Origin of the sequence: Micromonospora radicis (genome assembly GCF_003583405.1) — a bacterium.
In the GTDB taxonomy this organism is placed as follows: Bacteria; Actinomycetota; Actinomycetes; order Mycobacteriales; family Micromonosporaceae; genus Micromonospora; species Micromonospora radicis.
Genome location: NZ_QXEC01000017.1, coordinates 1 through 115,343 on the forward strand (window position 1 = coordinate 1; position 115,343 = coordinate 115,343).

Consider the following 115,343-nt stretch of genomic DNA (forward strand, 5'->3'; position numbering starts at 1 on the left):
ACACCAAGGGCCGACCCCCACACCAGGGGCCGGCCCTTACCCATCCACCCACCCCGGGGCCGACCCTCACCCACCCCCACCCCAGCCCCGCCCACCCCAGCCCCGCCCGGCCGAGCCCCGCCCGACCGAGCGCAGTGGCCTCGGCGGCGCCGAGGTGACCGGTACGCCACCGGACGGCGTCGGCCGCGCTCCGGTCAGGTCGGCTCGGTAGCCGGCGCGAGGAACTCCAGCCGGTTGCCGTGGGCGTCCTCGGTGTGGAAGCGACGCAGCCCCGGCAGCTCCTCGTCACCCCAGATCACCGGGTAGCCGGCGGCGGCCAGCCGGGCGGCGAGCGCGTCGAGATCCGGGCGGAGCAGGGCGGGGTGCGCCTTGCGCGCCGGGCGGAAGTCGTCCTCGACACCCAGGTGCAGTTCGGCGCCGTGGCCAGTGAACCAGCAGCCGCCGCGAGCCGCGAGGGCCGGCGGTTTGGGCTTCTCAGCGAGGCCGAGGAGGTCGACGTAGTACGCCCGCGAACGGTCCTCGGAACCGCGGGGGCAGGCGAGCTGGACATGGTGGATCATGGGTACACCTCCCAGCCATACGATGGCAGCGGGTTGCGTTCATAGCAAGACGGACGTACGGTTTTGTTGAGACCGACGTAGGTAAGTGTCGCCTAAGCACGGCGGCGCCTCGATCGGTGCGACAGACTGCTCAGGACTACTCACGGTCGCTGGTGTGAAGGAGTACGACGTGGCGAGCCTCGACACCTTCGGTGCGAAGACCCAGCTACGCGTCGGAGACGCGAGCTACGAGATTTTCAAGATCAGCCAGGTGGAGGGGCAGGAACGACTTCCCTACAGCCTGAAGATCCTGCTGGAGAACCTGCTGCGGACCGAGGACGGCGCGAACATCACCGCCGAACACATCCGCCAGCTCGGCGCCTGGGACCCGGAGGCGGACCCGAACGTCGAGATCCAGTTCACCCCGGCCCGGGTGCTGATGCAGGACTTCACCGGCGTGCCGTGCGTGGTCGACCTCGCCACCATGCGGGAGGCCGTCCGCGAGCTTGGCGGCGACCCCACCAAGGTGAACCCGCTCGCCCCTGCCGAACTGGTCATCGACCACTCCGTCATCGCCGACCTGTTCGGCCGCGAGGACGCCTTCGAGCGCAACGTCGAGCTGGAGTACGCCCGCAACAAGGAGCGCTACCAGTTCCTGCGCTGGGGCCAGAGCGCGTTCAACGAGTTCAAGGTGGTCCCGCCGGGCACCGGCATCGTGCACCAGGTCAACATCGAGTACCTGGCCCGCACCATCATGGAGCGCAACGGCCAGGCGTACCCGGACACCGTCGTCGGCACCGACTCGCACACCACGATGGTCAACGGCCTGGGCGTGCTCGGCTGGGGCGTCGGCGGCATCGAGGCCGAGGCCGCCATGCTGGGCCAGCCGGTCAGCATGCTGATCCCGCGGGTGGTCGGCTTCAAGCTCGCCGGTGAGATGCCGGCCGGCACCACCGCCACCGACCTGGTGCTGACCATCACCGAGATGCTGCGCAAGCACGGCGTGGTCGGCAAGTTCGTCGAGTTCTACGGCCCCGGTGTGAGCGCGGTCCCGCTGGCCAACCGGGCGACCATCGGCAACATGTCGCCGGAGTACGGCTCCACCGTGGCGATCTTCCCGATCGACGCCGAGACCATCCGCTACCTGGAGCTGACCGGCCGGGATCCGCAGCAGGTCGCGCTGGTCGAGGCGTACGCCAAGGAGCAGGGTCTCTGGCACGACCCGTCCGCCGAGCCGCACTACTCCGAGCACCTGGAACTGGACCTGGGCACTATCGAGCCCTCCCTCGCCGGGCCGAAGCGTCCGCAGGACCGGGTGCCGCTGGGCAGCGCGAAGACGCTGTTCCGCTCGGCCCTGACCGACTACGTGGCCGCCGACCAGACCGGCAGCGACGCCGACGCCCGCGGCGGCGTACGCACCAACCCGCCGTTCGGCACCGCCGGCCCGGCCGACGAGGCCAGCGCCGAGTCGTTCCCGGCCAGCGACTCGCCGGCCAACGAGGTCAACGACCCGGCCGACGCGCCGCGCGACCTGGTCAACGCCGCGGTGGGTGCCGGTGGACGGGCCAGCAACCCGATCCGGGTCACCGGCGCCGACGGCACCGAGTTCGAGCTGGACCACGGCGCGGTGGTGATCGCCGCCATCACCTCCTGCACCAACACCTCCAACCCGCAGGTGATGATCGGCGCGGCGCTGCTCGCCCGCAACGCGGTGGACAAGGGCCTGAATCGCAAGCCGTGGGTGAAGACCACCCTGGCACCCGGCTCGAAGGTCGTCATGGACTACTACGAGCGGGCCGGTCTGACCCCGTACCTGGAGAAGCTCGGCTTCCACCTGGTCGGGTACGGCTGCACCACCTGCATCGGCAACTCCGGCCCGTTGCCGGAGGAGATCTCCGCCGCGGTGAACGAGGCCGACCTCGCGGTCGTGTCGGTGCTGTCGGGCAACCGCAACTTCGAGGGCCGGATCAACCCGGACGTGAAGATGAACTACCTGGCGTCCCCGCCGCTGGTGGTGGCGTACGCCCTCGCCGGCACGATGGACATCGACCTGGCCAACGAGCCGATCGGTGAGGACACCGAGGGCAACCCGGTCTACCTGCGTGACATCTGGCCGAGCACCGCCGAGATCCAGGACGTGATCGCCTCGGCGATCGGCGCGACCGGTTTCAGCGCCGCGTACGCCGACGTCTTCGCCGGTGACGAGCGTTGGCAGTCGCTGCCCACCCCGACCGGTGACACCTTCGCCTGGGACAGCGAGTCGACCTACGTGCGCAAGCCCCCGTACTTCGAGGGCATGGCGCAGCAGCCGAGCCCGGTGGGCGACATCGCCGGTGCCCGGGTGCTGGCCAAGCTCGGCGACTCGGTGACCACCGACCACATCTCCCCGGCCGGCTCCATCAAGGCCGACTCGCCGGCCGGCGAGTACCTCGCCGCGCACGGCGTGCCGCGCCACGAGTTCAACTCGTACGGCTCGCGCCGCGGCAACCACGAGGTGATGATCCGGGGCACCTTCGCCAACATCCGGCTGCGCAACCAGCTGGTGCCGGGCGTGGAGGGTGGCTTCACCGTCAACCACCTGACCGGCGAGACCAGCTCCATCTACGACGCCTCGATGACCTATCAGGAGGCGGGCATCCCGCTGGTCATCCTGGCCGGCAAGGAGTACGGCTCCGGATCGTCGCGGGACTGGGCGGCCAAGGGCACCATGCTGCTGGGCGTGAAGACGGTCATCGCCGAGTCGTACGAGCGGATCCACCGCTCGAACCTGATCGGCATGGGCGTGCTGCCGCTGCAGTTCCCGGCCGGCGAGAACGCCGACTCGCTGGGGCTGACCGGCACCGAGACGTTCACGGTCACCGGGGTGACCGCGCTCAACGACGGCTCGACCCCCCGTACGGTGAAGGTCGCCACCGACACCGGCGTGGAGTTCGACGCGGTGGTGCGGATCGACACCCCGGGTGAGGCCGACTACTACCGCCACGGCGGGATCCTGCAGTACGTGCTGCGCCGCATGATCGGCAGCTGAGGCACCGACGTTCGAAGGGCTCCTTCCCGGCGCGGGAAGGAGCCCTTCGGTTCATGCGGGGTGGGTACGGCGCGGCCGCACCCGGTCGGTCACTCGACGCCGCGACGGCGCGCGTCCCGGACCTTCATGGCGTGCTCGACCATGGTGATGAGCACCTCCTTGGCCGACTCCCGCTGCCGGGCGTCGCAGAGCAGCACCGGCACCTCCGGGTCGAGGTTCAGCGCGGCCTGCACCTCGTCGAGCCGGTACTGGCGAGCGCCCTCGAAACAGTTCACCGCCACCAGGAACGGGGTGCCCCGCCCCTCGAAGTAGTCGATGGAGGGGAAACAGTCGGCGAGCCGGCGGGTGTCGGCCAACACCACCGCACCGATCGCACCGAGCGCCAGTTCGTCCCAGACGAACCAGAACCGGTCCTGGCCGGGGGTGCCGAACAGGTACAGCACCAGGTCGTCGCTGATGGTGATCCGACCGAAGTCCATCGCCACCGTGGTGGTCCGCTTGGTCTCGACGCCGGACAGGTCGTCGATGCCCACCCCGGACTCGGTCAGCACCTCCTCGGTCCGCAACGGACGCGTCTCGCTGACGGCGCCAACCAGCGTGGTCTTACCCACCCCGAATCCGCCCGCGACCAGGATCTTGATCGCTGTGGGCAGGGCGACCGCGCCCGGCGGCCGCTCAGAGTGCCCGTAGTCCATTGATAACCGCCTCGAAGATGCTGTGGTCGGGAACGCCGAGGGTGCTCTGCGGCTCCCGGATCTGTACCAGGTTGCGCGCCACCAGGTCACCGAGCAGGACCCGCACGGTGCCCACCGGCAGGTCCAGGTGTGCCGCGATCTCGGCGACGGACTGCATCCGCTGGCACAGGCCGACGATCGCCAGATGCTCCGGGCCCAGCCCGATCTCCGGCGAGACGTCCGTGCGGGTCGCCATCACCAGGGAGATCAGGTCGAACGTGCCGGTGACCGGGCGGGCCCGGCCGCCGGTCACCGCGTAGGGACGAACCACCGGGCCGGCATGGTCGTCCACCCACTGGTGGTCGGCGGACTCTCCCTGCACCGTCATGTGGGCTACTTCTCCCCGCTGGTCTGCTCGGCTGATCGTGTCGGCGAAGCGACGTACTTGCCGACCCGGGTGACCAGCATGGCCATCTCGTACGCGATCAGCCCCACGTCGGCGTCCTCACTGGCCAGCACCGCGAGGCAGGCGTTCCGACCGGCGGCTGTGACGAACAGGAACGACGACTGCATCTCGATGATTGTCTGCTGCACCTGCCCACCGCCGAACCGCTTCCCCGCGCCTCGGGCCAGACTCTGGATGCCGGCCGCCATCGCCGCCAGGTGCTCGCCGTCGTCGCGGCTGAGCCCCTGCGACGAGGCCATCAGCAGACCGTCGGCGGACAGCGCGACCGCGTGCTCGGCCTGCTTGACCCGGCCGACCAGATCGTCCAGCAACCACGTCAGGTCGGCACTCGAAGCCGTCTTCTGCGCCACTTCGTCGTCCTCTTCTCCCCCGGCTCATCGCCGTGCTCTTCTGGGCCCGACCGGCGGACGTGCGGTTCGCCGCACGACCGCAACTCGGTCAGGTCGCCTGTTGGTCGGCGTCGTCGGACTCGTCCGCGTCACCTTGCCGACCGCCACCACCACCGAGCAACCGGGCGGCGTCGGTGCGGCCACGCCGGGTGCCGGTCTGGTACGAACTCATCATGCGTCGAACCTGTTCGGGTTCGCGGATCAAGTCGTCGTCCTCCTCCGCCGCCTCAGGTTCGGCGCGCAGACCCGGTGCGATGCTGGCCTGCCGGATCCGGACCGGCAGCCCCGACTCGGTACGGCTCGACTCGGCCTCGGCGGTGCCACCCGGCTCGCTCGCGCTCGCGACGGGAGTACCGTCCGCGGCCGGGGCGTCGACCGGTTGACCCGCTCGGGTCTCCAGCGGACGCCGGGGCATCATGGGCATGTCGTCACCGCCCGGGGTCGAGGTGACCGGAAGGCCGATCGGGATCGTCGGGCCGTCCAGTGCGGAGTGGCCGGGCCGCCGCCGCGACCGGGTCGGCAGTCCGTTGGCGTCGTCGGCCGACCCCAGATGGATCTCCACCGGTGCGGCCGTGTCGCGCCCCCGCTCCCGATCACCGTCGGTGCCGGTCTCCGCCGACCGCGGGGCGGGCGGCAGTGCCGGGACGGCGAGGGCCACCGGTGCGGCCGAGCGCTCGGTCGGACCGGCCGGCGCCGACTCGGCCGCCGACGTCTCGGCGCGCGGGCCGGCGCCGATCTCGGGCTGCTCGGCGCCGTCGACGGCGATCAACGAGCTGGGGATCAGCACCACGGCGGTCGTGCCGCCGTACGCGGACTCCTTGAGCCGTACCCGCACCCCGTGCCGGTCGGTCAACCGGCTGACCACGTACAGGCCCAGCCGGGACGCGTCGGCGAGGTTGAGTTCGGAACGGTCCACGATCCGGTGGTTGGCGGCGGCGAGGTCCTCTTCGGTCATGCCGAGGCCGCGGTCCTCGATCTCGATGGCGAACCCGTTGGCGACCAGCTGCCCGCGTACCTCCACGGTGGTGTGCGGCGGGGAGAACGACAGCCCGTTCTCGATCAGCTCGGCGAGCAGGTGGATGACGTCACCGACGGCCCGGCCGGCGAGCGACACCCCGCTGATCGGCAGCACGGTGACCCGGGTGTAGTCCTCGACCTCACCGACCGCACCCCGGACCACGTCGACCATCGGCACGCTGCGCCGCCAGGCCCGGCCCGGCGTCGAGCCGGAGAGCACGATCAGGTTCTCCGCGTTGCGCCGCATCCGGGTGGCGAGGTGGTCGACGCGGAACAGGTCCTCCAACTCCTCCGCGTCGTGCTCCCGCCGCTCCATCGCGTCCAACAGGGTGAGCTGGCGGTGTACCAGTGCCTGGGTACGCCGGGCCAGGCTGAGGAAGACCTCACGGACCGCCCGACGCAGCTCGGCCTGCTCCACCGCGGTCCGGATGGCCGTCTCCTGCACGACGTTGAAGGCCTTACCCACCTGGCCGATCTCGTCGTCGCCGAACTGCAACGGTGGCGCCTCCTTGGCGACGTCCACCTGGTCGCCACGGCCGAGCCGCTCCACCACACTCGGCAGGCGCTCGTTGGCGAGCTGGAACGCGGCGTCCCGCAGCCGCTGCAACTGCTGCACCAGGGCTCGCGCGGTGGTGATCGAGACGATCACCGAGGCGATGACCGCGAGCAGGCCGAGACCGGCGGCGAGGACCAGTCGGACGATGACACCGATGGCGACCGGCGTGGCCCGCTTGACGATCTCGTCGCCGCCGGCCAGCACCACGTCGCCGATCTCGATCAGCGCGGGCGCGGTGGCCTCGGTCCACTCCTGGCTGGACAGCGGCAGGCGCGAGGTGCCCGCGCCCAGCATGATCTGGTTCTCCAGGCCAGCCAGCCGCCGGAAGTTCGGGCCGGCGATCATCTCCTGGTAGCGGCGCTGGTCGGCTTCGGGTAGCCGGACGACCGCCTGCTCGGCGAGGAACTGCCGGGCACCCACCACGCGGGTGAACTCGGCCCGCTCGGCCGGGGTGATCCGCCCGGCGGCCAGCACACCGGCCAGCATGGCGTCCTGCTGGGACAGCAGTTCCCGGGCGCGGTTCAGCCGGATCAGCTGGGCGGTGTTCTCCGCGACCTCGTCGTCGTCCAGGTTGCCGAGTTCGTCGTAGATCGAGTAGATCGACTCGATCAGCTCGGTGAACGCCTCGACTGCCTCACTGCGGCCGATGTTGCGCCCGTCGACGGCATCGCGGGTGGCGGGCAGCGCCGCGAGGCCCTGGTTCAGCTCCGCGATCCGCGCGTGCAGATCGTTGCTGCCGAGCAGGCTGACCTGCCAGTTGTCGGTCGACTCGACGAACTCGGCGGCGAGTTCGTCGGTACGCTGCCGCAGCTGCGTCAGCTCGGCCCGCTGCGCCTCGTCCGGCCGCCCGAGGTACACCAGCGAGGTACGCCGCTCCAGCTGCAGCTGGAGCAGCAGCGGCTCGGTGGGATCGAACACCCGCACGTCGAGCGCCTGCACGCCGACGAGGTTGACTCCCTCTCGGACGGTCACCCAGGCCGTGAAGCCCCAGAGCGCCACCAGCGAGGCCAACAGGGCCACGACCTTGGTACGCAGATTCGAACTGCGGGAACCCATTACACCGTCCCTGGCCCTGAACTAGTTGATCGGTCGGTCAGGAGTGCGTCAGCACACCGACCCCGGCGCACGCTAACAGCGTCACCGCAGCAACTCAAGCGCTCGTGATCATGCCCTGGTCGGCCCCCGTCCACCCCCCGCAGGCAGACCGCCGTCCATGGGCGCGACCGCTTCGAGAGCCAGTGTCCGCGCCGCGATCACCGCCGCCCGGACGATCAGGTCAGGGCTGTAGAGGTCCTTGTCGTGCCACAGTGGTGGGTGCTCGGTCTGCTCCATCCGCAGCAGCCCGAGGGCCCGCCCGATCGCCGCCGACGCCGCCGGCCGCCGGGCGACGGCCAGGACGTGCACCGCGTACGCCGTCTCCTCCGCAGTGGTCGACCAACGCCCCCAGCCACCGTCGTCGCGCTGGGTGGCCAACAGCCAGTCCACCGCGCGGTCGATCGCCACCCGGGCCACCTCCGGCGCGGCGTAGCCGGCCAGCGCCAGGACCGCGCAGCAGGTGGCGTAGTAGGGCGAGGCGTGCCAGCGGTCGGCCCAGTGCCCCTCCGGCCGCTGGACCTCGCGCAGCCAGTCGGCCAGCGCGGCCACCCGAGCGGCGTACCGTCGCCCACCCTCGCCGGTGTGCCGGGCGTGCCAGCCCAGCGCCTCCAGCACGTGGGCGTTGGTGGTGACCGACTGTCCGTCCTCGCCGCGCCAGGTGCAGAAGTGGCTGCCCAGGTCGTAGTGGAGCAGGCTGCCCGGGTCCACCGGATGTCCCAGCCGGGCCAACGCGTACAACGTGACGGAGGTGGTGTCCGCGTCGGCGGGCAGGCCGGGACCGGTCGCCGCGCCGTCCGGGCCGAGGGCGGCGGCCAGCTCCGTCACCAGTCGCGGCGCCGGGCGGACCGGCAGCGCGACCCGGCTCAACGTGGCCAGTGTCCAGGACCGCTCGAAGACGGTGATCGGTGTGCAGCAGGGCACCGGCCCACCGTGCCGGGTCACCACCGCGTCGAGGTACGCCCGGGCGGCCGGTTCGGGACGGCGGCCGTGGCCGAGCCAGGCCGCGGTCGCCGCCGGTGAGGCGCCCACCGCGCCGTCGACCAGGGTTACCTCGGTGCGCCCGGCCGCAGCCGGGCCGAGTACCTCGTAGGCGTGCCAGAGCTTGCTGGGCACCGGGCGGCCGCCGGCGAGCAACGCGGTGACCGCCTCGACCCGCCGCCGGTCCACGGGGGGCAGCGCGCGGGGGGCACCGGACAGCGCGGAACCGTCGGCGCCGTGCAGCTCGGCCAGGTGGGCGTCGATCCGCGTCGCCAGGGCCGGCACGATCAGGTCGGCAGCCGGTGTGTCCGGCCTGGACCCGCCGTCGCCGAGTCGACGACTCAACGCCGCCACGCCGCGGGTGGCGGCCGTGACAACCTCGGTCCGGGTCGGTCCCGGGCCGGTCGGGTGGGGTCGGACGAGGGCCGCGAGCAGCGCCTCCACCGCACTGGCCGTCGGCACCAGGGCGTACCCGCCGGCCGGTCCCCAACTGCCGTCCGCGCCCTGCTCCGCGAGGAGGTACGTCAGCCGGTGCCCGTGCCCGTCGAGCCACGGTGCGTCGGCGACCAGCCGGCCGGTCTCGTACACCGAGTTGCTCACCTGCCCGTACGGCTGGTGGGCCAACTGCCGGAGCACGTCACGCGCCGCGTCCGCCGGGGTCGCCCCGGGCGCGGTGCCGACCACCGCCGACGGCGCGGTCACGACACTCCCCAGAAGTCGGTGGAACGGTAGAAGCCGCTGCTGAACCCGATCTGCCGGGCCAGGTAGTCCGCCTGCAGCGGGCAGCTCTCGCGCAGCGGCTCCAGCATCCGGCGGGCCTGTGCCACCAACTCCACGATCCGCTGCTCGACCTGTTCGCGCGGTACGAGCATCAGCGCGTTGAGGTCTCCCCAGCGCAGGTCACGTTCGTACGTGCCGAGGTCGTTGACCAGCCGCAGGATCCGCTGTACCCGGTCGCTGGCGGCGAGCAGGCCGTCGAGGTTCGCCAGCGTGGCCGGGTCGTCGGTGTGGATCCAGTGCACGACGTTGACCACGGTGCAGGCGAGGTTGTCCGCGTTGTCCAGGTACTCCTCGAAGCCGGGCAACCGGTCCGGGTGCTGTTTCCAGTCCCACTCCCGGGCCATCGCGGCGAGCACCTTGCGGGTCTCCTCCCGCCAGCGCCCGCCGTGGGCGGCGAAGGCCGGCACGGCGGCGAGTTCGTCCCGCAACTCGGCGAGGAAGGCGCCCAGCGGGTCCTCGGGTTCCGGCGTACCACCGTCGGCCACCGCGAGACAGCGGGCGGTCAGCCGGTCGATCTCGTCGCGCGACCGGGCCTCGTGGTCGACCAGCCAGTCCACGGCGAAGCCCCAGAGCACCGCCCGGTTGGTGATCCGCAGCCGGTCCAGGTCGCACCAGGGGGCGCCGAAGGCGATGGCCATCGCCACGTTGCCGAACAGCGCGGCGTCGAACGGCTTGGCGGGGAAGAGGTCAGGGTACGACGCGGCGACCTTGGCCAGGTCCCGTTGTCCCTTGGCGGCGAGGGCACAGATGCGCCCCTGTTCGGCGGCCACGGTCAGCTGGTCGCCGCCGGTCGTCGGCGGCGTCTCGGTGAACGAACTCACGCCGCGGCACCTTGCACCGGGCGGAGGGTGACCTCGACCCGCTCCAGGGGGCGCAGCGCGGCGGCCACCTTGATGCCGGGCACGCTCGGGCGGGACAGTCGGAACCGGTACCGGCTCAGCAGGGTCGCCACGATCAGCGTCGCCTCCAGGTAGAACAGGTGCATCCCGATGCACTGGTGCGGGCCGCCGCCGAACGGGAAGTGCGCGTACTTGGGCCGCTTGCGTACGAGTTCGGGGCTGAACCGGTCCGGGTCGAAGACCTCGGGACGGTCCCAGAACTGCGACATCCGCTGGGTGATCAGCGGGCTGACCACCAGGGTCGATCCGGCCGGGATGCGGACCCCGCCGATGATGTCCTCCTCGACCGCCGTCCGGGGGAAGAGCCAGCCGATCGGGTAGAGCCGGAGCAGTTCGTCGAGCACCTGCCGGGTGTAGCGCAGTTCGCGCAGGTGCTCGCGGCGTACCGGCTGGTCGCCGACCACCTGGTCGATCTCCTCGTAGAGCCGCGCGGCGATCGCCGGGTCCTGCTCGATGTGCGGCCAGAGCCAGGTGAGCACGCTGATCGTGGTCTCGGTGGTGGTGGCGACCATCGCCACGGTGTCGTTGCGGACCTGACGCTCGTCCAACCGGCCGCCGTCCTCGGTACGGCCGCGCCACAGGGTGGAGATGATGTCGTCGGTACCCTCGTCCACGGTCTCCCGGGCCGCCCGGATGGTCGGCATCAGCAGGTCGTCGATGAGCTGCACGGCCCGGCGGAAGGTGCGGTCACCGGGCATCGGCGCGACCAGCGGCGCCCAGGGCACCAGGATCCGGGGCATGACCGACCAGGCGATCTGGTCCTGCGCCTTCATGATCCGCATGGCGTCCGGTACGGAGATCTTGTCGGCGAAGAAGACCCGCATGATGGCCGAGCAGACCACCTGTGCCTGCACGTCACCCATGTCCACCGGCTCGCCGGTCCGCGCCGGCTCGGCCAGTTCGTCGATCGACTCCTCGATCGCCACCGCCAGGCGGTCGACCAGCCCGTCGATGCGCCGGGCGGTGAACAGCGGCTGGAGGATCTGCCGGCTGTTGGTCCAGTGTTCACCGTCGCCGAGGATGCCGTCACCGAACAGCCGCTTGAGCGGCCGCCACTGTAGACCGTCGCCGGCCCGTACGTAGTTGTCGGACTTCTCGCGCAGCACCCGCTGCAGGTGGTCGGGGTGGGTGATCAGGAAGGGGCGGAACGATCCGAGGTTGATCTTCACCACCTCGCCGCCGGAACGCTCGCCACACTCCACCAGGGTGCGGGCCGGGTCACGCAGCAGGCCCGGCACGGTATGCCGGAGGGGTACGGTCCCCGCGCGTCGGGTTTGGACGGTCGTCACGTGCTCGGCTCCCACCTGCACAGGCCCCAGGGGTGCGGGGTCACTCTTAGACATGCCACGATTGCGAAGAGCATGACATCGCGATGGCGGTGCCCACTAGTCGCGTCACGAGAAATTTTCATGGTCGACATTCCCCCTGTCCAGAAGGGAAGTCGCACCGCATACCGGTCACGGCGGGCCGTCTCCGGCGCCGGAACCGGCGACCACTTCGCCGCAGCACCGACCGCCGCGGCTGTTTGTCCTGCTCATGCCGGATCGACAAACCGTGGCGGCGGCGCCACCGAGCGCCGCGCAGTTCGACGGCGACCGACGCCGGCCCGGCAGTGGTGATCTACGTCATGACCGCCGAGGAAAGAACGCGGGCGCCGCCGCCTCGGCTGTGCCAGGCTCAGGGCATGGACGACAAGACCATTCTGAGCCGGATCTCCGACCTGGTCGACGAGGAGCACCGGTTGCGCGCCGACGCGCAGGCGCACGAGGCGGGCACCGACGACGAGGCCCGCACCCGGCTGCGCGAGCTGGAGGAGTCCCTCGACCAGTGCTGGGATCTGCTGCGCCGCCGCCGGGCTGCCCGGCAGGCCCACGGTGACCCCGAGGCACAGGGCGCCCGCCCGGTGGCGGAGGTCGAGCGGTACCTGCAGTGAGGGTGGGTCGGCTCCGGGTGGCGGTCGCCCGCCACCCGGAGCCGACGATCAGGACAGCCCCGCCTCGCGGGCCAGCAACTCGGTCAGCGCGGCCGGCTCGGCGAGCCCCGGCGGCAGGCCCCGGGCCGCGAACCAGGTGCTGACGACCCGGACGTCGCGGGCCAGGAAGTCCCGCCCCTGCGGGTTGGCCACCACGTCGACCACCTGGGGCAGATCGATCAGCACCAGCCGCTCACCGTGCACCAGCAGGTTGTACGGCGACAGGTCGCCGTGCGCGTACCCGGCCCGGGCCAGCACCAGCAGTGCCTCGACCAGTTGCTCCCACAGTCCGCGCAGCTCGGCGCCGGCCGGTCGGAGCTCGGCCAGCCGAGGCGCGGCCCGTCCCTGCTCGGCGTCGCCGAGGAACTCCAGCATCAGCTCGGTGCCCCGCAACTGCACCGGGTACGGCACGCTGATCGTCCCGTACCGCGCGCCGATCTCCCAGAGCCGGGCCAACGCGGCGAACTCGGCCGCCGCCCACTGTCCGGCGATCATCTGCCGGCCGAACGCCGTCCGGCCGGTCATCGCCCGCATCTCCCGGGACCGGCGGACCCGGCGTCCCTCCAGGTAACCGGCGTCGCGGTGGAAGAGCCGGTGGCGTGGGTCGCGGTACCGTTTCGCCGCCAGCAGGCAGGACCGGTCGGTGTCGGGAACGGCCCGGCGGACCAGGTGGACGTCCGCCTCCTTGCCGGTCTTGAGCACCCCGAGTTCGGTGTCCCGGGCGGCCAGTTCGGTGACCAGCCAGGCGGGGTGCGGTTCCGGCCCGTGTACGGCGTCGTCCCAGGAGGACCAGACCGCACCCGTCTCCGGGTCGGGTTCGTCGTCCGGATCGGCGGGGGCCGGTCCGGAGGCCCGACCGTGCTTCAGGAAGTGTGGTTCGTCGTCGTCGAAGCGGCGCCTGCCGCCCGTGCGGCGCTCCCGCGCCGAGAAGTCGTGATCGCGCACCGCGCTGGTAGTCCCTTGTTCGAGGTGGTTGGAGGTCGGAGTTGACCTGCGAAGACGGCCATGACCGACCCCCTCTCCTCGACCGGACGTACGCCCGGGTGCACGATGCGCGGACAATGCTCGCGGCGCCGCCGCGACGGGTCAACCGATTTACGCTCCCATCACCGCGGCGACCGCGGCGATCACGGTGTCGACGGTGACGGTCGGGGCGAACCGGCCGTCGGTCCACCGCCGTCCCCGGTGCAGCCAGATGCTCGGCAGGCCGACGGCGGTGGCACCACCGATGTCCGCCTCGGGACCGTCACCGATCACCCAGGCCCCGCGCAGCGGCATCCGCACCCGCTGGGCGGCCAACGCGAAGATCCGCGGGTTGGGCTTGCTGACGCCGGCCTCCTCGGAGATCACCCAGTCGGCGACGTAACGGTCCAGCCCGGTACGACGGATCTTGGCATCCTGCAGGCGTACCGCACCGTTGGTCACCACCACGGGCGTCCAGCCGGCGTCGTCGGCGATCCGCAACGCGCAGGCGACCAGCGGGTCGAGGCGGGTGAACTCGACCACCCCGTCGTGCAGTTCCTCGACCAGGTCGATGGAGGGAATACGCAGCCGGTAACGGTCCCGGATGGCGTCCGCGATGTCCCAGCGGTCGGTCAGGCCGTCGGCGTCGATGGACAACAGCCACTCGATGTCGCCCGGCGGCGCGCCGATGCCGTCGAGGAAGCGCTCTGCCCAGGTGCGGAACGGCCCGGCTCGGTCGAGCAGGGTGTTGTCCAGATCCAGCAGGAGCAACGGCACTCGGGAACCCTACGGTAATCAGGTGCCCGGCCGACAGGGCCGGATGTTACGCACTCGTGTCGGGCCGATACCGATGTGACACGGTCGCGGCGTCGCCGACGAACGGCCCGGCCTGGGCAACGCCCACCAGCGGCGGTGCGGGCGCCCGGGCGGGTGTCCCAGATCTTGACCGCCCATTCCCAAGCCGTACGTACGGTTTGCGTTACCCCTGGTGAGCTGACACGATCTGACCGTGCCCAGAGTAAGTCAGGACCAGCTCGACGCCCGCCGGCAGGAGATCCTGGCCGCCGCGCGGGCCTGCTTCGCCCGGCACGGTTACGAGGGCGCCACCGTCCGCCGCCTCGAAGAGGCCACCGGGCTGTCCCGCGGCGCCATCTTCCACCACTTCCGCGACAAGGACTCCCTCTTCCTCGCCGTCGCCGAGGACGACGCCGCCGCGATGGTGGAGACGGTCGCCCGCAACGGCCTGGTCCAGGTGATGCGCGACCTGCTCGCCCGGGCGATCTCCCCGGACACCACCGGCTGGCTCGGCAGCCAGCTGGAGGTGTCCCGGCGGCTGCGTACCGACCCCGCGTTCGCCAGGCGCTGGGCCGAGCGGTCGGCGGCCATCGCCGAGGCCACCCGCGACCGCCTGGCCCGGCAGCGCGAGGCCGGCGTGCTCCGCGACGACGTCCCGATCGACGTGCTGGCCCGCTTCCTCGAACTCGCCTACGACGGCCTGGTGCTGCACCTGGCCATGGGCCGCCCCGCCGGCGACCTGGGCCCGGTGCTCGACCTAGTCGAGGAGGCGGTCCGCCGTCGCTGACCTGGCCCGCCGTCGCTGACCTGGCCCGCCGAGCCGGGCCGCCGAGCCGGCGGCGCCGACAGTGGCGGACCCACCGCACACTGAGGTCGCGTCGCGCGCGATCGAGGAGGCGCTCATGGCAGCTGTGGCGGCACCGGGCGACCTCTGGGGCGTACCGCACGACCTGTTCCTCACCACCTACGCCACCACGGCCGCCGTGGTCACCCTCGGCGCGCTGGTCCTGCATGCCGTCGTACTGGCGGGCCGGTCCGGGCCGGGCGGCGACGAACTCCACCCGCAGCAGGTCGGCTACCTCGGCGGCGGCGCCGGCCGAGCGGTCTGGACCGCCCTCGGTGGCCTGCGGGACCACGGGTCCGTCGGCGTAGGGGCAGACGGCACCCTCAGCGACGTCGGCCCGCCGCCACCGGGGGCGACCCCGCTCGACCGGGCCGTCCGGCAGGCCGCCGCCGAACAGGTCCACGCCCGCGGTCTGCGGCACCATGCCGAGGTCGACCGGGCGCTCACGGAGCTGCGCGACCAGCTGGACCGAGACGGCCTGACGGTCGGTCCCGGCCGGCGCCGCCTGCTGCGCCTCGGCCCGGCACTGATGGTGGTGCTGATGCTGGTCGGCCTGGCCCGACACACCCCCGACGCGCCCCGGGCCGGGTACGTCATGCTCACCGTGTTCGGGCTCGCGGTCGGCACCGCGCTGCTGGCGGCCTGGATGCCGGTCCACACCCGCCGGGGCTACACCGTGATACGGGAACTGCGCCGCCAGCACCGCCACCTCGAACCCTCGTCCCGCCCGGCCTACGCCGTCTACGGCCCGACCGGGGTGGCGTTGGCGGTGGCGCTGTACGGCACGGGACCGCTCTGGGCGATGTACCCGCACTTCGCCGCCGACGCCGGCATCGACCGGCCAGGCGAGAGGAGTTCACACCACGGAGGCACGGGCGGCGGCTCCGGCGGTTGCGGCGCCGGCGGGAGTGACGGCGGGGGTGGGGGTGACGGCGGTGGCGGTGGATGAGCTGACTACTGACGCCGGTCGCCGATGCCGGATAACGACGAGATAACTACGCCATCGGGGGCGGCGGGCCGTGGTATCGCCGCATCACAATGAAGACGCGTTCCCTCGCGCGACAGGAGCAGGCCATGGTGGACCTCGCGGCAGACTTCGACACCTGGGGCATCCCCAGTCGCACCTTCCTGATCCTCTACCTGCTGGGTTCCGTCGTGCTCGTCACCGGCGTACTGATCCATCGCCGGATGGTGCTCTCCGGTCGGTCGGCGCCCCCCGCCGACCAGCTGAACCCGCAGCAGGTCGCCTACCTCAACGGCGGGGCGAAGCTGGCGCTCTGGTCCTCGATCGGCAGTCTGCGCGGCCAGGGCACGATCGGGGTGCACACCGACGGAGCGCTCACCGCCGAAGCACCGCCCCCGACCGGGGCCACCCCCCTGGACCGGGCCGTCCACCACGCCGCCAGCCAGCGCTACCCCGCCCGGCAACTCCGGTACGCCGAGTGGGTGGCCCGGGCGCTGGTCGAGCTGCGGGACGGCCTGATCCGCCACGACCTGTTGACCGGCCCGGAACGCCGGGCGCGGCTGCGGCTGGGACCGCTGCTGCTGGCCGCGTTGCTGGTCCTCGGGGTGACCCGGATCGTCGCCGGCCTCGCCAACGACCGTCCCGTGCTGTTCCTCGTACTCACGGTGGTCGGGCTCGCCGCAGTCACCGTCGTGCTGTTCGTCTGGGTGCCGCGCCGGACCCGGGCGGCCGACCGGGTGTTGCGGACGCTACGGCAGCGAAACCACCACCTCGCACCGTCGCGGAATCCGGCGTACACCGTCTACGGCGCCACCGGGCTGGCGATGGCGGTGGCGTTGTACGGCACCGCCTCGCTCTGGGCGGTCGACCCGACGTTCGCGGCGCAGGCCGAGATCCAGCGCCAGGCGATGGCGGGCGGCGGCGCCACCAGCAGTTGCGGCGGCGGCAGCACCGCGGGGGCCGGCGGCGGCTGCGGCGGAGGTGATGGCGGCGGGGGCGGCGGCTGCGGGGGCGGGTGCGGCGGATGACCGGTCCGCACGGCGTGGGCATCGGCTGGCGGCCCGAGATCGCCGGGTTCGTCGCCGAGCTACCCGGCCTGCGCTTCGTCGAGGTGATCGCCGAGGCGGTGTCCACCGCCGGCCCTCCGCCCGACGCGCTGGTGCAGCTGCGGGAACGCGGCGTCGCGGTCGTACCGCACGGGGTGCGGCTCTCCCTCGGCGGCACCGAGCCGGTGCAGCCGGCCCGGGTGGCGCACCTGGCGGCGGTCGCCGAACTGCTCGCGGCGCCGCTGGTCAGCGAGCACATCGCGTTCGTCCGGGCCGGTGGTCTGGAGGCGGGGCATCTGCTGCCCCTGCCGCGTACCCGGGAGGCCGTCGACGTGGTCTGCGCCAACGTCGCGCGGGCACAGGCCGAGTTGCCGGTACCGATCGCGCTGGAACCGATCGCGGCGCTGTTCGACTGGCCGGACGACGAACTCGACGAGGCTGCGTTCCTCAGTGAGATCCTGACCCGTACCGACGCCCTGCTGCTGCTCGACGTCGCCAACGTGCACGCCAACGCCCGCAACCGGGGCACCGACCCGCTCACGCTGCTGGACCGGCTGCCCCTGGACCGGGTGGCGTACCTGCACGTCGCCGGCGGCGCCGAACAGGGCGGCTTCTACCACGACACGCACACCCACCCGGTCTGCGCGCCGGTGCTGGAACTGCTGGCCGAACTGTGCGCCCGCCGCCGTCCACCGGCGGTGCTACTGGAACGGGACGGCCACTATCCGCCCGCCGCCGAACTCCGCGCCGAACTGGACGCCGTGGCCACCGCCGCCGGCCTCCCCACGGTGACATGAGCAGCGTGCCGGCGGCCGGATCACTGGCGGTGAGGCAGGCGGAACTGGTCGCGGCGTTGGTGGCCGGTGGCCCCACGCCACCGGGCTTCGCGCCGGCCCCGTTGGCCGCGGCACGGGCGGCGTTGCTGCGCAAGCGGGCCGGCGAGGTGGCCCGGCACTGGCCGCTGTTGGCCGCCGGTCTCGGCCCGAACTGGCCGGCGACCTTCCTCGGGTGGGCGGCCGGGCGGCCCACCAACGGCGGGCTGCGCGACGGTTGGGACCTGGCCCGCGCGCTGCACACCGACCACGCCCTACCGGCTCTCGGCGCCGACGAGCTGGCCGTCCGCGAGGCGGCCTTCCGGTACGACGGGCACCGGCCGCCGCGCCCGCGCCGCGGTCCGGCGCTCGGCCGGGTCGGCGGCGCGCTCGCCGGACAGCTCGCCGGCCGGGTACGTCTGCTGCGCCCCGCCCGCTGAACCCCACCACCGGCCACCGACCACGGACAGCCCGGCAGCGTGGCTGCCGCCGCGGGCGGCCCACCGGCAGCGCCACCGACCTCGGGCGGCCCGGCGGCGTGACCGCCCGCGGCGGGCGGCCCGGCAGCAGGGCGGCAGGCACGCTGCGGCAGGATCGACGGCATGGATCTGGGACTGACCGACCGGGTGTACGTACTGACCGGCGCCTCCCGTGGGCTCGGCTACGCCACCGCGCAGTGTCTGGTGGCCGACGGCGCCCGGGTGGTGCTCTCGGCACGCCACGCCGACCGGGTGGCCGCCGCGACGGAGTCGCTCGGCGGACCCGACCGGGCGGTCGGCATCGCCGCCGATCTCGCCGACCCGACCACGCCGGGCCGGCTGGTCGAGGCCGCCCACAGTCACTTCGGCCGCCTCGACGGCGCGCTGGTCTCGGTCGGTGGGCCGGCTCCGGGCAGCGCCGCCTCGGTCGACGACGAACAGTGGCGGCAGGCCTTCGAAACGGTCTTCCTGGGCAGCGTACGCACGGTACGGACGGTCGCCGCCGCGCTGCCCGGCGGAGGCGCGATCGGGCTGGTGCTGTCGACCTCGGCGCGCGCCCCGGTGCCCGGCCTGGGTGTCTCCAACGGACTGCGGCCGGGCCTGGCCGGCGTCGCCAAGGACGTCGCCGACGAGTACGGCCCACGCGGGGTACGGGTGGTCGGCCTGCTGCCGGGGCGGATCCTGACCAACCGGAACCGGGAACTCTTCGCCGCCACCGGCGACCCCGAGCGGGCCCGCGCCGAGGCGGAGGCGGGCATCCCGCTGCGACGCGTCGGCGACCCGGCCGAGTTCGGACGGGTCGCCGCGTTCGTCCTCTCCCCGGCAGCGAGCTACCTGACCGGGATCACCATCCCGGTCGACGGTGGCGCGCTGCGCGGCCTGTGACCGCCGAGCCGCCCGCCCGCCGCCCGCCTCGGGCCGGCCGCGGCAGCACTTCGCCCCGACCGGTCCGCCGGGGCGACGAGTCGACCAGCCCGGACGGCCGGACCCGGCCGGCGCAGCCGATACCGCACCCGAACCCGCGGCCGAGCCGGGAGGAGTTGGCGGCGGCGGCGGACAAGACCCTGCCGGACGTCATCGCGACCGGGCTGGACGTCCTCTTCGTCGGCATCAACCCGGGACTCTGGTCGGCGGCCACCGGCTGGCACTTCGCCCGTCCGGGCAACCGGTTCTGGCCGGCGCTGCACCGCAGCGGGTTCACCCCCCGCCTGCTGCACCCCAGTGAGCAGGACGTCCTGCCCGGCCTGGGTCTGGGCATCACCAACCTCGTCGCCCGGGCGAGCGCCCGCGCCGACGAGTTGACCGCCGCCGAACTGGTGGCCGGCGCACGGGAGTTGACCGACAAGGTGGCCCGGTACCGGCCCCGCTGGGTGGCGGTGGTCGGGGTGACCGCGTACCGGGTGGGGTTCGCCCGGCCGAGGGCCGACTTCGGCCGACAGCGCGAGCCGCTGGCCGGGGCCGACCTCTGGGTACTGCCCAACCCCAGCGGGCTCAACGCGCACTACACCCCGGTGTCGCTGGCCGCCGCCTTCGCCGCCCTCCGCGAGGCGGCCCGCGACACCTAGGCCGCGCCCAGCGGACGAACCGCGAGGGCTGGACCGGTGCTGGTCAGTTGGCGACGGCGGGAGGCAGTGCCTCGTCGGCGAGGTACTCGCGGGTGGGGATGACCACCGGTTCCGGGTGCGGCGCGTCCGCGTACGGGCTGGGCGAGTCGGCCACCGCGAACTGGGTGCGGTACAGCTCGGCGTAGAGGCCGCCGACGGCGACCAGTTCGTCGTGCCGGCCCCGCTCGACGATCCGTCCCTCGTCCAGGACGAGGATCTGGTCGGCGTCGCGGACGGTGGAGAGCCGGTGCGCGATCACCAGGGCGGTACGCCCGGTCAGCGCCACCGACAGCGCCCGCTGCACCGCCGCCTCGCTCTCCGAGTCGAGGTGGGCGGTGGCCTCGTCGAGGATGACGATCGAGGGTGCCTTGAGCAGCAGCCGGGCGATGGCGATGCGCTGCTTCTCGCCGCCGGAGAAGCGGTAGCCACGCTCGCCGACGGTGGTGTCCAGCCCGTCGGGCAGGGCCCGGACCAGATCGGCGACCTGCGCACCCGCCAATGCCGTCCACAGTTCGTCGTCGGTGGCGTCCGGCTTGGCGTAGCGCAGGTTCTCCGCGATGGTCTCGTGGAACAGGTGCGAGTCCTGGGTGACCACGCCGATCTCGTCGCGCAGCGAGTCGAGGGTGGCGTCGCGTACGTCGACGCCGCCGACCAGCACCTGCCCGTCGGTTACGTCGTAGATGCGGGAGATCAGCATCGACAGCGTCGACTTGCCGGCGCCGGACGGACCGACCAGGGCGACCATCTGTCCGGGCTCGACCCGGAAGGAGACGCCCTTGAGCACCGGCTCGTTGATCGTGCGGTCCAGCGTGGCGACCTCCTCCAGGGAGGCGAGGGAGATCTCCGCCGCGCTGGGGTAGCGGAAGCGGACGTCGCGGAACTCCACCGTGCCGGTGCCCTCGGGCACCGGCACCGCGTCGGGCCGCTCGGTGATCGCGGGCTTCAGGTCGAGCACCTCGAAGACCCGGTCGAAGGAGACCAGTGCGCTCATCACGTCGACCCGGACGTTGCTCAACGCGGTGAGCGGGCCGTAGAGCCGGGTGAGCAGCAGGGCGAGAGTGACCACGGTGCCGGCGCTGACCTCGCCGCGGACCGCCAGCCAACCGCCGAGGCCGTAGGTGAGCGCCTGGGCCAGCGAGGCGACCAGCAGCATGGCGACGAAGAACGTCCGCGAGTACATCGCGGAGGTGATGCCGATGTCGCGGACCCGCTCGGCTCGGGCGGCGAACCGCCCGGCCTCCGCGTCCGGGCGGCCGAACAGCTTCACCAGCAGCGCACCCGCCACCCCGAACCGCTCGGTCATGGTCGCGTTCATCTTGGCGTCGAGGTTGTAGGACTCGCGGGTGATCTCGGCCAGCCGCCGGCCGACCCGCCGCGCGGGGATGATGAACACCGGCAGCAGCACCAGCGACAGCGCGGTGATCTCCCACGACAGGGTGAACATGACGGCGGCGGTGAGCACCAACTGGATCACGTTGCTGACCACGCCGGACAGCGTGGAGGTGAAGGCCCGCTGGGCGCCCAGCACGTCGTTGTTGAGCCGACTGACCAGCGCGCCGGTCTGGGTGCGGGTGAAGAACTGCAACGGCATGCGCTGCACGTGGTCGTAGACCCGGGTACGCAGGTCGAGGATGATGCCCTCGCCGATGCGCGCCGAATACCACCGCTGGGCCAACGAGAGCAGCGCGTCGGCGACGGCCAGCCCGGCGATGAACAATGCCAGCCGGATCACCACCGCCCCGCCCTCGGGACCGCCCCGGGTGATGGCGTCGATCACGTCGCCGGCGAGCAGCGGGGTGGCCACGCCGATCACTGCCGCGACGATCACGGTGAGCAGGAAGACGACGATGTCGCGCCGGTAGGGCTGGGCGAACGCCACGATCCGGCGGGCGACGCCGCGCTTCAGCCGGTGGCTGGAGACCTCGTCGCTGCTGCGCATCGACCGGAGCATGCTCCAACCGCCCATGCCACCAGCGGCCATCGGGTTGGACACCGCCACCTCCGGATCGTCGCGCCAAGCTGCCTCGGGTCAATTCTCCCGATGCCTACGACAACCTCGTAAGTAACCCGGATCTTCCCGAACGGTCCTTACTCTATTCGCCGCGGCCGGTCAGCTCGCGCAGCCGGCGGGTCTGCGCCTCCCGCTCGGCCCGCTGCTGCTCGGCGTGGCTGCGGCCGGCCGCCCCGGCGAGCAGCGCCTTGATCTCCACGACGGCGTTGCGGTCGTTGGCGAGCAGGCCCGCGGCGAGATCCCGCACCGCGTCGTCCAGTTCCCCGTTCGGTACGACGAGGGTGGCCAGACCGACCCGGTCCGCCTCGGCGGCGTCCATCCGCCGACCGGTGGCGCACAGTTCCAACGCCCGGGCGTAGCCGACCAGCTCGACCAGCCGCTTGGTGCCGGCCAGGTCCGGCACCAGACCCATCGTCACCTCGGCCATGGACAGCTTCGCGTCCTCGGCGAGCACCCGCAGGTCGCAGGCGAGCGCGAGTTGGAAACCGGCGCCGATCGCGTGCCCCTGCACGGCGGCGATCGAGATTATGTCCGGTCGGTGCAGCCAGGTGAACGCACCCTGGAAGACGGCGATCCGGTCGGCGCACTCCGGCTCGGGCAGCGCAACCAGATCGGCGAAGGAATCCGGCCCGGAGGCGCTCACGGCCGACCGGTCCAGGCCGGCCGAGAAGGCCCGCCCCTCGCCCCGGACGATCACGATGCGTACGCCGCCGGGCAGGCTCCGGGAGAAGTCGCTCATCGCGCGCCACATCGCCGGGGTCTGCGCGTTGAGCACGTCGGGCCGGCACAGGGTGACTGTGGCTACCGGCCCGTCGCAATCCAGCCGGACCCCGGTCGCCTCGGCGGTCACCGGGCGGCCCGGGTCACGGTGATGTTGGGCGCCGCTGACGGGCGCGTCACGCCTTCTTGCGACGGCGCGCACCGCCGCGCTGCCGCAGCTGCACCCCGGACTCGGTGAGCACCCGGTGAATGAACCCGTAGGAACGGCCGGTAGAGGCCGCGAGAGCACGGATGCTCTCTCCCCCGGTGTACCGCTTGACCAGGTCCTTGGCGAGCGTCTGACGCTCGGCTCCGACGATCCGGCGACCCTTCTCAGTGCTGGTGGCTGTGCCCGTGGCTGCCATGCTGTGTCCTCACGTCCCAGACTGTGCGGTTCGGATACGGTCCCACCTATTAGACCGCCTCGGACGATCATGCGCCAGATATCAACTATTCGCCAACCGACACGCTGTGCAATGTCAGCTTCCCGATAGGTGACGTCCGCCGGTTCAGCCAGCCACACCGACCGGGCCGGCCAGCGCCCCCGGGACGATCACGGACCGCGACCGCACAGCCCTGGCCGTGCCCTGCCGGGCATGCTCGATCTGCTCGGCACCGCGGCCGCCGCCGCCTTGGTGTTCGCCGCCACCAACATCGACGACATCGTCGTCCTGACCCTGTTCTTCGTCGCCGCCCGCGCCACCGGCCGCCCCCCGCGTCGGGCAGCTCGTCACCGCGTCCGCCGTCGACCGGTTGTTGACCGGGGTCGCTGCTCCACCGGAGAGGTCGAGGCCCTTCCTCTCAGGCGAGTTCGACCAGTTCCAACAGGTCGTCGCTCCAGGCGTCCTCGTCACCGTCGGGCAGCAGGATGGCACGGTCGGGCTTGAGCGCGAGCACCGCACCCGGGTCGTGGGTGACCAGGACGATCGCACCCGGATACCGGGCGATGGCGTCGAGCACCTGCTCGCGGCTGACCGGGTCCAGGTTGTTGGTCGGTTCGTCGAGCAGCAGCACGTTGGCGCCGGAGCAGACCAGGGTGGCCAGCGCCAACCGGGTCTTCTCCCCGCCGGAGAGCACCCCGGCGGGCTTGTCCACGTCCTCCCCGGAGAAGAGGAACGCCCCGAGGATCTTGCGCAACTCGGTGTCGGTCTGCTCGATCGAGGCGGCCCGCATGTTCTCCAACACGGTGCGCTGCACGTCCAGCGTCTCGTGCTCCTGGGCGTAGTAGCCCAACCGCAGCCCGTGCCCGGCGTGCACCTCACCGGTGTCCGGCTCCAGCAGGCCACCGAGCATCCGCAGCAGCGTCGTCTTGCCGGCACCGTTGAGACCCAGGATGGCCACCCGGGAACCCCGGTCCACCGCCACGTTCACGTCGGTGAAGATCTCCAACGAGCCGTACGACTTGGACAGGCCGGTCGCGGTCAACGGGGTCTTGCCGCACGGGGCCGGCGCCGGGAAGCGCACCTTGGCCACCTTGTCGGCGACGCGTACCTCCTCCAGGCCGGACATCAGCCGCTCGGCCCGGCGGGCCATGTTCTGCGCGGCGACGGTCTTGGTGGCCTTGGCCCGCATCTTGTCCGCCTGGGCCATCAGCGCGCCGGCCTTCTTCTCGGCGTTGGCCCGCTCCCGGCGCCGGCGCCGCTCGTCGGTCTCCCGCGCCTCCAGGTACGCCTTCCAGCCCAGGTTGTAGACGTCGACCACGGACCGGGTGGCGTCGAGGAACCAGACCTTGTTGACCACCGAGTCGAGCAGGTCACCGTCGTGCGAGATGACCACGAGCCCGCCCTTGTGGTTGGCGAGGAAGCCGCGCAGCCAGGTGATCGAGTCGGCGTCGAGGTGGTTGGTGGGCTCGTCGAGCAGCAGGATGCCGCCACCGTTGTCGCCCGCGTCCCGGAACAGGATCCGGGCCAGCTCGATGCGGCGGCGCTGACCGCCGGAGAGGGTGCCGATGGTCTGCGCCAGGGCCCGGTCCGGCAGCCCGAGGTTGGCGCAGATCCGGGCCGCCTCGGCCTCGGCCGCGTACCCGCCGAGCGCGGCGAACTGGTCCTCCAGCGCACCGTAGCGGCGGACCAGCTTCTCGTCGCCGCCGTCGGCGAGCTTCGCCTCCAGCTCCTGCATCCCGGCCATCAGGGTGTCCAGGCCACGGGCGGAGAGCACCCGGTCGCGGCCGGTGACCTCCAGGTCGCCGGTACGCGGATCCTGCGGCAGGTAGCCGACGGGACTGCGCCGGTCGACCTGCCCGGCGTACGGCTGGCCCTCGCCGGCCAGCACCTTCAGCGTGGTGGTCTTGCCGGCGCCGTTGCGGCCGACCAGGCCGATCCGGTCACCCGGCTGCACCCGCAGCGTCGTGTCGGACAGCAGGATCCGGGCGCCGGCGCGCAGTTCCAGGCCGCTGGCAGTGATCATGTCGGGGTACTCGCTCTCGGGATCCGGAGGGCTGACTCAGGGCACACGAAAGCGCCGGCGGATCCCTTGACCCGTCGGCGCGGGGCGTTCAGCCTTCGCAGAGCAGCACGGCGCCAAGTGTACCGGGCCCCGGCCGGAGCCCACCGGGGATTACCGAGCAAGATCGTCGGGTACCGGATCGCCCACCGGATCCTGTTTCCGGCACCGCGACCACCCTCAAACTGATCACCGGACTGATCGGGGTCACCATGGAGCTGAACGAGAACGCCCGCATCGACACCAGCCAGGTGAACGACCGGCGGGGCAGCGGCGGAGGCGGCGGGCTGGGCATCCCCATCCCGATCGGCGGCGGGCGCGGCGGCATCGTCGGCATCGTCATCGCCGTACTGGTGGCGCTGGTCGGCGGCGGCCTCGGCCTGAACGCCATGACCGGCGGCGGCGAGCAGGGCGACAACACCGCACTGGAGCAGCGCTGCGCGGCCCCGGACGCACTGGAGCAGTTGGACTGCCGCAACACGCTGTACGTCAACTCGATCCAGGCGTACTGGCGGACCGCCCTGCCGCAGGCGTACGGCGAGCGGTACCGCCCCACTCGTACCGTCTTCTTCGACCAGGCCGTCAACACCGCCTGCGGGGCCGCCGACTCCGGCGTCGGCCCGTTCTACTGCCCAGCCGACTCGCTGGTCTACATCGACCTGACGTTCTACCAGGTGCTGGCCCGGCAGCTCGGTGCCGAAGGCGAGTTCGCCCAGCCGTACGTGCTGGCCCACGAGTACGGCCACCACGTGCAGAACCTGCTCGGCATCAACGAACAGGTCCGCCGCCAGCAGCAGCGCGACCCGGGCAATGCCAACGCCCTGTCGGTACGCCTGGAGTTGCAGGCCGACTGCTTCGCCGGCGCCTGGGCCAAGAACGCCACCGGCACCGCCGACGACGGCGGCCAGCGGATCTTCACCAGCATCACCGAGCGGGACATCGCCGAGGCCATCGACACCGCCAAGGCCATCGGCGACGACGCCATCTCCAAGCGCGCCGACCGCCCGGTCAACCCCGACGAGTTCACTCACGGCTCGTCGGAGCAGCGCCGGAGCTGGTTCAACCGCGGCTACGAAACCGGCAACCCTGCCTCCTGCGACACCTTCAGCGGCGCGGTCTGACGAAGCACACGGATCAACATCTGGTCGCCCGGCAAGGTGGGGTCGGGCCCAATACCGGACCGGTATTAGGCCCGACCCCAACGCCGTCGTCGTCGATCACACCCGGCGCGGCGCAATGGACATCTCTGGACACAACACCTGCGCCGTGGTCGAAGCCACACCAGCCGGGCGGCAATCTACCCTGACGATCGCCGGTGGCGGCGGTACTGCCGAATCTCCTCCCCGAGGGCACCCAGCATGAGCACGACCAGCAGGATCCGGAGGAATGTCCCGAAGCCGAAGTTTCCCTCGTCGATCCGCGAACCTACACTCACACCCGCCCAAACCGCCGCTGCTGCATAAGCCAAGATCCAGAGCAGGTGCCGACGCCGGGGACCGCTGTCTACCATCTCCACTTCTCTCCGTTGGGCCGGGTTCCCGGCTCTCGAGCATTCTTACAGTCATTCATGTAAGGGCTGCAGCGTGGGACACTGCTACTGTCGGCGAACAGGTCGCGCCAGAACGAGCCAGCGGTCTTGGCATCCTGCACGAACTCGTCGGCATTCGCCAAAACTGCCCCACACTTCATTGCATCGGCCAAACCCGGCCGACAGGTTCCATACCAGTCCTTGACGCCAATCCTTCCAGCCCGGTAAACCGCTTTCAGAGAGCGGTTTTTCTTGTAAGAGTTGTAGCCCCATTTTCCGAAACGGATGCTGTTCTTCGCGGCCGACCCTCCCCACAGAACGAATGCCACACTGCCAGTCGCCCAGAGGCCCTCTCGCACACTGTCCTTCGGCCGGCATTCCGCTCGCCAAACCTGCCAGCACTTACCCGAATCGCCAACTGGGGTATCAGCGATCCTGGGCGTGGCCGCTGCCACCAGGATGCTGTAGATCAGGTTACCGCTGGAAAGAGTTCGAGTGCGGTTATCGATTCGCCGCTCGCACGATTTGTGACTGCTACAAGAGTTGGAAGTGCCACCCCCGTTTCTGCCACTGCCACTGCCACTGCCACTGCCAGTGCCACTGCCCGTGTTCCTTCCCGACGATGAGGAACCACCGGTAACCCGCACCTTGTTCTTCCCAGAGGGAGTCTCGACGATGTAGCCGCGGCGGTTCTGCCCGCCGCCTTCCTCGAAGTAGAGGCCGGTGGGGTCGCTGTAGGTGGCTGGAGAGTTGTTGGCGTAGGCGTATCCGTGCATCTGTTGCGGATCGGCGAGGTCCATGACCGGGTCGACCGAGACGAACCGGCCGATGAACGGGTCGTACTCGCGTGCGCCGATGTGGGTGAGTCCGGTGGGATCCTTGGTCCCGCCGACGAATCCCTTGTCCATCGGCGCGGGCCAGGTCCCGATGGCGGTGCCGCGGGTGTCTCCGTAGGGCAGGGTGCGACGCTTGGCCACGCCCAACGTGGCGGCGTTGATGGTCACCTCGGCGGTGCCGTGATGGTCACCGACGATCCAGTGCAGGGCGCTGCTGGTACGTACGGCGATCGTGTCACCGGCATGTGTGTAGTAGCGGGTAGCGGTCTTGACGGTGCTGGAGTTGGTGTAGCGGACCTCAAAGCCACCGGGCAGGTAGAGAGTCTTGCCGGTGGTGTCGGTTCGGGTCAGTCGGTTGCCGTCGGCATCGTAGCGGAAGCTGATGGTGCTGCCGCCTTCGGTGATGCTGTCGACCCGCCCCTCGGGGTTCCATTCCAGGGTCTGGCTGGCACCGCTGGCGGCGGGTCGGGTGATGGTGTTGCCGGCGTTGTCGTAGCTGTAGTTCCGGCTCCAGGAGGCACCCCCGGTGGCGGTGACGTTGGTGACGGTGTGCGGCCGGGGCGATCCCGCCTGCGGGTGGGTGTAGGTGTAGAGGGTGCTGGTCGCGGCGTGCCGGTTCTCTGTCCTCCGGTTGCCGGTGACGTCGAACGTCCAGGAATGCCAGTACGGTGCCGGACCGCCGAGCCCGCTGACCGTGGGGCTCGCCTTACAGTCGCCCGAGCCCGGCGTCCAGGCTCGGGTCAACCGCCGCAGGTAGTCGTAGCTGTAGCACTGGGTGTCCGCGGCCTGCCCCTGAGGTGCTTCCTTGATCTCGATCACGTTGCCGGCGGGGTCGTGGTCGTAGCTCCAGTTCGCCGCTTCCGGTTTCAACTCCGGCACCACGTTCGTGGACTTCAACCGGCGGGTCGGTTCGTCGAACTGCGAGGTGACCGCCACCCGGTAGCCGTACTCGCCGAACTCCCGCCCGGTCAGCTGGCCAAGCTTGTTGTAGGTCGCGCCGACGTAGATCTGGACCGGAGAGAGCAGTGAACCCGGATCGTCGAGGTCGTTGTAGCCGAAGGTCATCCGTTCCAGCGGCAGGTCCGCCGCGGCCGGCAGGGTGACCTGGTGGACTTTGCCGTTGACGCGGTAACTGGTGGTCGTGGTGTAGATGCAGGGGTTCGGTGCCGCCGCCGCGCACAGCTGGGACTCCGAGGACGGCACCACCGTCGACGTGGAGGTGGGGCGCCCGAACGCGTCGAAGGCATCCGTCCGGTTGATCCACGCCTCCCCGCCGACGTAACGCGTCGCCGATGTCAACTTGCCCTTGCCGTTGGGCAGCGTGTCGTAGACCCATTCGGCCCGCTTCGCCCCAGTCGAGCTGCCGTCCCGCAAGGTGGTCTCGCGGCCCAGCTCGTCGTAGGTATGAGCGAGGGTAACGGTCCCGGTTCCCGTGCCCGCCGGCGAGGTCGTGGTCAGCACGTTACCCGCGGCGTCGTACGTGGCGGACGTCGTCCCCTTGTCCGGATCAACCGACTGGACCTCCCTGCCACGCAGGTCGAAGGTGTGCGACCAGGTGTTGCCGGCCGGATCCTGGATGGTCGACTGTTGGCCAAGCAGCGTGTAGGTGTAATTGGTTTCATCGAACTTGGCCGGGTCCGTCGAGCCCACGTCGTCGCGGTCTTTGTACTGCCGCAACCGGGTGACCTGACCCTTGGCGTCGAGGATCGTGGTGGAAGCGGTACCCCCGGCGGGCGGAGTGGTGTGGGTCCGGTCGCCGCCATAGGTGGTGGTGGTGCGCCACTTCTCCGCACCGAGGGCCTTGAATACTTCCCCAGTCTGCCGGCCCGCCCCGTCATACACCTTCTCGATGATCGACGGGATCTGTCCCTGCGGCGTACCGAGCGTCGTCGACGGCGCGGCATTTGTGGTGTCATAGTACGGAGCCGAGGTCCACTCCACCTCGCCACGGGCATTGTGGAAGGTCTCGGTCAACAGCCGCCCGCCGCCGGTGGCCTGGGTCTGAAGCTGCCGGGTACGGAGGAAACCGTCGAAGATCTCCACAGACTTCCGGTAGGCGCTGCCAGTGACGAGGAGCGTTTCGGTGGTGACCGAGGTCGGGCCACCGCTGCTACGCACCAGATAGCTGAACTTCATGCTCGGTGTCTGATTTGCCTTATTGCGTCCAGGATCCCACACGTTGGTGAGTCGCCCCAGCCCGTCGTATGTCTGGTCGGTCACCACGCCGTTCGGGTCGGTCACCCTTGTCGGCAGATCCCACGCCGGTTCCCGATCGGTAGTCGTCGCCTGTTCGAGAGCGTTGGTCACCACGGTCCGGGTCACCAGTCCGCCGTTGCTCGTGGTGTAGCCGGTGGTCGTGGTGTAGCCCCGGGCGTCGGTGGTCGAGGTGACCCGGCCGTTGGGGTCGTGGGCGTTCGACGCAGTGCGGACGTACACCGGGGTCGAGCCGCTGAACTTCTCCAGTTCCTCATCGCGGACGACGTTGCCCCGGGTCGGGGCGGCACCGAACGACGAGTCGTTCGTGTAGCTGTCATAGAAGGCCCGGCTCCGCTTCAGGACCGTGCTCGGGTTCGCCGGCGTCGTCGCGGCGGCGCAGGTGCCCGAGAGCACTTCGGTCTGGCTGACCCGGTCGAGCATCCAGGCGGTCGCGTTGCGGGCATAGCTGGTGCGAGTGCAGGTCTCGTCCCCGGTGGCGTTCTCGTCGCCGAAGTCGTCGACCTCCTTCGGGAGACCGTCCGAGTTGTAGGCGGTTGCGGTCTTGGTGGCGCGGAACCCGCCAGCAGCCAGCGCGGTGCGGCTACGGGTCGAGGCCGTGTTCACCCGCCACGCGTTGGTGGCCACCCCGTTACGTTCCCGGGTGGCGGTCGGCCCGACCCATACCGGCTCGTACACCGTCGAGGTGAGCTCCGCACCGCCGTTGCCGTTGTAGGTGATCTCCTGCCGGGTGAAACCCCGTAGCGACTCGTGATCGGTGATCGACCCGCCCCAGGTGCCGGAGACCTGCACGCTACGGGTACCGCTGGGTTGCTTGTCACCGTGCATGCCGCGCAGGTACCGGTACTCGACGGCGGTCTGCACCCCGTTCGTCGGGTCGCCCTGACGTACGCGTACCCGGCCGTAGCCGCGCCAGTCACCCCAGGTGCGGTGCTTGTCCTTCGTCAGTTCGTCGTTGTTGTACGCCCATGCCGGGGAGTCCAGGTAGTCGTAGAACGCCGTCTGGGTCGGCTGGTCGGTGACCAGGTCGTCCTGATCGATGCGGGTGACCACGTACTTGTGGAACCAGTCGAGCGTCGGCTCACCGCTGCCGGGCCAGGAGAAGTAGGCGGGCATGCACCGTCTGGTGTTCGAGTGTGGCGTCGGCAGGCTGTTGCGGGTGCAGTCGTGCCCCGAATACGTGATCAAGATATCACCGCCGGTTTCGGTGCGGATCTGCTTGATCCGCCACCGGTTCAGCTCGGTGCGCTGGTCCGACGGCCCGTCGACCCGGTTGGCGAGCGGCTCGGCGCCGGGGTTGAAGGTGATCTCCGGGTCCGAGACGGCGACCCCGCCGGCGGTGGTGACGTGCCCGGTCCGGGTGACGCCCCGCAACCACATCGGGGTGCCCTCACCGGTGCCGGCATTGATGAAGTCGTGCCGCAACGCCCAGGACTCCACATCCCGGTACGTCGACGTGCCGTTCCGCAGCTGCGTGGTGACCGCGGTCAACCGCCGCGCCGACCAGAACGTCGGTGCGTTCAGTTCGTTGCAGGGGGACGCCTTGCAGTACTGGTCCCACGGGGTGTCCGGCCAGGAACTCGGCTTCGGATCCGACGTCCACGCCGCACCCGTCCAACAGTCCGACAGGCACCGCTCCTTGGTCTCGAACACCACCCGCATCGGTGCCGCCGAGCTGTACTCGGACCCCTCGCGCATGCCGTACTCGATACGCTCCAGATAGCCACCCCGGTCGTAGGTGGTCCGCTGCGTCGGCGTCAGGTTGCGCCCGTACGCGCCGGTTTCCTTCTTGTAGAAGTAGGCCATCGAGTTGTCGTTCGGGTCGACGACGTAGTCCAGGTTCCACCGCCACGCCTGGTCGCAGCGGGCGTTGGCGAACGTGGAGTCGTAGCACGGCTCGCCGGAGTTGTTTCCGTACACCGGCGCCGTCCACGTCGAGTTGGTCACCGGGTCACCCGACGACCAACCCGGCAACCTGTGGTAGCCGAAGTAGTACTCCACCCCGTCGGTGGTGGTCACCTTCCAGTACTCGTTGTTGTCGTCACCGTTGTCCCGCGCCGAAGCGGTCAACCGCTCGATCCTGGTGCCGTCGTCGTCCTTCAACCGCCACACCGAGCCGTCCCGGATCAGCTCGCCCGCCCGGCCGCTCATGGACAACGTCGCGTTGTCGCTGAACCAGCACAGATCGCCGGTCTTACGACTCGGGTTGTCGTCCGCGCAGGAGGCGTAGCGACGCTCGATGAAGCCGGGCGAGAACGCCCAGCCGTCGCCGACCCAGCCGCCCTGGGTGTTCGACATCGAGGTCAGACCGTCCACACTGCCAGACGAGTACGCCAGGCTTACCGACGGTTCGGGACCGCCCAACGCCGGCGGCATCCGCATGCCGTAGGACCAGGAGAAGTCACCGGTCTGGGTCGACACGTCCCAGGTGCCGGCCGGGGACAGGTCGGTCGCCTTGTAGTCACCGTTGTCGCCGCCCGAGTCCGCCTGCACGGCCAGCAGCGTCGTCGACCCGCCCGACAGGCTCACCTCCGCCGACAACGTCGACGACCGCGGGTCGTTCGCCGTCGGCACCGGCACCGAGGTCTGGCACTGCGCGAGTTGCGGCGTACTCGCCGCACACGGGGGGCGCTGCACCAGCCGCAACCGGGAAGCCCAGTCACCACCGAACGCGTGCGCGAACCCCGAGTAGTCCACGCCGACGGCCACCCGGCCGGTGCCCGCCCTGCCGTCCGCACGGCCCAGGCTCAACAGCACACCCTGCACACCGGCGCGCGCCGTCGCCGACCGGTCGAACACCCGTACCGACACCGACTCCGGCCCCGCCACGCCCCGCGCACCGAGGCTCTCCGACTCCAGCGCCGTCACCGTCACCGGCAGGTCACCGGCTCGATGCGCCCCGGGTACCCGCGGACGGGCCGTCGCGGTGCCCGCCGGCCAGTCCACCGCGCGCGGCCCCCGAACCGTGCGCGACTCCGGGAAGGACGCGGCCCGCGTCGCCGCCGGCTTCGCGTCGGTCACCCGTAGCCCGGCTACGTCCTTCGGCTTCGGCGGCTCCCAGGCGGGTGCCGCCTCGGCAACCATCGGCTGCTCGAACAACGTCATCACCAGCACCGCCGCCAAGGGCACCGACAACCAACGTCGCCACCGCCCTGCGCCTGCCGTCGCCCGCCGCGGCGGGCCGTCGTTCTTCCTGCTCATAGCGCTACTCCCCGTACGTCTGCGTAGTGGTGAACAAGAGGTGGATCTAGACGGAGCCGAAGGGACAGGGATCCGGGTTCCGGGCTGCCGTGGCCGCCCGGAACCCGTCGAGCCGCCCGCTACTGGATGGCCTGCAGGCAGATCTCCCGAGCGGACAAGGTTCGTTGGAAGGCATAGACGTCGTCGATCTCCCCGCGCCACCGGTTGGCCGCCGCACCCGACGACAGACCACGACCGATCGCGAAGGCGCCGGTCGCCGACCAGTCGGCGGAGAAGGCGGTCTCGGCGGTCTCACCGCCGCAGTCGAGGGGATCACCCATCACGTAGACCCGGATCTTGCCGGCGACCGTGTCGTACACCCCGGCGACGTGTACCCAGGAGCCGTCGGCCGGCAGCCCCCACGCGGCACCGTCCGCGCAGGCCGTCGTCGAGTTGCCACCGTCCGCGGCGCGCATGGCGAAGCACCAGCCACCCGCACCACCGTTGGCGTCCTTGTTGTACATCAACTGGAAGCGGCTGGCCTGCGTACCGTCCTGGCTCAGCGCCACCTGGTGATCGTGGGCCGCCAGGTCCGACGCGCGTACCCAGGCCATCACGGTGAAGCTCTTGGTGGTGTCCAGCACCGGCCCGCTCGTGGTGATCTCGCCGCCGGTCCCGGTGAACGAGGCGGCGTTGCCCAGATAGCCGGGCACGAACGAGACCTGGCCTGACAGGGTGGCCGGCGACGGGGCGCTACCCCCCGACCCGGAATCCGCCGCGGTCGAGCCGCTGGCCTCGTCGAGCTTCCAGCGGGCGTACTTGTTCGGCACCGGCGACACCCAGAACTGGTGCAGGTAGGTCTGGCTGGTGTTGCCGGCGATGTCCTTGGCCACCACACTCAGCGTGCTGACCATGTCCTTCGTCGGGTTGTGCGTCACCGACGCCGTCTTCGGGTTGGTACCCGAGGCCGCGACCGTGGTCGCCGATCCGCTGTTCACCGACCAGGTGAAGTCCGCCACGTCGGACCCGCCGGCCAGTGCGAAGGTCCCCGAGGTACCGAACACGGCACCCCATTCCCGCAGCGGGTACTGCGCCGACGACACCGACGAGACCACCGGCGGCGTGGTATCCACGCCCAGCGTCTGCCACCCCGACCAACTGCCCGTCAGGTTGTTCTCGTCCTTGGACTGGGCCCGCCAGTAGTAGGTGGAGCCGTTGGCCAGACCGGACGGCACCCGCCACGAGGCGGTACCCGGTGCCGCTGTCGTGGTCGGCGCCGAGGCGTTGCCCGCCACCAGCGTCGCCGACGCCGAGGCGGACGTGCGGACCTCGAAGGTGGTCCGCAGGTTCCCGTTGTACGGGTCGGACACGTTCGCCCGCAGGGTCGGCGTGGTGGTCCGCACCACCGCCGGCGAGGTGCACGCCTTGTAGCAGTCGGTGGTCGCGGAGAACGCCAGCGCGACCGGCGCGTTCGGCTTCCGGTCGTACGTCACGACCAGGTACGTCTTGTTGGTGAAGAACTTCTTCCACCGGTTCTGCGACGACTCGTACTCGCCACTGCTGTTGCAGGCGCACAGACCGACCGTGTAGGTCGTGGCGCTGGCCCGCGCCCGCGCCTGCACGTCGTTCTTCAGCGTGTTGCCCTCGAACACGGCGGTGGCGTCCGGCTGGATCGTGCCGCAGCCACCGGCCTCGTTGGCGTTGCCCGACCACGAGTCCAACCAGTGTGACGACGGCAGGGGCCGGGTCGACCAGTTCATCCGGGCACCGCTGGAGACCGTGATCCCGTCCGTGTTGGTCCGGTACAGGTGCACCGCCGTCGGGTCGCACGACCACGAGTGGTCCAGCACCATGGTCACCTTGGCCGACAGCACAGTGGTCTCGGCGTGCCGCAGGGTCGAGATATTGAAGTCGAAGAAGGACCGGTAGAGCACGTTGTCGTACGAGTTACGACCCACCCAGGCACGGTTGCCCACGTCCCAGTTCTTGTTGGCGTTGTTCGCGTAGGCCCACTTCGAGCGCAGCCCGTTGAACGGTGGGTCCACGAAGACCGGCCAGGTCACCTCCGGGTCGTCCAGCATGGTCTCGTCCACCAGCACGGTCAGGTCGGTGTCGTCGATCTCGACGCCGACGTCCGTGCGCCGCGATGTGATCCCGGGCTCCGCGCCGGTCGCCGGCTCGGCCTCCTCCCGGGGGCCGTCACGGGCCGGCTGGACGTCACCGGCGTTGGTCGGGTCCAGCGACGAGTCCCACATCGAGGCCGCGTGGGTGGTCGCGACGACCTCGCCGTCGGGTTCGACGAGTCGCAGACCGCCGTCCGCGTCCGGCTCGACCCGTACGGTCCCGCCCATCACGTAGCGCAGGCTGCGCACCTGCGGGTTCGCCGCCGCGGCCGGCGTCAGGATCTCCACCGCGTGTGAGAACCCCTCCCGCAACGCGGTGACGTGCAGATTCACTCCGGGAAGCACGGCGTCGTACACGGCGGTGGCACCGACCAGTCGAGGGGCCGGCAACGCGCCCAGCGGCCAGGAGAGGGTGAACGAGTCGTCGCCGACCTGCCAGGTCGCCATCGGCCCCGACCCACCGGTCGAGAACCGCACGTCCGCCAGGGTCGCCGCCGGTCGCACCGAGCCGCCGACCACCGAGAGGGTCGGGTCGACGTCCGCCCAGGAACCGTTGTCCCGGCGTACCCGCTGGGGCACCGCCGCCACCGTCAGCGTCTGCGTACCGGCCGGGTCGACGAGCACCTGCTCGTACTCGGTTCGTTCGCTCAGCGCCTCGACCGGGACGCCACACTCGGCTGCCAGTTCGGCAGCGGCAGCCTCGTCGGGAGCGACCGTGACCGAGCAGTCCGGGTCCGGTGTGGACGCCGCGAGGGCGACGTCGGGCGCACCGGCCACCACGTCGAACCCGGCGCCGAGCAGCGCGACCGCGAGTGCGGCGGCCGACCACCGCGACCGGCGGGACCGTTTCCGGGCAGGCGGAGACAACACGAAACTGGCCAAGGCAATACCTTTCCCCCGTAAAGATGATCACCACCGTCGCCCACGTATGTCGATCTGTCAACGTCGTCGATCCGTGGTTTGGGGCGGTTTGATCGAGTACCGTCAGGAAGATCATGTGTACGGCTCGTGATCAAAGTCGGGCGAAGCGGTCTAGCCGGTGACGGCACCGCGAGGCCGGGCGGCCGGTTCAGGCGGCCGGGTCGCGGTCCGGGTCACGTACCAACACGTGCACCGCCCGCGCGGCGGCGACCGCGGCGACCAGCACCGCGTGCCGGGGTTCCGGCACGTCGAGCAGCCGGTCGGCGCGCAGCGCGGCCAGCGGGGCGAGCCGACGATCGGCCAGCACGGTGTCGACGGCCCGCCGGTCCCCACCGGCGACCACCGCGTCCAACCGGTCGGCCTGTGGCAGCAGCAGCCGGACCGCCAGGTCGACCGCGTCGGTCAACGCCGCCTTCGCCTGGTTGTCCCGGCGGCGGGCAAACCGCTGCTGCGACCACCCACCCGCGGCGGTACGCCCCTGCACGTACCGGGTGTCCACCTTGTGCACCGGCAGCCGCTCCCCTTCCGCGACGCCCATCGCCACCGCACCCTTACGGGCCAGCAACAGCCCGATCCGACGTGACGCGACGGCCGCCGCGACGAAGGCGTCGACAGTCTCGGTGACCGGCGCACCCGGCGGCGGGGACAACTCGGCGGTCGCGCCGTCCGGTGCCGTCAGCAACAGGCCGCGCTCCCCGACAGTGGTGTTCGGCGGGCCGTGCCGCTCGGCGAAGCCCGCGACCCAGCGCGCCAGGCGGGCGGGATCGACCACCACCCACCGGCCACCCCCGGCCGCCGGCCTACTGCTCATGCCCTCGACCGTACGGCAACGGCGATCACCGCCGACGCCCCCGTCACCCCACCCGGCCGGCACCGGGCGCGTCAGCGGTCGAGGAGGGTGGCGACAGCGAGCGCGGCGACGATGGCGCTCGACACCAGTGCGGTGATCATGCGGCCACGGGCGCTGGTGAGCACCCGACCGACCATCGCACCACCGACGGCGATCAGCAGCTGCCAGCTGACCGAGGCGAGGAACACGCCGAGGGTGAAGCTCGCCGCGACGACGATTCCGGATCCGCCCAGGTCGACCCGGCCGAGCACCAGCGCGGTGAAGTAGACGATGGTGGCCGGGTTGAGCAGGGTCAACGCGAGGATCCCGGCGAACGCTCGGGCGGGCGTGTCCAGTCCCCGCCGCGCGGCCCGCGCGCCCGACCGCCCCCCGTCGTCTGGAGCGGGTGGGCGGGGACGCAGGGCGCGCCATGCGCCGTGTCCGGCGAGGATCATCAGGACCGCCGCCGCGGTCAACCGCAGCGGCGTGGCCGCCGGCGCCAGCCAACCGGCGACGACGGCACCGCCGAACGCCGCGATCGCCGCGTACAGTCCGTCGGCGGTGGCCACGCCGAGCGCGGCGGCGGCGCCGACCCGCAACGAGGTACGCGCGGCGAGCCCGAGGATGAGTACGGCGATCGCGCCGACCGGGATGGCGACGCCGTAGCCGGCGACCACGCCGGCCAGGAACGCGCCGGTCACGACGGCCGAGCGGGGATCGAGACGCGACCGCGCGCCGGACGCTGTCGACCCGTGCAGGCGGCAACGGTGGTCGACAACGGCTGGGTCGGGTACGCCTCGCTCACGGGCGACATCCTGCATCCGCGCGCCGGCCCGACGCCAGGCGTTTTCCCCCGCTGTCCGGGTGAATCGCGGTGCCGCGGGCACGACGGCGTCCCGGGTAGCGGCCCGAGGCCGAGGGTGAGGTCGTCGATCTCACCCGGCCCGACCGCCCGAACAATTGCATCGAGGAAACCTTTCGGGCGGAGAGCAGAATCTCCATCGTTTCTATCTTGTTAACGATTGTTGATCGAAGATTCTGGATGACAACCGCACCAGAGTACGGGACCGCCGAACGGAATCACATATCTAAACATGTATATGTTTAGCGTCTAGCATCTATGTCAGTCAGCTCCACGGAAACCGGTGGGACTGTCACAAACAGTCTGCCGTGCATCGGAAAGGAGGCGGGAGATGATCTTCTCCCGGCCACCACGGCGCCTCGGGCGCCTCGGACTAACCGCCACCGCGGCGCTCACCACGCTGGCGTTCGCCGCACCAGCCAACGCCGAACCGGCACAGGGCCAGATCCTGCACGCCGGTGACCAGAGCGCCGTCGCCGACTCGTACATCGTCGTACTGAGGGACAGCGCGGTGAGCCGGGCACAGGTCGGGTCGACCGCGAAGTCACTCGCCGACAAACACGGCGGCAGCGTCGCCCGCACCTACCGCGACGCGCTGCGCGGCTTCGAGGTACGCCTGTCCGAGCGGGCCGCCAAGCGGCTGGCCGCCGATCCCGCCGTCGAATACGTCCAGCAGAACCGCACCGTCTCGATCGCGGGCACCCAGTCCCCCACCCCGTCCTGGGGTCTGGACCGCATCGACCAACGGGCGCTGCCGCTGAACAACAGCTACACCTACCCCAACGACGGCACCGGCGTCACCGCGTACATCATCGACACCGGTATCCGGTTCTCCCACTCCGACTTCGGTGGCCGGGCCGTCACCGGATTCGACGCCATCGACGGCGGCAGTGCCGACGACGGCAACGGGCACGGCACGCACGTGGCCGGCACGGTCGGCGGCACCGCGTACGGGGTGGCCAAGGGCGTCACCCTGGTCGGCGTACGCGTCCTGGACAACAGCGGCGGCGGCACGTACGCGCAGGTCATCGCGGGCATCGACTGGGTCACCGCAGATCACGAGGCGGGCGAGCCGGCGGTGGCCAACATGAGTCTCGGCGGCGGCTACGACCAGGCCACCAACGACGCGGTCAGCCGCTCCATCGCCGACGGCGTGGTCTACGCCATCGCCGCCGGCAACAGCAGCGCCAACGCCTGCAGCTTCTCGCCCGCCGCCACCCCGGAAGCGATCACCGTCGGCGCCACCACCAGCACCGACGCCCGCGCCAGCTACTCCAACTTCGGTACCTGCCTGGACATCTTCGCCCCCGGCAGCAGCATCACCTCGGCGTGGATCGGCAGCGACACCGCGACCAACACCATCAACGGCACCTCGATGGCGGCCCCGCACGTCGCCGGCGCGGCCGCCCTGGCATTGGCCGCCAACCCTGGCTACACCCCGCAGCAGATCCGCGACCTGCTGGTCAACGACGCCACCGACAACGTGGTGACCAGCCCCGGCACCGGCTCGCCGAACAAGCTGCTCTACACCGGCAACATCGTGCCGCCCACCCAGGACTTCGGCCTCACGCTCGCCCCGGGTGCCGGCACCGTCGACCCGGGCGACTCGACCACGACCACGGTCAGCACCACCACCACGGTCGGTACGCCGCACAGCGTCGCGCTGAGCGTCAGCGGCCTGCCAGCCGGGGTGACGGCCGCCTTCAGCCCTGCCACCGTCACCTCCGGTGACACCGCCACGCTGACCCTGAGCACCGCCGCCACGACCGTGCCCGGTCTCTACCCGCTGACCGTGCTCGGCACCGGACCGGAGACCTCCCAGGGCACGACCTTCACCCTCACCGTGAACGGCCCGCCCGGTTGCGCCCAGACCAATGCCACCGACCACCCGATCAACGACAACGCCACGATCGAGAGCACCGTCGTGATCCACGGCTGTGGGCGCAACGCCAGCGCCACCAGCACCGTCGAGGTACGCATCTACCACACCTGGATCGGTGACCTGACCGTGTCGCTGATCGCCCCGGACGGCACCGCGTACGTGCTGCACAACCGCACCGGCGGCAGCGCCGACAACATCTTCCAGACCTACACCCGGAACCTGTCCGGCAAGGCCGCCGACGGTGCCTGGAAACTGCGGATCCAGGACTCCGCCACCCTGGACACCGGCTACCTGGACAGCTGGACCCTGACCCTGTGACCTGACCCGACGCCGGTCCGCGCTCCCCCGCGGACAGCACAGCGCCCGGAGTTCGCGGTCATCGGCCGGCTCCGGGCGCTGATGCGTACGGTTCAGACGTTGAAGCCGAGGGAACGGAGCTGGTCCCGCCCCTCGTCGGTGATCTTGTCGGGCCCCCACGGCGGCAGCCAGACCCAGTTGATCCGGATGTCGTTGACCAGACCGCCGCCCGGGCCGGTGGTCAGCGCCTGTCGGGCCTGGTCCTCGATCACGTCGGTGAGCGGGCAGGCCGCCGAGGTCAACGTCATGTCCAGGGTGGCCACGTTCTCGTCGTCGACGTGCACCCCGTACACCAGACCCAGGTCGACCACGTTGATGCCCAGCTCCGGGTCGACGACGTCCTTCATCGCCTCCTCGATGTCGGCGACCACGGCCTTGCCGCCAGCTGACGGCCCCGCCGCGCCGTCGGTCGCCGGGATTGCCGCACCGTCGGTCGCCACGGAGCCGGTCGCCACGGCGCCCGACTCCGGCGTGCTGCTGGTTTCCTCGGTCATGCCTTCACCTCCGACGGGCTCGCGCCCACACCGGCGCGTGCCGCGGCATCCTTGAACGCCATCCACGGCAACAACGCACACTTGACCCGGGCGGGATAGCGGGCAACGCCCTCGAACGCCACCCCGTCGCCGAGCACCTCCTCGTCCGGCGTGACCTGGCCACGGCCGGACAGCAGCGCCACGAACGCCTCGTGCACCCGATACGCCTCAGCCGTGTCCCGGCCGGTGAGCAGCTCGTGCAACACGCTGGCGGACGCCTGGCTGATCGAACAGCCCATGCCGTCGTACGACACGTCGTGCAGCACCTCGCCGTCGGTGGCCACCCGTACGGTCACCTCGTCACCGCAGGTCGGGTTGACGTGGTGCGCCTCGCCCACCCGGTCGTCCGGCTCGGTGGCGTCGCGCAGCCCGCGCCCGTGCGGGTGCTTGTAGTGATCCAGGATGATCTCCTGGTAGAGCGACTCAAGTTGCATCAGGCCGACCTCCCGTCGATTCGCCGGGCTGCTGCGTCGCCGGGCTCACCCGAACACCTTCCGCACCTGCTCCAGACCCGCCACCAGCGCGTCGATCTCGTCGGTGGTGGTGTAGAGGTAGAACGACGCCCGGGTCATCGCCGGCACCCCGAACCGGGTGCAGACCGGCCGGGCACAGTGGTGACCGACCCGCACCTGCACACCGAGCGAGTCGAGCACCTGCCCGACGTCGTGCGGGTGCACGTCGGCGAGGGCGAAGGAGATCGTGCCGCCCCGGCCGACCGGCACCTCCGGGCCGAAGATCCGCAGGCCGGGCACGCTGCCCAGGGCGTCGAGCGCGTACGCGGTCAGCTGCTTCTCGTGCCACTGGATCGCCCGCATGCCGAGGCCGGTGAGGTAGTCCACCGCGGCACCGAGGGCGACCGCCTCGGCGATCGGCGGGGTACCCGCCTCGAAGCGGGCCGGCGGCGCGGCGAAGGTCGACCCACCCATCGACACCGTCTCGATCATCGAGCCGCCACCCAGCACCGGGGGCATCGCGGCGAGCAGCTCCGCCCGCCCCCACAGCACCCCGATGCCGGTCGGACCGCACATCTTGTGCCCGGTGAAGACGATGAAGTCCGCGTCCAGGTCGACCACGTCGATCGGCATGTGCGGCACCGACTGCGAGCAGTCCAGCAGCAGCAGCGCACCGACCTCCCGCACCCGCGCGGTGATCCGCGCGGTGGCGTTGACCGTGCCCAGGATGTTGGACATGTGTACCAGCGAGACGATCTTCGTCCGCTCGTTGACCAGGTCGGCCAGCCCCGACTCGTCCAGCCGGCCGTTGTCGGTGACCGGGAACCAGCGCAGCGTCGCGCCGGTCCGCTCGGCCAGCAACTGCCACGGCACGATGTTCGAGTGGTGTTCCATCTCGGAGATGACGATCTCGTCACCCGGACCGAGCCGGAACCGCTCGTCCGTCCCGCTCGCGCGGGACGGAGCAGACGACGCGGCGGCGGCCGAGCGCAGCGAGGCGTTGGAGAAGGCGTACGCCACCAGGTTGATCGCCTCGGTGGAGTTCTTCGTGAACACCACCTCGTCCGCGCTGGGCGCGTTGACGAACGTGGCGACCTTGCCCCGCGCCGCCTCGTACGCCTCGGTGGCCTCGGTACCCAGCGTGTGCACCGAGCGGGACACGTTGGCGTTGTGCCGCTCGTAGTGCTCGCGCAGCACGTCGAGCACCTGACGCGGCTTGTGCGAGGTGTTGGCACTGTCCAGGTAGACCAGCGGATGCCCGTTGATCTCCCGATCGAGGATCGGGAAGTCGGCGCGCACCGCCGCCACGTCGTAGCGCGGCACGTCGTCGTACTGCGGCATGCCTGACGGGATCGCGATGGTGGTCATCGTGGTGACCGGCCCTTCTGTGGGATTCAGGCCCGCGCCGAACCGGCCCCGGCCACGTACCGCTCGTAGCCCTCTTCCTCGAGCTTCTCGGCCAGCTCCGGGCCGCCCTCCTCGACGATCCGGCCAGCCACGAAGACGTGCACGAAGTCCGGCTTGATGTAGCGCAGGATCCGGGTGTAGTGGGTGATCAGCAGCAGGCCGGTGTCGCCGGTGTCGCGCACCCGGTTCACGCCCTCGCTGACCACGCGCAGCGCGTCCACGTCCAGACCGGAGTCGGTCTCGTCGAGAATGGCGATCTTCGGCTTGAGCAGCTCCAGCTGCACGATCTCGTGCCGCTTCTTCTCCCCACCGGAGAAGCCCTCGTTGACGTTGCGCTGGGCGAACGCCGGGTCCATGTGCAGGCGCTCCATGGCGCCCCGCAGCTCACCGCCCCAGGTACGCAGCTTCGGTGCCGCGCCGTCGATCGCGGTCTTGGCGGTACGCAGGAAGTTCGCCACCGACACGCCGGGCACCTCGACCGGGTACTGCATGGCCAGGAAGAGCCCGGCGCGGGCCCGCTCGTCGACGGAGAGTTCCAGCACGTCGACGCCGTCGAGGGTCACCGAACCGCCGGTGATCTCGTACTTCGGGTGACCGGCGATCGAGTACGCCAGGGTCGACTTGCCGGAGCCGTTCGGCCCCATGATCGCGTGGGTCTCGCCGGAGCGCACGGTCAGGTCGACACCGGCCAGGATCGGCTTGAGCTCACCCTCGGGCAGCTTCACCGACACCTGCAGGTCACGGATCTCCAGGGTGCTCATTATCGGGTCACTCCATTGCTCGGCGTCAGACTGACGTAGACCTCACCGTCGCGGACTTCGACGGGATAGACAGGAACAGGTTCGGTGGCGGGCAGCCCGGTCGGCTCGCCGGTACGCAGGTCGAAGCGGGAGCCGTGCAGCCAACACTCCAGCGTGCAACCGGAGACCTCGCCCTCGGAGAGGGCCACCGCGGCGTGCGAGCACTCGTCGTGCACGGCGTAGAACTGATCGTCCTCGCCATGCACGAGCGCGATCTGAGTGCCGTCGATGTCGGCACTGATCGCGGTGCCCTTCGGCACGTCCTCGGCGGCGCAGATGCGGATCATCAGGCGCCCGCCTGCACAGTGCCTTCTTCGCTCGCGAGTGCGGGGCTCGCAAGCTCACTGGTCCCGCTCGCCAGCCGCGCCTCGATCGCCTCGCCGAGCCGCTCGCGCAGCTCCTCGACCGGGATCTTGTTCAGCAGCTCGGCGAAGAAGCCGCGCACCACCAAACGGCGCGCCTCGGCCTCCGGGATACCCCGGGCCATCAGGTAGAACAGCTGCTCGTCGTCGAACCGGCCGGTGGCGCTGGCGTGACCGGCACCGGCGATCTCGCCGGTCTCGATCTCCAGGTTGGGTACCGAGTCGGCCCGCGCACCATCGGTGAGCAGCAGGTTCCGGTTGATCTCGTACGTGTCGGTGCCGGTCGCCTCGGCGCGGATCAACACGTCACCGACCCACACCGCGTGGGCGCTCTCGCCCTGCAACGCACCCCGGTAGCCGACGTAGCTGCGGCAGTCCGGCACCGTGTGGTCGACCAGCTGCCGGTGCTCCAGGTGCTGGCCCGAGTCGGCGAAGTAGAGGCCGTACAGTTCGGCCTCGCCGCCCCGGTCGGTGTACTCGACGGTGGTGTACTGGCGGACCAGGTCGCCACCGAGGCTGACCTGGACGTGCAGCACCCGGGCGTCGCGGCCCAGCCGGACCTTCAGGTGCTGCGCCTGCACCGCGTCGTCGGCCCAGTCGGCGACGGTCACCAGGGTCAGCTTCGCCCCGTTGCCCACCGTCACCTCGACGTTGTCCGCGAGGGTCGTCGAGCCCACGTGCTCCAGCACGACGATCGCCTCGGCGAACCGGCCCACCTCCAGGAAGGTGTGCCCGAAGGCCAGGCCCGCGCTGCCCTCGCCGACCACCCGCAGGATGGCCGGGCCGCTCACCACGGCGTCCTGGGCCACCCGCACCAGCAGCGCCTGCTCGGCGCCGCCGTGGGCCAGCGCGCTGACCCGGTCGACCGGGGTGAGCACGCTGCCGACCCGCTGGTCGTCACGGCCGATCCGCTCGACGGTCACGCCCTCGGGCAGCTCGGCGTACTCGTGCCGGACCGTGCCGGTGGCGGTGCGGTCGTCGCCGACCAGCCCGCGCAGCCGCTTGAGCGGGGTGAAGCGCCACTCCTCCTCCAGACCGGTGAGGGCCGGGAAGTCGGCGACGTCGTACGAGCGTAGCGCCTGCGACTTGGTGGTCGGCGGCGCGGAAGCCTGGGTAGTCATCTCGTCCTTGGTCTGTTCTTGCGACGACGGTCTGGTGCTGGGGTGGCGGGCCGGCACGCCGGGCCCGCCGGGTGGGCGGGTCAGCCGACCGCGCCCTCCATCTGCAGCTCGATCAGGCGGTTGAGCTCCAGGGCGTACTCCATCGGCAGTTCCTTGGCGATCGGCTCGATGAAGCCGCGCACGATCATCGCCATCGCCTCGTCCTCGCTCAGGCCCCGGCTCATCAGGTAGAAGAGCTGGTCCTCGCTGACCTTGGAGACGGTCGCCTCGTGCCCCATCGACACGTCGTCCTCGCGGATGTCGACGTACGGGTAGGTGTCCGAGCGGGAGATGGTGTCGACCAGCAACGCGTCGCACTTGACCGTGCTGGCGCTGCTGTGCGAGCCCTCCAGCACCTGCACCAGGCCCCGGTACGAGGTCCGGCCGCCGCCCCGGGCGATCGACTTCGACACGATGGTGCTGCTGGTGTGCGGCGCGGCGTGCACCATCTTGGCGCCCGCGTCCTGGTGCTGCCCCTCGCCGGCCATCGCCACCGAGAGCACCTCACCCTTGGCGTGCTCGCCGGTCATGTAGACCGCCGGGTACTTCATCGTCACCTTGGAGCCGATGTTGCCGTCGATCCACTCCATGGTCGCGCCCTCGTGGCAGACCGCGCGCTTGGTGACCAGGTTGTAGACGTTGTTCGACCAGTTCTGGATGGTCGTGTAGCGGCACCGGGCGTTCTTCTTGACGATGATCTCCACCACGGCGCTGTGCAGCGAGTCCGAGGAGTAGATGGGCGCGGTGCAGCCCTCGACGTAGTGCACGTACGCGCCCTCGTCGACGATGATCAGCGTCCGCTCGAACTGGCCCATGTTCTCGGTGTTGATCCGGAAGTACGCCTGCAGCGGGATCTCCACGTGCACGCCCTTCGGCACGTAGATGAACGAGCCACCGGACCACACGGAGGTGTTCAGCGCGGCGAACTTGTTGTCGCCGACCGGGATCACCGTACCGAAGTACTCCTTGAACAGGTCCTCGTGCTCCTTGAGGGCGGTGTCGGTGTCGAGGAAGACGACACCCTGCTCCTCCAGGTCCTCACGGATCTTGTGGTAGACCACCTCGGACTCGTACTGCGCCGCGACCCCGGCGACCAGGCGCTGCTTCTCCGCCTCCGGGATGCCCAGCTTGTCGTAGGTGTTCTTGATGTCCTCGGGCAGGTCCTCCCAGCTGGCGGCCTGCTTCTCGGTGGAGCGTACGAAGTACTTGATGTTGTCGAAGTCGATCCCGGTGAGGTCCGCGCCCCAGGCCGGCATCGGCTTGCGGCCGAACAACCGCAGGCCCTTCAGCCGCAGGTCGAGCATCCAGGCCGGCTCGTTCTTCTTGGCCGAGATGTCCCGCACCACCGCCTCGCTGAGACCGCGCTGGGCGGCGGCCCCGGCGACGTCCGGGTCGGCCCAGCCGTACTCGTAGTTACCCAGGGCGGCGAGCTGCTCCTCCTGGGTCAGGGGCTGGACGATCTGCTCGGTCATCTATCTGTCCTCACAGTGGTGACGGTCTTACCGGACTGGGCAGGCGGCGGACCGGGAATGTGCGTGGTGCACACCCCGTCGCCGTGCGCGATGGTGGCCAGGCGCTGTACGTGCGTGCCGACCAGGCGGGAGATCACCGTGGTCTCGGCCTCGCACAGCTGGGGAAACTCGGCGGCCACGTGCGCCACCGGGCAGTGGTGCTGGCAGAGTTGGCCGCCGGAAGCGATCGTGGACGCACTGGCAGCGTAGCCCTCGGCGGTCAACGCGGCGGCGAGTGCCTCCGCACGCGCCATCGGATCGTCACCGGCACCGGCCAGCGCCGCCTGGCAGCGCGCCTCCAGGGCGGCCACCTGCTCGGCGGCGAACTCCTCCACCGCCCGCGAGCCACCGGTACGCGCGATCCAGCGCAGCGCCGCGGTGGCCATGTTGTCGTAGTGATGGGTGCCACACCGACTCCGCGCGGCGTCGGTCAGCAGGAACACCTTGGCCGGGCGACCCCGCCCACGGTGGCCGCGTACCGTCTGCTCGCGGGCGACCACGTCGCCGTCGGCGAGCATCGCGTCCAGATGCCGGCGAACCGCCGCCGGGCTGAGCCCGAGCGCGTCGCCGAGCTGGGCGGCGGTGGCGGCCCGGCACTCCAGCAGCAGCTGGGTGACCCGGTCCCGGGTCGACAGGTCGCCCGCCGGGGCGCCCATCGCCGTCGGTGCGTCGGTGGTGACCGGCGGGGTCACGACGGCGGGCAGCGACCGGCCGACGGTCCGGTCGACCGTCGGCGGGTGCCCGGTGAACCCTGCCGCCTTTTTCACAACGCCCACGTTACGTAATTCGATCAGGCCCTGCAAACGCGGGGTCCGGTGATCCGAACCACCGGGCGACGGAGTCACCCGATCGAGGACAACTACGATGCGTAGGATTCGCTTCGTGAAGCGACCCGCCCGGTTCTCGGTCTCCACCACCCTGCTGCGCCGCCTCGCGCTCGCCAACATCGTGGCCAACGCGGCGATCGTCGTCACCGGCGGGGCGGTCCGGCTGACCGCCTCCGGTCTCGGCTGCCCCACCTGGCCCAGGTGCACCGACGAGTCGTACACCACCACCGCCGAGATGGGCGTGCACGGGGTGATCGAGTTCGGCAACCGGCTGCTCACCTTCGTGCTGGTGCTGATCGCCGGCGCCACCCTGCTGGCCGCCCTGTGGCACCGGCCCCGGCGACGGGGCGCCGTGCCGCTCGCGCTGGCCGTCGTGCTGGGCATCGTGGCGCAGGCCGTGATCGGCGGGATCACCGTACGGACCCAGCTGCACCCCTCGATCGTGGGCATCCACTTCGTGGTCTCGATGCTGTTGCTGCTCGTCGCGTACGCCCTGTGGCGCCGGGTACGCGAGCCCGACGGGCCGAAGGTGTCGCTGGTGCCCCCGACACTGCGCGCCCTCACCTGGACCACCGTGGTGACCAGCGCGGCGGTGATCGTGGTCGGGGTCGCGGTCACCGGCAGCGGGCCGCACGCGGGCGACGCCGACGCGATCCGCAACGGCCTCGACCCTGAGACCATCTCCCAGATCCACGCCGACCTGGTCTTCCTGCTGGTCGGCCTGACCGTCGGCCTGTGGCTGGCGCTGCACGCACTCGGCGCTCCGGCACACGTCGTCCGCGCCGCGCGCACCCTGCTCCTGGTCGAACTGGCCCAGGGGGTGATCGGCTTCGTGCAGTACTTCACCAACCTGCCCGCGCTGCTGGTGGGCGCGCACATGCTCGGATCCTGCCTGGTGTGGCTGGCCACCCTGGCGGTGCTCTGGTCGATCCGCGAGCGCCGTCCGGTCGACCCGGCCCCGTCCACCACGCCGACCGAGTCCACCACACCGGCCGAGCAGCCCGTCGCCACCCACGCCTGAGGCCCCCCGGCCCGGCAGTTCCACCCCCGCACCGCCGCCACCCCCCGCGCGGCCCCGCGCCCGCACCACCCCCGCGCGCCGCCAGCGCCCCCGCACGCCCCGCACCACCCCGCACCACCCCGCACGCCCCGCGCCGCCCCGCACCACCCCGCACGCCCCCATCACCCCGCACGCCCCGCACCACCCCGCACGGCCCGCACGCCCCGCGCCGCCCCGCACGCCCCGCGCCGCCCCGCACGCCCCGCGCCGCCCCGCACGCCCCGCGCCGCCCCGCACGCCCCGCACCACCTCGCACGCCCCGCAGGCCCCGCGTGCCCCGCGGGCCCCGCGCGGCTCCGTGCCGCCAGCGCCCCCGCGTCGCCCGCCCCGCCGCCGCGCCGCCGCGCGGCTTGATCACGCTCGATCCAGGATCGAGTGGCCAATCCGCGCATCGGAAGCCACTCGATCCTGGATCCAGCGTGATCTTGCTGGACGAACCCTGGCGCGACCCCTGGCGACCACCCTGGCGTCAACCACGCGCGGCCAGCAGGACGCGGCGGACCAGGACGGGGCCAGCCAGACACCACAAGAGCAGGACCAGGACAGCCAGACGCGGCGGACCAGGACCAGGACGGGGCCGGTCAGACGCGGCGGAGCAGGACCGGGCCAGCCGGGCCCGGCGGAACAAGAGCAGGACCAGGACAGCCAGACGCGGCGGACCAGGACCAGGACGAGGCCGGTCAGACGCGGCGGAGCAGGACCGGGCCAGCCGGGCCCGGCGGAACAGGAGCAGGAGCGGGCCAGCCGGGGCGCGGTGGAGCAGGACGAGGTGGACCAGGACGAGGTGGACCAGGACGAGGTGGGTCGTAGGCGCAGCGCCGCTCAGGGGTGCCGGAGATGCTGGGCGATGGCGTCGGCGAGCCGGTCGGCGGCGCCGTCGGCGTACCCGAGGAACAGGGACGGCTCGGTCAACTCCAGCTCGACCAGCACGGGTGCGCCGTCAGGGCCGGGGATCAGGTCCACCCGGGCGTAGAGCAGACGGTCCGCGCGGCCGGGCACCGCGGCCAGGGTCCGCTCGGCCAGCGCGAGCTGGTCGTCGGAGGCGGTACGCGGGGTGATCTGTTCGACCTTGTACAGCCCGTCGGGCCCCTCGTCCGGGCCGGTCAGCATCGGCCCCTTGCGGATGGCGTGGCTGAACGCCAGGCCCCGCGCGGTGGCGAGGAAGAGCAGCGCGGTCTCGCCGGTGGTGTCCACGGCGGTCAGGTACGGCTGGACCATCGCGACCCGACCGGCCGAGACGAGCCGGTGCACGTGCGCCGCGGCGAGTTCCCGGTGGCTCGGGTCGGCCAGGTCGTAGCGCCCGGTGTCCTGGCTGCCGGCGCTGACCGCCGGCTTGACGACGTACTCCCCCTCGTCGGCGGGCGGCTGCCAGCGCTCGCCGGGCAGCACCCAGCTCGTGGGCACCGTGGGTACGCCGGCGGCGGACAACTGGTCGAGGTAGCGCTTGTCGGTGTTCCAGCGCACCACGTCGGCCGGGTTGGCCAGCCGGGGCACCCGGGCGGCCCAGGCGACGAACTCGTCCCGCCGGGACATGTAGTCCCACGGCGAGCGGAGCACGGCCAGGTCGTAGCGGGACCAGTCGACGGCCGGGTCGTCCCAGACGGCGGCCTCGGCGGCGATCCCGCGGGCGGAGAGCGGGCCGAGGACGAGCCGGTCGTCCGGCTCGAGGTCGGCCAGCTCGGTACAGGTGACGAGAGCGACCCGGGGTTCCCCCCGGGCCGGCTGGTGGTGGTTGGTCAACTTATCTCAACGGGCCATCGTGCGTCGGGCCATCGAACGCCAGAGATCGTTGCTCGGGCGCATCTGGTCCATCAGTTCCCGTTCCCATTCGTTCTCCACGGCGACCCCGGCCTGCGCGCAGGCCTCCCGGGCCACGACCGTGTCCTCGGCGAACTGGTCGCCCCACGCACCGTCCGAACCCACCAGGACGATCCGTGCGCCGCGCTTGCCGACGTACTCGATGACCGCCTTCGCCCCGCCGTGCCCGGCGGCGAACGACTTGATGCCCGCGACAAGCCCGTTCGGAGCCTGGCCGGAGGCGGTCTGATCAGCCGTCAGCGTCGTATCGGAACCATCTGCCATAACGCGAAGCCTAAGCAAACATGTGCTGGTGCGGAGGGGAAGCGGGAGGCTTTTGTGATACCGATAACGTCGAGGTTTAAGGAAGCCGTAAAGCATTCCGTCCGCATTTATCGTGACAAAACTGGTCGGATCGGCCGGTCAGACCGGCACCAAGTCCTCAGGTTCGCGCAGAACCGGCTGATCCCTCGCTGAGGCCCGATGTGGTGATAATTCAGACAATCACCCATCGGCGAGCACCTCTTCGTCAAGAAAGGAACCCTTCCTATACCGCCGGCATCGAGAAGGGATCCTTCCCACACTGCGAGAGGCGTCGGACCGGGGGCCTTCCCTACAGCAGGGCGTCCAGGGCGGCGGCGGCGAAGACGATGGTCAGGTAGGTGGTGGACCAGTGGAACAGCCGCATCGGCTTGACCGGCTCTCCCCGGCTGGCCCGACCGGCGAGCTTGTGCGCCTCGACCAGGAAGATCGCCCCCACCACCAGGGTCGGCACGCCGTACACCGGGCTCAGGCCCAGCGCCCAGACCGCCAGCGAGGTCAGCACCGTCAGCCAGGCGAACAGGATGATCTCGGCGTTGACCCGCCGCACGGAGGCCACCACCGGCAGCATCGGGATGCCGGCGCGGGCGTAGTCGTCCTTGTACTTCATGGCCAGCGGGTAGAAGTGCGGCATCTGCCAGAAGAACACCACCGCGAACAGCCCCCAGGCCACCGGTGACAGTGAGCCGGTCACCGCCGCCCAGCCGATCAGCACCGGCGCGGCCCCGCACGCGCCACCCCAGAAGGTGTTCGCCGCCGTGGTGCGCTTGAGCCACAGCGTGTAGACCAGGTCGTAGTAGACGATCGCGGCCAACGTCAGGCCGGCGGCCAGCAGGTTGGTGAACGCCGCCATCAGGGCGATCGAGACCGCGGCCAGCACCAGACCGAAGACCAGGGCGTTGCGTGGCGTCACCGTGTGCGCCGGCAGTGGGCGGCGCTTCGTACGCCGCATCACCTGGTCGATGTCGCGGTCGATGTAGCAGTTGATCACGCTGGCCGCACCGGCGGCGAGCGAGCCACCGACCAGCACCACCGCGACCAGCCACAGCGACGGCAGCCCACCGTGCGCGAGCATCATCGCCGGCACCGTGGTGACCAGCAGCAGCTCGACGATCCGCGGCTTGGTCAGCGACACGTACGCCGCCACCACCGCACGCACGTCCCGGGAGCGAACCGGCGACTCCTCCGCCGAGCGCACCGGCGGCTGCCCGGCAGGGTTGCTGACGGGGCGCTCGGTGATCATGCTCACGGATTGCCACCTTCCGGCATCGGCAGGGGAGGTCAGGACGGGTCGGACCCGAGCCGGGTCCAGACAACCGACCCACACACTACGCGCTGTCGTTTTGGCTGCCCGGGCGACCCGGCAACGGTGCGGGTCGTCACACCGGAGGCTGACCGGGGCCAGTGAACCGGCGAGCCGAGCCGAAACGTACAGACCAGCATGCTGAGATCCTCGGGCGCACGTTTAGGGACGCTCGATAGGGTCACCAGTGAGGGTTCCGCCCATCTCGCCGAGGAGCACAAACCACCGTGGCTGCCAACCGACCCGCGCACCCCGCACTTGACTGGTCCGACCTCGACCGCCGTGCCGTGGACACCGTCCGCGTACTGGCCATTGATGCCGTGGAGAAGTCCGGCAACGGCCACCCCGGCACGGCGATGAGCCTCGCCCCCGCGGCGTACCTGCTGTTCAACCGCGTCATGCGGCACAACCCCGCCGACCCGAACTGGGCCGGCCGCGACCGGTTCGTGCTCTCCGCCGGCCACTCCAGCCTGACGCTCTACATCCAGCTCTTCCTCGCCGGCTACCCGCTGAGCCTGGACGACCTGAAGTCGCTGCGGCAGTGGGGTTCGCTCACCCCGGGTCACCCGGAGCACGGGCACACCCCTGGCGTCGAGACCACCACCGGTCCACTGGGGCAGGGGCTGGGCAACGCGGTCGGGATGGCCATGGCGGCCCGCCGCGAGCGCGGCCTGTTCGACCCGGAGGCCGAGCCCGGCGAGTCGGTGTTCGACCACCACATCTGGTGCATCGCCTCCGACGGCGACATCGAGGAAGGCATCAGCCACGAGGCGAGTGCCCTGGCCGGGCACCAGCAGCTGGGCAACCTCTGCCTGATCTACGACGACAACGAGATCTCGATCGAGGACGACACCCGGATCGCGATGAGCGAGGACGTGGCGGCCCGCTACGCGGCGTACGGCTGGCACGTGCAGACGGTGGACTGGCGGCGCGGCGACGCCGACCAGGGCGACTACCACGAGAACGTCGAGGAGCTGTACACGGCGCTGCTGGCCGCGAAGGCGGAGACCGGCCGCCCCTCGTTCATCGCGCTGCGCACCATCATCGGCTGGCCGGCGCCGAACAAGCAGAACACCGGCAAGATCCACGGTTCGGCGCTGGGCGCCGACGAGGTGGCCGCCACCAAGGAGATCCTCGGCTTCGACCCGGCCGGGTCGTTCGAGGTGACCGAGGAGGTACTCGCCCACACCCGGCAGGCGTTGCAGCGCGGCCAGGCCGAGCAGCAGCAGTGGACGACCGCCTTCGGCACCTGGTCCGAGGCCAACCCCGAGCGGCGCGCCCTGTACGACCGGCTGACCGGTCGGGTGCTGCCCGAGGGCTGGACGGAGGCGCTGCCGGAGTTCCCGGCCGACGCCAAGGGCGTGGCCACCCGGGCCGCCTCCGGCAAGGTGCTGGCCGCCCTCGCCCCGGTGCTGCCCGAGCTGTGGGGTGGCTCGGCGGACCTGGCCGAGAGCAACAACACCACGATGAAGGGCGAGCCCTCCTTCGTCCCCAGCCAGTACGCGACCAAGGAGTTCCCCGGTCACGAGTACGGCCGTACGCTGCACTTCGGCATCCGTGAGCACGCGATGGGTGCGATCCTCAACGGCATCGCGCTGCACGGCGGCACCCGCCCGTACGGCGGCACCTTCCTGGTCTTCAGCGACTACATGCGTCCCTCGGTGCGGCTGGCCGCACTGATGAAGCTGCCGGTGGTCTACGTCTGGACGCACGACTCGATCGGCCTGGGCGAGGACGGCCCGACCCACCAGCCGGTGGAGCACCTCACCGCGCTGCGCGCCATCCCCGGGCTGGACGTGGTCCGGCCCGCCGACGCCAACGAGACGGCGTGGGCCTGGCGGCAGGCGCTGGAGCACACCGACCGGCCGACCGCGTTGGCGCTGAGCCGGCAGGCCCTGCCGACCCTGGACCGCTCGCAGCTGGCCGGGGCCGAGGGGGTGGCCAAGGGCGGCTACGTGCTGGCCGAGGCGTCCAACGGCAAGCCGCAGGTGATCATCGTCGGTACCGGGTCGGAGGTGCAGCTCTGCCTGACCGCCCGGGAGCGGCTGGAGGCCGACGGCACCCCCACCCGAGTGGTCTCGATGCCCTGTCAGGAGTGGTTCTTCGAGCAGGACGAGGCGTACCGGGAGTCGGTGCTGCCACGCGGGGTAAAGGCCCGGGTGAGCGTGGAGGCGGGCATCGCGATGTCCTGGCGCGCCGTCGTCGGCGACTGCGGTGAGAGCGTCAGCATCGAGCACTACGGCGCGAGCGCCCCGCACTCGGTGCTCTTCGAACAGTTCGGCTTCACCCCCGACCGGATCGTCGCCGCCGCCCACGCGGCGCTGACCCGGGTCGGCGACATCACCGGTTTCACCACCGGCAACTGAGGGGAGCGTTGGCGCACATGACGACCAACAGGCTGGGCGAGCTTTCCGCCGCGGGAGTGGCGGTCTGGCTCGACGACCTTTCTCGGGTACGACTGTCCTCCGGCGGGCTGGACCAGCTGCGTCGGGAGAAGCAGGTGGTCGGGGTGACCACCAACCCGACCATCTTCGCCAAGGCGTTGGGCGACGCCGACGAGTACGACTGGCAGCTGCGCGACCTGGCCGTGCGGGGTGTCGACGTCGAAGAGGCGGTCCGCATGCTCACCACGTACGACGTACGGTGGGCCTGCGACGTGATGCGCCCGGCGTACGACGCCAGCGCGGGCATCGACGGCCGGGTCTCGATCGAGGTGGACCCGCGACTGGCCCACGAGGCGCAGCGCACCGTGGCCGAGGCCAAGGCGCTGTGGTGGCTGGTCGACCGGCCGAACCTGTTCATCAAGATTCCGGCGACCGAGGCGGGTCTGCCGGCGATCACCGCCGCCCTGGCCGAGGGGATCAGCGTCAACGTCACGTTGATCTTCGGCCTGGACCGCTACTCGCAGGTGATGGAGGCGTTCCTCGCCGGGCTGGAGCAGGCCAGGGCCAACGGCCACGACCTGTCGAAGATCACCTCGGTGGCCTCGTTCTTCGTCTCACGGGTCGACAGCGAGGTGGACAAGCGACTGGAGAAGATCGGCTCGGCCGAGGCCAAGGGGCTGCGCGGCAAGGCCGCGGTGGCCAACGCCCGGCTGGCGTACCAGCGTTACAGCGAGGTCTTCTCCTCCGACCGCTGGCAGGCGCTGGCCGACGCCGGAGCGCACCCGCAGCGCCCGCTGTGGGCCTCCACCTCGACGAAGAACCCGGACTACCGGGACGTGATCTACGTCGAGGAGCTGATCGCCCCCGGCACGGTCAACACCATGCCGGAGTCGGTCATCCACGCCTACGCCGAGCACGGCGAGACCCACCCGGACACCGTCACCGGCGCGTACGACGACGCCCGACAGGTCTTCGAAGGCCTCGCCGCGGCGGGCGTCGACATGGCCGACGTGATCGACACGCTGGAACGCGAGGGCGTGGAGAAGTTCGAGGCCAGCTGGAACGAACTGCTCGACGGCGTCCGCAAGTCGCTGGCCGCCGCCGGGCAGGGCGATGGCCACCCCGGCGACGCCGCCCGCGGCAACGCCGACGCCGCCGCGCAGGCCGGAGGCAATGCGTGACGGATCGCTCCGGCAGTCCCCACGCCGTCACCCGGACCGGGTGACGGCGTGGGTGAGCTGCTGGCCGCACCGGCCGAGGCCGCCGGCGGCCTCGCGGTGCACGGCGCGCGGACCGTGGACGCCGACGCGCCGGCCTCCATCCGGCGGGCACTGGTCGAGGCCGGCGTACCCGGCCGGTTGGCGGCCCGGGATCCCGACCTGTGGGGTCCGGCGGCGGCCGCCCGCGCAGCCGACCGGCTCGGCTGGCTGGACACCCACCGACGCAGCCGTGAGCTGCTCCCCCAGCTCGCCGAGCTGACCGCGGAGCTGGCCGACCTGGACCACGTGGTGGTCGCCGCGGCGGGCGGACCGGCGCTCGCGCCGGAAGTCATCGCCCGGACCACCGGCCAGCCGCTCACCGTGCTCGACACCAGCGACCCCGGCCAGATCCGGGCCGCGCTGTCCGACCGGCTGGCGCGCACCGTGGTGGTGCTGGCCGGCAAGTCCGGCTTGACCGTGGAGACCGACTCGCTCGGGCGGGCGTACCGGCAGGCGTTCCTGGACGCCGGCATGACCGAGGCGGAGGCGGGTCGGCACTTCGTCGTGGTCACCGACCCGGGTTCGCCGCTGGAGGCGGTCGCCGCCGAACTGGGTGCGATCACGGTACTCGCCGACCCGCAGGTGGGCGAGGGCTACGCGGCGCTCACCGCGTACGCGCTGGTGCCCTGCGCGCTGGCCGGGGTCGCGGTGGCCGACCTGCTCGACCAGGCCGAGGAGTTCGCGGCCGGGTTGGACCGCCCGGACGGCAACCCCGGGCTCGCCCTCGGCGCCGCCCTGGCCGCCGCGGCGACCACCGGGCGCGACACGATCGCCCTGGTCGGCGACGGCACCGGCGTGGAAGGGCTCGGCGACTGGGTGGAGCAGTTGCTCGCCGGGTCCACCGGCAAGGACGGCCTCGGCCTGCTGCCGGTGGTGGTCGAGTCACCCGGCAGCCCCGGTGCGACCGGTCCCGACGTACTCACCGTCAGCTACGGCGGTGCACTCTCCACCGGTGACCTGCCCGCCCCCGGCGGCAGCACCGACGTGGCGGTCAACGGCCCGCTCGGCGCCCACTTCCTGGCCTGGGAGTACGCCACCGCGGCCGCCGCCAGCGTGCTCGGGGTCGACCCGTTCGACCGGCCCGACGTTACCGACGCCGCGGCGATCGTCGCCGGGACGGCGCCGACGGCGGCAGCCTCGTCCCGCGCGGGCGCGATCGAGGTGTACGCCCCACCCGGCTTCCCGGCCGACCTCACCGCCGCGCTGCGTCACCTGCTCGCCGGGCTGGGCGAACAGGGTTACCTGGCGGTCACGGCGTACCTCGACCGACACGCCGAGGCCGCCGCGGCCCGACTGCGTCCGCTGCTGGCCGGGACCACCGGGCGACCGGTCACCTTCGGTTGGGGTCCGCGCCACCTGTACTCCACCGGGCAGTACCACAAGGGCGGCCCACAGGTGGGTAGTTTTCTTCAGGTAACCGGTACGGTCGATGTTGATCTGCCGGTGCCCGGAAAGCCGTACTCCTTCGGGGAGCTACAGGCGGCGCAGGCCGCCGGAGACCGGCAGGCCCTGGCCGGTCGAGGACGCCCGCTGCTGCACCTGCACCTGACCGAGCGGTCGGCGGGCCTGACCCAACTGCTCGACGCGGTCGGGTCACTGCGGGCATGACGATGGACGACGTGGACGAGCGGAGCGAGGAGGCGGCGTGAACCCGCTGCGCGACCCGCAGGACCGACGGCTGCCGCGGATCCCGGAGCCCTGCGCTCTGGTGATCTTCGGAGTCACCGGTGACCTGGCCCAGAAGAAGCTGCTGCCGGCGGTGTACGACCTGGCGAACCGGGGGCTGCTGCCACCCGGTTTCGTGGTGGTCGGGTTCGCCCGGCGGGACTGGGGCGACGGCGACTTCGCGTCGCTGGCCCGGGAGGCGGCCAAGAACCACTCGCGTACTCCGTGGCGCGAGGAGGTCTGGTCGCGACTGGAGCACAACATCAAGTTCGTCGGCGGCTCGTTCGACGACGACACCGCCTTCGACAACCTCACCCACTGCCTGGACAGCCTGCGCGACAGCCACGGCATCCACGGCAACGCGGCGTTCTACTTCTCCATCCCGCCGGCGGCGTTCCCGGTGGTGCTCAAGCAACTGGCCCGCACCGGCATGGCCGACAACGAGAAGTGCGGCGGCTGGCGCCGGGTGGTCGTGGAGAAGCCGTTCGGCAACGACCTGCCCTCCGCCAAGGCCCTCAACGACCTGGTGGACGACGTGTTCACCCGGCAGGACGTCTTCCGGATCGACCACTACCTCGGCAAGGAGACGGTCCAGAACATCCTCGCCCTGCGCTTCGCCAACACCCTGTTCGAGCCACTGTGGAACTCGCAGTACGTCGACTCGGTGCAGATCACCATGGCCGAGGACGTCGGCATCGGCAGCCGGGCCGGCTTCTACGACTCGGTCGGCACCGCCCGCGACGTCCTGCAGAACCACCTGCTGCAACTGCTCGCCCTGGTCGCGATGGAGGAGCCGACCAGCTTCGACGCCGACGAGATCCGGGCCGAGAAGCTCAAGGTGCTCAAGGCCATCACCTTGCCGCAGGACGTCGCCGAGGGCACCGTACGCGGGCAGTACCTGCCCGGCTGGGTCGGCGGCCAGCGGGCGAAGGGTTACCTGGAGGAGGACGGCGTACCGCCCACCTCGAACACCGAGACGTACGTGGCGGTCCGGCTCGGCATCCAGAACCGGCGGTGGGCCGAGGTGCCGTTCTACATCCGGGCCGGCAAGCGGTTGCCGCGCCGGGTCACCGAGGTCGCGGTGATGTTCAAGCAGGCGCCGCACCTGCCGTTCAGCGCCGCCGACATGGAGATGCTCGGCAACAACCAGCTGGTCATCCGGGTCCAGCCGGACGAGGGCGTGGTGCTCAAGTTCGGCTCGAAGGTGCCGGGCACCACCATGGAGGTCCGCGACATCGCGATGGACTTCCAGTACGGCGAGGCGTTCACCGAGTCCAGCCCCGAGGCGTACGAGCGGCTGGTGCTGGACGTCCTGATCGGCGACCGGACGCTCTTCCCGGACGCCGCCGAGGTCGAACAGAGCTGGGCCGTGGTGGATCCGCTGGAACACGCCTGGGAGGGCACCAAGACGGAGCCCTACCGCGCCGGTGAGTGGGGTCCGCGAGCAGCCGACGAGATGCTGGCCCGCGAGGGCCGCGCCTGGCGGCGGGCGTAACCGAGGACCACGAGCGAACCAGGAGGCTCCGTTGATCGGATTGTGGGACACCACCGGCAACGAGGTGGTCAAGGCACTGGCCGCCGAGCGGCGCAGCGCCGGCGGCGTGGCCAGCGGCATGGCCCTGACCCTGATCGTGGTGGTGGACGAGAAGCGGGTCCGCGAGGCGGAGGCGGCGGCCACCATCGCCGCCGCCGCACACCCGTGCCGGCTGCTGGTGGTGGTCCGCTCCGACGTCGAGCGGGACCGCAGCCGGCTGGACGCGGAGATCGTCGTCGGCGGGCGGTTGGGCCCGTGCGAGGCGGTGGTGATGCGGATGTACGGCCGGCTGGCGCTGCACGCCGAATCGGTGGTGATGCCGCTGCTGGTGCCGGACGTACCCGTGGTCACCTGGTGGCACGGCGAACCACCGGCGGAGATCGCCACGGACTTCCTCGGCGTGGTCGCCGACCGGCGGATCACCGACGCCGCCCAGGCGACCGACCCGATCGACGCGCTGCGTCAGCGGGCCCGCGACTACGCCCCCGGCGACACCGACCTCGCCTGGACCCGGATCACCCCGTGGCGGACCCTGGTCGCGGGCGCGTTCGACACCACCGAGGCACAGCTCACCGACGCCGCCGTCGTCGCACCACCGACCGACCCGACCGCCGCGCTGATGCGGGGCTGGTTGCGCAGCCGACTGGGCATCAAGCCACGCTGGGAGCGGGCCAAGGAGTTCCCCCGGATGCGCGAGGTGCAGCTACGTTGCGCCAACGGCGACGAGCTGACGCTGACCAGGGACGACAGCATGGCGGTCTTCCGGCGTACCGGCCAGGAGGATCGGATGCTGCCGCTGGTACGCCGGCCGCTCGGCGACGAACTGGCCGAGGAGTTGCGCCGGCTCGGCCCCGACCCGGTGTACGCCGACGCGCTCGGTGCCTTCGCCGGGCTGACCAACCTGGACCGCCGCCCCGGCCAACGGGTGCACGTCTGGAAGGATCCGGCCACCGCCGAGCGCGCCGAGGCGGGCGTCACCGCCCACGCCAGCACGAACACCGGTTCCTGACCCCCCAGCAGCACGACACCGACCGCCCCGCGGTCGCGGAAGGACACCATGAGTGAGGCGAGTGTCGCCGTACACGCCGACGCCGACCTGCTGGCGCAGGCGGTCGCGGCCCGGCTGGTGGTACGGCTGCTCGACGCGCAGGCCGCCCGCGGCCAGGCGTCGGTGGTACTGACCGGCGGACGGATCGCGGCGGCGGTCTACCGCGCGGTGGCCGCGTTGCCGGCACGGGACGCGGTCGACTGGTCGCGGGTCGACGTCTGGTGGGGCGACGAACGGTTCCTGCCCGCCGGTGACCCGGAGCGCAACGAGACCCAGGCCCGGGCCGCGCTGCTCGACGCGGTACCGGTCGACCCGGACCGGATCCATCCGATGCCGGCCTCCGACGGCGGCGCCGACCCGGAGGAGGCCGCCGCCCGGTACGCCGCCGAGTTGGCCCGGGCGGCCCGGCCGGGCACCGCCGCGCTCCCCCACTTCGACGTGCTGATGCTCGGCGTCGGCGAGGACGGCCACGTCGCCTCGGTCTTCCCGGAACACCCGGTGCACTACGAGAACCGGCCGGTCAGCGCGGTCCGGGGCAGCCCCAAGCCGCCGCCGGTACGGATCACCCTCACCCTGCCGACGATCAACACCGCCGAGGAGGTGTGGCTGGTCGCCGGCGGCGCCGACAAGGCCCACGCGGTCGGCATGGCGCTGGCCGGCGCCGGCCCGGTGCAGATTCCGGCGGCCGGGGTACACGGCACCGGCCGTACCCTCTGGCTGCTCGACCGCGCCGCCGCGGCCTCCGTCCCCGCCCGCTTCCGCAGCCTGCGGTAGACGCGGCCGCAGAGCGGCGGGCGGACGGCGGGATCAGGGTCGGCCGCGTCGGTCCCGCAACGCGGCGAGGGCCTCGGCGAGGATCGCCGCACCCTCGGCGTCGGTACGCCGCTCCTTCACGTACGCCAGATGGGTCTTGTACGGCTCGGGCCGGGCGCCGCCCGGCGGATCCTGCGCGTCCGGACCGGCGGGCAGCCCACAGCGGGTGCAGTCCCACGCGGTCGGGGCCGCCACGTCGGCGGCGATCCGGATGTCGGTGCGGTGCCCGTTGCGGCACCAGTAGCTGACCGACCGGCACGGGACCGGCCGGTGGCGTTCGGGATGGCGCGGAGGTGCTGACCCGACCCGGGCGCCCCGGATGACGTTGCCGTTCGACACGGCGCTCGCTCCTGTCGTCGAAGGGGACCGCCGTCGGAGGGGTGGCCGGCGGGCGACGCGGTGCAGCGGGTGAAACGGACTGCGCGCGGCCCGTCGGGTGACGGACCGCGCGCAGATTGTACGACGTACGGGGCCTGCTCAGACGCCCACCTGGAGCCGGATCCAGAGGCCGAGCCCGACGATGCAGGCGAACCAGACGATGCCCACCAGAACGGTGTAGCGGTCCAGGTTCTTCTCAGCCACTGACGAGCCGGCCAGGCTGGAGCTGACGCCACCGCCGAACATGCTGGACAACCCACCACCCTTGCCCCGGTGCAGCAGAATCAGCAGGACGAGCAAGAAGCTCGTGATGACCAGCAACACGATCAACGTGTAGGCGAACCAGATCGGCATGGCGGGGGTCAGTCCTCTCGTTACGATCCTCGCCCGGGCAGTTCGGGCACGGCGGCACCGACCGGCGGACGGGCGGAGTCAAGGATAGCGAGCGATCAGCCGGTGATGTGCTCCGGGAACCGGCAGATCTTCGCGAACTCCTCGGCGTCCAGACTGGCGCCGCCGATCAGGGCACCGTCCACGTCCGGCTGGGCCATGATCGCCGCGATGTTGGACGACTTCACCGAACCACCGTAGAGGACCCGGACCTGGTCCGCGGTGCCCTGGTCGAAGGTCTCGGCCAGCCGGGACCGCACCGCGCCGCACACCTCCTGGGCGTCCTCGGGGGTGGCGGTCTTGCCGGTGCCGATCGCCCAGACCGGCTCGTAGGCCACCACGACCTTGGTCACCTGCTCGGCGGTCAGCCCCTTGAGGGCCGCGTCGAGCTGCTCGGTGCAGTGCGCGACCTGCCCGCCCTGCTCCCGCACGTCCAGCCCCTCGCCCACGCAGAGGATCGGGGTCAGCCCGTTGGTCAGCGCGGCCTGCACCTTCGCGCCCACCAGCGCGTCGTCCTCGCGGTGGTATTCCCGCCGCTCGGAGTGCCCGACCACCACGTACGTGCAGCCCAGCTTCGCCAGCATCGCACCGGAGATCTCACCGGTGTAGGCGCCCGAGGCGTGCGCGGAGAGGTCCTGCGCCCCGTAGCCGATCAGCAGCTTGTCCCCCTCCACCACGGTCTGCACCGTACGCAGGTCGGTGAAGGGCGGCAGGACGACCGCCTCCACCTCGGTGAGCTGCTTCTCGGTGAGGCTGGCCGCCAGCTTCTGCACCAGCAGGTTGGCCTCGAGGTGGTTGAGGTTCATCTTCCAGTTGCCGGCCATCAGCGGCCGGCGGGTAACGCTCGCCATCAGTTCTCCAGGGCCGCGATGCCGGGGAGGGTCTTGCCCTCCAGGTACTCCAGGGAGGCGCCGCCGCCGGTGGAGATGTGCCCGAAGGACTTCTCGTCCAGGCCCAGGGCCCGCACCGCCGCGGCCGAGTCACCGCCCCCGACCACGCTGAACGCGTCGGACTCGGCGATCGCCTCGGCGACCCCCCGGGTGCCGTTGGCGAACGCCGCCATCTCGAACACGCCCATCGGGCCGTTCCAGAAGATCGTCCGCGCGTTGGCCGTGCCGCCGGCCGCCGAACCGCGCAGCGCGGCCGCGAAGCCGGCCACCGTCTCCGGGCCGATGTCGAGCCCGACCCGGTGGCTGGGGATGCCGTCGGCCGGCACCACGTCGTGCGCGGCGTCCGGGGCGAAGGCGTCCGCGGCCACCACGTCGACCGGGAGCATGATCTTGCCGTCGGCGCGCTCCAGCAGGTTGCGGCAGGTCTCGACCATGTCCTTCTCCAGCAGCGAGGTGCCCACCTCGTGGCCCTGGGCCTTGAGGAAGGTGAAGCACATGCCGCCGCCGATGAGCAGCCGGTCGACCGTGGGCAGCAGCGCCTCGATCACTGCGAGCTTGTCGGAGACCTTGGAACCGCCGAGCACCACCACGTACGGCCGCTCCGGGTCGCCGGTGAGCGTGGAGAGCACCTCCACCTCGCGCAGCACCAGGCGACCGGCGACGTGCGGCAGCCGCGCCGGCACGTCGTACACGCTGGCGTGCTTGCGGTGCACGGCGCCGAAGGCATCGTCGACGTACGCGTCACCGAACGCCGCGAGCTGGTCGGCGAAGGCCCCCCGCTCGGCGTCGTCCTTGCTGGTCTCACCCTTGTTGAAGCGCAGGTTCTCCAGCAGCGCGACCTCGCCGTCGGCCAACGCCGCGACGACCGCCTGGGCCGACTCGCCGACCGTGTCGGAGGCGAAGTGCACCGGCGTGCCGAGCAGCTCACCGAGCCGACCGGCCACCGGGTTGAGGCTGAACTGCGGATCCGGCTCGCCCTTCGGCCGGCCCAGGTGCGAGCAGACGACCACCTTGGCGCCGGCCTCGGTGAGCGCCCCCAGGGTCGGCAGGACCGCGCGGATGCGGCCGTCGTCCGTGATCGCACCGGTCTGCTTGTCGAGCGGGACGTTCAGGTCGGCGCGCACCAGCACGCGCCGACCCGACACCCCCTCGGCGAGCAGATCGTCGAGGGTACGGATGCTCGCACTCACAGCGACTGACCGACCAGCTTGACCAGGTCGACGAGGCGGTTGGAGTAGCCCCACTCGTTGTCGTACCAACCGACGACCTTGACCTGGTTGCCGATGACCTTGGTCAGCGGCGCGTCGAAGATGCAGGACGCCGGGTCGGTGACGATGTCGGCGGAGACGATCGGGTCCTCGTTGTAGGTCAGGATGCCCCGCAGCGGGCCCTCGGCGGCGGCCTTCAGCGCGGCGTTGACCTCGTCCACCGTGGTCTCCCGACCGACGGTGACGGTGAGGTCGGTGGCGGAGCCGGTGGGGATCGGCACCCGCAGCGCGTACCCGTCGAGCTTGCCCTTCAGGTCCGGCAGCACCAGGCCGATGGCCTTCGCCGCACCGGTCGAGGTCGGCACGATGTTCAGCGCGGCGGCGCGGGCCCGACGCAGGTCGGAGTGCGGCGCGTCCTGCAGGTTCTGGTCCTGGGTGTACGCGTGGATGGTGGTCATCAGACCCTGCTGGATGCCGAACGTGTCGTGCAGCACCTTCGCCATCGGCGCGAGGCAGTTGGTGGTGCAGGAGGCGTTCGAGATGATGTTGTGCTTGGCCGGGTCGTACGAGCCCTCGTTGACGCCCATCACCACGGTGACGTCCTCGTTCTTGGCCGGCGCCGAGATGATGACCTTCTTGGCCCCGCCGTCGAGGTGCGCCTTGGCCTTGGTGGCGTCGGTGAAGAAGCCGGTGGACTCGATGACCACGTCCGCGCCGACCTCGCCCCACGGCAGCGCCGCCGGGTCCCGCTCGGCGAACGCCTTGATGCTCTTGCCGCCCACGGTGATCTCGTCGGCGGTCGCCTTCACCTCGTGCGGGAGGCGGCCCAGGATGCTGTCGTACTTGACAAGGTGGGCGAGCGTGCCGTTGTCGGTGAGGTCGTTGACCGCAACGATCTCGACGTCCGCGCCGGACGCCAGCACTGCCCGGAAGAAGTTACGGCCGATCCGGCCGAAGCCGTTGATGCCAACCCGGATGGTCACAGGTCCCATCTCCTCGCGTTTGTGGTCCGCCGGCGTGGAGACCCCCGGCCGGCGAAGCGGTGTGCGCCGACCGTTGGAGCCGGCCGTTGACGATTCATCTCGGCCACCCCGCCGCGGTCCCGGAGGGACCTGACCGCCCGAGGCGGTGGGTGCGGCGGGAGCGCCGGTTCCGGCCCCCTTGCCGTACGCAGCGACCATATCCGAGCGCGCCGACCCGCGCTGCGTCGGGTGGTTGCCCTCCCACGCCACGCGGACGCCGCACCGCCCCGGCGGCACGCACCGCCGGCCTCCGGCGGACCGCCCGCGCCGGGACGACCTACCGTCCTATCAGACCACGAGCATGTCGGGCGTGACGGCCGCTTCGGTATCCGGAATGCCCAGATCCCGCGCCCGCTTGTCGGCCAACGCCAGCAACCGGCGGATCCGGCCGGCGATGGCGTCCTTGGTCAGCGGCGGGTCGGCCAGCGCGCCCAACTCCTCAAGCGACGCCTGCCGGTGCTCCAACCGCAGCTGACCGGCCGAGGTCAGGTGGTTCGGCGCGTCGTCGGCGAGGATCTCCAGCGCCCGGGTGACCCGGGCCGCCGCGGCGACCGCCGCCCGCGCCGAGCGGCGCAGGTTCGCGTCGTCGAAGTTCGCCAGCCGGTTGGCGGTGGCGCGCACCTCCCGGCGTACCCGGCGTTCCTCCCAGGCCAGCACGCTGGCGTGGGCGCCGATCCGGGTGAGCAGCGCGGCGATCGCGTCGCCGTCCTTGACCACCACCCGATCCACGCCGCGTACCTCGCGGTTCTTCGCGGTGATGCCGATCCGGCGGGCCGCGCCGACCAGGGCCAACGCCGACTCGGGGCCCGGGCAGGTGATCTCCAACGCACTGGAGCGGCCCGGCTCGGTCAGCGAGCCGTGCGCCATGAACGCGCCCCGCCAGGCGGAAACCGCGCAGCACACACTGGCGGCCACCACGTGCGGCGGCAGGCCCCGGACCGGGCGGCCCCGGACGTCCAGCAGGCCGGTCTGCCGGGCGAGCGCCTCGCCGTCCTTGACCACCCGGACGATGAAGTGGCTGCCCTTGCGCAGCCCACCGGAGGCGAGCACGTGGATCTCACTCGGGTAGCCGTAGACCTCGGCGATCTCCCGCCGCAGCCGGCGGGCCACCGCACCGGTGTCGAGTTCCGCCTCCACCACCACCCGGCCGGAGACGATGTGCAGCCCACCGGCGAACCGCAGCAGCGCCGCCATCTCCGCCCGCCGGCAGCAGGGCTTGGGCACGTCGACCCGACTCAGCTCGTCCTTGACCGCAGCCGTCATCGCCATTGTGCGTCCCCTCACGGACCGGTTCCGGCGTGTCGCCGGAGATTACGTACGTGTCTAACGATCGGCGCCCAGTACGGGCACCAGTGCGGCGCCCAGGGCGGCCGGATCATGACGGGGAGTGCCGTCGTGGACCGCGACGGGAGCGAGGACCAGCCGGGCTCCCAGCGATTCTGCCGCACGGTCGACGGGTTCGGGGTCACCGACCGCCTTGGCGTCGGCGAGCACGAAGTCCACCGTCAACTCCGGCAGGTACCAGCGCAACGCCGCCAGGTGGTCGGCGACGGAGAGTCCGAGGGTCTCCTTCTCGGCGGCCAGGTTGAGAGTGACCAGGCGCCGGGCCGGGCTGGCCAGGATCGCCGTGGCCAGCTGCGGCACCAGTAGGTGCGGCAGCACGCTGGTGTACCAGCTGCCCGGCCCGAAGATCAACCAGTCGGCGGCGTCGATCGCCGCCACCGCCTCGGGGCAGGCCGCCGGCGCCTGCGGGGTGAGCCGCAGCGACTCGACCCGGCCGGTGGTGACCGCGACCTGGTGCTGGCCGCGTACGGTGCACGTCTCGTCGGGCCGGTTCGGATCCGCCCCCCGCACCTGGGCCTCGATGTCCACCGGCTGGCAGGACATCGGCAGCACCCGGCCGACCGAGCCGAGCATCGCCCCGGCGTGTTCCAGTGCGGCCACCGGATCGCCGAACAGCTCCATCAGCCCGCACAGCACCAGGTTGCCCACCGCGTGCCCGGCCAGCGCGTCACCACCGGCGGCGCCCAGTTCGGCGAAACGGTGCTGGAACAGCCCCGCGCTGCGTCGGGTGGCGGGATGGTCCCCGGCCAGCGCGACCAACGCCTGCCGCAGGTCACCGGGGGGCAGCCCACCACGCTGGGCGCGTAGCCGCCCACTGGAACCACCGTCGTCACCGACGGTCACCACCGCGGTGATGTCGAGATCAAGTTCAGGGGCGCAGCGACGCAACGCCCGTAACGACGCGGACAGTCCGTGCCCGCCGCCGAAGGCCACCACCCGGATCGTCATTCCCGCCCCAGGTCCCGATGCTGGGCGTTGGCGGCCAGCCCGGCGCGGCGCAGCCGGGCCGCCAACTCCTCGGCGATGGCCACGCTGCGGTGCTTGCCGCCGGTGCAGCCGACCGCCACGGTGAGGTACCGCTTGCCCTCCCGTTCGAAGCCGGCGGTGGTGGCGCCGACCAGGTCCGCGTACGCCGAGACGAAGGTGTCGGCGCCCTCCTGCCCCAGCACGTACGCGCTTACCGCCTCCTCCCGACCGGTGTGTTCCCGCAGTTCGGGCACCCAGTACGGGTTGGGCAGGAAGCGGGCGTCGAGCACGAAGTCGGCGTCCGGCGGCAGGCCGTACTTGAAGCCGAAGGAGATCACGGTCAGCCGAAGCTTGCGGGCGTCCTCACCGCCGAACAGCTCCTCGATGCGGCGGCGCAGCTGGTTGACGTTCAGGTGGCTGGTGTCGATGATCACGTCGGCCTGGTCGCGGGCCTCCTCCAGCAGGCCCCGTTCGACCGCGATGCCGTCGGCGAGCCGCCCCTCGCCCTGTAGCGGATGCGAGCGCCGCACGCTCTCGAACCGGCGGATCAACACCTCGTCGTCGGCGTCGACGAAGACCACCCGGGGCGCGTAGCCGCGTTCCTTGAGTTCCCGGATCGCCTCGGCCAGGTCGGTGGAGAACGCCCGGGAGCGTACGTCCAGCACCATCGCGGTCCGCCGAGCCGCCCCGCCGGCCTTCACCGCCAGCTCGGCCATCTCCAGCAGCAGCGCCTGCGGCAGGTTGTCCACCACGTAGAAGCCCACGTTCTCCAGCGCCCGGGCGACCGTGCTGCGTCCGCCACCGGACAGGCCGGTGACCACGACCAGTGTGGTGTCCGTCTCCCCCACCGGCGCGGATCGCTCGCCGGCACCGGCGCGGTGGCCGGTCGTGTGCGCCTCGCCCACCCAATCAACCCCCAAGCGGTGGCGCCGTGGTCGATGGTCGACCCGGCATGGTCAGAGAGCGACTCTAGCTCGCCGTACCCCACCCGGTCGGGATCCGCCCCCTCGCCTGTCGGCCCCGTGCCGCCCGGTTTGTCGGCTGGTTGACGGCGCGCGGCGGCCGGCGCGACTATCCTCCGGCCATGGGCAGGCACGGCGCACGGCTGCGCTGGGTGGTGGCACTCGTGGCGGCCACGGTCGCCGTACTGGCCACGGTGGACCGCCTCCGGGAACAGGAACGCGACTGGGAACGCAGCGAGGCGGCCGTGGCGGTCACCGCCGAGGCACTGCTACCCGCGCCCGGCCAGGTGGCCGACCTGACCGCCGCGCACGGCTGGCGGGACGGCGCCGCCGTCACCGGCGAACCGGGCAACCAGTCGGTGTTGCTGCGACTGAGCTGGTCCGGGCCCGGCCAGCAGGGCTCGTACCAGGTGATCCTGCTGGACACCCGGACCGACCCGGCGCGGGTGATCCGCCCGCACAGCGGTTGGGACGCCGCCGGCAGTACCGGCTTCAACTGGGCCGGCGCGTACGAGGTGCTGGCCCAGCGGTACGACTGGCTCGCCGGCACCGCCGCCCGGCCCTGGTCCAGTGACTCGCTCACCGCCCCCGACAACCTCGGCGCGGTGGGTACCCGGGCGACCGCCGCGGGCAGCCTGGTCGCCCTCTTCCGGATGGGCGTCGGCGCCGAGCCGCTGACCGACCCGTCGCACCTGGTGGTGGCGTTCTGTCGGGTCGGCGCCGACGGCGAGATCCGCTGGGCCAAACGGGTGCCGGTCACCACCGGCGGGTGACCGCGCGGCGGCTCGTAGAATCCACTGATGCTCTCCCCCAGCGACGTGCGGACCGGCGACGACAGCGCGGCGCTGGAAACGCTGCGGCGGGTCTTCGGGTACGACGCCTTCCGTGGTTTCCAGCGTGAGGTCATCGAGCACGTGGTGGCTGGCGGGGACGCGCTGGTGCTGATGCCCACCGGTGGCGGTAAGTCGCTGTGCTATCAGATTCCGGCACTGGTCCGCGACGGCGTCGCGGTGGTGATCTCTCCGCTGATCGCGTTGATGCAGGACCAGGTGGACGCGTTGACCGCCGTCGGGGTCCGGGCCGGCTTCCTCAACTCCACCCTGGACCCGGGCACCCGCCGGCTGGTCGAGGCGCAGTTCGTGGCCGGCGAGATCGACCTGCTCTACCTCGCACCGGAGGCGCTGGCCAGCCGGGCCACGCTGAGCCTGCTCGACCGGGGCCGGATCGGGCTGTTCGCCATCGACGAGGCGCACTGCGTGTCGCAGTGGGGCCACGACTTCCGCCCGGACTACCTCAACCTGTCGATGTTGCACGAGCGCTGGCCGGGCGTACCTCGGATCGCGCTGACCGCGACGGCGACCGGCGCCACCCGGTCGGAGATCGCCACCCGGCTCAACCTGACCGAAGCCCGGCACTTCGTGGCAAGCTTCGACCGGCCCAACATCCAGTACCGGATCGTGCCGAAGCGGGAGCCCCGCAAGCAACTGCTCGCGCTGCTGCGCGACGAGCACCCGGGCGAGGCGGGCATCGTCTACTGCCTGTCCCGCGCCTCGGTGGAGAAGACCGCCGAGTTCCTGGTCGCCGCCGGCATCGACGCGCTGCCGTACCACGCCGGGTTGGACGCGGCGACCCGCGCCGCCAACCAGCAGCGCTTCCTGCGCGCCGACGGGGTGGTGATGGTGGCGACCATCGCCTTCGGGATGGGCGTCGACAAGCCGGATGTCCGGTTCGTCGCCCACCTCGACCTGCCCAAGTCGGTCGAGGGCTACTACCAGGAAACCGGCCGCGCGGGTCGGGACGGGCTGCCGTCGACCGCCTGGCTGGCGTACGGGTTGCAGGACGTCGTGCAGCAGCGCCGGATGATCGACACGTCGGAGGGCGACCTGGCGCACCGGCGTAACCTCGCCGCCCATCTCGACGCGATGCTGGCCCTGTGCGAGACGGTCCGCTGCCGCCGGGTGCAGCTGCTCGACTACTTCGGCCAGCTCTTGGACGGCACCTGCGGCAACTGTGACACCTGCCTGGAACCACCCGAGTCGTGGGACGGCACGGTCGCCGCACAGAAGCTGCTCTCCACGGTCTTCCGGCTGGACCGCGAACGCAACCAGCGGTTCGGCGCCGGGCACTGCATCGACATCCTGCTGGGCCGCAACACCGACAAGATCACCCAGTTCCGGCACGACTCGCTGACCGTGTTCGGCATCGGGGCGGAGCTGAGCGAAGCGGAGTGGCGGGGGGTGGTGCGGCAGCTGCTCGCCGAGGGACTGCTGGCCGTCGAGGGCGACTACGGCACGCTGGCGCTCACCGACGCCAGTGCGGAGGTGCTCGGCAAGCGCCGTACCGTGATGCTGCGCCGCGAGCCGGCCCGCCAAGCCCAAGCGGGCCAAGCGGGCCAAGCGGGCCGGGCGGGCCGCACCGCCAAGCCCCGGGGCGCGGCCACCGTGGTCGCCGAACTCTCCGCGGAGGCGGCCGGCACCTTCGAGCGGCTGCGCGCCTGGCGGGCGGCGACCGCGAAGGAGCAGGGCGTGCCCGCGTACGTCATCTTCCACGACGCGACGCTGCGCCAGATCGCCGCCGACGCCCCGTCCTCCCTGGCCGAGTTGTCCCGGATCAGCGGCGTCGGCGAGAACAAGCTGGCCAAGTACGGCGAGCAGCTCCTCACCGAGCTCGCCGAGGCCGACTGAGTCCGCCCGGCCCGGGGCACGCTCGGTCCAGGATCGAGTGGTGTCGCGGCGAGCAGGGCCAGAAGCGGTACCTTCGATGGTCGTGATTTCACACCGAAATAAATATTGCTGTGTGAAATCACGACCAGCACACAAGGTGCCACCGGTCCGAGGCGATCCGGCCCGCGAGGCGCGGCTCGGCGCCCTCGCCGTCACCCGACCGCCGTCACCCGACCGCCGTCACCCGCGCACACCGGCCACTCAAGGGGCCGGGGCCGACGGCGTGTCATCGCCGTTCAGGGCGGCGAGGATGGACCCGGCGGTCTGCGGGCCGATGCCGGGGACCTCGGTGATCTCCTCCACGCTGGCGGCGGAGAGCCGCTTGAGGGAACCGAAGTGGCGCAGCAACGCCTTGCGACGGATCTCGCCCAGCCCGGGGATGTTGTCCAGCGCGGAGGCGGTCATCCGCTTGGAGCGGCGCTGACGGTGGAAGGTGATGGCAAAACGGTGTGCCTCGTCGCGTACCCGTTGCAGCAGGTAGAGCCCCTCGGAGGTGCGCGGCAGGATGATCGGGAACTCGTCGTCGGGCAGCCACACCTCCTCCAGTCGCTTGGCCAGCCCGCACAGCGCCACGTCGTCGATGCCCAGCTCGGCGAGGGCCTGCGCGGCGGCGGCCACCTGCGGCGCTCCACCATCGACCACCACCAACTGCGGCGGGTACGCGAACTTCCGGGGTCGCCCGGTGCTCGGGTCGATGCCGGGGCGGTCCGGATCGGCGGCGGTCTCCTCGCCGAGCTCGCCCGTCTCGGCGCGCGCGTCGAGGTAGCGGGCAAAGCGGCGACGCAGCACCTCGGACATCGCGGAGAGGTCGTCGGTGGCACCGCGGACCACGAACCGACGGTACTCGCTCTTGCGGGGCAAGCCGTCCTCGAAGACGACCATGCTGGCCACCACATCGGTGCCCTGGATCTGCGACACGTCGAAACACTCGATGCGCAGCGGCACGGTGCGCATGCCGAGCGCCTCGCTGATCTCGTCCAGCGCCTTGCTCCGGGTGGTCAGGTCACCGGCCCGCTTGAGCTTGTGCCGAGCCAGGGCGTCCTTCGCGTTGCGTTCCACCGTCTCCAGCAGGGCTCGCTTGTCGCCCCGCTGCGGCACCCGCAGGGTCACCCGGCTGCCCCGGTGGGTGGCCAGCCAGTCGGTCAGCGCCTCGGCGTCGGCGGGCAGCTCCGGCACCAGTAGTTCGCGGGGCACGTCGGCCTCGCCGTGCTCGCCGCCGTAGACCTGGGTGCAGAAGTGGTGCACCAGGTCACCGGTGGTCAGCTCCTCGGTCTTCTCCACCACCCAGCCGCGCTGGCCGCGCACCCGGCCGCCCCGGACGTGGAACACCTGCACCGCGGCTTCGAGCGGGTCGTCGGCGAAGGCCACCACGTCGGCGTCGGTACCGTCGCCGAGCACCACGGTCTGCTTCTCCATCGCCCGGCGCAGCGCGGCGACGTCGTCGCGCAACCGGGCCGCCCGCTCGAACTCCAGCTCCGCGCTGGCCTCGGCCATCTCGCGTTCCAGTCGGCGCACCATGGTGTCGGTGCGCCCGGCCATGAAGTCGCAGAACCCGTCGACGATCTCGCGGTGCCGCTGGGCGGTGACGCTGCCCACGCACGGCGCGGAGCACTTGCCGATGTAGCCGAGCAGGCAGGGCCGGCCGACCTGACCGGCCCGCTTGAACACCCCGGCGGAGCAGGTCCGCGCCGGGAAGACCCGCAGCAGCAGGTCGAGCGTCTCGCGGATCGCCCAGGCGTGCGAGTACGGCCCGAAGTAGCGCACCCCCTTGCGCTTGGCGCCACGCATCACCTGTAGCCGCGGGTACTCCTCGTCGAGGGTGACCGCCAGGTAGGGGTAGGACTTGTCGTCGCGATAGCGGACGTTGAACCGCGGGTCGTACTGCTTGATCCAGGTGTATTCGAGCTGGAGCGCCTCGACCTCGGTGCCGACGGTCACCCAGTCGACCGTCTCGGCGGTGGTGACCATCTGCCGGGTCCGCTCGTGCAGCCCGAGCAGGTCGGCGAAGTAGGAGTTGAGCCGGCTGCGCAGGTTCTTCGCCTTGCCGACGTAGATCACCCGACCGGTGCCGTCGCGGAACCGGTAGACCCCCGGCGATTCCGGGATGGTGCCGGGGGCGGGACGGTAGGTCGACGGATCAGCCACACACCGAGATTAGTCGCCGCCACCGACAGCCCAGATCACCCCGAGCTGGTCGACCTCGTCGCCGCTGCGGCCGAAGAAGCCGGCGAGTCCACCGCCGGGCGGCGCGGTGAAGGTCACCGCCGCCGAGGTGGGCGTGCCGGCGGCCAGCGTACGACCGAGGTTGGTGGTGAAGCGGGCCGAGAAGATCCGGGTACGACCGTTGCGTTGCCCCTGCGTGAGGGTGACCTCGGTGATCCGTTCACCCGGCGTCAGGGTGAGGTGGACCGGGCTGCCGCCCCCGCCGCCGTGGCTACGGCTGGTGCCGTCTGCGAAGGTCAGGCCGACCTGGTCGAGGCGGGCGCCGCCGCGCAGCGCGAGCACGGTGACCCGGGGACCGACGGCGGTCAAATCGGTGAACGGGGTGCCGTGCGGGCCGCCCCAGGTGTCGCTCTGGCGCAGGCCGGGTTCGAGGGTCCAGCTGAACCAGGCGGCGTGCGGGTAGTGGTCGGACAGGTGGTCGCCGGCCGGGTCGAGGAACCGGGCGTACTCGTTGTGGTAGCGGTCGAGGGCCAGTCGGACCAGTCGGCTCCCCCGGTAGAGGATCTTGTCGACCACCTCGCAGGAGTTGCTGAGGTTGGCCGGGTCGCAGACCAACGCCGGGCTGCCGGCGGCCGGCGGCTGCCCGCCGTGCTCCTGCTGGACCCAGACGTCGGTCAGGCCGTTGGCGGCGACCAGGTCCCGGATGTTGTCCCCGTCGCGGGTGTAACGAACGTTGAGATCGCCCATCACCACGACCGCGTTGCCGGCGGAGTTGGCGGAGATGTGCTGCGACAGTTGGGTGACGTTGGCGCGACGCGCGGCAAGGTCGGCCTCGGTGCTGCCGGCATTGGTGTGCACGTTGTAGAAGTCGACGAAGACCCCCTCGGCCAGCCGGACGCGCGACTGGGTGAAGCCCTTGGGCGTCAGGCAGTCGGTGCCGTTGCAGCGGTTCCACCTGACCCGGGTGAAGTCCGAGTACGGGAAGTTCGACATGGTGTTCAGGCCATCGCCGAAGGGCACGCCGCCGCTGGTCGGGGTGCGGTGCGGGTGCCGGTCGGTGGCGTACAGGTCGGCGTGGTAGTTGAAGTCCTCCTGCACGTGGACGATGTCGTACGCGTTGACCCGCTCGCCGATCGGCCGGGTGTTCACCGACGGCCGACCGCTGGAGAGTGGCTCGGGCAGACCGGCGACGTTGTAGGTGAGCACCGAGAAACTGCCGCCGTCGGTGCCGGCGGTGGGGGTGACCGGCGCGGCGGCGACCGGCGCGGCGGGAAGCAGGGCGGCGAGCAGTGCCATGGACGCGAGCAGGCGTACGGCGATCATCCGGGTGTCCCTTCTCGACGGCGCGGGCCGACGGGCAGGCCGATTGACATCTTCCAATATCGGGCGGCGAAGCTTACCATCCAGTAACTGAATGTTCTTCATGTAATCCTCCGCCCGATGGTCCCCCGCCCACTGAGGATCGCCATGCCTGCTCATACCGCCACCCGCCGACTGCTCGCCGGTGCGACCGGCGCCGTCGCCGTCGCCGCCCTCCTGGTCGCCGTCCCGACCACCGCCACCGCCACCACCCCGCTTGCCGCGCCCGCCGGAGCCGACACCCTCGCCGTGAACGTCGCCAGCGCCTTCGCCGGCGACGACTACTGCCTCGGCGAGTGCTCGGAGATCCTGCCGCCGGGCCAGAACGGCAACGCCACCCTGGTCGAGATCCTCGGCAACCAGGCCTTCGGCACCCTGCCCCGGCACTCCGCCGACCAACTCGACAGGTACGCGAACCTCGTGTACGGCTACGCCGGACTGCGCGAGGAACAGATCGACAACTTCTTCCACGACGCCGCCTTCGGCGTCGCCCCCAACCAGGTCGAACGCGACTACTCGCCACGCTCGGACGTACGGATCCTGCGGGACCGGGCCACCGGCATCCCGCACATCACCGGCAGCACCCGGGCCGGCACCATGTACGGCGCCGGTTACGCCGGCGCCGAGGACCGGCTGTTCACCATGGACCTGCTGCGCCACGTCGGTCGGGGCACCCTCACCTCGTTCGCCGGGGGCGCACCCGGCAACCGCGACCTGGAGCAGAGCGTCTGGCGTACCGCCCCGTACACCGAGGCGGACCTGGCCGCCCAGGTGGCGGCGTTGCGGCAGAAGGCCGGCAGCCGCGGCGAACAGCTCTACGCCGACGTGCAGGAGTACATCGCCGGAGTCAACGCCTACATCCGCACCTGCATGGCGAACCGCAACTGTCCCGGCGAGTACGTGCTCACCGGCCACCTCGACGCGATCACCAACGCCGGTGGGCCGAAGCCGTTCGTCATGACCGATCTGATCGCCATCGCCGGGGTGGTCGGCGGCCTGTTCGGCGGCGGAGGCGGCACCGAGATGCAGTCCGCGCTGGTCCGAATCGCCGCCCGGGCCAAGTACGGACCGGTCGAGGGCGACCGGGTGTGGAACGGCTTCCGGGGGCAGAACGACCCGGAGACCGTGCTGACCCTGCACGACGGGCAGAGCTTCCCGTACGGCGACGCCTCCCCCGACGCGCCCAGCGTGGTACTGCCCGACGCCGGCTCGGCCCGGGTCGAGCCGATCTTCACCGCCGCCACCGGCTCCGCCACCACCGCCGGCACCAACCGCTCCTCCGAACTTGCCGCCGCGCTCTCCGGGCTGACCATCACCCCCGCCAACCGGGGCATGTCCAACGCGGCGGTGATCTCCGCCGAGCACTCCGCGACCGGTCACCCGATCGCCGTGTTTGGGCCGCAGACCGGCTACTTCTCCCCGCAACTGCTGATGGTCCAGGAGTTGCAGGGCCCGGGCATCAGCGCCCGGGGCGCCGCGTTCGCCGGGCTCAACCTGTACGTCCTGCTCGGGCGGGGCCAGGACTACGCCTGGAGCGCCACCTCGTCCATCCACGACATCACCGACACGTACGCGGTACCGCTCTGCGTGCCCGGCGGTGGCACGCCGACGCTGGCCAGCAACCACTACCTGTTCCGCGGTCAGTGCCTGGCGATGGAGGAGCTGTCCCACGTCAACCGGTGGAACCCCACCGTCGCCGACAGCACCCCGGCCGGGTCGTACAAGCTGGTCGCCTGGCGGACCAAGCTGGGCCTGGTGGCCTGGCGCGGCACCGTCGGCGGCGCCCCGCACGCCTTCACCCAGCTGCGCTCCACCTACGGACGGGAGGCCGACTCGGCGATCGGCTTCCAGATGTTCAACGACCCGACCCAGATGGGCACCGCCGAGGCGTTCCTCAACTCGGCGCACCACGTCGAGTACGCCTTCAACTGGTTCTACGTGAACTCCACCCAGGCCGGGTACTTCAACTCCGGACTCAACCCGGTACGCGCCGCCGGCAGCAACCCGAACCTGCCGATGCGCGCCGATCGCGCCTACGAGTGGCAGGACTTCGACCCGGACGCCCGCACCGCCCGGTACGCGCCACGCTCCGCCCACCCGCAGTCGATCGACCAGGACTACTACATCAGCTGGAACAACAAGCAGGCCAAGGACTTCGGGGCGGCCGACGGCAACTTCAGCTTCGGCGCCGTACACCGGGGTGACCTGCTGGACAAGCCGGTGAAGGCGGCCATCGCGGCGGGCCACAAGTTCGACCGAGGCTCGCTGACCGAGTTGGTGCAGCGGGCCGGGCTGACCGACCTGCGCGGCGCGGAGGTGCTCGACGAGCTGATCCGGGTGCTGGAGAGCCAGCCGATCACCGACACCGCCGTCGCGGCCGAGATCAGCCGGCTGAGGGCGTGGCGGCAGGCCGGGGCGCTGCGGGTGGAGACCGCCAAGGGCAGCAAGGTGTACCAGCACGCCGAGGCGATCCGTACCTTCGACGCCTGGTGGCCGCTGCTGGTCCGGGGGATGTTCCGGGACCCGCTCGGCCCCGACCTCTACCAGTCGCTGATCAACACCCTTCAGGTCAACGAGTCCCCCTCCGGCCTGCAACAGGGTGACGTGTCGAACCTGCCGTCCTCGGCCAACGGGGCACAGACGCACAAGGGCTCCGCGTTCCAGTACGGCTGGTGGGGTTACGTCGACAAGGACCTGCGGTCGGTTCTCGGTGCCCCGGTCGCCGGTGGCCCCGGGCGTACCTTCTGCGGCAACGGCAACCTGGGTGCGTGCCGGCAGATCCTGCTGGACACCCTGCGCACGGCGGCGGCCACCCCGGTCACCACCACCTACCCGGGCGACGCCAGCTGTGCGGCCGGTGACCAGTGGTGCGCCGACGCGATCATCCAGTCGCCGCTGGGCGGCATCAAGCACGCCACCATCGCCTGGCAGAACCGCCCCACCTACCAGCAGGTGGTCTCGTTCCCGGCCCGACGCGGCGACGACCTGACCAACCTGGCCGCCGGGCGACCGGTGACCGCCTCCAGCAGCCAACTCGGCAACGGCGCCGCCCGCGCCGTCGACGGGAACCTGGATACCCGCTGGGCCAGTTCCTGGTCCGACAACCAGTGGATCAGGGTCGACCTGGGCAGCGTCCGGCAGGTGGGCCGGGTGGTGCTGGCCTGGGAGGCGGCGTACGCCCGGTCGTACCGGATCGAGGTCTCCACCGACGGGAACAACTGGCGGCAGGTCCGCTCGACCACCGCGGGCGACGGCGGCACCGACGTGCTCGCCTTCGGCCCGGAGCAGGCCCGCTACGTCCGGATGTACGGCCTGACCCGCGGCAGCTCCTACGGCTTCTCGCTCTGGGAACTGTCCGTGTACGCGCACTGAGGACGGCCGGTCGTGGCCGGGGTGACGCCCCGGCCACGACCGTCGACCGCACGGGCCGGGCGACTCAGGCCAGGGAGATCTGGTCGCCTTCGACCTTGACGTCCTTGGTCGCCAGTGGCGCCGGAGACGGGCCGGACCGCACCGAGCCGTCCTCGATGGAGAACCGGCTCTGGTGGCAGACGCAGTTGATCGTGCCGCCCTCGATGGTCGACACGTTGCACCCCTGGTGCGGGCACTTCGGGTCGAAGCCGCGGAACTCCCCCGCCGACGGCTGCGTGATCACGATCCCCTGGGCCGCCAGAATGGCACCGCCGCCGACCGGGATGTCGCTGGTACGGGCCAGGGACTGGCTGCCCTGCCGGTCGCCGCCACCGGCGTCGCCGGTGTTCGTCACCGCCGGCCCCGGGCTGGTCGGCACGGCACCGTTGTCGTCACCGCCGCCGCAGGCGGACAGCGCCACCGCCGCGCCGGCCGCCCCCGCACCGGCCAGCAACGCCCGCCGCGTCCGCACCGGCCCCGCCGCCACCTGGTCGTCAGTCATCTCACGCCCTCCTCGGTACCACCGTGCATGATCCGCGGCTACGTTTCCCCAACCCGGACCACTCTGCCCCGCGGTTCACCCGATCGACCACCCGAAGGGCCACCCGCACCGATGTCACCGCATTCTCACAGCGGTGGCACCGCCCGTTCACAGCGGCAACCCGCCCTTGCGGCGCACCAGCTGGTGGCGCCGCCGTTCCACCTCGGCGGGTACCGGTGCGGTGCGCGCCGCCGGGGTGAGGTCAGCGGATGGCGGGCGTCTTGCGGCCGGCGCGCGACCTGCCGCCGTTGGCCTTGGCCGCCCGGGCGGTCGCCGCCGCCGCGCCCTTGGCCGTGCCGTCGAGCTTGAGCACGGTACGCAGGAACTGCCCGGTGTGGCTCTCGGCGACCTCGGCGACCTCCTCCGGGGTGCCCGTGGCGAGCACGGTGCCGCCCCGGTGGCCGCCCTCGGGCCCCATGTCGATCAGCCAGTCGGCACTCTTGATCACGTCCAGGTTGTGCTCGATCGTGATCACCGTGTTGCCCTTGTCGACCAGCCCCTCCAGCACCAGCAGCAGCTTGCGGATGTCCTCGAAGTGCAGGCCGGTGGTCGGCTCGTCGAGCACGTACACCGTCCGCCCGGTGGACCGCTTCTGCAACTCGGAGGCGAGCTTGACCCGCTGCGCCTCACCACCGGAGAGCGTCGGCGCCGGCTGCCCCAGCCGCACGTAGCCCAGGCCCACGTCGACGAGGGTCCTGAGGTGCCGGTGGATGGCCGGGATGGCGGAGAAGAACTCGGCCGCCTCCTCGATCGGCATCTCCAGCACGTCGGAGACGGTCTTGCCCTTGTAGTGCACCTCCAGGGTCTCCCGGTTGTACCGGGCGCCCTTGCAGACCTCGCACGGCACGTACACGTCGGGCAGGAAGTTCATCTCGATCTTGATGGTGCCGTCGCCGGAACACGCCTCGCAGCGCCCGCCCTTGACGTTGAACGAGAACCGACCCGGCCCGTACCCCCGGACCTTGGCCTCGGTGGTCTCGGCGAACAGCTTGCGCACGTGGTCCCAGACGCCGGTGTAGGTGGCCGGGTTGGAGCGCGGCGTACGACCGATCGGTGACTGGTCGACCCCGACGACCTTGTCCACGTGCTCCAGCCCGGCGACCCGGGTGTGCCGGCCCGGCACCAGCCGCGCGCCGTTGATCTGGTTCGCCAGCACCGCGTACAGGATGTCGTTGACCAGGGTCGACTTGCCGGAGCCGCTGACCCCGGTGACGGCGATCAGCTGGCCCAGCGGGAAGCTCACGGTCAGGTTGCGCAGGTTGTGCTCGCGGGCACCCTGCACCACCAGTTCCCGCCCGGGGGCCTGCGGGCGGCGCCCCTTCGGGGTCGGGATCTCCCGACGGCCGGACAGGTACGCCCCGGTCATCGACTCCGGGTTCGCCAGCAGCTCCGGCACCGAGCCGCTGTGCACGATCCGCCCGCCGTGCTCGCCCGCACCGGGCCCGATGTCGACGATCCAGTCGGCGGTGCGGATGGTGTCCTCGTCGTGCTCCACCACGATCAGCGTGTTGCCCAGGCCACGCAGCCGGACCAGGGTCTCGATCAGCCGGTGGTTGTCACGCTGGTGCAGCCCGATGGAGGGCTCGTCCAGTACGTAGAGCACGCCGACCAGCCCCGAACCGATCTGGGTGGCCAGCCGGATGCGCTGCGCCTCGCCGCCGGAGAGGGTACCGGCCGGCCGGTCCAGGGAGAGGTAGTCCAGGCCGACGTCGAGCAGGAACCGCAGCCGGGCGTTGATCTCCTTGAGCACCCGCTCGGCGATCAGCTTCTGCCGGTCGGTCAGCTCGATGCCGGCCAGCAGGTCGGCGCACTCACCCACGGACAGGTTGCAGACCTCGGCGATGCTGCGCCCGGCCAGGGTGACGGCGAGCACCTCGGGCTTGAGCCGGGCACCGCCGCAGGCGGCGCACGGCACGTCGCGCATGTAGCCCTCGTACTTCTCCCGCGACCATTCGCTCTCGGTGTCGGAGTGCCGGCGCTCGATCCACTGCACCACGCCCTCGAAACCGGTGTAGTACGAGCGCTCCCGGCCGTACTTGTTGCGGTAGCGCACATGCACCTGGTCGCCGGAGCCGTGCAGGATGGTCTTCTGCGCCCGCGACGGCAACGCCCGCCACGGGGTGTCGATGTCGAAGTGCTCCGCCTCGCCGAGCGCCTCCAGCAGACGCAGGAAGTACTCCAGGTTGTGCCCGGTCGACCAGGGCTGGATCGCGCCCTCGCGCAGGGTGCGCTCCGGGTCGGGCACCACCAGCTCCGGGTCGACCTCCTTCTTGGTGCCCAGACCGGTGCACTCGGGGCAGGCACCGTACGGGGCGTTGAACGAGAAGACCCGCGGCTCCAGATCCTCGATCGCGAGGGGGTGGTCGTTGGGGCAGGCCAGGTGCTCGGAGTAGCGCCGCTCCCGGCCCGGGTCGTCCTCGGCCAGGTCGACGAAGTCCAGCAGCACCAGACCGCCGGAGAGCCCCAGCGCCGCCTCGACCGAGTCGGTCAGCCGCTGCTTGGCGCTCGCCTTCACACTGAGCCGGTCGATGACCACCTCGATGGTGTGCTTCTCCTGCTTCTTGAGCTTCGGCGGATCGGTGAGCTGGTGCACCACCCCGTCCACCCGGGCCCGCGCGTACCCCTTGGCCTGGAGTTCGGCGAAGAGGTCGACGTACTCGCCCTTGCGGCCCCGCACCACCGGGGCCAGCACCATGAACCGGGTGCCCTCGGCCATCGCGAGGACCCGGTCCACGATCTGCTGCGGGCTCTGCTTGGAGATCCGTTCGCCGCAGACCGGGCAGTGCGGCTCGCCGACCCGGGCGTACAACAGCCGCAGGTAGTCGTAGACCTCGGTGATCGTGCCGACGGTGGACCGCGGGTTGCGCGAGGTCGACTTCTGGTCGATGGAGACGGCCGGGCTCAGCCCCTCGATGAAGTCGACGTCCGGCTTGTCCATCTGGCCGAGGAACTGCCGGGCGTACGACGACAGCGACTCGACGTACCGGCGCTGCCCCTCGGCGAAGATCGTGTCGAACGCCAGGCTCGACTTGCCCGACCCGGACAGCCCGGTGAACACGATCAGGGCGTCCCGGGGCAGGTCGAGGCTGACGTCACGCAGGTTGTGCTCGCGCGCGCCACGGATGATCAAACGGTCGGCCACGGTCCGTGTACTCCCGGGTGAGAATGACGAGGAAGATCTGTCCGCGTTTGGGATGAACCCAGCGGTTGTGCCAGCGCGGAGAGTGCGCCTCGGCAACTGTAGACCCGACCTACGACAACTTCCCCCCGCCACACATTCCCCCACCCCCACCCACCCCGTCCCACCCCCTCGGCCCTTGCCGCACACCCCGCCCCCGCCTCGTGGATCTTGCAGTTTGGGTCTGGACATAACGGAGCAAAAACGTCATTACGGCGACCGAAGCTGCAAGATCGACGGCGCGGTAGGGAGCGGCGGGGGTAGGCGGGGTGGGCGGGGTGGGTTACGGGCGGTGGGGGTGGCGGGTGGTGCGGCGGTGGGTTTCGTGGGCGATCTCGCGGTGCAGGCGGCGCCAGTTCCGCCAGCGCCGGGTGGACAGGTCACCGGACTCCAGAGCGGCCCGCACGGCGCAACCCGGTTCGGCCTCGTGGCCGCAGTCGCCGTACCGGCAGTCCAGGGCGAGATCGGCGATGTCACCGAAGGCTCGGTCTAGGCCGGCCGTGCCGTCGAGCAGGCCGACCGCCCGTACGCCCGGGGTGTCCAGCACGGCGCCGCCACCGGGCAGCGGAACCAGCGCGCGCCAGGTGGTGGTGTGCCGACCCTTGCCGTCGACCCGCCGGATCGACTGGGTCGGCATGACCAACGCCCCGGCCAACGCGTTGACCAGGCTCGACTTGCCGGCGCCGGAGGGACCCAGCAGACCGAGGGTGTGGCCGGGGGCCACCTCGGCGCGCAACGACGCCAGGCCGGCACCCGTCTCGACGCTCACCGGCAGCACCGGCACCTCGGGCGCGACGGCGGCGAGCTGGCGCGCCACCGCCGCCGGGTCGGGCGTCAGGTCGGTCTTGGTGAGCACCACCAGCGGCCGGGCGCCGGACTCGTGGACCAACGAGAGCAACCGCTCGACGCGGGCAGGGTCCGGCGCGGGATGGACCGGCTCGACCACGGCGGCGGTGTCCAGGTTGGCGGCGAGCAGTTGGCCGGCGGCGTCCTTGCCGGCGGTGCGCCGGATCAGGGCGGTACGCCGGGGCAGCACCGCCTCCACCGTCACCCGCGCGTCGGGCCAGGTGCCGAGCAGCACCCAGTCGCCGACGCCGGGCAGCCGGGTGGCGTCACCGGCCGCGGCGGCGAGCACGTTCCCGCCGCAGGAGGCGCGCACCGGCCCGTCCTCGGTCAGTACGGTGCAGACGCCGCGGTCGACCCGGGCAACCCGGCCCGGGCGGTGGTGGGCGTGGATACGACTCAGGTGTGCCGCCCGGTCGGTGTCCCAGCCCAGGGCGGTCAGGTTATTCTTCAAGGCTCCTCGTTCAGGTCGGTGCGGGTGTTACGGACGAGCGGTGACCGGCATGACGACCACCTCCTCCGTTCCGGCGCCGCGAACCGTTTCAACGGTAGGAGGCGTGGTGCTCGCACCGGAAGCGATTTCCCCGGCGACGCGGTCGGCGCCGGACGGCTAGGGTCGGGTGGTGACCATGGATCCGCTGTTGCCCACGGACGACGTGGTCGAGCGGACGCACGTCCTGGCCCGGACCGCCGCGGCCCACCCCCGACGCTCGGTCGCGGCGCAGTCGGACCACCTGCGCCGCCGGGCCGACCGGTTCGCCGAGGTGGTCGCGGTGATGCCGGTGCCGGCCTGAGCCCCGGTTCCACCCAGCCCGTCAGCCCTGACGGTCAGCTGACCCGCCCACCCGAATGGATCTAGCCAGAAATGACCTACAGCGGAGAAGTCACCCCCGGCGGCACCCCGGCGGTACGCGAACTCGAGCGGCTGACCATCACCAAGGTCTCGGTCGGCCCGATGGACAACAACGCGTACCTGCTGCGTTGCCGCGGCACCGGTGAGCAGGTGTTGATCGACGCGGCCAACGAGGCACCCCGCCTGTTGGAGCTGGTCGGCGACGCCGGACTGAGCGCGGTGGTGACCACTCACCGGCACATGGACCACTGGGTGGGGCTGGCGGAGGTGGTGGCCAAGACCGGCGCCCGTGCGCTGGTACACGCCGACGACGCGGCCGGGCTACCGATCGAGGCGGCGACCCTCGCCGACGGCGACACCGTGCCGGTCGGCGACTGCGCGCTGGAGGTCATCCACATCAAGGGGCACACCCCGGGTTCGGTGGCGCTGCTCTACCGCGACCCCACCGGCGTCCCGCACCTGTTCACCGGGGACAGCCTCTTCCCCGGCGGGGTGGGCAACACGGACCGGGATCCGGAACGCTTCGCCGCGCTGATCGACGACGTGGAGCACAAGTTGTTCGACCGGCTGCCCGACCAGACCTGGTTCTATCCGGGGCACGGTCGGGACTCGACGCTCGGCGCGGAACGTCCGCAGCTCGCCGAGTGGCGCGCCCGGGGCTGGTGACCGGTCCGGTGGCGGGGGTCAGTCGGTGATCTTGCGGAGCCGGCGCCGGGTGCCGAGCAGTACCGCCGCGGCCACCAGCAGCCCCCCGACCATCGTGAACGGCAGCGGACTGGCGCCCGCCGGGAGCAGTCCGGCCACCGACCGGGACGCGGTACCCGCCACCAGGTAGAGCCCGGCCCAGGCGGCCGCGCCGAGGGCCGCGAAGCAGAGGAACCGCCGGTACGACATGTGCAGCCCGCCCGCGGCCAGCGGCAGCAACGCGTTGAACACCGGCAGGAAGGGTGCCACCAGCACCAGCCGCCCGCCGTTGCGAAGCAGGATCCGCTCCGCCGCCACCCAGCGGTCCTCGCCGACCCAGCCACCGAAGCGGCTGTGCCGCAGTTGGTCGCCCCATCGTCGACCGACGAGGAAACTCAGCGACCAGCCGGCGAGGCAGCCGGTCACCGTGGCGACGAAGGTCGCCACGCCGGTGGTGGGGTTGCCGAGCGCCACGGCGGCGAGCACCACCACGTCGCCGGGGACGAGCACTCCGAACAGCGGTACCGCGTCGAAGAGCATGACCACGCCGAGTACGCCCATCAGCAGTGCCAGGGGTAGCTCCCCGACCTGGACCAACTGGTCTGCCATGCCCTGTACGCTAGGCCCTGATCGCAGCCGGGGGCATCGGGTTACCACCCGACGTTTTCCGCGGCGGCCTCCGGGGGATCCCTGATCGTCCCTCCGACCCGGGGTGTAGGCAGTTCCGCCAGTACTTGGCGCGCTTCGCCCGGCAAACGCGCTTTCCACCGGTTAACCTCTGGAAGGTATCGGGCGATCGGCGGCCATGGAGGCGGCGGTCGCCCGCCTGGAACAGGGAGAGAGAAAAGGCACATGGCAACCGGCACCGTGAAGTGGTTCAACTCGGAAAAGGGCTTCGGTTTCATCGAGCAGGACGGCGGCGGGCCCGACGTCTTCGTGCACTACTCGGCGATCGCGAGCAGTGGCTACCGGGAGCTGACTGAGGGGCAGAAGGTCGAGTTCGACGTGACGCAGGGGCAGAAGGGTCCGCAGGCGGACAACGTCCGTTCGATGTGACGGTGCCGGTGGCGGCGGCCGGTTGGCCGCCGCCACCCGTGGCCCGGCGGTCCAGCCGCCACCCGTGGCCCGGTTCAACTGTCACCTGCAACGTCGGCGGTCAGGCCGCCAGTCGCCGGCCCAGCTCCTGCACCACCTGCTGGGCGACGGTGGGTGGGATAGCGGCGGCGATCTCCTGCGGCGTGAGTCCGGCGAGCACCCCGCTCACGATCGCCTGTTCGTCGGTGAAGTCACGGTTGAGCAGCGAGTCCATCGCCGTCTGGAGTGCGGTGAGCTGCGAACCGATGCTCCGCAGCGTCGGGTGGTTCACCTTGAACTTCGGGTCGGTGTGGTCCTCACCCATGGCCATCCGGGTGTAGGTCTGCCCGACCGGGTTACGCCCGTCCAGGACCGTCAGGTTGCGGTGCACGGTCTTGAGCCAGTTGTGCTCCTCGGGTGTCATGTCGTTCTCCTCCGGCTTCTGGGTCGTGATGAGACCGATGCTGGTCAGGTAGCGACGGAACAACGGTGTCTGGTCGCGGTTCGCCTTGATCGAGTCGCGGAAGAAACTGAAGTGGGTGTGCCACAGGTGGGAGCGGTCGCCGGTGTTCCGCCGACCGAGTCGGTCCCACCGCCGGACGACCTTGCCGTCCGGCGAGTAGATGATCTCCCGGATGTCCCGGGTGTCCGCCGCGTTGGCCTGGCACTGCTGGACGCACCAGGTCGAGAAGCTGAACAGGTCGTGGCTCCGACCGCCACTGCCGACCCGGAACATGCCCACGTCCAGTGCCGCCGCGTCGAGGGTCAGGCCGTTGCGATCCCGCGACGACTCGACCACCGAGTAGTCGTTGGTCACCACCCGGTCGGATCCACAGTGGTATCCGCCGCGGTGGTTGGCATCGCCGACGATGCCCACCTCGTTGGGTTCGAGATCCTCGTCGCGTACCCGGTTGGGATCGCGGTTGAGGTGTTGGAGCAGCAGGGAGCGGACGGCCATCAGGTTTGCCGGTGCCCGCGTCATGGGTTCCCCCTTCACGGTCTCGTCGGGAGCCGGGCACGACGGTGACACCGCGTCACGCGGCGGGAAGCTTCACAGGCGGGCCCGACTATCAGCTGCACGGCGCCGGGCGTAGCACCACCATAGCCCGACCACCGAACAAATGCCCAGCTCAGAGGCGCTGAATCCGGCTTGGAGATGGCTGAGAGGCAGAGTCGACGACCGGCAGGACCACTGCGGACGGACGATCTGGATCGTGCAGGATCTCGCGATATCCACCACGGAGGGTGACCGCCGCGCCGAGTGGTTCACCGGTTCCGGGGTTGCGCGCGTACCGAGGGTGAGCACCACCGGAGACCTGTAGTCGCAGGCGGTGGCCGGGGGCGAAGCGGTGGGCGGTGGGCCACATCTCGACCGGAACCGCGCAGACTCCGGCACTGTCGACCGGGAACCGCTGTGGGTCGACCCGGACCAGTCCGTCACAGACGTTCCAGGATCGACCGCGGTGGTCCACGTCGCACAGTCGCACGAAGACGTCAAGGTAGGCCAGTTCGCTGCGCAGGTGGATCTCCGCTCGTACCGGGCCGATCACCTCGAGTGCGTCGGTGAGGGGCTCGCTGGTCCAGGTCAGCACGTCGGCGCGGCGCTCCACCGGTCGGTTGTCGACCGGGCCGGCCCGCTGCGCCACCAGCAGCGGCCCACCCAGCGACGGGGTCGGGTCGGCCGGGTCGTACCGGAATCCGTCCGGTGGGGACGGCACGGCCGCGGCGGTACGCAGGGCGGAGCCCGGGTGCAGGTGCCACCGGGTGAGCCGGGCCGGCGGGGGCCAGTCGGGCAGGTCCCGCCAACCTCCACCGGTACCACCGACGTGCACCCGGACCGGGGCGGCCGGCGGGGTTCCGGTGCCGGCGCTCGACGTGAGATGGGCGTCCAGCCAGCTGAGCCCCGCACGCAGGGCGGCGACGAACAGCCCGGGACTGCCGTGCGTCCACGGGCCGACGGTCAGCCGTGGCCGGGCGCCGACGGCGCGCAGCGCGGCGTAGTCGCGCAACTGCGCGGGCAGGAAGATGTCGTGCCAGCCGCTGACCATCGCCACCGGGGCGCGGACCAGGTGCAGTCGGTCGTCGAAGACCCGACTCCGCCAGTAGTCGGCCTGTGGGGTGTGCTGCCGCAGCCACTCCTGGAAGAACGGCACGGTGACCCCGGTGGCGACCCGGTCGGCCTCGACCAGCGGTAGATGGGACAGGGCGGCGACCAGCCTGGGCTGTCCCCGCTTGAGTTCCCACTGCCGGGCCAGCCACGGCACGGTCTGCGCCTGCAGCAACTCCACCCAGGTCAGGACCGTGTCCAGGGCGAACGACTCCCCGGCGTAGGTGGAGTCGCGGGTGGCCGAGGCGGTGGCCACGGCAACCATCGCGCGTAGTTCCCCACCCGCGTCGGCGGCCAGGGCCCACTGCACGAAGCCCTGGTAGCTGGCGCCGAACATGCCGAACGCCCCACCCCACCACCGCTGCCGGCGCAGCCAGTCGAGAGTGTCCAGGCCGTCGTCGCGCTCGAACGCGAACGGATCGAACGAACCGCCCGAGCCGCCGGTACCTCGGCACGACTGGATGACCACGTGGAAGCCCTGCTCGGCGGCGATCCGGCAGAGCAGCCGCATCGGTCCACCCCGGCCGTACGGGGTCCGGATCAGCACCGTCGGCGCGCCGGGCAGGTCGGGCGCGTAGTGGTCGGTGCGCAGGATCACCCCGTCGCGGGCCCGGACCGCGACGTCGCGGGTGACGACGATCCGCCGGGTACGCGCCGCGGGCAGCCGCAGCGCGGCCACGGCGAGTCGGGACGCCAGCCGATCCAGCACCGGCGCTCAGTCCGTCCGGCGTCGCGGTGCCGGTTCGACCCGCGCGGCCCGCACCTCGTCTCGGTGTTCCCGCAGCGAGCCGCCCATCGCGGTGATGAACCGGTAGACCACTTCCAGTTCGTCGTCGCCGAAGCCGGCCATCACCGCGTCGGTGCGCTCCCCCAGTGGGCGGAAGAAGTCCATCGCCACGGCGGCGCCCCGCTCCGCGTAGTGCAGCAGGACCTTACGCCGGTCGGTGGTGTCCCGGTCGCGGCGGATGTGCCCGGCCCGTTCCAACCGGTCGATCAGCGCGGTGACGGAGCCCGAGGAGAGGTCCAGCTGTTCACCGAGCCGGCCGGGGGTGATCGGTTCGCCGGTCAGCTCGGCGTCCATCACGGCGATCAGCGCCTGCAGGTCGGTGGCGCCCAGGCCGTGCTGGCCGGCGAACGCGTGCCCGACGTGCTGCGCGTCCACGCAGTAGCGCCGCAGCTCGGCCGTGATCTCCGCGACCAGCATGTCCCGCCGCGTGTCACGCCGCCGGTACATCCCGTGACCTGTCACGTCCCGCCGTTTCCTCCCGAGATTCCCCGGCCCGCAGCATAGCTCAGCATCGGACGGCGTCTCGGCTGTCGAGATTCTCGACAGCTGCCAGCAGTTGCGTCATCTCTCTTGATGGTCGAAACTCTCGATAGCCTAGATATGTCTTGTCGAGAGACCGGAGCTCAGCGCATGTCCCTGTTCACCCGCGTCGCCGGAAGTCGCCGGGCGGCCTGGCTCGCCGTCGCCGTGGCCGTCGTCGCCGGCGCGGCCGTCTTCGGGCTTCCCATCCCCGACAACCCGCCGCCGGTCTCCGCCACCGGCCTGTCCGAGCAGTGGCAGTCCACCCAGGCCGAACGACTGCAGGACGAACTGCCCGCCAGCGACGTGCAGCCCGCCGTGGTGGTGGTCAGCCGGGGCGACGCGGCACCGCTGAGCCAGGCCGACCGCGACGCGGTCACCGACGCCACCGCCGACCTGAGCCGGTTCGCCGCCGCCGACCAGGTCGCCCCGCCGCAGTTCTCCCCCGACGGCACGGTGGCCCTGGTCGCCGTACCCCTGTTCAGCACCGGCGGCCAGGAGGAGATCGCCGGTCGGGTGGCCGACCTCCGCGCGGCGCTCACCGGGTTCCCCGCCGACCTCACCGTCGAGGTGACCGGACCGCCCGCCTTCACCGCCGACCTGACCAAGGTCTTCGAGGGCGCCGACGTCACCCTGCTCGCCTTCACCGCCGCCGTCGTTGCGGTGCTGCTGCTGGTCACCTACCGCAGCCCGGTGCTGTGGATGGTGCCGCTGCTCATCGTGGCCGCCACCGAACAGCTCACCCTGCGTGCCCTCGACACGATCATCCCGGCCGTCGGGATCAACTTCGCCGGTGGCGCCGTCACCGGCATCGCCAGCGTCCTGGTCTTCGGCGCCGCCACCAACTACGCGCTGCTGCTGATCGCCCGCTACCGCGAGGAACTACGCCGCGAGGCGGACCGCTACGTGGCCATGCGCGCCGCCCTGCGACGGACCGCCGAACCGATCCTCGCCAGCGGCGGCACCGTCATGCTCGGTGTGCTCACCCTGCTGCTCAGCCAGCAGGAACTCAACCGGGCCCTCGCCGTGGCCTGCGCCGTCGGCATCCTGCTCGCGATGGCCTCGGCCCTGTTCGTCCTGCCGGCCGTCCTGGTCCTGCTCGGTCGCGGCCTGTTCTGGCCGTTCGTGCCGGAGGTCGGCAGCACCGGCCGGGAAGGCCGGATCTGGGGTCGGCTCGGCGCCGCCGTGGTCCGCCGGCCGGCGCCCGTCGCGGTGCTGGCCACCCTGCTGCTGGCCGGGCTCGCCCTCGGCGGCCTGGGCATCCGGACCGGCCTGTCGGAGACCGAGCAGTTCCGGGTCCAGCCGGAGGCCGTCGCCGGGGCACAGACCCTGGCCCGGGCCTTCCCCGCCGGCACCACCCAGCCGTTGGCGGTGCTGACCAACCCCGGTGCCGTACCGGCGGTGACCGCGGCCGCCGCCGACGTACCGGGCGTCGCCGCGGCCCGCCCCGGCGCCGCCGGGCCCGACGTCGCCCAGGTCGACGTGGTCCTCGATGCCGAATCGGGCACCCCGGCCGCGGACCGGACCGTGGAACGGCTGCGGGCCGCGGTCGCCGCAGTCGACGGCTCCGCCCCACCGGCCGTGGCGGGGGTCGGCGACCTGCCCGGCGCAGTCGTCGGCGGCACCGTCGCCGGCAGGTACGACTCGGCGGCGGCCGACGCCCAGGACCTGCGCCTGATCCTGCCGCTCATCCTGCTGCTCGTCGGCGCCGTCCTGGTCCTGCTGCTGCGTGGACTGGTCGCCCCGATCCTGCTCGTGGCCACGGTCGTCGCGTCGTACTTCGCCAGCCTCGGCGGTGCCTGGCTGCTCTTCGAGCACGTGCTCGGCTTCCCGGCACTGGACAGCGGCGTACCGCTGCTGGCCTTCGTGTTCCTCGTCGCACTCGGCGTGGACTACAACATCTTCCTGGTCACCCGGGCCCGCGAGGACGCCCGCACCACCGGCACCCGTAAGGGGATGCTCTCCGCGCTGCGGGTCACCGGCGGGGTGATCACCAGCGCCGGCATCCTGCTCGCCGCGGTCTTCGCCCTGCTCGGCGTGCTACCGCTGATCACGCTGACCCAGATCGGGATCATCGTCTGCCTCGGCGTACTGCTGGACACCCTGCTGGTACGCACGGTGGTCGTCCCCGCGCTGACCTTCCTGCTCGGCGAGCGGTTCTGGTGGCCGGGCCGGATCACGCCCAGCCCGGTCCACCCGCCCAGCCAGGTTCAGTAGCCCAGGCAGACGCACTCGGTCATCAGCGCACGGACGTTACGCACGTAGCTCGGGTTGGGGACGGCCAACGGCTGCCCCTCCCGGGCCACCGCGCCGTGCCCGTAGTTGTACGCCGCGATGACCGCGTTGAGCAGGCACGAGTTCAACTCGCTGGTGCACAGCCCGGCGTCGAGCCGGTAGTCCGAGTCGAAGTACATGTCACCGATGTACTTGGTGAGCCACGCCAGGTACGTCCCGCCGAGGTAGGCGTTGTCCTGGTAGTCCCACACGTCATAGTTCTGACCGAACCGCTGGTTCATCCAGGTCGCCGTGTCCGGCATCACCTGCATCAGGCCGATGCCACCGTCGCAGGCCACGATGTTGGACTGCCAACCGCTCTCCTGCCAGGCGGTCGCCTTGATCAGATTCAACGGGATGCGGATGTCCGGCGCCGAGGTGGGCCAGTAGGTACGCCCCGCCGCGTCGGTAAGCGCCGCCTTGGCCTGCGCCCGACTGGCCTGGTCACCCTTGTAGCTGGGCTTGCAGCTGCTCGGCGCCGGCTTGGGCGGGGCCGGCGGCACCTTCGTCTCCGTCGGCGGCTTCGGCACCGTCCGCGGCGCGGTCGAGGTCCGCTTCGGCTTCGGCTTCGCCGAGGGGGAGCCGGACGCCGACGGCGAGGCACTGGCGCTGGCCTTGGCCTTCGGCGCGGCACCCATCGACTCCACCGCCGCCGGGGTGGCGCTCGCCTCGTCCGGCAGGGCCGACTCGTCCGGTTCGGCGCTCTCCGGCGGCTGGTCCTCGGGGAACGCGACCGGCGCGGGCAACTCCCGGGGCGAGCCGCCGTCCACCCTGGCGCAGCCGCCCCCGGCCACCAGCAGTGCCGCGGCAACGAACGCGATGCCCACCCGAGTGACGTTCCGCCCCATGTCGACCCCCTTCGGCAGTGACGAACCGCCGCAGGCTAGCAGGATGGGCCCGTCCCCGGTGTCCCCGAAACTGCCCCACGACGCCCGCGCCCGCCCGCCCCAGCTGCCACAATCGGTACCGGAAGCGCGCTCGGACGCTCGGCAAGCCCACCGAGTGTGACCCCGGCGCGCACCGCATCGGCCCAGGCGGGAGGATGGAGGCATGCAGCTTCGCACCGACCTCCGCAACGTCGCCATCATCGCTCACGTCGACCACGGCAAGACCACCCTGGTCGACGCCATGTTGCGGCAGGCCGGCGCCTACGGCGCCCGGGGCGAGGTGACCGAGCGGGTGATGGACTCGATGGACCTCGAACGGGAGAAGGGCATCACCATCCTGGCCAAGAACACCGGCGTGCGCTACCTGCCGGCGGACGGCTCGGACCCGGTCACCATCAACATCATCGACACGCCCGGGCACGCCGACTTCGGCGGTGAGGTCGAGCGCGGGCTGACCATGGTCGACGGGGTGGTGCTGCTGGTCGACGCCAGCGAGGGCCCGCTGCCGCAGACCCGGTTCGTGCTCCGCAAGGCCCTCAAGGCCCGGATGCCGATCATCCTGGTGATCAACAAGGTGGACCGTCCCGACGCCCGGATCAAGGAGGTCGTCGACGACACCTACGAACTCTTCCTCGACCTGGACGCCGACGAGGAGCAGATCGACTTCCCGATCGTCTACGCCTGCGCCCGCGACGGCATCGCCTCGCTGACCCAGCCGGCCGACGGCTCGGTGCCGGACGACAGCACCTCACTGGAGCCGCTGTTCCGCACCCTGCTCGACACCATCCCGGCGCCCGCGTTCGACGCGGACGCGCCGCTCCAGGCGCACGTCACCAACCTCGACGCCTCCCCGTTCCTCGGCCGCCTGGCGCTGTGCCGGGTCCGCCAGGGCAACATCGCCAAGGGCCAGACCGTGGCCTGGTGCCGCACCGACGGCAGCACCCAGCGGGTCCGCATCTCCGAACTGCTGATGACCGAGGGTCTGGAGCGCAAGCCCGCCGAGTCGGCCGGACCGGGCGACATCATCGCCGTCGCCGGCATCCCCGAGATCATGATCGGCGAGACCCTCGCCGACGCCGAGGACCCGCGGCCACTGCCGCTGATCACCGTCGACGAGCCGGCCATCTCGATGACCATCGGCACCAACAACTCGCCGCTGGTCGGTCGGGTCAAGGGCGCCAAGGTCACCGCCCGGATGGTGAAGGACCGCCTGGACAAGGAACTCGTCGGTAACGTCTCGCTCCGGGTACTGCCCACCGAGCGGCCCGACGCCTGGGAGGTGCAGGGCCGCGGGGAACTCGCCCTGGCGATCCTGGTCGAGCAGATGCGCCGCGAGTCCTTCGAGCTGACCGTCGGCAAGCCGCAGGTGGTCACCCGGGAGATCGACGGCAAGACCTGCGAGCCGGTGGAGCGGCTCACCATCGACGCGCCGGACGAGTACCTCGGCGCCATCACCCAGCTGCTGGCCACCCGCAAGGGCCGGATGGAACAGCTGGTCAACCACGGCACCGGCTGGATCCGGATGGAGTGGCTGGTCCCCGCCCGCGGGCTGATCGGCTTCCGTACCGAGTTCCTCACCGAGACCCGGGGCACCGGCATCCTGCACCACGTCTTCGAGTCCTACGAGCCGTGGTTCGGCGAGCTGCGTACCCGCAACAACGGCTCGCTGGTCGCCGACCGGTCCGGCAGCGTCACCGCGTTCGCGATGACCAATCTCCAGGAGCGTGGCCAGCTCTTCGTCGAGCCCGGCACCGAGGTGTACGAGGGCATGATCGTCGGGGAGAACTCCCGCTCCGACGACATGGACGTCAACATCACCAAGGAGAAGAAGCTCACCAACATGCGCTCGTCCACGGCCGACGAGACCGAGAAGCTGATCCCGCCGCGGAAGCTGTCGCTGGAGCAGGCGCTGGAGTTCTGCCGTGAGGACGAGTGCGTCGAGGTCACCCCGGCCGCGGTCCGCATCCGCAAGGTGACCCTCGACCAGACCCAGCGGGCCCGCGCCGCCGCCCGCCGCAAGCACGCCGGCTGACCGCGCCGGATGGACCTGGGCGACCTCGACGCGCGGCTGGCGGAGACGCCCGGCACGGTCTCGGTGTACGCGGGACGACTCCACGCCCCGCCCACCTGGACCCGGCACGCCGAGGTCACCCACTATGCGGCGAGCACGATGAAACTGGCCGTGCTCGCCGCGCTGTACCGAGCCGCCGAGACCGGTCGCCTCGACCTGGACGCCCCGGTCGAGGTGTCCAACCGGTTCACCTCGGCCCGGCCGGACGCCGCCCCGTACGGCTGTGCCCGCCACTACGACAACGACGACGCCGTCTGGGCCCGACTCGGCGAGCACGTGCCGCCACGCTGGCTCGCCGAGCGGATGATTGTCCGGTCCAGTAACCTCGCCACCAACCTGCTCATCGAGCACCTCGGGCGCCCCGCGCTGGCCGAGGTCTGGGCGCTCGCCGGTGCCCGGCACAGCGGCACCGCCCGCGGCATCGAGGACTTCGCCGCCCGCGAGGTCGGCATCACCAACCTGGTCACCGCCGCCGACCTGGCCGCCCTGCTCGACACCATCGCCACCGGCGCCACCCGACCGGGACCGATCGCCTCGCCCGCCGGCTGCGCCGAGATGCTGGACGTGCTCTGCGCCCAACAGATCCGCCAGGACGTCGCCGAGGGGCTACCGGCCGGCGTCCGCCTCGCGCACAAGAACGGCTGGGTACCCGGCATCCGGCACGGCGCGGCGGTGGTCTTCCCCGAAGACGCCGCCCCGTACCTGATCGTGGTCTGCACCACCACCCCGCTCACCGAGCAACCGTCCGGCGCGCGGAGCGACGTCGACGCCCGCCAGCTGGCCGCGGACATCTCCACCCGGGTGTGGCAGGCCCGCCACCACCTCACGCCGGCCGACCCGCCGCCGACCTCGGCACACTGACCACGCGCGCACCGCACCCGCACCCGGTCACCGAGGTAAAGATTCAGACTGAGGATTGATAGGCACGAGGATCCCTCATATCGTCCCCACAACAGGGTTGCAACCGACCCGGGGGTGGACGTGCGGTCAGACGCCGAAGCGGTGGTCAGGGTCGCCGTCGGCACGCTGTGGGAAACACCCGAGGCGGTCCGACCGGACGACGCACCGGCGCTCGGGGCGCTCGCCGATGTCGGGGCATGGGTCGCCGGCCTGGACGCCGACCGGCAGGGCGGCGACTGCGTACTGAGCCAACTCCTGCTCGGCGAGCGGGTGCTGGTCACCGCGATCCGCTCGGACGGCTGGGCACACGTGGTCGCCGTCGAGCAGCCGTCCGAGCGGCTCGACCCGCGCGGCTACCCCGGCTGGCTGCCCGCGGTGCACCTGGCGCCGGTGGAACCGGGCGTGGACGGCGCCGCCCAGGTCGTGGTGGACGCCATGGTCACCGCCCTGCGCGCCACGCCGGACGGCCCGGTCGTGCTACCCGGGGTCGTCCTCGGCACCCGGCTGGCGCCGGCCGGGCCACCGGTCGACGGTTGGCGTCCGGTGCACACCCCTGGGCGCTCCGAGCCGCTGTGGCTGCCGGCGGCACACCTGGCCCCCGCACCGACCCGGCCGCCCACCGCCGCGGAGGTGCTCGCCGTGGCATCCCGGCTGATCGGCGTCGGCTACCTGTGGGGTGGCCTGTCGGCGTACGGGATCGACTGTTCGGGATTGGTCCACCTGACCTGGCGTCGGCTCGGCGTACCGCTGCCCCGCGACGCCAGCGACCAGGCCGCCGCCAGCCAGCCGGTCGAGCTGGGCGCGGAACGCCCCGGCGACCTGTACGCCTTCGCCCGCCCCGGGCAACGGGTCCACCACATCGGCATCGTCACCGCCGACGTCCGGCCCGGCGACGAGCGGCGCATGCTGCACGCCTGTTACCAGCACCAGCGGGTGCTGGAGGAACGACTGCCGGCCGACCGCACCGCCACCCTGGTCGGTGCCCACCGGATCTGATCAGCCGCGCGTGCCGGTGACCTCCCGGCGCCGGTCGCGGGACGACTTGACCAGGCTGGCCACCGTGGCGGTGGCCAGCGTTCCCATGATCACCAGCAGGGACAGCCAGATCGGGATGTGCGGCGCCCAGCCGACCGGCTCGCCGCCGTTGAGGAACGGCAGGTTGTTCTCCGCCAGCGCCTCCAGGATCAGCTTGACCCCGATGAAGCCGAGCACCACCGCCAGGCCGTAGCTCAGGTAGATCAGGCGCTCCAGCAGGCCGCCGAGCAGGAAGTACAGCTGCCGTAGCCCCATCAGTGCGAAGACGTTGGCGGTGAAGACCAGGTACGGCTCGTGGGTGATGCCGAAGATCGCCGGGATCGAATCGAGGGCGAAGATCAGGTCGGTGGTGCCGATCGCGATCATGACGATGAGCATCGGTGTGAACAGACGCCGGCCGCCCTCGCGGGCGGTGAGCCGCGCACCGTCGTAGCCCCGCGAGATCGGTAGCGCCCGTCGGCTCCACCGCACGAGCACGTTCTCCTGGAACTCCTCCTCGGCCGACTCGCCCTGCCGGGCCAGGTTGATCGCGGTGTAGATCAGGAATGCGCCGAAGAGGTAGAAGACCCAGGTGAACTGCGAGATGAGGGCGGCACCGGCGGCGATGAAACCGCCGCGCATGACCAGGGCGAGCACGATGCCGACGAGCAGCACCTTCTGTTGGTACTGCCGGGGCACCGAGAACCGGGCCATGATGATCATAAAGACGAAGAGGTTGTCCACCGAGAGGCTGTACTCGGTCAACCAGCCGGTGTAGAACTGCCCCGCCACGCTGGCCCCGGCGGTCAGCCAGAGCCCGACCCCGAACAGCAGCGCCAGCCCCACGTAGAAGGCGACCCACAGGCTCGACTCCCGCACGCTCGGCTCGTGTGGACGACGCCCGATGATGAGCAGGTCCACCAGGAGCACCGCGGTCAGGGCGACGAGTGTAGCCACCCACACGAGTCCGGACACGTTCACAGTTTCATTCCTCCGGCAGGCACCCAGCAACCGGCACACGGTACGCCCCGCCCGCCGGTGCTCCCGGACCGGTGTCGATGCCCACACCCGGTCGGGTTTCCTAGGAGGCTAGGTGGAGGTTGCTGCCTCGGTCGGGTCGACCAACGGATCCGCCAGCGACCAACCGGCCGCCAACAACTCGTCGCAGGCGGCGACGGCCCGCGACAGCCACTGCGGGTGTGCTCCGGACAGCTCGACCACCGGCACGCCGGAATCCACCAACTCGGCCCGGAACCGCTCAGTCATCCAGCCCCGCAGGTGCGCCCCGTCCCGCAGCCCGTCGTCGTCGAACGGCACCCCGACGTGGTCGGTCAACAGGTACAGCGCCGGCCGCCGGGCCGCCGCCCGCACCTGCGCCGAGGCCGACCCGAGATACCGCTCCTCCCACCCCCCGGTGGCCCGGGTGTCGGTGTCGTAGTGCGCCGCCAGGGCGGCGGCCATCGTGGTGGTACCGGTCGACTCCGCGCCGACCACCACCACCCGGCGGACGAACCAGGCCCGCACCGCCGGCCCGAGCCACCGCCGGTGCCCCACCGGGTCCGCCCGCACCCCGGTACCGGAGACCGGCACGGCCCGCCGCCGAAGATCCACACAGACGGGTACGGCCGCGAACCGCCGCGCCAGTTCCTCGCCGTACGTCTCGGAGGAGAACACCGCGTCCACCGGATCCGCGCCGACGGCCTCCCGGAACACCGCGCAGTGCGCGTCCCACGCGGCCGGGTCGGCGTAGTCGACCGGACGGTCGTCGTAGCGGCCCACGAACCGCACCCAGGGCGTGTCCGCGTGCTCCTCGCGCAGCCACGCCAACCGGTCGGCCAGCGGGATCGACTCCCGGCGCGCGGGCGCCACCACCACGCTGACCCGGGCGCAGCGGGCGGCGGTGGCCCGCACCAGCGCGTGGTGCCCGGCGTGCGGCGGGTAGAACTTGCCCAACCACCAGGCCGTGCCGGAACTCGGCGGCCGGGACGGTCATGGGGTGGCCACCAGCGGACCGGATGGCACCGGCGTCGCACCGGCGCGTCGGCGCAGGTCGGCACGCCAGGCGCGCAGACCCAGCACGCACCGGCCCAGGAAGATCAGATCGAGCCCGGCGGTCCAGAACAGCAAGTACGTTGGCGATGCCGACGGGCCAGTTCGCGATCCGCTGCCGGGCACCAGCCACACGTTGAGCACCCCGGTACCGAAGCCCAGCAGCTCCGCCCAGGTCACGCCGACACCGAACACGGTGAACGCCGCCCCGGTAAGCCAGTCGATCATCGCTGCTTCCCTCCGTCGGCCACTTGGAGGCCGGACGCCGCGCAGGGAACGGCCAGCTCGCCCCACCCGGCGGGCGACGGCATGGCAGGCTGTGCGGCATGGTGCTCGAAGTTGCGCTCATCGACGTGGTCCCCGGCAACGAGGAGGCCTTCGCCGCGGCGTACGCCGACGGCCACGAGGTGCTCGCCGGTACGCCCGGCTGCCGATCGGTACGGATGACCCGGGGCGTCGAGTCGCCGTCCCGCTTCGTGCTGCTGGTCGAGTGGGACTCGGTCGAGGCGCACGAGAAGAACTTCCGGGCCACCGAACGGTTCGTCCGGTGGCGGGAACTGATCGGCCCCCACTTCGCGGCACCGCCGCGGGTCGAGCACTTCGTCGACGTGCCCGCCTGAGCCGCGGCCCGCGCCGCGGCGACGATCCGGAATCTGTCACACCCGCGGCCTATGCTGCGCCTCGCGTGGGCACCGGTTCCCGACGGCTACGGGGGCGCCGGGCCCGGTGCCGACACGCCGTCACGCTCCCACCGCGCCCGCCGGTCTCCCCCGCTCACCCGGCCAGCCCGGCCCGCCCGGCGGCTGACTGACGGGCCTACCCGTCGAGCCAGCCGGTCAGCACCCGCGGCGTCTCCTGCTCCGGCAGCGCCGCCTCGAGCAGGCGGCCGGTCATCCGCTCGTACCGGTCGACGTCGACCGCGGTGGTCAGTCGCACGTCCGTGGTCAACGCCTCCAGCATCACGGTCCGGGGATCCGCCGGGTCGGGAAACGAGTAGCAGGAGAACGGGGTCAGCGGCACCGGCCCGACACCCGCACCGGCCGGCACCAGCCGGATCGTCACGTGCGGCAACGCGGCCAGGTCGAGCAGGTGCCGCAGCTGTTCACGCCAGACCTCGACCGGGTCGCCGGCGGGTGCGCAGGCCGCCTCGGCGATCAGGGCCGTGTACCGCGGTGGTTCGACCCGGCGCAGCACCGCGTGCCGGGCGGCCCGGGCCCGCAGATCGGCCTCCACGTCCACGTCGGGGTCGATGAGCTGGCCGGCGGCGATCCGCAGCCGCGCGTACGCGGGGGTCTGCAACAGGCCCGGCACGACGCAGGGCTGGTACTCCACGATGCCCGCCGCGCCGGCCTCCAGCTCGGCGTAGGTGCGCTGCCGCTCGCCCATCTCGCCCAGCGCCTTCCACCAGCCACGGCTGGTCGCGGCGTCGCGGGCGATGACGATCAGCGCGTCCCGCTGCGCCACGGACACCTGGTAGATGTCGAGCAGGTCGAGCACGTCGGCCAGGTCCGGCCGGCTCTGACCCAGCTCGATGCGGGACAGCTTGGAGGTGGATGCCCAACCGAGCCGGTCACACACCTGTTCCAGCGTCAGTGCCTCGCGCCGCCGCAGCTGTCGTAGCTCAGCGCCTAGTCGCGCTCGTCGAATGACCGGACTCGTTGGTAACGGCATCCCCGCCTCCCCACGGAGGGAGAGTACGCAGGGCGATCACTTAGCGCAATAGGACGCTCGCATTCCGCTATTCCCCCTTGCCGGGGGTCGTCGGTGGCGGGACGGTCGCGTTCACTTGACCCCGGCGGCGTCCATTCCCCGCAACTCCTTCTTCAACTCGGCGACCTCGTCGCGGATCCGCGCCGCCAACTCGAACTGCAGATCCCGGGCGGCGGCCAGCATCTGATCGTTGAGTTCCTGGATGAGCTGCGCCAACTCGGCCCGCGCCATGCCCTCACGAGCCGGCGTGCCGGCAGCGGACCGGACCCGACTGCGGGTCTCCTTGACCGGCGCCTTGCCCCGCGACAACTGCCGTACCGCACCACCCACGCGAGTGGACTCGGTGTCCTCCGCCTCCCGGTAGATGTCGTCGAGGATGTCGTGGATCTTCTTGCGCAGCGGCTCGGGACTGATGCCGTGCGCCTCGTTGTGCGCGGTCTGCTTGGCCCGCCGCCGGTTGGTCTCCTCGATCGCGTCCGCCATCGACGGCGTGATCTTGTCGGCGTACATGTGCACCTGGCCGGAGACGTTGCGGGCCGCCCGGCCGATGGTCTGGATCAGCGACCGGCCGCTACGCAGGAAGCCCTCCTTGTCGGCGTCCAGGATGGCCACCAGCGACACCTCGGGCAGGTCGAGGCCCTCCCGCAACAGGTTGATGCCGACCAGCACGTCGTAGTCACCCCGGCGCAGCTCGCGCAGCAACTCCACCCGCCGCAGCGTGTCGACCTCCGAGTGCAGGTAGCGCACCCGGATGCCGTTCTCCAGCAGGTAGTCCGACAGATCCTCGGCCATCTTCTTGGTCAACGTGGTGACCAGCACCCGCTCGTCGCGCTCGGTGCGCAGCTTGATCTCGTGCATCAGGTCGTCGATCTGGCCCTTGGTGGGCTTGACCACCACCTCGGGATCGACCAGGCCGGTCGGCCGGATCACCTGCTCGACGTACTCACCCTGGGCCTGCTCCAGCTCCCACGGGCCCGGCGTGGCCGAGAGGAAGACCATCTGGCCGACCCGCTCCAGGAACTCGTCGAACCGCAACGGGCGGTTGTCCGCGGCGCTGGGCAGCCGGAAGCCGTGGTCGATCAGCATCCGCTTGCGGGACGCGTCACCCTCGAACATGCCACCGATCTGCGGGATCGTCACGTGCGACTCGTCGATCACGGTCAGGAAGTCGTCGGGGAAGTAGTCCAGCAGGCAGTGCGGCGGGCTGCCGGGCAACCGCCCGTCGATGTGCATCGAGTAGTTCTCGATGCCGGAGCAGAAGCCGACCTGCCGCATCATCTCGATGTCGTACGTGGTGCGCATCCGCAGTCGCTGCGCCTCCAGCAGCTTGCCCTGCCGCTCCAGCTCGGCCAGCCGCTCGGCCAACTCGACCTCGATGTCGCGGACCGCCCGCTCCATCCGCTGCGGCCCGGCCGCGTAGTGCGTCGCCGGGAAGATCAGCAGGTGGTCCACCTCGCGCACCACGTCGCCGGTGAGCGGGTTGAGGTAGTAGAGCTTCTCCACCTCGTCGCCGAACAGCTCGATCCGCACGGCGAGTTCCTCGTACGCCGGAATGATCTCCAACGTGTCGCCGCGGACCCGGAACGTGCCCCGCTGGAAGGCCATGTCGTTGCGGGTGTACTGGATGTCGACCAGCCGACGCAGCAACTGGTCGCGGTCCAGCTCCTGACCGACGGCGACCCGCACCGCCCGGTCGAGGTACTCCTCCGGGGTGCCCAGTCCGTAGATCGCGCTCACCGTGGCCACCACGACCACGTCGCGGCGGGTCAGCAGCGACATGGTCGCGGAGTGCCGAAGCCGCTCGACCTCCTCGTTGATCGAGGAATCCTTCTCGATGTAGGTGTCGGTCTGCGGAATGTACGCCTCGGGCTGGTAGTAGTCGTAGTAGGAGACGAAGTACTCGACGGCGTTGTCCGGTAGCAGCTCGCTGAACTCCTTGGCCAGCTGCGCGCAGAGCGTCTTGTTGGGCGCCAGCACCAGCGTGGGACGCTGCAACCGCTCGACCAGCCAGGCGGTGGTGGCGCTCTTGCCGGTGCCGGTGGCGCCGAGCAGCACCGTGTGCCGGTCGCCGCGGCGCACCCGCCGCTCCAGGTCGTCGATCGCCGCCGGCTGGTCACCGGCCGGCTGGAACTCGCTGACGACCTGGAAGCGGCCGTCGAGCCGAGGGATGTCGAGCGCCATGGCAACCACGGTACGCCGGGGGGCCGACAGTCCGCGGCGACTACGCCCGGCACGTGATCGGCCTCAATATTCGCATTGTGTGGTCCTTCTCACCCGGCTACGCTTTTGCCGTAGGCCGCTCGCGGCGGCCGACCGGGCCGGTGGCGGGCCGCACAGGCCACGCCGCCCTCGGCACAGTGGGTCGCAGCACCCGGCTTTGCGGCGTGCGCACCCGACGTGGTCGCGCGAGACGCGCAGACCGGCCGCCGCGAGCGCCCCTATGTCGTCACCCGATCCCGATCCAACCGTTCATCCTCCCGTGGAGAACAGCTCACGACCGGCATCCGCCCGCGGTGCCGGCCGTCCCGGCCCGGACGAACCGGCCACCGGCGCCGCCCGGCCCGACCGGCCGGCCGGTGCTCCCGGCGACCGTCCCGGTGCGGACGACCCGAACGCCGGCCGCCGCCGCTCCCACCGCCCGGCGGGGGCGCAGGGCGGCCCGGCCGACCACCGGCGCCGGGTCGGCCAGCGGCGGCATCGAGCCGGCATCGGACCTCCCGCCGCGCTGGGGCTGCCCGGCCCCGAGTCGGACTCCGAGTCGTCGGGCCGGCGGCCCCGTGGGCGGCGGGCCGGGCTCGCCGACCGGCTGCTCGACCCGACCGGCACCGACCCAACCGAGGACGACGACCTCGCCGGCACCGGCACCGGCACCGACGAGAACCGCCGCGGCTCCGGCCGGCGACGCCGGCTCACCCTCGCCGGGCTCGCCTCGACCGCCGTGGTCTCCGCCGTCATGCTGGTGGTCACCCTCGTCACCTGGGCGCCCGACGGGCCAGCGGCCCGGGACCTGACCGACACCGAACGGGACCGGCTGGCCGCGATGCGGGTCACCAACTACCGCGACCTGCGCGCCGGGCTGCACGTCACGGTCGGCGCCGACGCCGCCCGGGCCGACCTGCTCGGCTGGGTCGACTGGGCCCGGCAACTGGTCTACCTGGATGTGGGCGGTCCCGGGGCCGGTGCGCTGCGCGGCCTGCTGCAGGCCACCCCGAGCGTGCTGCTGGTCCGGCCGGACCCGACGGCGGTACCGGCGCCCGCCATGCCACCACTGATCCCACCGACCGACGGCTGGCGGCTACCCGCCGACCGGAGGCTCGACCCGCTACTGGCCATGCTCTTCGCGCTGGGCGCCGACCGGACCGACCCCGCCGACGGACTCTCCGGCCGCTGGGTGGGCCACGACCAGCGGGGCGGGGAGAGCGTCGACATCCTGGAGGCAACGCCGCCGGGAGCCACCGCCGTGCCCGCCGAGGCCACCCGCTACTGGCTGGACCCGGGTGGCCGGCTGCACCGGCTGGAAACCACCCTGCCCGCGCTCGGGCCGGTCACCGTACAGCTGAGCCGTGCCGACCGGCCGACCCTGCGTCCCGTCGACGCGTTGGGCGGCCGGCCCGGCCTGCCCCGAGCGCTCAACGCCGACGAGCGGGAGCGCTGGCGGCGACTGCCGGCCCGGCTGCGCACCGCCGGTGGCGCCACCGTCACGCTGGCCGCCCCGGTCTCCGGCGGCACCAACCTGCACGGCACCGGCTGGCTGAGCTGGACCTCGGGCATCGCGTACCTGGCCGTCACCGACGTGGCGGGCGACGGCACCCGGACCCTGCTGCGCCGCGAGCGTGACCGGAGCACCCGGATCGACACCCCGGCGGCGGACGACGCCGGGAGCCCTCCACCGCTTCCGCCCCCGGCCACCGGCTGGCGTACCGGGGGACACCGCACCGAGGCCCTGGATCCGCTACTGGCCGCCGCGCTGGGTGCGGCCCGCGGCAGTGTTCCGGCGGGCGAACCGCGCCGGCTCCGCGGTGACAACCTCGCCGGCAAGGCGGTCGACGTCGTCGAGGTCGAGACCGGTGGGGGCCCGGCACGCTACTGGGTCGACCGGTCCGGACTGCTGCGCCGGCTGGAACTGCCGACGCGGGGCGGCGCCTGGGCGCAACTCGACCTGTCCCCCGGCCGGATACCCCGGCTGAAGCCGCGCTGAGGCGATCGTTCAGGGACGCCAACCCGTCTGCTCCGCCCACTCCTGCGCCCGCAGGTACTCCTCGTCGAACCACGGATCCTTCGCCGTGGCGTACGCACCGCTGTCCGGCGCGGCGGCGGCCAGTTCCCGCTTGAGCATCAGGTACGCGGCCCGCCGGTCGGGGTCGGCGCGCAGGTGGTCGCGCATCAACAGGGCGTACCGCCAGCCGGGGGAACCGGTCACCCGCAGGTGCAGGTGCACGGGCCGGGCCGGGTCGGCGTTGCCGTGCTGCCGCTTCTCCCACCGGCCGCTGCCGGCCGGACGCGGGTTGTCCCACCAGTCGCCGGGCAGCCGCGGGAAACCGGCGTCGGCGAGCCGCTCGGCCAGCCCGTCGGCGTCGGCCAGGGACGGCACGCTGAGCTGGATGTCGATCACGTCCTTGGCGGCCAGCCCGGCCATCGCGGTCGAGCCGATGTGGTCGACGCGCAGATCGGCGGGGGCGATCGCGTGCCGGATCCGGGCAGCCAGCCGGGCGTACTGCTGTGGCCAGGTCGGGTCCGACTCGACCAGGGTCACCCGGCCCGCCCGCACCGCCCGCCGGTGACGCACGTTGTCCTCGAACGGCACCAGCCGGTCGTGCCAGAGTTCGTCGACCGCCGCGTGCAGCTGGGCGAGCGTGCCGTCGTTGGGCAACAGCACGTCGGCCACCGCAGCCCGGCGGGCGTCGTCGGCCTGGGCGGCGATCCGCCGTTCGGCGTCCGCGCGGCTCATCCCCCGGTCGCGGTCCAGCCGCCGCAGGCGGGTCGCCACCGCCGTCTGCACCACCACCACCAGGTGGTACGTGGGTGCCAGCCCCACCTCCACCAACAGCGGTACGTCGTTGACCACCACAGCGTCGGCCGGTGCTTCCGCGATCAGCTCGGCGGTACGGGCCCGGACCCGGGCGTGCACGATCGCCTCCAACCGGCGGCGGGCCGCCTCGTCGGCGAAGACCAGCTCGCCGAGGGCCGCCCGGTCGAGCGCCCCGTCGGCGTCGAGCACCTGTTCGGAGAAGGCGGCCACCACCTCGGCCAGCCCTGCGGTTCCGGGTGCGACCACCTCCCGCGCGACCTGGTCGGCGTCGACGAGCACGGCACCCCGTTCGACCAGTCGCCGCGCCACCGCGCTCTTGCCGGACCCGATCCCGCCGGTCAACCCCACCCTCAGCACGGCACCCAGTCAACCCGATCATCGTCGGGGCGCCAAACAGGCCCGGCGGTCGGCCGCTGGGCGGACGGCTCGCGGCCGGGGACGATCGGGGGCGGGAAGGATCGGGGGGGCGTGGACTACCGGGCCGGGCGGCCCGCGGCCCGGGAGACGATCACGAAGGCGCGGGGACGGCGGACGGCGAAGGGCCCCGCCTCGATCCGGTGTGCGGATCGGGGCGGGGCCCTTCGTGGTCAGCTAGCGGATCACTTGCCGCCGGCGAGCTTCTCCCGCAGTGCGGCGAGCGCCTCGTCGGTGGCCAGGGTGCCCGCGGGCTCCTCGGCCTGCCGGCTCGGGGCCGCGCTGGTGGAGGTGGTGGTGCCGGTGGCGGCGGGCTGCGGGTTGGCAGCGGCCTCGGCCTCGGCGGCCCGGGAGGTCTGCACCTGCTTCTGGTGCGCCTCCCAGCGCTGCCGCGCCTCGGCGTACTGCGTCTCCCACGTCTCGCGCTGCTTCTCGTACCCCTCGAGCCACTCGCCCGTCTCCGGGTCGAAGCCCTCCGGGTAGATGTAGTTGCCCTCGTTGTCGTAGGTCGCGGCCATGCCGTAGAGGGTCGGGTCGAAGTGCTCCTCGCCCTCGACGAAGCCCTCGTTGGCCTGCTTGAGCGACAGCGAGATCCGGCGGCGCTCGAGGTCGATGTCGATGACCTTGACCATGACCTCGGAGCCGACCTGGACGACCTGCTCGGGGATCTCCACGTGGCGCTCGGCCAGCTCGGAGATGTGCACCAGACCCTCGATGCCGTCGTCCACCCGGACGAAGGCGCCGAACGGCACCAGCTTGGTGACCTTACCCGGCACGATCTGCTGGATCGCGTGGGTGCGGGCGAACTGACGCCACGGGTCCTCCTGGGTCGCCTTCAGCGACAGCGAGACCCGCTCGCGGTCCAGGTCGACGTCCAGGACCTCGACCTCGACCTCCTGGCCCACCTCGACGACCTCGGACGGGTGGTCGATGTGCTTCCAGGACAGCTCGGAGACGTGCACCAGACCGTCGACGCCGCCGAGGTCGACGAACGCGCCGAAGTTGACGATCGAGGAGACGACGCCCTTGCGGACCTGCCCCTTCTGGAGCTTGTTGAGGAACTCGGTACGCACCTCGGACTGGGTCTGCTCGAGCCAGGCCCGGCGGGACAGGACCACGTTGTTGCGGTTCTTGTCCAGCTCGATGATCTTGGCCTCGAGCTCCCGGCCCACGTACGGCTGCAGGTCACGCACCCGCCGCATCTCGACCAGGGAGGCGGGCAGGAAGCCGCGCAGCCCGATGTCGAGGATGAGGCCACCCTTGACCACCTCGATGACCGAGCCGCGGACGACACCGTCCTCGTCCTTGATCTTCTCGATCGTGCCCCAGGCCCGCTCGTACTGCGCCCGCTTCTTGGAGAGGATCAGCCGCCCCTCCTTGTCCTCCTTCTGGAGGACGAGGGCCTCGATGTGGTCACCGACCGAGACGACCTCTGCCGGATCCACATCGTGCTTGATCGACAACTCACGAGAGGGGATGACGCCCTCGGTCTTGTAGCCGATGTCGAGCAGGACCTCGTCCCGGTCGACCTTGACGACGGTGCCTTCGACAATGTCGCCGTCGTTGAAGTACTTGATGGTCTCGTCGATCGCGGCGAGGAAAGCTTCCTCAGAGCCGAGGTCGTCGACAGTGACCTTGGTGGCGCTCGAGGGGGCCTCGATGCTGCTCGTCATGTGGGCGGTTGCTCCGGTCGGATGATGTGTCACAGCAGGCTGGTGTCGCGGTGACCTGTGCGCGCCAACGGATCCGTCGGCGGGCCCACCCAAAAATCGCTGAACGAGATCTTGATGTGACTCCGTCGACCGCGCACCTGCTCCCTGCCGAGGCACACGATCCGCGAGCGCATCCTCTACCCTACCCGCTGCATTACCACAGCGTGCAAGCCCTCCCGTCTGCTCGTCACCGCACCACCCGCGAAAGGGGAGATATCGGCCAGAGAGGGCATTCCGGTCCCGTTCGCACGGATTCCCGGGCCGCCGCCGCCCACCATCTCCGTGCCGGCGGCGCGACCGGTCGCCTCCGGCACTGGTCTAGCGTGAGCGGGTGGACGACGACAACCGGGTGACCCGGCGCCGGGTCGGTGCCGCCGAGGCCCGCCGCGCCAACCGCCACTGGTGGGACGGCGACGCCGACGCGTACCAGGCCGAACACGGTCGCTTCCTGGGCGACGTGGACTTCGTCTGGTGCCCGGAGGGGCTGCGCGAGGCCGACGCCCGGCTGCTCGGCGAGGTCGCCGGACGCCGGGTGCTGGAGGTCGGCTGCGGCGCCGGGTCGTGCGCCCGCTGGCTGGTCACCCAGGGGGCCCGGCCGGTCGCCCTGGACCTGTCCGCCGGGATGTTGCGGCAGGCCGCGCAGGGCGCCGACCGCAGCGGCGTACGCGTACCGCTGGTGCAGGCCGACGCGCTGGCGCTGCCCTTCGCCACCGGCGCCTTCGACATCGCCTGCACCGCGTTCGGGGCGGTACCGTTCGTCGACGACTCGGCAGCGTTGATGCGCGAGGTGTTCCGGATCTTGCGACCGGGCGGACGGTGGGTCTTCTCGGTCACCCACCCGATGCGCTGGATCTTCCTCGACGACCCCGGCGAGGGCGGGCTGACCGCCGTGCACTCGTACTTCGACACCCGCCCGTACGTGGAGCAGGACGAGCGCGGTGTGGCCACGTACGTGGAGCAGCACCGCACCCTCGGCGACCGGGTCCGGGAACTGGTCGGCGCCGGCTTCCGACTGGTGGACCTGGTGGAACCGCAGTGGCCGGCGGGACACGAGGGGATCTGGGGGCAGTGGAGCCCGCTGCGCGGCCGCCTCTTCCCCGGCACCGCCATCTTCGTCGCCGAGCGGGACCTTGGTGCGCCGACGCCCCGCTGAGGGCGGTTGCGCACCAGGATCCGCCGGAGGGGACCGGCCCGGCGCGCGCCCCGCCGTTTCCGCCCCACTCCCCCGGGTAACCCGCGGCATGGCCGAGAAGGAGTTCCGCCGAGGCGACCACGTCTCCTGGGCCAGCCACAGCGGCCGGGCGCACGGCGTGGTACAGGAGAAACTGACCGAACGCACCCGGGTACGCGGACACACCGTCAACGCGTCCCCGCAGGCCCCGCAGTACCGCATCCGCAACGACGACTCGGGCCGGGACGTCGCCCACCACCCGGAGGTGCTGCGCCGTGAGCGGGAGTGAGGAGCGACAGACCTACCGGGAGTTCACCGAGGCGGTGAACATGAAGCCGGGTGAGCTTCAGCAGTGGCTGGAGACACCGGAGTCCAAGCACGTCGGCTGGCAGAAGAAGGGGACCGCGGGCGGCGAGTCGGTCGGCCACGAATCCGGCCGCAGGATCGTCGACCTGCTCCGCCGCAAGCGGGACCAGCTCAGCGCGGCCGACTACAAGCACATGCGCAAGGTCGTCGGGTACGTCCGGCGACACATGGCCCAGCGACCCAGCGGCGACGTCCGCGCAACACGCTGGCGGTACTCGCTGATGAACTGGGGCCACGATCCGGTCAAGGCCCCGCTGCCCCCGCCCGGCGGCCCGTCCCGAAAGGCGCTGGAACGGCACGGCAGCCCACCGAAGAACCGGCGCGGCCCGGCCCGCTGACGACCCGCCACCCCCTGATCACGCCACTCGCCGTCGACGTCACTGCCGCCGCGCCCGGCCCCGTCGGGCGCCAGGTAGCCAGGGAGCGCCTAGCCGGGCCGGGTACCGCGTGCGGGTCAGTGGTCGGCGCTGTTCCAGTCCCGGCCCTCGCCGACCGACACCTCCAGCGGCACGGAGAGCGGGTAGGCCGCGCCCATCTCCCGCCGGACCAGCTCCTCCAGTGCGGCCCGCTCCCCCGGGGTCACCTCGAAGACCAGTTCGTCGTGCACCTGCAGCAGCATCCGGGATCCCAGGCCCGCCTCCCGCAACGCGGTGTCGACGTGCAGCATGGCGACCTTGATGATGTCGGCGGCGGAGCCCTGGATCGGCGCGTTGAGCGCCATCCGCTCGGCCATCTCCCGGCGCTGCCGGTTGTCGCTGACCAGGTCGGGCAGGTAGCGACGGCGACCGAGAATGGTGGAGGTGTAGCCGTCCTGACGGGCCCGGGCCACCACCTCCTGAAGGTAGTCGCGCACCCCGCCGAACCCGGCGAAGTAGTCCTCCATCAGCCCACGCGCCTCCTCGGCGGTGATGCCGAGTTGCTGGGACAGGCCGAAGGCGCTCAGCCCGTAAGCCAGGCCGTAGTTCATCGCCTTGATCTTGCGCCGCTGGTCCGGGGTGACCTCGACCACCGGCACCCCGAAGACCGACGAGGCGGTGGCGGCGTGGAAGTCGGCGCCGGAGTTGAACGCCTCGATCAACGCGTCGTCGGCCGACAGGTGCGCCATGATCCGCATCTCGATCTGGCTGTAGTCGGCGGTGAGCAGGCATTCGTACCCCTCGCCCACCACGAAGGCGCGCCGGATGCGCCGCCCCTCCTCGGTGCGGATCGGGATGTTCTGCAGGTTGGGTTCGGTGGAGGAGAGCCGACCGGTGGCGGCCACCGTCTGGTTGAAGGTGGTGTGGATCCGCCCGTCGTCGGAGACCGACTTGAGCAGCCCGTCCACGGTCGACTTGAGCCGGGCCACGTCGCGGTGGCGCAGCAGGTGGTGCAGCAACGGATGCTCGGTCTGCGCGTAGAGCCACTGCAGGGCGTCGGCGTCCGTGGTGTACCCGGTCTTGATCTTCTTGGTCTTCGGCAGGTTCAACTCACCGAACAGGATCTCCTGGAGCTGCTTCGGCGAGCCCAGGTTGAACTCCCGCCCGACCACCTCGTACGCGCTCTGCGCGGCGGCCTTCACCTCGGCGGCGAAGTGCGCCTCCAGCTCGGACAGGTAGTCGGTGTCGGCGCCGATGCCGGTGCGTTCCATGTCGGCGAGCACCCGCATCAGCGGCAGCTCCACCCCGGCCATCAGCCGGGCCGACTGCTCACCGTCACGGGAGAGCTCCGCGTCGATCGCCTCGGCCAGGTCGAGGGTGGCCCGGGCGTGCAGCATGAGATTCTGCTCGGCCTCGCCCTCGCCGCCCAGCCCGTCCAGGGTGAGCTGGCCGTCGTCGGGCGCGTCGACCCGCAGTTCCCGGTGCAGGTAGCGCAGCGCCAGGTCGGTCAGGTCGTAGGAGCGCTGGTCGGGGCGGGCCAGGTAGGCCGCGATCTGGGTGTCGCGGGCGATGCCGTCGAGGGTCCAGCCGTGCGCGGCGAAGGCGAGCACGGTCGGCTTGCTGTCGTGCAGCACCTTCGGCCGGGCCGGGTCGGCCAGCCAGCCCGCCAGGGCCGCCTCGTCGGCGGCGTCGAGGACGCTCGGGTCGAACCAGGCCGCCGCGCCGTCGGCGGTGGCCAGCGCCAGGCCGGTGACGGTGGCGGTGTGCCGCCGGTTCGGACCGGTGTCGAGCTTGGCCGCCAGGCCGACCGGGCTGCCCGGCGCCGCGTGCGTCTCCAGCCAGCCGGTCAGCGCACCGGGCGCGGCGAGTACCTCACCGGTCAGGTCGAAGCCCGCCTCGGCCTCCGGCTCGACCGCGTCGAGGTACTGGTAGAGCCGGTCGCGCAGGATGCGGAACTGCAGGGTGTCGAAGACCTGGTGCACCGCCTCCCGGTCCCACCCCGGCCAGCGGGCGTCGTCGGGCCGGACCGGCAGCTCCAGGTCGGCCACCAGTCGGTTGATCTCGTAGTTGCGGATCACGTCGGCGAGCCGCTCGCGCAGACTGTCACCGGCCTTGCCCTTGATCTCGTCGGCGCGGGCGATCACGCCCTCCACCCCGTCGTACAGGTTGATCCACTTGGCCGCGGTCTTCGGCCCGACGCCGGGGACACCGGGCAGGTTGTCGCTGGTCTCACCGACCAGGGCGGCCAGATCCCGGTAGCGGCCCGGACCGACACCGTACTTGGCCTCGACCGCCGCCGGATCCATCCGGGCCAGGTCGGAGACGCCCTTGCGGGGGTAGAGCACGGTGATCTGGTCGTCGACGAGCTGGAAGGCGTCCCGGTCACCGGTGCAGATCAGCACCGGCATGCCCTGGTCACGGGCCTGGCAGGCCAGCGTGGCCAGCACGTCGTCGGCCTCGTAGCCCTCCTTCTCCACCACCGGCACCCGCAACGCCGCGAGGACCTCCTTGACCAGGCTGACCTGCCCCTTGAAGTCGCTCGGGGTCTCGCTGCGGCCGGCCTTGTACTCGGCGTACTTCTCGGTGCGGAACGAACGGCGGGAGACGTCGAAGGCGACCACGATGTGGGTCGGCCGCTCGTCGCGCAGCACGTTGATCAGCATCGAGGTGAAGCCGTAGACCGCGTTGGTCGGTTGCCCCGTCGTGGTGGAGAAGTTCTCCACCGGCAGGGCGAAGAACGCCCGGTACGCCAGGGAGTGTCCGTCGACGAGGAGCAGGCGCGGCGTCGTAGCTGTCACGGCAGCGACTCTAGTCCGTACCACCGACAGGCCCCGAGCGGCGGCACCGCGCGACGCCGGGAAACGCCGACGGCCGCCCGTCCCACTCGGGGAACGGGCGGCCGTCGGCGGTCGCGGCGGTCAGGCCACGCCCAGGTACGCCTCCTTGATCGAGGGGTCGTGCAGGAGGTCCTGCCCGGTCCCCTCCTTGACGATCCGCCCGGTCTCCAGGACGTACGCCCGGTGCGCGCGGGAGAGCGCCTGCTGCGCGTTCTGCTCCACCAGCAGCACCGTGGTGCCCTGCTGGTTGATCTCCACGATGATGTCGAAGATCTGCTGGATGATCATCGGGGCCAGGCCCATCGACGGCTCGTCCAGCAGCAGCAGCTTCGGCCGGCTCATCAGCGCCCGACCGACGGCGAGCATCTGCTGCTCACCACCGGAGAGCGTGCCACCGGCCTGCTTGCGCCGCTCGCGCAGCCGGGGGAACAGCTCCAGCACCTTCTCCAGGTCGGCGGCGATGCCGGCGTGGTCCCGCCGGGTGTACGCCCCCATGTCCAGGTTCTCCAGCACCGTCATGCCGGGGAAGATCTGCCGCCCCTCGGGGGACTGGCACAGACCCCGGACCACCCGCAGGTCGGCGCGGAGCTTGCTGATGTCCTCGCCGTCGAAGGTGATCCGACCACCGGAGAGCGCCCGGGTGCCGGAGATCGCCCGCATGGTGGTGGTCTTACCGGCGCCGTTGGCGCCGATCAGAGCCACCACCTCGCCCTCGTTGACGGTGAGGCTGATGCCGTGCAACGCCTCGATCCGGCCGTACGAGACGCTGACGTCGTTCAACTCAAGCAGCATCGGCGGGCTCCCCCAGGTACGCCGCGATAACCCGCGGGTCTCGGCTGACCTCTTCCGGCCGGCCGTCGGCGATCTTGCTGCCGAACTCCAGCACCACGATCCGGTCGGTGACACCCATCACCAGCCGCATGTCGTGCTCGATCAGCAGCACCGTCACGCCCTTGTCCCGGATCCGGCGGATCAGCCCCAGCAACTCCTCCTTCTCGGCCGGGTTGAACCCGGCCGCCGGCTCGTCCAGGCAGAGCAGCTTCGGCTCGGTGCCGAGCGCCCGGGCGATCTCCAGTCGTCGCTGGTAGCCGTACGGGAGGTTGCGCGCCTCGTCGTTGGCCCGGTCGGCGATGCCGACGAAGCGCAGCAACTCCATCGCCTTGTCCTCGGCCGCCCGCTCCTCCAGGATGTGCCGGGACAGACCGAAGGTCTTGGCGAAGCCGCGTCGCACCTGCTGCCAGGTCCGCACGATCCCGCCGGAGGCGGTGACCTGCGGCAGTTCCTCCTCCTTCGGGCGCACCCGGTAGAGCCGGAACAGCGCGCCGGGCACGCTCGTCTTGTGCCGGGAGTCCGTCCCGACCATGACGTTCTCCAGCGCCGACATCTCCGGGAACAACCGGATGTTCTGGAACGTCCGGGAGATGCCGAGGCGGCTGATCTGGTGCGGCTTACGACCGGTGACCCGCTCACCGCGGAACCGGACCGCACCCGACGTCGGCTTGTAGACCCCGGTCATCACGTTGAAGCAGGTGGTCTTGCCGGCGCCGTTCGGCCCGATCAGGCCGAGGATCTCGCCTTCCTTGATCTCGAAGCTGATCCCGTTGAGCGCGACCACGCCACCGAAGCGGAGCGTGACGTCGTCGATCTCCAGCAGGTTCTTCGCCGGTACCGGCTGCGTCGGGATCTTCGGCGCCACCGGGTTGTTGGTCTCGTCAGACATGAGCGGGCGCCTCCTCTGCCTCCGCCGCGCGGTCCTTCAACTCGCGGGCCCGCCGCTTGCTGGGGATCAGACCCTGCGGACGCAGGATCATCACCAGCACCATGGCCAGACCGAAGGCCAGCCACCGGTAGTCGGCGATCTCCCGGAACCGTTCCGGCAGGTACGCCAGCAGCACCGCGCCGACCGACACGCCGACCATGTTGCCGGACCCGCCGACCACGACCATCGCCACGAAGAGGATGGAGAGGTTCACGTTGAACTGGGTCGGGTCGATGAAGGCGTACCGGCTGGCGAACAGGAAGCCGGCGAAGCCGCCGAGCGCCGCGCCGATGGCGAACGCCCAGAGCTTGAACTTGAACGGGTAGACGCCCATCACCGCGGCGGCGTCCTCGTCCTCCCGGATGGCCAGCCAGGACCGGCCGACCCGGCTGTTCTCCAGCCGGCGGACCGCGAAGACCATCAGGAGCACGACGGTGATCGCCAGCCAGTACCAGGGCTTGATGTCGATCAGGCCGAAGATCTGGTTGTCCGGCGACGGCGGGCCCTCCGGCCCGGGGATCGCCGAGATGCCCTGCGGACCCCGGGTGACGCCCTCCATGTTGCGGGCCACGATCCGGATGATCTCACCGAAGCCGAGGGTCACGATGGCCAGGTAGTCGCCGCGCAGCCGCAGCGTCGGCCAGCCCAGGATCACGCCGGAGATCAGTGCCATCACCAACGCGATGAAGGCGCAGATCGCCCAGGTCACCGCCCAGGTGGGGGGCAGGTCGAACTCCGCCTGGAACCACTTCACCACCGGCGAGTTCACCGAGCCGAACAACGCCACCGCGTACGCGCCGATGGCGAAGAAGCCGATGTAGCCCAGGTCGAGCAGACCGGCCAGGCCGATGACCACGTTCAGACCGATCGCCACCAGCACGTAGACGGCGCAGGTGAACAGCACGCCGGCCCAGTTGCTGCCGCCCGAGATCGAGTCGGTACGCAGCCAGGTCAGGCCCGGGATGCCCAGCAGGGGCAGGTAGTAGATGAACGCCACGAACGCGACGAAGGTCAGCCCGCGCTGCCACTTCGGCAGCGCCCGCCACCGGTCGCCGACCGAGTGCAGAGCGCCGGCCCGGCGCCGGTCCAGGTCTCGGATCTTGTCGATCATGCTCGGGCCCTCCCCAGCGACTCGCCCAGAATGCCGGTCGGCCGGAACATCAGCACGATGACCAGCACCACGAAGGCGATGACGTCCTCCCAGTTGGACGCGAAGATGGTGGCGCCGTAGACCTCGACGATGCCGAGGAACAACCCACCCAACAGGGCGCCGCGCAGGTTACCGATGCCGCCGAGGACGGCCGCGGTGAACGCCTTGAGGCCGAGCACGAAGCCGATGCTGCTCTGCGTGAAGCCGAACCGCATACTCCACAGCAGCGCCGCCGCGCCGGCCATGATGCCACCGAGCACGAAGATCAGCATGATCACGCGCTCCTGGTTGACACCCATCAGGGCCGCCGTCTCCGGATTCTGCGCCACCGCCCGCACGCCCCGGCCGTACCGGGTGCGGTTGATGAACCAGTCGAGCATCGCCATCATCACCACAGCGCTCACGAAGACGATCAGCTGGATGTTGGTGATCGAGGTGTTGAGGACCGTGAAGAGCGTCTTCTGCTCGATGATGGTCGGCATGCCGAGGATGATCCGGGCCCGGCCGAAGATCGAGGGCACCGCCTCTCCCAGCAGCTTCGGCAGCACCAGGCCGAAGATCTCCACCAGCACCAGCGACAGACCGATCGCGGTGATCAGGAAGATCAGCGGCGGGGCGTTCTTGCGCCGCAGCGGGCGATAGGCGATCCGTTCGATCGCCAGGGCGGTACCGCCGGAGGCTATCGCCGCGACTATCAGGCCGAGCACCAGGAAGATGATCGCCTGGCCGATGGGCGGGTTGTTCTGCACGCCGAAGGCGGTCCACAGGCCGAGCACCGCGAAGGTGCCGACCATGAAGACCTCGGAGTGGGCAAAGTTGATCAGGCGCAGGACGCCGTACACCAGGGTGTAGCCGAGAGCGATCAGGGCATAGATCGCACCCTTGGACAACCCGTCGACGGTGTGCTGGCCTATGTGGCCGAAGAGGTCCGCGAAATTCACCAGGTCTCCTTGCATCGAGAGCGGCCGGGGGATCACCCCGGCCGCACTCCGATACTGTTCGTCAGCTGAGCTTGAGCTCCTGCAGCGGCTCGAACGCCGTGCCCTTGATCTCGTACGACCAGATGACGACGCGGGACGGGTCCACATCGCCGTTCTCGGCGAACTTGATGTACTTCGACACGCCCTGCTTGTCGTAGTTCTTCACGTACTCGAGGATCTCGGCGCGGGTCTTCTTGCCGTCCTTGAAGGCGTCCACGAAGATCTGCGCGGCGTCGAAGCCCTCAGCGCCGTACGAACCCGGCGCCTGACCGTAGGCGGCCTGGTAGTCGGCGGTGAAGGTGCCACCGGCCTTGTCGGCCGGGAGGCACGGGCAGGTGATGATGGAGCCCTCGGCGCCACCGGAGGCACCGGCCGGGAAGGCCGGGTCGTACAGACCGTCCGGACCGATGAACTTCGCGGTCACGCCGGCACCACGCATCTGGCGCACCAGCGGCGCGGCCTCACGGGTGTAGCCACCGTAGAAGACGAAGTCGGCGTTCGCCGCCTTGATCTTGGAGATCGTCGCCTCGAACTGCGACTGCCGCTCCTGGATCTTGTCGCTGGCGGCGACCGTGGCACCCAGGTTCTTGGTCAGCTCGGCGGTGATACCGGCGCCGTAGGCGCTGGCGTCATCGATCAGGAAGACCCGCTGCGCGTTCTGCGACTTCAGGTAGGTCGCCACGGCGCCCGCCTGGGTGCCGTCGTTGCCGACCACGCGGAAGAAGGACTTGTTGCCCTTCGCGGTCAGGTCGGTACGGGTCGCCGACGGGGCGACCATCACCAGACCGGCGGCCTCGTAGACCGGCATGGTGGCGTCCGACTCGCCGGAGAAGTGGCCACCGATGACCCCGAGGAACGAGGTGTCACCCGCGACCTGGTTGGCGACCGGGGTGGCCTGCGCCGGGTCACCCTGGGTGTCGAACTCGACCATCTCGATCTGGCAGTCGGCGTTCGCGTCGTTGTGCTGCTTGATCGCCAGCTTCGCGCCGTTCAGCGACGGCAGCACCAGACCCGCGTTGTCGCCGGTGAACGCACCGAAGATGGCGATCTTGCCACCGCAGTCGCCGGACGCGGTGTTGTCGCCGCTACCGCCGGCATCCTGACACCCGGCGGCGGCGACCAGCACCGCGGCGAGCGCGGCAGTACCCAGCGCCCTTGAATAGCTTCGCCTCACGGCTTCTG

At 71.3% G+C, this 115,343-nt stretch carries 93 protein-coding genes; 33 read left to right on the plus strand and 60 right to left on the minus strand.

The features are described 5' to 3' along the window. Window positions 1–194: 194 nt before the first annotated feature. Window positions 195–560, minus strand: coding sequence for a VOC family protein (locus tag D2L64_RS17820; protein ID WP_119578026.1), 366 nt, complete (start codon window positions 558–560; stop codon window positions 195–197). Window positions 561–714: 154 nt separating this feature from the next. On the opposite strand from D2L64_RS17820, the gene D2L64_RS17825 reads away from it, so the two are divergent. Continuing rightward, the gene (locus tag D2L64_RS17825; protein WP_119578028.1) at window positions 715–3,567 is read left to right on the plus strand and encodes an aconitate hydratase; all 2,853 of its coding nucleotides are present in this window, start codon (window positions 715–717) and stop codon (window positions 3,565–3,567) included. Window positions 3,568–3,656: 89 nt separating this feature from the next. Here the strand turns inward: D2L64_RS17825 and D2L64_RS17830 are convergent, their stop codons facing one another. The 7 genes from D2L64_RS17830 to D2L64_RS17860 all read right to left on the minus strand — a co-directional run bounded on the left by D2L64_RS17830 (window position 3,657) and on the right by D2L64_RS17860 (window position 11,710). Next, window positions 3,657–4,262: a GTP-binding protein gene (locus D2L64_RS17830; protein WP_119578030.1), complete on the minus strand. Its 606-nt coding sequence runs from the start codon at window positions 4,260–4,262 to the stop codon at window positions 3,657–3,659. Next, window positions 4,243–4,629 (minus strand): DUF742 domain-containing protein, encoded by a 387-nt coding sequence (locus D2L64_RS17835; RefSeq protein ID WP_119578032.1) that lies wholly within the window; start codon window positions 4,627–4,629, stop codon window positions 4,243–4,245. Before D2L64_RS17835 ends, D2L64_RS17830 begins: the two co-directional genes overlap by 20 nt. Before the next feature lie 5 nt (window positions 4,630–4,634). After that, window positions 4,635–5,057, minus strand: a complete 423-nt coding sequence (locus tag D2L64_RS17840) for a roadblock/LC7 domain-containing protein (RefSeq protein ID WP_119578034.1) — start codon at window positions 5,055–5,057, stop codon at window positions 4,635–4,637. Between the two features lie 88 nt (window positions 5,058–5,145). Continuing rightward, window positions 5,146–7,725, minus strand: a complete 2,580-nt coding sequence (locus D2L64_RS17845) for a sensor histidine kinase (protein WP_119578036.1) — start codon at window positions 7,723–7,725, stop codon at window positions 5,146–5,148. Window positions 7,726–7,833: 108 nt separating this feature from the next. Beyond that, window positions 7,834–9,444 (minus strand): prenyltransferase/squalene oxidase repeat-containing protein, encoded by a 1,611-nt coding sequence (locus D2L64_RS17850; RefSeq protein ID WP_233559008.1) that lies wholly within the window; start codon window positions 9,442–9,444, stop codon window positions 7,834–7,836. Further along, on the minus strand, window positions 9,441–10,343 hold the full coding sequence (locus tag D2L64_RS17855) for a terpene synthase family protein (protein ID WP_119578037.1): 903 nt from the start codon (window positions 10,341–10,343) through the stop codon (window positions 9,441–9,443). The genes D2L64_RS17850 and D2L64_RS17855 overlap by 4 nt, the downstream gene beginning before the upstream one ends. Continuing rightward, on the minus strand, window positions 10,340–11,710 hold the full coding sequence (locus D2L64_RS17860) for a cytochrome P450 (protein ID WP_233559009.1): 1,371 nt from the start codon (window positions 11,708–11,710) through the stop codon (window positions 10,340–10,342). Before D2L64_RS17860 ends, D2L64_RS17855 begins: the two co-directional genes overlap by 4 nt. A gap of 395 nt (window positions 11,711–12,105) precedes the next feature. Between D2L64_RS17860 and D2L64_RS17865 the strand changes: the two genes are divergently transcribed. After that, entirely contained in the window at window positions 12,106–12,354 is a 249-nt protein-coding gene (locus tag D2L64_RS17865; RefSeq protein ID WP_119578041.1) for a DUF2630 family protein, read from the plus strand. Window positions 12,355–12,402: 48 nt separating this feature from the next. Here the strand turns inward: D2L64_RS17865 and D2L64_RS17870 are convergent, their stop codons facing one another. Together D2L64_RS17870 and D2L64_RS17875 are read right to left on the minus strand one after the other, a co-directional pair. After that, entirely contained in the window at window positions 12,403–13,338 is a 936-nt protein-coding gene (locus D2L64_RS17870; RefSeq protein ID WP_119578043.1) for an RIO1 family regulatory kinase/ATPase domain-containing protein, read from the minus strand. Window positions 13,339–13,488: 150 nt separating this feature from the next. Beyond that, entirely contained in the window at window positions 13,489–14,133 is a 645-nt protein-coding gene (locus tag D2L64_RS17875; RefSeq protein ID WP_119578045.1) for an HAD family hydrolase, read from the minus strand. 232 nt (window positions 14,134–14,365) lie between these two features. Here D2L64_RS17875 and D2L64_RS17880 point away from each other — a divergent pair, with 232 nt between their 5' ends. The 7 genes from D2L64_RS17880 to mug all read left to right on the plus strand — a co-directional run bounded on the left by D2L64_RS17880 (window position 14,366) and on the right by mug (window position 19,861). Next, a complete protein-coding gene (locus D2L64_RS17880; protein ID WP_119578047.1) occupies window positions 14,366–14,938 on the plus strand; it encodes a TetR/AcrR family transcriptional regulator in 573 nt (190 codons plus the stop codon). A 115-nt stretch (window positions 14,939–15,053) separates the two neighbouring features. Beyond that, the gene (locus D2L64_RS27610; RefSeq protein WP_199714596.1) at window positions 15,054–15,944 is read left to right on the plus strand and encodes a TIGR04222 domain-containing membrane protein; all 891 of its coding nucleotides are present in this window, start codon (window positions 15,054–15,056) and stop codon (window positions 15,942–15,944) included. 125 nt (window positions 15,945–16,069) lie between these two features. Beyond that, on the plus strand, window positions 16,070–16,987 hold the full coding sequence (locus tag D2L64_RS17890) for a TIGR04222 domain-containing membrane protein (protein WP_119578051.1): 918 nt from the start codon (window positions 16,070–16,072) through the stop codon (window positions 16,985–16,987). Continuing rightward, window positions 16,984–17,802: a DUF692 domain-containing protein gene (locus tag D2L64_RS17895; RefSeq protein WP_119578178.1), complete on the plus strand. Its 819-nt coding sequence runs from the start codon at window positions 16,984–16,986 to the stop codon at window positions 17,800–17,802. The genes D2L64_RS17890 and D2L64_RS17895 overlap by 4 nt, the downstream gene beginning before the upstream one ends. Beyond that, on the plus strand, window positions 17,799–18,257 hold the full coding sequence (locus tag D2L64_RS17900; RefSeq protein ID WP_119578053.1) for a hypothetical protein: 459 nt from the start codon (window positions 17,799–17,801) through the stop codon (window positions 18,255–18,257). The genes D2L64_RS17895 and D2L64_RS17900 overlap by 4 nt, the downstream gene beginning before the upstream one ends. A 162-nt stretch (window positions 18,258–18,419) precedes the next feature. Continuing rightward, entirely contained in the window at window positions 18,420–19,181 is a 762-nt protein-coding gene (locus D2L64_RS17905) for an SDR family oxidoreductase (protein ID WP_119578055.1), read from the plus strand. Further along, window positions 19,178–19,861, plus strand: coding sequence for a G/U mismatch-specific DNA glycosylase (gene mug / locus D2L64_RS17910; protein WP_407663129.1), 684 nt, complete (start codon window positions 19,178–19,180; stop codon window positions 19,859–19,861). The genes D2L64_RS17905 and mug overlap by 4 nt, the downstream gene beginning before the upstream one ends. A 43-nt stretch (window positions 19,862–19,904) precedes the next feature. Here mug and D2L64_RS17915 read toward each other — a convergent pair whose 3' ends face one another. From D2L64_RS17915 to D2L64_RS17935, 4 genes are all read right to left on the minus strand, one after another. Then, a complete protein-coding gene (locus tag D2L64_RS17915; protein ID WP_119578182.1) occupies window positions 19,905–21,881 on the minus strand; it encodes an ABC transporter ATP-binding protein in 1,977 nt (658 codons plus the stop codon). A gap of 112 nt (window positions 21,882–21,993) precedes the next feature. Continuing rightward, on the minus strand, window positions 21,994–22,761 hold the full coding sequence (locus D2L64_RS17920; protein WP_119578057.1) for an enoyl-CoA hydratase/isomerase family protein: 768 nt from the start codon (window positions 22,759–22,761) through the stop codon (window positions 21,994–21,996). Between the two features lie 46 nt (window positions 22,762–22,807). Then, complete coding sequence (locus D2L64_RS17925; RefSeq protein WP_007072022.1) at window positions 22,808–23,035, minus strand: helix-turn-helix domain-containing protein; 228 nt, start codon at window positions 23,033–23,035, stop codon at window positions 22,808–22,810. A 436-nt stretch (window positions 23,036–23,471) separates the two neighbouring features. Next, complete coding sequence (locus D2L64_RS17935) at window positions 23,472–25,076, minus strand: ABC-F family ATP-binding cassette domain-containing protein (RefSeq protein WP_119578059.1); 1,605 nt, start codon at window positions 25,074–25,076, stop codon at window positions 23,472–23,474. Window positions 25,077–25,324: 248 nt separating this feature from the next. Here D2L64_RS17935 and ypfJ point away from each other — a divergent pair, with 248 nt between their 5' ends. Beyond that, window positions 25,325–26,233 (plus strand): KPN_02809 family neutral zinc metallopeptidase, encoded by a 909-nt coding sequence (gene ypfJ, locus D2L64_RS17940; protein WP_119578061.1) that lies wholly within the window; start codon window positions 25,325–25,327, stop codon window positions 26,231–26,233. Window positions 26,234–26,615: 382 nt separating this feature from the next. Here ypfJ and D2L64_RS17950 read toward each other — a convergent pair whose 3' ends face one another. The 4 genes from D2L64_RS17950 to D2L64_RS17965 all read right to left on the minus strand — a co-directional run bounded on the left by D2L64_RS17950 (window position 26,616) and on the right by D2L64_RS17965 (window position 37,444). After that, a complete protein-coding gene (locus D2L64_RS17950) occupies window positions 26,616–32,795 on the minus strand; it encodes an RHS repeat domain-containing protein (protein WP_233559010.1) in 6,180 nt (2,059 codons plus the stop codon). A 215-nt stretch (window positions 32,796–33,010) separates the two neighbouring features. After that, on the minus strand, window positions 33,011–35,875 hold the full coding sequence (locus tag D2L64_RS17955; RefSeq protein ID WP_233559011.1) for a LamG domain-containing protein: 2,865 nt from the start codon (window positions 35,873–35,875) through the stop codon (window positions 33,011–33,013). Window positions 35,876–36,062: 187 nt separating this feature from the next. Continuing rightward, on the minus strand, window positions 36,063–36,725 hold the full coding sequence (locus tag D2L64_RS17960; RefSeq protein WP_119578069.1) for an acVLRF1 family peptidyl-tRNA hydrolase: 663 nt from the start codon (window positions 36,723–36,725) through the stop codon (window positions 36,063–36,065). A 71-nt stretch (window positions 36,726–36,796) separates the two neighbouring features. Further along, window positions 36,797–37,444, minus strand: coding sequence for a LysE family transporter (locus D2L64_RS17965; RefSeq protein WP_233559012.1), 648 nt, complete (start codon window positions 37,442–37,444; stop codon window positions 36,797–36,799). Window positions 37,445–37,936: 492 nt separating this feature from the next. Here D2L64_RS17965 and D2L64_RS17970 point away from each other — a divergent pair, with 492 nt between their 5' ends. Then, window positions 37,937–39,805, plus strand: a complete 1,869-nt coding sequence (locus D2L64_RS17970; RefSeq protein ID WP_119578073.1) for a S8 family peptidase — start codon at window positions 37,937–37,939, stop codon at window positions 39,803–39,805. Between the two features lie 92 nt (window positions 39,806–39,897). Here the strand turns inward: D2L64_RS17970 and D2L64_RS17975 are convergent, their stop codons facing one another. The 8 genes from D2L64_RS17975 to D2L64_RS18010 all read right to left on the minus strand — a co-directional run bounded on the left by D2L64_RS17975 (window position 39,898) and on the right by D2L64_RS18010 (window position 46,836). Continuing rightward, entirely contained in the window at window positions 39,898–40,338 is a 441-nt protein-coding gene (locus D2L64_RS17975; RefSeq protein ID WP_119578075.1) for a metal-sulfur cluster assembly factor, read from the minus strand. Continuing rightward, the gene (gene sufU, locus D2L64_RS17980) at window positions 40,335–40,811 is read right to left on the minus strand and encodes a Fe-S cluster assembly sulfur transfer protein SufU (protein ID WP_119578077.1); all 477 of its coding nucleotides are present in this window, start codon (window positions 40,809–40,811) and stop codon (window positions 40,335–40,337) included. The genes D2L64_RS17975 and sufU overlap by 4 nt, the downstream gene beginning before the upstream one ends. Window positions 40,812–40,856: 45 nt before the next feature. Next, window positions 40,857–42,197 carry a cysteine desulfurase gene (locus D2L64_RS17985; RefSeq protein WP_119578079.1) on the minus strand — a complete coding sequence of 447 codons (1,341 nt, stop codon included), beginning with the start codon at window positions 42,195–42,197 and terminating at the stop codon, window positions 40,857–40,859. Between the two features lie 26 nt (window positions 42,198–42,223). Continuing rightward, complete coding sequence (sufC, locus tag D2L64_RS17990; protein ID WP_119578081.1) at window positions 42,224–42,997, minus strand: Fe-S cluster assembly ATPase SufC; 774 nt, start codon at window positions 42,995–42,997, stop codon at window positions 42,224–42,226. Next, window positions 42,997–43,323 (minus strand): non-heme iron oxygenase ferredoxin subunit, encoded by a 327-nt coding sequence (locus D2L64_RS17995; RefSeq protein WP_119578083.1) that lies wholly within the window; start codon window positions 43,321–43,323, stop codon window positions 42,997–42,999. Before D2L64_RS17995 ends, sufC begins: the two co-directional genes overlap by 1 nt. Then, the gene (sufD, locus tag D2L64_RS18000) at window positions 43,323–44,519 is read right to left on the minus strand and encodes a Fe-S cluster assembly protein SufD (protein ID WP_119578085.1); all 1,197 of its coding nucleotides are present in this window, start codon (window positions 44,517–44,519) and stop codon (window positions 43,323–43,325) included. The genes D2L64_RS17995 and sufD overlap by 1 nt, the downstream gene beginning before the upstream one ends. A gap of 80 nt (window positions 44,520–44,599) precedes the next feature. Further along, on the minus strand, window positions 44,600–46,030 hold the full coding sequence (gene sufB / locus D2L64_RS18005) for a Fe-S cluster assembly protein SufB (protein WP_119578087.1): 1,431 nt from the start codon (window positions 46,028–46,030) through the stop codon (window positions 44,600–44,602). Continuing rightward, a complete protein-coding gene (locus D2L64_RS18010; RefSeq protein ID WP_407663131.1) occupies window positions 46,027–46,836 on the minus strand; it encodes a helix-turn-helix transcriptional regulator in 810 nt (269 codons plus the stop codon). Before D2L64_RS18010 ends, sufB begins: the two co-directional genes overlap by 4 nt. 97 nt (window positions 46,837–46,933) lie before the next feature. Here D2L64_RS18010 and D2L64_RS18015 point away from each other — a divergent pair, with 97 nt between their 5' ends. Next, window positions 46,934–47,917 carry a COX15/CtaA family protein gene (locus D2L64_RS18015; protein ID WP_119578089.1) on the plus strand — a complete coding sequence of 328 codons (984 nt, stop codon included), beginning with the start codon at window positions 46,934–46,936 and terminating at the stop codon, window positions 47,915–47,917. 861 nt (window positions 47,918–48,778) lie between these two features. On the opposite strand, the gene D2L64_RS18020 is transcribed toward D2L64_RS18015, so the two are convergent. The 3 genes from D2L64_RS18020 to D2L64_RS18030 form a co-directional block, all read right to left on the minus strand. Continuing rightward, entirely contained in the window at window positions 48,779–49,696 is a 918-nt protein-coding gene (locus D2L64_RS18020) for an ATP-grasp domain-containing protein (protein ID WP_119578090.1), read from the minus strand. Window positions 49,697–49,702: 6 nt separating this feature from the next. After that, window positions 49,703–50,038: a hypothetical protein gene (locus D2L64_RS18025; RefSeq protein ID WP_119578091.1), complete on the minus strand. Its 336-nt coding sequence runs from the start codon at window positions 50,036–50,038 to the stop codon at window positions 49,703–49,705. A 328-nt stretch (window positions 50,039–50,366) separates the two neighbouring features. Continuing rightward, complete coding sequence (locus tag D2L64_RS18030; RefSeq protein ID WP_119578092.1) at window positions 50,367–51,323, minus strand: heme o synthase; 957 nt, start codon at window positions 51,321–51,323, stop codon at window positions 50,367–50,369. Window positions 51,324–51,604: 281 nt separating this feature from the next. On the opposite strand from D2L64_RS18030, the gene tkt reads away from it, so the two are divergent. The 6 genes from tkt to pgl are packed head-to-tail and all read left to right on the plus strand — an operon-like array spanning window position 51,605 to window position 60,041. Beyond that, complete coding sequence (gene tkt / locus D2L64_RS18035) at window positions 51,605–53,743, plus strand: transketolase (RefSeq protein ID WP_119578093.1); 2,139 nt, start codon at window positions 51,605–51,607, stop codon at window positions 53,741–53,743. Between the two features lie 17 nt (window positions 53,744–53,760). Beyond that, complete coding sequence (tal, locus tag D2L64_RS18040; protein ID WP_119578094.1) at window positions 53,761–54,942, plus strand: transaldolase; 1,182 nt, start codon at window positions 53,761–53,763, stop codon at window positions 54,940–54,942. Window positions 54,943–54,990: 48 nt separating this feature from the next. Further along, the gene (locus D2L64_RS18045) at window positions 54,991–56,628 is read left to right on the plus strand and encodes a glucose-6-phosphate isomerase (RefSeq protein ID WP_119578095.1); all 1,638 of its coding nucleotides are present in this window, start codon (window positions 54,991–54,993) and stop codon (window positions 56,626–56,628) included. A 37-nt stretch (window positions 56,629–56,665) separates the two neighbouring features. Further along, complete coding sequence (zwf, locus tag D2L64_RS18050) at window positions 56,666–58,180, plus strand: glucose-6-phosphate dehydrogenase (RefSeq protein WP_119578096.1); 1,515 nt, start codon at window positions 56,666–56,668, stop codon at window positions 58,178–58,180. A gap of 31 nt (window positions 58,181–58,211) precedes the next feature. Then, complete coding sequence (locus tag D2L64_RS18055) at window positions 58,212–59,228, plus strand: glucose-6-phosphate dehydrogenase assembly protein OpcA (RefSeq protein WP_119578097.1); 1,017 nt, start codon at window positions 58,212–58,214, stop codon at window positions 59,226–59,228. 48 nt (window positions 59,229–59,276) lie between these two features. Further along, window positions 59,277–60,041, plus strand: a complete 765-nt coding sequence (pgl, locus tag D2L64_RS18060) for a 6-phosphogluconolactonase (RefSeq protein ID WP_119578098.1) — start codon at window positions 59,277–59,279, stop codon at window positions 60,039–60,041. A gap of 33 nt (window positions 60,042–60,074) precedes the next feature. On the opposite strand, the gene D2L64_RS18065 is transcribed toward pgl, so the two are convergent. The 8 genes from D2L64_RS18065 to rapZ all read right to left on the minus strand — a co-directional run bounded on the left by D2L64_RS18065 (window position 60,075) and on the right by rapZ (window position 67,126). After that, window positions 60,075–60,419, minus strand: coding sequence for an RNA polymerase-binding protein RbpA (locus D2L64_RS18065; protein WP_119578099.1), 345 nt, complete (start codon window positions 60,417–60,419; stop codon window positions 60,075–60,077). Between the two features lie 138 nt (window positions 60,420–60,557). Beyond that, on the minus strand, window positions 60,558–60,812 hold the full coding sequence (secG, locus tag D2L64_RS18070) for a preprotein translocase subunit SecG (protein WP_119578100.1): 255 nt from the start codon (window positions 60,810–60,812) through the stop codon (window positions 60,558–60,560). A gap of 95 nt (window positions 60,813–60,907) precedes the next feature. Continuing rightward, the gene (gene tpiA, locus D2L64_RS18075; RefSeq protein WP_119578101.1) at window positions 60,908–61,699 is read right to left on the minus strand and encodes a triose-phosphate isomerase; all 792 of its coding nucleotides are present in this window, start codon (window positions 61,697–61,699) and stop codon (window positions 60,908–60,910) included. Further along, on the minus strand, window positions 61,699–62,928 hold the full coding sequence (locus D2L64_RS18080; RefSeq protein ID WP_233559013.1) for a phosphoglycerate kinase: 1,230 nt from the start codon (window positions 62,926–62,928) through the stop codon (window positions 61,699–61,701). Before D2L64_RS18080 ends, tpiA begins: the two co-directional genes overlap by 1 nt. After that, window positions 62,925–63,929, minus strand: coding sequence for a type I glyceraldehyde-3-phosphate dehydrogenase (gap, locus tag D2L64_RS18085; RefSeq protein ID WP_119578102.1), 1,005 nt, complete (start codon window positions 63,927–63,929; stop codon window positions 62,925–62,927). Before gap ends, D2L64_RS18080 begins: the two co-directional genes overlap by 4 nt. Before the next feature lie 327 nt (window positions 63,930–64,256). After that, the gene (gene whiA / locus D2L64_RS18090) at window positions 64,257–65,237 is read right to left on the minus strand and encodes a DNA-binding protein WhiA (protein WP_119578103.1); all 981 of its coding nucleotides are present in this window, start codon (window positions 65,235–65,237) and stop codon (window positions 64,257–64,259) included. Between the two features lie 54 nt (window positions 65,238–65,291). Continuing rightward, complete coding sequence (locus D2L64_RS18095) at window positions 65,292–66,260, minus strand: gluconeogenesis factor YvcK family protein (protein WP_119578104.1); 969 nt, start codon at window positions 66,258–66,260, stop codon at window positions 65,292–65,294. After that, a complete protein-coding gene (gene rapZ / locus D2L64_RS18100) occupies window positions 66,257–67,126 on the minus strand; it encodes an RNase adapter RapZ (protein WP_119578189.1) in 870 nt (289 codons plus the stop codon). Before rapZ ends, D2L64_RS18095 begins: the two co-directional genes overlap by 4 nt. A gap of 236 nt (window positions 67,127–67,362) precedes the next feature. Between rapZ and D2L64_RS18105 the strand changes: the two genes are divergently transcribed. Both D2L64_RS18105 and recQ read left to right on the plus strand, forming a co-directional pair. Beyond that, window positions 67,363–68,013, plus strand: coding sequence for a hypothetical protein (locus D2L64_RS18105; protein WP_119578105.1), 651 nt, complete (start codon window positions 67,363–67,365; stop codon window positions 68,011–68,013). Between the two features lie 27 nt (window positions 68,014–68,040). After that, window positions 68,041–69,924, plus strand: coding sequence for a DNA helicase RecQ (gene recQ / locus D2L64_RS18110; RefSeq protein ID WP_119578106.1), 1,884 nt, complete (start codon window positions 68,041–68,043; stop codon window positions 69,922–69,924). Between the two features lie 240 nt (window positions 69,925–70,164). Here recQ and uvrC read toward each other — a convergent pair whose 3' ends face one another. Both uvrC and D2L64_RS18120 read right to left on the minus strand, forming a co-directional pair. After that, the gene (uvrC, locus tag D2L64_RS18115; RefSeq protein ID WP_119578107.1) at window positions 70,165–72,108 is read right to left on the minus strand and encodes an excinuclease ABC subunit UvrC; all 1,944 of its coding nucleotides are present in this window, start codon (window positions 72,106–72,108) and stop codon (window positions 70,165–70,167) included. A gap of 9 nt (window positions 72,109–72,117) precedes the next feature. Further along, complete coding sequence (locus D2L64_RS18120; RefSeq protein WP_119578108.1) at window positions 72,118–73,449, minus strand: jacalin-like lectin; 1,332 nt, start codon at window positions 73,447–73,449, stop codon at window positions 72,118–72,120. 144 nt (window positions 73,450–73,593) lie between these two features. Between D2L64_RS18120 and D2L64_RS18125 the strand changes: the two genes are divergently transcribed. Then, entirely contained in the window at window positions 73,594–76,857 is a 3,264-nt protein-coding gene (locus D2L64_RS18125; RefSeq protein WP_119578109.1) for a penicillin acylase family protein, read from the plus strand. Between the two features lie 64 nt (window positions 76,858–76,921). Here D2L64_RS18125 and D2L64_RS18130 read toward each other — a convergent pair whose 3' ends face one another. From D2L64_RS18130 to rsgA, 3 genes are all read right to left on the minus strand, one after another. Further along, complete coding sequence (locus tag D2L64_RS18130) at window positions 76,922–77,398, minus strand: Rieske (2Fe-2S) protein (protein WP_119578110.1); 477 nt, start codon at window positions 77,396–77,398, stop codon at window positions 76,922–76,924. A 241-nt stretch (window positions 77,399–77,639) separates the two neighbouring features. Next, entirely contained in the window at window positions 77,640–80,579 is a 2,940-nt protein-coding gene (gene uvrA, locus D2L64_RS18135) for an excinuclease ABC subunit UvrA (protein WP_119578111.1), read from the minus strand. A gap of 319 nt (window positions 80,580–80,898) precedes the next feature. Further along, window positions 80,899–81,912 carry a ribosome small subunit-dependent GTPase A gene (rsgA, locus tag D2L64_RS18140; protein ID WP_119578112.1) on the minus strand — a complete coding sequence of 338 codons (1,014 nt, stop codon included), beginning with the start codon at window positions 81,910–81,912 and terminating at the stop codon, window positions 80,899–80,901. Window positions 81,913–82,081: 169 nt separating this feature from the next. Between rsgA and D2L64_RS27315 the strand changes: the two genes are divergently transcribed. Beyond that, a complete protein-coding gene (locus tag D2L64_RS27315; RefSeq protein WP_158603513.1) occupies window positions 82,082–82,252 on the plus strand; it encodes a hypothetical protein in 171 nt (56 codons plus the stop codon). 71 nt (window positions 82,253–82,323) lie between these two features. Continuing rightward, on the plus strand, window positions 82,324–82,977 hold the full coding sequence (locus D2L64_RS18145) for an MBL fold metallo-hydrolase (protein WP_119578113.1): 654 nt from the start codon (window positions 82,324–82,326) through the stop codon (window positions 82,975–82,977). 18 nt (window positions 82,978–82,995) lie between these two features. Here D2L64_RS18145 and D2L64_RS18150 read toward each other — a convergent pair whose 3' ends face one another. Further along, a complete protein-coding gene (locus D2L64_RS18150) occupies window positions 82,996–83,604 on the minus strand; it encodes a DedA family protein (protein WP_119578114.1) in 609 nt (202 codons plus the stop codon). Window positions 83,605–83,847: 243 nt separating this feature from the next. Between D2L64_RS18150 and D2L64_RS18155 the strand changes: the two genes are divergently transcribed. Further along, window positions 83,848–84,051: a cold-shock protein gene (locus tag D2L64_RS18155; protein WP_119578115.1), complete on the plus strand. Its 204-nt coding sequence runs from the start codon at window positions 83,848–83,850 to the stop codon at window positions 84,049–84,051. A gap of 100 nt (window positions 84,052–84,151) precedes the next feature. Here D2L64_RS18155 and D2L64_RS18160 read toward each other — a convergent pair whose 3' ends face one another. The 3 genes from D2L64_RS18160 to D2L64_RS18170 form a co-directional block, all read right to left on the minus strand. Next, on the minus strand, window positions 84,152–85,051 hold the full coding sequence (locus D2L64_RS18160; RefSeq protein WP_119578116.1) for a hypothetical protein: 900 nt from the start codon (window positions 85,049–85,051) through the stop codon (window positions 84,152–84,154). A gap of 148 nt (window positions 85,052–85,199) precedes the next feature. Continuing rightward, window positions 85,200–86,885: a CocE/NonD family hydrolase gene (locus D2L64_RS18165; protein ID WP_119578117.1), complete on the minus strand. Its 1,686-nt coding sequence runs from the start codon at window positions 86,883–86,885 to the stop codon at window positions 85,200–85,202. 6 nt (window positions 86,886–86,891) lie between these two features. Next, a complete protein-coding gene (locus tag D2L64_RS18170) occupies window positions 86,892–87,410 on the minus strand; it encodes a MarR family winged helix-turn-helix transcriptional regulator (RefSeq protein WP_119578118.1) in 519 nt (172 codons plus the stop codon). Window positions 87,411–87,593: 183 nt separating this feature from the next. On the opposite strand from D2L64_RS18170, the gene D2L64_RS18175 reads away from it, so the two are divergent. Then, the gene (locus tag D2L64_RS18175; RefSeq protein ID WP_119578119.1) at window positions 87,594–89,699 is read left to right on the plus strand and encodes an MMPL family transporter; all 2,106 of its coding nucleotides are present in this window, start codon (window positions 87,594–87,596) and stop codon (window positions 89,697–89,699) included. Here the strand turns inward: D2L64_RS18175 and D2L64_RS18180 are convergent. Then, window positions 89,693–90,604, minus strand: a complete 912-nt coding sequence (locus D2L64_RS18180; protein ID WP_119578121.1) for a lytic transglycosylase domain-containing protein — start codon at window positions 90,602–90,604, stop codon at window positions 89,693–89,695. The genes D2L64_RS18175 and D2L64_RS18180 overlap by 7 nt on opposite strands. Window positions 90,605–90,806: 202 nt before the next feature. Between D2L64_RS18180 and typA the strand changes: the two genes are divergently transcribed. The 3 genes from typA to D2L64_RS18195 all read left to right on the plus strand — a co-directional run bounded on the left by typA (window position 90,807) and on the right by D2L64_RS18195 (window position 94,610). Next, window positions 90,807–92,675, plus strand: a complete 1,869-nt coding sequence (gene typA / locus D2L64_RS18185) for a translational GTPase TypA (protein WP_119578122.1) — start codon at window positions 90,807–90,809, stop codon at window positions 92,673–92,675. 9 nt (window positions 92,676–92,684) lie between these two features. Next, entirely contained in the window at window positions 92,685–93,575 is an 891-nt protein-coding gene (locus tag D2L64_RS18190; protein WP_119578123.1) for a serine hydrolase, read from the plus strand. 114 nt (window positions 93,576–93,689) lie between these two features. Further along, complete coding sequence (locus D2L64_RS18195) at window positions 93,690–94,610, plus strand: C40 family peptidase (RefSeq protein WP_119578124.1); 921 nt, start codon at window positions 93,690–93,692, stop codon at window positions 94,608–94,610. Here D2L64_RS18195 and D2L64_RS18200 read toward each other — a convergent pair whose 3' ends face one another. From D2L64_RS18200 to D2L64_RS18210, 3 genes are all read right to left on the minus strand, one after another. Beyond that, window positions 94,611–95,609 (minus strand): TerC family protein, encoded by a 999-nt coding sequence (locus tag D2L64_RS18200; RefSeq protein ID WP_119578125.1) that lies wholly within the window; start codon window positions 95,607–95,609, stop codon window positions 94,611–94,613. 108 nt (window positions 95,610–95,717) lie between these two features. Next, the gene (locus D2L64_RS18205) at window positions 95,718–96,581 is read right to left on the minus strand and encodes an AAA family ATPase (RefSeq protein WP_119578127.1); all 864 of its coding nucleotides are present in this window, start codon (window positions 96,579–96,581) and stop codon (window positions 95,718–95,720) included. A gap of 36 nt (window positions 96,582–96,617) precedes the next feature. Next, on the minus strand, window positions 96,618–96,905 hold the full coding sequence (locus D2L64_RS18210) for a hypothetical protein (RefSeq protein WP_199714598.1): 288 nt from the start codon (window positions 96,903–96,905) through the stop codon (window positions 96,618–96,620). Between the two features lie 98 nt (window positions 96,906–97,003). Between D2L64_RS18210 and D2L64_RS18215 the strand changes: the two genes are divergently transcribed. Further along, window positions 97,004–97,297 (plus strand): antibiotic biosynthesis monooxygenase family protein, encoded by a 294-nt coding sequence (locus D2L64_RS18215; protein WP_119578128.1) that lies wholly within the window; start codon window positions 97,004–97,006, stop codon window positions 97,295–97,297. Between the two features lie 196 nt (window positions 97,298–97,493). On the opposite strand, the gene D2L64_RS18220 is transcribed toward D2L64_RS18215, so the two are convergent. Continuing rightward, entirely contained in the window at window positions 97,494–98,348 is an 855-nt protein-coding gene (locus tag D2L64_RS18220) for a helix-turn-helix domain-containing protein (RefSeq protein WP_119578129.1), read from the minus strand. A gap of 111 nt (window positions 98,349–98,459) precedes the next feature. Beyond that, window positions 98,460–100,568: an excinuclease ABC subunit UvrB gene (gene uvrB, locus D2L64_RS18225; RefSeq protein ID WP_119578130.1), complete on the minus strand. Its 2,109-nt coding sequence runs from the start codon at window positions 100,566–100,568 to the stop codon at window positions 98,460–98,462. Window positions 100,569–100,866: 298 nt separating this feature from the next. Here uvrB and D2L64_RS18230 point away from each other — a divergent pair, with 298 nt between their 5' ends. Further along, complete coding sequence (locus tag D2L64_RS18230; RefSeq protein ID WP_119578131.1) at window positions 100,867–102,585, plus strand: hypothetical protein; 1,719 nt, start codon at window positions 100,867–100,869, stop codon at window positions 102,583–102,585. A 9-nt stretch (window positions 102,586–102,594) separates the two neighbouring features. Here D2L64_RS18230 and coaE read toward each other — a convergent pair whose 3' ends face one another. Further along, window positions 102,595–103,773 carry a dephospho-CoA kinase gene (gene coaE, locus D2L64_RS18235; RefSeq protein WP_119578132.1) on the minus strand — a complete coding sequence of 393 codons (1,179 nt, stop codon included), beginning with the start codon at window positions 103,771–103,773 and terminating at the stop codon, window positions 102,595–102,597. A 242-nt stretch (window positions 103,774–104,015) separates the two neighbouring features. Beyond that, a complete protein-coding gene (rpsA, locus tag D2L64_RS18240; protein WP_119578133.1) occupies window positions 104,016–105,503 on the minus strand; it encodes a 30S ribosomal protein S1 in 1,488 nt (495 codons plus the stop codon). Window positions 105,504–105,873: 370 nt separating this feature from the next. Here rpsA and D2L64_RS18245 point away from each other — a divergent pair, with 370 nt between their 5' ends. The 3 genes from D2L64_RS18245 to D2L64_RS18255 all read left to right on the plus strand — a co-directional run bounded on the left by D2L64_RS18245 (window position 105,874) and on the right by D2L64_RS18255 (window position 107,417). Continuing rightward, window positions 105,874–106,695 carry a class I SAM-dependent methyltransferase gene (locus tag D2L64_RS18245; RefSeq protein WP_119578134.1) on the plus strand — a complete coding sequence of 274 codons (822 nt, stop codon included), beginning with the start codon at window positions 105,874–105,876 and terminating at the stop codon, window positions 106,693–106,695. Between the two features lie 88 nt (window positions 106,696–106,783). Then, complete coding sequence (locus D2L64_RS18250; RefSeq protein WP_119578135.1) at window positions 106,784–107,002, plus strand: hypervirulence associated TUDOR domain-containing protein; 219 nt, start codon at window positions 106,784–106,786, stop codon at window positions 107,000–107,002. Further along, complete coding sequence (locus tag D2L64_RS18255; RefSeq protein WP_119578136.1) at window positions 106,989–107,417, plus strand: DUF3140 domain-containing protein; 429 nt, start codon at window positions 106,989–106,991, stop codon at window positions 107,415–107,417. The genes D2L64_RS18250 and D2L64_RS18255 overlap by 14 nt, the downstream gene beginning before the upstream one ends. Window positions 107,418–107,533: 116 nt before the next feature. On the opposite strand, the gene polA is transcribed toward D2L64_RS18255, so the two are convergent. The 6 genes from polA to D2L64_RS18285 all read right to left on the minus strand — a co-directional run bounded on the left by polA (window position 107,534) and on the right by D2L64_RS18285 (window position 115,335). After that, window positions 107,534–110,233, minus strand: a complete 2,700-nt coding sequence (polA, locus tag D2L64_RS18260; protein WP_119578138.1) for a DNA polymerase I — start codon at window positions 110,231–110,233, stop codon at window positions 107,534–107,536. Window positions 110,234–110,353: 120 nt separating this feature from the next. Beyond that, entirely contained in the window at window positions 110,354–111,064 is a 711-nt protein-coding gene (locus D2L64_RS18265; RefSeq protein WP_119578140.1) for an ABC transporter ATP-binding protein, read from the minus strand. Beyond that, complete coding sequence (locus tag D2L64_RS18270) at window positions 111,054–111,992, minus strand: ABC transporter ATP-binding protein (protein ID WP_119578142.1); 939 nt, start codon at window positions 111,990–111,992, stop codon at window positions 111,054–111,056. The genes D2L64_RS18265 and D2L64_RS18270 overlap by 11 nt, the downstream gene beginning before the upstream one ends. After that, window positions 111,985–113,142, minus strand: a complete 1,158-nt coding sequence (locus D2L64_RS18275; RefSeq protein ID WP_119578144.1) for a branched-chain amino acid ABC transporter permease — start codon at window positions 113,140–113,142, stop codon at window positions 111,985–111,987. Before D2L64_RS18275 ends, D2L64_RS18270 begins: the two co-directional genes overlap by 8 nt. Beyond that, a complete protein-coding gene (locus tag D2L64_RS18280; RefSeq protein ID WP_119578191.1) occupies window positions 113,139–114,122 on the minus strand; it encodes a branched-chain amino acid ABC transporter permease in 984 nt (327 codons plus the stop codon). Before D2L64_RS18280 ends, D2L64_RS18275 begins: the two co-directional genes overlap by 4 nt. 61 nt (window positions 114,123–114,183) lie before the next feature. Continuing rightward, window positions 114,184–115,335 (minus strand): branched-chain amino acid ABC transporter substrate-binding protein, encoded by a 1,152-nt coding sequence (locus tag D2L64_RS18285; protein ID WP_119578146.1) that lies wholly within the window; start codon window positions 115,333–115,335, stop codon window positions 114,184–114,186. Window positions 115,336–115,343 lie beyond the last annotated feature (8 nt).

Excerpts from the sequence above, each read along its gene's own strand:
- D2L64_RS18170 (WP_119578118.1), bottom strand. The coding sequence starts at position 87,410 with ATGTACCGGCGGCGTGACACGCGGCGGGACATGCTGGTCGCGGAGATC.
- secG (WP_119578100.1), bottom strand. The coding sequence starts at position 60,812 with ATGCCGATCTGGTTCGCCTACACGTTGATCGTGTTGCTGGTCATCACG.
- D2L64_RS17890 (WP_119578051.1), top strand. The coding sequence starts at position 16,070 with ATGGTGGACCTCGCGGCAGACTTCGACACCTGGGGCATCCCCAGTCGC.
- D2L64_RS17835 (WP_119578032.1), bottom strand. The coding sequence starts at position 4,629 with ATGACGGTGCAGGGAGAGTCCGCCGACCACCAGTGGGTGGACGACCAT.
- typA (WP_119578122.1), top strand. The coding sequence starts at position 90,807 with ATGCAGCTTCGCACCGACCTCCGCAACGTCGCCATCATCGCTCACGTC.
- tal (WP_119578094.1), top strand. The coding sequence starts at position 53,761 with ATGACGACCAACAGGCTGGGCGAGCTTTCCGCCGCGGGAGTGGCGGTC.
- D2L64_RS18250 (WP_119578135.1), top strand. The coding sequence starts at position 106,784 with ATGGCCGAGAAGGAGTTCCGCCGAGGCGACCACGTCTCCTGGGCCAGC.
- sufU (WP_119578077.1), bottom strand. The coding sequence starts at position 40,811 with ATGCAACTTGAGTCGCTCTACCAGGAGATCATCCTGGATCACTACAAG.
- D2L64_RS17865 (WP_119578041.1), top strand. The coding sequence starts at position 12,106 with ATGGACGACAAGACCATTCTGAGCCGGATCTCCGACCTGGTCGACGAG.
- D2L64_RS18270 (WP_119578142.1), bottom strand. The coding sequence starts at position 111,992 with ATGTCTGACGAGACCAACAACCCGGTGGCGCCGAAGATCCCGACGCAG.
- D2L64_RS18265 (WP_119578140.1), bottom strand. The coding sequence starts at position 111,064 with ATGCTGCTTGAGTTGAACGACGTCAGCGTCTCGTACGGCCGGATCGAG.
- recQ (WP_119578106.1), top strand. The coding sequence starts at position 68,041 with ATGCTCTCCCCCAGCGACGTGCGGACCGGCGACGACAGCGCGGCGCTG.
- D2L64_RS17925 (WP_007072022.1), bottom strand. The coding sequence starts at position 23,035 with ATGGCAGCCACGGGCACAGCCACCAGCACTGAGAAGGGTCGCCGGATC.
- D2L64_RS17900 (WP_119578053.1), top strand. The coding sequence starts at position 17,799 with ATGAGCAGCGTGCCGGCGGCCGGATCACTGGCGGTGAGGCAGGCGGAA.
- D2L64_RS18160 (WP_119578116.1), bottom strand. The coding sequence starts at position 85,051 with ATGACGCGGGCACCGGCAAACCTGATGGCCGTCCGCTCCCTGCTGCTC.
- D2L64_RS17960 (WP_119578069.1), bottom strand. The coding sequence starts at position 36,725 with ATGAGCAGTAGGCCGGCGGCCGGGGGTGGCCGGTGGGTGGTGGTCGAT.
- D2L64_RS18150 (WP_119578114.1), bottom strand. The coding sequence starts at position 83,604 with ATGGCAGACCAGTTGGTCCAGGTCGGGGAGCTACCCCTGGCACTGCTG.
- D2L64_RS18025 (WP_119578091.1), bottom strand. The coding sequence starts at position 50,038 with ATGGCAGATGGTTCCGATACGACGCTGACGGCTGATCAGACCGCCTCC.
- sufB (WP_119578087.1), bottom strand. The coding sequence starts at position 46,030 with ATGACCGAGCAGATCGTCCAGCCCCTGACCCAGGAGGAGCAGCTCGCC.
- D2L64_RS27610 (WP_199714596.1), top strand. The coding sequence starts at position 15,054 with ATGGCAGCTGTGGCGGCACCGGGCGACCTCTGGGGCGTACCGCACGAC.
- D2L64_RS17845 (WP_119578036.1), bottom strand. The coding sequence starts at position 7,725 with ATGGGTTCCCGCAGTTCGAATCTGCGTACCAAGGTCGTGGCCCTGTTG.
- D2L64_RS17950 (WP_233559010.1), bottom strand. The coding sequence starts at position 32,795 with ATGACGTTGTTCGAGCAGCCGATGGTTGCCGAGGCGGCACCCGCCTGG.
- D2L64_RS18275 (WP_119578144.1), bottom strand. The coding sequence starts at position 113,142 with ATGATCGACAAGATCCGAGACCTGGACCGGCGCCGGGCCGGCGCTCTG.
- D2L64_RS18105 (WP_119578105.1), top strand. The coding sequence starts at position 67,363 with ATGGGCAGGCACGGCGCACGGCTGCGCTGGGTGGTGGCACTCGTGGCG.
- D2L64_RS17820 (WP_119578026.1), bottom strand. The coding sequence starts at position 560 with ATGATCCACCATGTCCAGCTCGCCTGCCCCCGCGGTTCCGAGGACCGT.
- D2L64_RS18220 (WP_119578129.1), bottom strand. The coding sequence starts at position 98,348 with ATGCCGTTACCAACGAGTCCGGTCATTCGACGAGCGCGACTAGGCGCT.
- D2L64_RS18210 (WP_199714598.1), bottom strand. The coding sequence starts at position 96,905 with ATGATCGACTGGCTTACCGGGGCGGCGTTCACCGTGTTCGGTGTCGGC.
- D2L64_RS17895 (WP_119578178.1), top strand. The coding sequence starts at position 16,984 with ATGACCGGTCCGCACGGCGTGGGCATCGGCTGGCGGCCCGAGATCGCC.
- rpsA (WP_119578133.1), bottom strand. The coding sequence starts at position 105,503 with ATGACGAGCAGCATCGAGGCCCCCTCGAGCGCCACCAAGGTCACTGTC.
- D2L64_RS17975 (WP_119578075.1), bottom strand. The coding sequence starts at position 40,338 with ATGACCGAGGAAACCAGCAGCACGCCGGAGTCGGGCGCCGTGGCGACC.
- D2L64_RS17970 (WP_119578073.1), top strand. The coding sequence starts at position 37,937 with ATGATCTTCTCCCGGCCACCACGGCGCCTCGGGCGCCTCGGACTAACC.
- D2L64_RS18215 (WP_119578128.1), top strand. The coding sequence starts at position 97,004 with ATGGTGCTCGAAGTTGCGCTCATCGACGTGGTCCCCGGCAACGAGGAG.
- D2L64_RS18180 (WP_119578121.1), bottom strand. The coding sequence starts at position 90,604 with ATGGGGCGGAACGTCACTCGGGTGGGCATCGCGTTCGTTGCCGCGGCA.
- D2L64_RS17985 (WP_119578079.1), bottom strand. The coding sequence starts at position 42,197 with ATGACCACCATCGCGATCCCGTCAGGCATGCCGCAGTACGACGACGTG.
- D2L64_RS18190 (WP_119578123.1), top strand. The coding sequence starts at position 92,685 with ATGGACCTGGGCGACCTCGACGCGCGGCTGGCGGAGACGCCCGGCACG.
- D2L64_RS18130 (WP_119578110.1), bottom strand. The coding sequence starts at position 77,398 with ATGACTGACGACCAGGTGGCGGCGGGGCCGGTGCGGACGCGGCGGGCG.
- D2L64_RS18095 (WP_119578104.1), bottom strand. The coding sequence starts at position 66,260 with ATGACGATCCGGGTGGTGGCCTTCGGCGGCGGGCACGGACTGTCCGCG.
- tpiA (WP_119578101.1), bottom strand. The coding sequence starts at position 61,699 with ATGGCGAGCGTTACCCGCCGGCCGCTGATGGCCGGCAACTGGAAGATG.
- D2L64_RS18015 (WP_119578089.1), top strand. The coding sequence starts at position 46,934 with ATGCGTAGGATTCGCTTCGTGAAGCGACCCGCCCGGTTCTCGGTCTCC.
- D2L64_RS17830 (WP_119578030.1), bottom strand. The coding sequence starts at position 4,262 with ATGGACTACGGGCACTCTGAGCGGCCGCCGGGCGCGGTCGCCCTGCCC.
- D2L64_RS18120 (WP_119578108.1), bottom strand. The coding sequence starts at position 73,449 with ATGATCGCCGTACGCCTGCTCGCGTCCATGGCACTGCTCGCCGCCCTG.
- ypfJ (WP_119578061.1), top strand. The coding sequence starts at position 25,325 with ATGGAGCTGAACGAGAACGCCCGCATCGACACCAGCCAGGTGAACGAC.
- whiA (WP_119578103.1), bottom strand. The coding sequence starts at position 65,237 with ATGGCGATGACGGCTGCGGTCAAGGACGAGCTGAGTCGGGTCGACGTG.
- D2L64_RS17935 (WP_119578059.1), bottom strand. The coding sequence starts at position 25,076 with ATGATCACTGCCAGCGGCCTGGAACTGCGCGCCGGCGCCCGGATCCTG.
- pgl (WP_119578098.1), top strand. The coding sequence starts at position 59,277 with ATGAGTGAGGCGAGTGTCGCCGTACACGCCGACGCCGACCTGCTGGCG.
- D2L64_RS18145 (WP_119578113.1), top strand. The coding sequence starts at position 82,324 with ATGACCTACAGCGGAGAAGTCACCCCCGGCGGCACCCCGGCGGTACGC.
- D2L64_RS17905 (WP_119578055.1), top strand. The coding sequence starts at position 18,420 with ATGGATCTGGGACTGACCGACCGGGTGTACGTACTGACCGGCGCCTCC.
- D2L64_RS18125 (WP_119578109.1), top strand. The coding sequence starts at position 73,594 with ATGCCTGCTCATACCGCCACCCGCCGACTGCTCGCCGGTGCGACCGGC.
- D2L64_RS17915 (WP_119578182.1), bottom strand. The coding sequence starts at position 21,881 with ATGGCCGCTGGTGGCATGGGCGGTTGGAGCATGCTCCGGTCGATGCGC.
- D2L64_RS18155 (WP_119578115.1), top strand. The coding sequence starts at position 83,848 with ATGGCAACCGGCACCGTGAAGTGGTTCAACTCGGAAAAGGGCTTCGGT.
- uvrB (WP_119578130.1), bottom strand. The coding sequence starts at position 100,568 with ATGGCGCTCGACATCCCTCGGCTCGACGGCCGCTTCCAGGTCGTCAGC.
- sufC (WP_119578081.1), bottom strand. The coding sequence starts at position 42,997 with ATGAGCACCCTGGAGATCCGTGACCTGCAGGTGTCGGTGAAGCTGCCC.
- D2L64_RS17995 (WP_119578083.1), bottom strand. The coding sequence starts at position 43,323 with ATGATCCGCATCTGCGCCGCCGAGGACGTGCCGAAGGGCACCGCGATC.
- D2L64_RS18175 (WP_119578119.1), top strand. The coding sequence starts at position 87,594 with ATGTCCCTGTTCACCCGCGTCGCCGGAAGTCGCCGGGCGGCCTGGCTC.
- sufD (WP_119578085.1), bottom strand. The coding sequence starts at position 44,519 with ATGACTACCCAGGCTTCCGCGCCGCCGACCACCAAGTCGCAGGCGCTA.